Raw genomic sequence first — 84059 nt, 5'->3', positions numbered from 1 at the left:
GAAGACCGAGATCGACATGGACGCGCTCCACGGCGAGGAGCTGCTCGGCGCGGGCTGGCTCGTCGTGCCGGTTAAAAACCCCACCGACTGGACCGACGGCGACGCCGACCGGCTCGTCGCCGCGCTGGGGGAGCTCCGGTCGACCGACTTCCGCCGCGAGAGCGACCTCGGTCGTTTCATCGCCGGCGACGAGCCGTATCTGGTCCGCTGAGGCGGTCGTCCCGTCCCGAACGCCGCGATCGACCGGTTTCGCCCGGATGGACGTGGAGTTTCCTCGGCAAAGTGCGCGCTCGATGCGGAGATTCGGCAGTAATCGCTCTCGTCTGCGGACGATCGTTTCTATCTCGGCCGAAAGAGTGTCATATTTGTCGCTACTGCTCGGATTTTATATCCGTCCTGTCGATCCCTACGTAGACGCCCGGACGATCGGGCGTCGGCCGCAGGACTGGTACTCCGCGCGGCGACTTGGTCAGTTCCGGCCCTCGCGGGCCGGTTTTTCCTCGGCGCACAGCGCCTCGACGTACTGCCCGACGTGGTCGTCCATCCGCCGCTTGTAGCCCGCCCGCCGCGCGAGCCGATCCAGTTCGCGGGAGACGTACGTCCCGTACTGGACCGCCTTCTTGTCCGCGGCGGCGACCGACGCCGGGACCCGCCCGGTCGCGACGCGGCGGAGCGCGACCTTCCGCTCGTCCCCGTCGACGAGCAGGTCGTCGGGGAGCGCCAGCGCGGCCGCGACGACGCGGTCGTCGAGCAGCGGCGTCACCGGCTCGACCCCGGCGGCCCGCAGCGAGAGGACGTCCCGCTCAAGTTGGTCGGGCAGCGTGCGGACGGTCTCGGTCCGCGCCCCGCGAACGCTGTCGGCGTCGACCCGGGTGTCCTCGGCGGGGTCGACCACCTTGCTGTAGCCGCCGAACAGCTCGTCGGCCCCCTGCCCGACCGCGAGGCGGTCGAAGCCGTCCGCGGCGGCCGCCTCGGCGGTCAGGTACAGCGGCACCGCGATGGCGACGTCCATCGGGTTCCGGCGACCGGTCGCGGCCGCGACCGCGCGGACGGCCCGTTTCAGGTCGTCGTGGGTCACCTCGACGACCCGCAGGTCGCGGTCCATCGCGCCCGCCGCATCGCGCGCCGCCGCGACGTCGTGACACCCCTCGAAACCGGTGACGTAGCAGGGGGCCTCGGGGACGGCGGCCGCGACGATTCCGGAGTCGACGCCGCCGGAGAAGGCGACCGCGAGGTCGCCCGGATCGCTCCCGCCGCCTCCGTCGCCCTCGCTCCTCACGCCGGTCCCGGGTGCGCTCTCGGACCGGGCTGACACCGCGAGGTCGTCGAGCGCGGCGCTCACCGCGTCGTCGACGGCCGACAGCGCGGCCTCACGGTCCGCGGTCGCGTCCGGCTCCGGGAGCCGCCAGACGCGGTCGATTCCGGCGGCCGACACCACGCCGCCGGCCGGAACCGGCTTCGGGTCGTCGAGCGCGTTCCGGTCGACGTCCCACGCGCCGGGCGCGGTCGGGCCTCGGTCGGTCTCGGGGCCGAGCGCGTCGCGTTCGACGAACAGCGGCTGTCGGCCGAGGACGTCGCGGACGAGAACCGGCCCCTGGCCGCCGGAGCCCTCTCGGGTCGGCGGGTCCGCGAGCAGTCCGGCGAAGCCGCGCCCGCCGGGGAGGGGGTCGCCGTCGCGGAGCGCGGCGCGGACGCGGTCGGCCGAGGCTCCTCGGATATCCGAGCCGTCGTCGGGTGACCCAGCGGGCGACATCGGGGTCACCGTAAGGAGTCGAGCGCGCGGAGCGCGCGGCGCTTCGCGCCCCCGCCGAACTGCTTGAGCGACACCCGCCACGGGGTGCGTTTGCCGACGACGCTGGTCCGGCCCGCCGCGATGCCGTCGAGGATCGCCGCCGCGGAGCGCTCGTCGGCCCCCACCTCGGTCACGGCCTGCCCGACCATCTCCGAGATGTGCGCGTCGCTGCCGGCGGTCATCGGGAGGCCGTTGCGGACGGCGAACTTCTCGGCCTGTCGGTTCGAGCGGCCGGTGAACAGCCGGGAGTTGTACACCTCGACGGCGTCGGCGCTGGCGAGCTGCTCGTCGCTGACGTGCGCGGCGACGCCGTGGCGGGACTTCTGGAACGGGTGGGGGACGACCGCGATCCCGCCCTGGTCGCGGATCCGGTCGAGCGTCTCGTCGAAGGGGAGCCCGCTCTCGATCCCCTCCTCGATGCCGAACGCGAGGACGTGGCCGACCGCCGAGGTCACCTCCATGCCGACGATGCCGACCAGCCCGTAGTCGGGGGCCTTCTCGGCCGCCTCGATGCTGGCGTCGATCTCGTCGTGGTCGGTGACGGCGAGCGCGTCGAGCCCGACCCCGGCCGCCTGCTCCAACAGGAGGTCGACCGGGTCGCGCCCGTCGTACGACAGCGCGGAGTGCGCGTGTAGCTCGACCGATAGCACGCTCTCCGCTTCGCGCGTGGTCCTCAAAAGCGCCCCGGTCCGCCGCGGTTCGCGCCGATACCGGCCGAACTGGTCCGATCCGACGCGACTCAGAGCGCGACGCGACTCGACCCCATATGCGGTGGCGCGTGCCTGCGAGCGTGCCGCCGAAGGCGGCCGCGAGGAGCACGCGCGAGGGAGTCGCGAGCGATCGGGCGACCGCAGGGAGCCCGAAGCGAGCGACGAGGCTGGGGAGGCGTGAGGTGCGGTGCTGTGCGGGGCGGGACTCGAAGGGGCAGCCGCGAGGCGGGCAGAGGCGAAGTAAGCACCGCAGGAGCGAACGCAGTGAGCGACGAGGAGCACAGCGAGCGTCTGCCCGCCTCGCGGCTGGGGCTTCGGTGGTCGTGTCCGCAGTAGTAACCTCGTCGTAGCGACCGACTGATCCGACGAACTCGAAAAAACGAAGATCCGCGAACCGATCAGAACGCGCTCTCGCCCACCGTCTCGCGGTACGTCCCCACCCCGCGATGTTCCGTCTCGTCCCACGAGTCCACGTCAACGACGACCCGCGTGTTCACCGCGTCCGCGGGCGCGCCCTCGATCCGGAGCGTCGAGTCGCCGATGCGAGCGATCGCCGTCCCGTCGCCCACGCCGCCGTCGTCCTCCACGTCGGTCACCATCACTTCGAGGGCGTCGCCGGGCGCGTAGTCCGGCGTCGACCCCCGGAAGGAGAAGCCGGCGAGGAACTTGTCGAAGACGCTCATGCGCGCGACACCTCCTCGGAGGCGCGGTCGGGGATGTACTCCCGCCCGAAGCCGGTGATCGCGGCGAGGACGAAGATGCCCACGAGGAACCAGCCGTGGAACACGTAGGGGACGACCTCGATGGGGTTGACGACCATCGCGTCGGTCCCGTACTCAGCGCCGAGCCCGTCCGGGCCGACCATCACCTGATAGCCGACGAGGACGCCGCCCGCCCACGGGAAGATGTAGCCGAGCGCGGAGGTGTTCGCGTCCAAGATGTTCGCGCGCCGGTAGCCGTTGATGTTGAACTTCTCGCCGATGCGGGCGATGTACGGGGCGATCGCGATCTCCGCGGCGGTGTTGATCGTGATCATCCCGTTGATCGTCGCGGTGCCGAGGACCATGGTCAACTCCGCCCGCCGGACCGTCGTGGCGACGCGGTTCAACAGGAACTCCTGGATCGCCTCGAAGCCGCCGCCGCGGATCATGACCTGCGCCATCGCGACGATGAGCAGCGTGAGGACGATCAGCGGGAAGAATCCGACCGCGCCCGAGTAGAGGCTCCCGCCGACGCCGGCGGCCTCGCCGACCGTGACGACCGGGAGGCCAGTGAACGCGCCGCTCTCGGTGACGGTGAAGGCGACGATGTCGCTCGCGCTCGACAGGCCGAAGAGGAGGTTGAAGACGACGGCGACGATCAGCCCCCACGAGATCGCCTCGACGATGTGACGGCCGGCGACCGCGGTCAGGATGACGACGCCCATCGAGAGCAGGTGAACGAGTCCGAGCGCGTTCGCGGACTCGCGGAGCGCGGCCGAGCCCTCCAGGCTCACGCCGGACATGACCGACCCCGCGATCAGGTACGCGGCGAACGCCGGGATCGCGGCCGCGATCGCGTACTTGAACCGCGACGCGACGACGCCGCCGATGTCGGCGTCCTGGGTCACCGCGCTCACGATCGTCGTGTCGCTGACGGGCGCGAGGTTGTCGCCGAAGACGGCCCCGGAGAGGATCGCCGCGAACAGCAGCACCGGGTTCGCGCCGACGAGGACGCCGGCCGGGAAAAAGAGGGTCACGAACGCGACGGTCGCGCCGTACCCCGTGCCGATCCCGGTCGCGAGCAGGCCGCAGAGGACGAACGCGGCCGCCGGGAACGTCGCCGCGCCGACGTTCAGGGCGTCGGCCGCGAAAATAAGACCCTCGACGAAGCCGCCGACCTGGAGCGTCTCGGCGAACATTCCGGCCCACAGCCACGCGACGATCGCGGTCGCGGCCACACGCTGGGTCATCCCCTCGAAGATCGTGTCCGCGTACGCCTTCCAGTCGCCGCGGACGAGGAACATCCCGAGCGTCGTCCCGATCAGCGCGCCGACGACCAGTCCGTTCGTGTCGCCGATCCCGAGGACGCCGCTCTGGAAGATCGCCCAGACGATGAAGAAGACGAGCGGGACCGTGCTCGCCCACTTGCCGCCGCGGAACTCGATCCGCGGGCCGTCGCCGCTCTCGTCGCCGACGCCGAACTCGCTGCCGTCCGGCGGCTCCCCGCCGTCCGCCGCGGGCGGGGCCGCCTCTCTCGTGTCAGTCATTCGTGGGTCACACACCTGCGAAAACCGACCACCCACCTAAATCCTCCCCTCCGCCACGGGGTGGCGCGGAACGAAGTCGGCGACCGGAGGCCGGCGACGGGGTGTCGGCGACCGGGGGTTGACCACGGGCGCTCGGCGCGAAGCATCGGCGACGGACCGAGGGGGCGGACGCACGGCGCTCGTCCCCACAAGAACACGCTTAAGAACCCCGACGGCGAGGTCCCGAACGGGAACAGCACAGCTGCAGATCCGACGTGCCGGGGGCCTGTTCGCCCGCGGCTTGGGAATGTAGCAGTGCGCCGACGCCTCCGGCGTCGCGGTCGGGCGGTCCGCTCGCGCGGGCCGGCCGGTCGGACCGCTCGGTCCGCGAGCGATCCGTAGCCACGCCGCGCGGAGTCGCGGTCACGTTGCGGTTGTGCCGTTCCAACTCACAGCCAATGGCACGAATGCACACGCGCCGTCGCGGTTCGTCCGGTTCGGACAAACCGGCGACGGACGAGACCCCGGAGTGGAGCGACGTCGACGCCGAGGACATCGAGTCCCGCGTCGTCGAACTGGCGGAGCAGGGCCACGACCCCAGCGTCATCGGCCTCAAGCTGCGCGACGAGGGCGTCAAGGGCGTCCCGGTCCCCGACGTGAAGCTGGCGACCGGCAAGAAGGTCACCGAGATCCTCGACGAGCACGACGCCGACGCCGACATCCCCGAGGACCTCCGCAACCTCATGTCGCAGGCGATCCGCCTGCGCGAGCACATGGAGGAGAACGGGCAGGACCACCAGAACAAGCGCGCGCTCCAGAACACGGAGTCGAAGATCCGTCGCCTCGCGGACTACTACCGCGGCGACGAGATCGACGAGGAGTTCACGTACACCTACGAGAACGCGGTCGAGTACCTCGAGGAGTGACGCGGCCGTAACGCGGCAGCGGCACCCACGACCGACACGTCCGACCACCCACACCGCGTCCGACCACCACATCACATGACCGAAGCGACCTCCGCCACGCCCGTCCCCGACGCGCTCGCCGGCGTCCTCGCAGACGCGCCGTTCGTCCGGCTCGTCGCGACCGACGACGGCGACGCGCTGGCAGCCGCGGGGCTGCTCGCGCGAGCGCTGCGAGCGACGGGCACGCCGTTCCAGGCGCGGGTCGACCCGGACCCGGTCCCCGACGACGTCGACGACGGCGTCGCGGTGACCGTCGGGGTCGACCGCGGACCGCACGCGGTGCCGGGGACCGGGCGACCGGCCAGCACGGCGGCCTTCGCGGTCGCCCGCGCGCTCGGCGTCGAACCCGATCCCGTGGTCGCGCTGGCCGGCGTCGTCGCGGCGGGGTCGATCCCCGGTGCCGACGGCTCCGGCGACGCGCTCGACGCGGCGGAGCGGGCCGGCCGCGTCGAGCGGCGGCCCGGCGTCGCACTCCCGGTCGCGGAGGCGGACGACGCGGCCGACGACGGCGACGCGGACGCGCCCTCGCGGGCCGAGGCCCTCGCGGCCTCGACGCTCCCGGTGACCCGCTACTCCGGCGACCCGGAGGCGACGCGAGACGCGCTCGCCCCCCTCGGGCTGCCGGCCGACCCCGACGCCGACGACCGCCGGCGCTTCGCGTCGCTGGTCGCGGTCGACGCCGTCGACGGCGACGGCGCGAGCGACCGCGCGGCCTCGTCGGTCGAGCGCGCGCTCCGCCCGTACGCCACGGACGGGCCGTTCGAGACGGTCGGCGGCTACGCCGACGTGCTCGACGCGCTCGCCCGGGAGGCACCCGGGACCGGGATCGCGCTGGCGATCGCGAGCGACCCGGACGAGTCGCTCCGGGCGGCCGCGCTCGACGCGTGGTCCCGCCACGGACTGGCGGTCCACCGCGCGCTCGACGCGGCGACGGTCGGCCGGTACGACGGCTGCGTCGTCGCCCGCGTCGACGCCGCCGCGGTCGACGCCGCCCCCTCGATCCTGCCGACGGTCGCCCGGCTCGTCCGGGACTTCCGGTCGCCGGAGCCGGTCGCGGTCGCGGTCGACGAGACCGCGGCCCGGCTCGCGGTCACCGGGACCGGCGGCGCGCGCGCGGCGGGCGACGCGGCCGCCGACCCGATCGGGCTCGGCGACGCCTGCCGGACCGCCGCCGGCGAGGTCGGCGGCGACGGCTGGGGGACCGCCGCGCGCGGCGGGATCGCCGTCGACGACTCGGACGGGGACGAACTCACCGCGGCGCTGGCCGCGCTCAGGGAGGCGATCTGAGATGGTCGAGGACGCCTCCACGTCGGACGACGACACACCGGCCGGCGGCGACGCCGACCGGACCGCGACGGTCCGGACGACGCACGCCGACGCCGCGACGGTCGCGGCCGCGCTCGGGCCGGACGAGACCGACTCGATGCGCACGCGCGTCGACGGTGACGTCGTCGCCTGTACCGTCGCGCGACCGACCACGGGGGGACTCCAGTCGACGCTGGACGACCACCTCGTGAACCTGCGCGTCGCCGACCGCGTCATCGAACGCGGTCGGGCGCACGCCGGGACGGACGCGTCTCGGACCGACGCCGCGACGGAATCGACCGCCGACGCCGCAACGGAACCGCACTCCGACTCCGCAGACGAACCGCAGACGACCGACACCGACACACCAACCGACACATGAGCGAACGATCCGTATCCAAGAGCAGAGAACAGAAGCGCTGGTACACCGTGCTAGCGCCCGAACAGTTCGACCGGCAGGAGCTCGGCGAGACCCTCGCCGAGGAGCCCCAGCAGGTCGTCGGGCGCACGATCACGACGACGCTCGATCAGCTGACGGGCGACTCCAACGCGAACAACACGAAGCTGACGTTCAAGATCACCGACGTGGGCAGCGACTCGGCGTACACCGAGTTCATCAAGTACGAGCTGACGCGGGACTACCTGCGCTCGCTCGTCCGCCGCGGTGCCTCGAAGGTCGAAGCGTCGATCACGGTGCTGACGACGGACGACTACCGCATCCGCGTCCAGCCCGTCGCGCTGACGACGAAGAAGGCCGACCGCTCGCAGGAGAAGGCGATCCGCCGCGTGATGATCGACAAGGTCCACGCCGCCGCCGAGGAGCGCACCTTCGAGGCGTTCCTCGACGCGATCGTCGACGGGAACCTCTCGTCGGCCATCTACGGCGACGCCAAGGAGATCTACCCGCTGCGCCGCGTCGAGGTCCAGAAGCTGACCCTCGAAGCGCGCCCGCGCGAGGTCGCCGCCGAAGAGGAGGCCTCGGTCGACGTCGACGCCGACGAAGTGGCCGTCGACGAGTAACCGCGTCGCGATCCGCGACCAGACTTTCTCCGTTTATCGATCCGAGAGCGACAGCGTCGTTCCGGCGCGGCTCGAACCCGCCGAGCCAGCCGCACCGCTACGGGTCGTCGACGGGCCTCGTCAGCCGCTCGCGGTGCCCTTCGAAGCCGACCGCCTCGTAGCGGGCGCGGTCGCTGTCGACGTCGACGTTGAGCCGCAGTTCGCCGCACCCGTGGTCGCGGGCGTCGGCGGCCGCGCGCTCGACGAGCCGCTCGGCGAGATCCGTCCCGCGGTACGGCTCCGTCACGTAAATCTCGCCGACTACGAGCCGATCGGGCCGGTCGAAGGGACCGGGACACTCGTCGACGTCCGTCAGCACGTGCCCGACGAGGACGAGGGTCGGGTCGGTCACGTCGGCGGTCGCGGGGTCGACCGCGGCGCGCTCCGGGGCCGCCGCGACGACCCACCCGACTCCCCGACTCCGCGAGGCGCTCGCGCGTGAACGCCGCGTTGCGCTCGACGAACCGAACCTCCGACCAGTCCGCCAGCGCGAACCCGTCGACGGTCGCCGCGAGCTCGCGGTAGAACGGCAGCCACAGTCGGCCGCGTACCGGCGGAGCGCCCCGTCGTCGTCGCCTGAGAGGTGACGGATCTCGGCGGTCGTGCGTCGCCTCCGGCGGGACGCGGTAAGTGCTTCCGGGTCGCGTGCGACGCGTCCGCATCCGCCGATACTCCGGGAGACGAAAGCTTGAAACGCCGCTCGCCCGACCTCACGACTATGGAACTGCGGGTCATCGAAAAGACCGACACGGAGCTCGACATCGAGATCGCGGGCGAGGACCACACGTTCATGAACGTGCTGAAGGGCGCGCTGCTGGAGTCCGAGGACGTCGCGGCCGCGACCTACGACGTGAACCCCGAGCAGTCCGGCGGCCAGACGGAGCCGGTCCTCACCGTCAAGGCCGAGGAGGGCGACCCGCTCGACGTGCTCGCGGACGCCGCCGAGTCGATCACGGAACGCACGGACGCGCTCCGCGACGCGGTCCGCGCGGCCTGAACTCCTCCGTTTTCTCACGCCGAACTGTCGACATCACTCTCTCGCTCCCAGCGGCCGCTCGTTCGGCCCGCGGTCGCCCCCGTGAGGGGCATACCTAAGTGCCGACTCCCGAAACGGGGGGACATGCCGCCGAGCGTACTCATGCTGGGATGGGGGTTCCCGCCGAACATCACCGGCGGACTCGACGTCCACGTCGGAGAACTGTTCACCGGGCTGCGCGACGACCTCGGCGTCGACGTCACGCTGGTGTTGCCCGCGGAGTTCGCGCCAGACGACGAGCCGGGGCTCGAACCGGTCGAGACCGGCGAGGGCGACGTGGCCGCGCGCGTGGGACAGCTCTCCGACCGGTTCGCCGAGCTCGCGTCCGACCGCGACGTGATCCACACGCACGACTGGTTCGGCTACGGTCCCGGCCGCGCCGCCGCCCGCGAGTCGGACGCCACCTGGGTCTCGTCGTTCCACTCGCTGGCGAGCGACCGCAACATCGACCCGCCGAGCCGCGAGGTCGAGACCGAGCGCCGGCTCGCGAACGCCGCCGACACGAACATCGCGGTCAGCGAGATCGTCCGCGAGGACATTCAGGAACTGTACGACGCGGACTCGCGGGTCGTGTACAACGGCTTCTCGACCCCACAGTTCTCCGGGAAGGACGTCCGTTCTGACCTCGGGATCGACGGCGAGATGCTGTTCTTCGTCGGCCGCCACACCGACCAGAAGGGCATCTCCCACCTGCTGTACGCGATGAAGAAGCTCCGGGGCCGCGACGCGACGCTCGTCGTCGGGGGGTCGGGCCACCAGACCGAGCAGCTGAAGCGGTTCGTCGAGCTGATCGGCATCGAGGACCGCGTCGAGTTCGTCGGCTACGTCCCCGAGGCCGAACTGGGGGACTACTACGCCGCGTCGGACGCGTTCGTCTCGCCGTCGTACGCGGAGCCGTTCGGCATCACCGTCACCGAGGCGCTGGAGGCGGGGACGCAGGTCGTCGCGACCCGCTCGGGCGTCGCCGAGGTGCTGCCCGACGACTGCCTCGTCGAGGTCGAGACGGACTCGGAGTCGATCGTCGACGGGATGATCGAGGCGCTCGACCGCGAGGAGCCGCCCGCCTACGAGCGCCGCGAGTGGTCGGCGGTCGCCGAGGACACGCTCGCCGTGTACGAAGACGTCGCCTGATCCGACTCTCTTTGCCCTCTCGATCCCTTCCGCGGCACCCGCCGATCAGCTCTCCGCGCCCCGGTACACGTCGAACTCGGTCACGGGTTCCGGGTGGGTGACCCGGAAGCCGTCGGCGGTCTCGATCACGCCGCGCGTGCTCCCGCTCCCGCCGCCGTAGGGGCTCTCCTCGCCGCCGGTCCCGTGTCCCTGATACGGCGAGGTGTACGGCGACCCGGAGACCGGGTCGTCGAACCCCTCCGGCGGGAGGTAGATCCGCTCCCCGCCGGCGGACCGCACGACCACGGCGACGTCCCGCGTCCCCGTCACGTCGATGACGGTGCGGTCCCCCGTGAGGCGCGCGTCGACCTCGATGTCGGTGTCGTCCATGTGGCCCCGTGCGAACGGGAGGGATTTAGCTGTGCCGACGAGCGAGCCGACGGCTCGACCGAACGCGACGCGGTGGCCTCACGACCGAGCACGCGCGCCGCGGGCCCGCGGGTGGTGAATCCTTTTGTGCGGCCGCGCCGAACCTCGCTTCGATGGACGTCAACAGCCATGCCGAGGAGCTCGCCTCCGACCTCGGCGTCGACAAAGAGGAGGTCAAAGCCGACCTGGAGAACCTGTTGGAGTACAGCGTCCCGATCGACGAGGCGAAACAGAGCGTCCGGCGAAAGCACGGCGGCGGTGGCGGCGGGTCGTCGCCGACGCCCGACGCCGTCGACGTGGGCGAGATCACGACGGACCACGACGGCGTGACGGTCACCGTCCGCGTCCTCACCCAGGGGACGCGGACGATCCGGTACCAGGGCGACGACCTCACGATCCGCGAGGGGGAGGTCGCCGACGGGACGGGCGTCATCTCCTACACCGCGTGGCAGGACTTCGGGTTCGAGCCGGGCGACTCGCTGACGATCGGGAACGCCGGCGTCCGCGAGTGGGAGGGGAACCCGGAGCTCAACCTCAACGACTCGACCACCGTCGCCATCGCCGACGAGGCGGTCGCGGTCGACCACGAGGTCGGCGGCGACCGCAGCCTCGTCGACATCGCCGCGGGCGACCGCGGGCGCAACGTCGAGGTCCGCGTGCTGGAGGTCGACGAGAAGACCATCTCCGGGCGCGACGGCGAGACGGAGATCCTCGAAGGGGTCGTCGGCGACGAGACCGCGAAGCTCCCCTTCACCGACTGGCAGCCGCGCCCGGAGCTGGAGCCGGGCGCGGACCTCCGGATCGAGGACGTGTACGTCCGGGAGTTCCGCGGCGTCCCCTCGCTCAACCTCACCGAGTTCTCGACGGTGACGCCGCTCCCGGACCCGGTCGAGGTCGCGGACGACGCCCCGCGGCTCTCGGTCGCCGACGCGGTCGGCTCCGGCGGGATGTTCGACGTCGAGGTCGTCGGCAACGTCTTGGAGGTCCGGGACGGCTCCGGGCTCATCGAGCGCTGCCCCGAGTGCGGCCGGGTCGTCCAGAACGGCCAGTGCCGGAGCCACGGCGACGTTGACGGCGAGGACGACCTGCGCGTGAAGGCCATCCTCGACGACGGCACCGACACCGTCACCGTCGTCCTGGACGACGAACTCACCGCCGAGGTGTACGGGGGCGGCCTCGACGACGCCCTCGCCGCCGCGAAGGACGCGATGGACAAGGAGGTGGTCGCCGACGACATCGCGGAGACACTCGTCGGCCGCGCCTACCGCGTCCGCGGCAACCTCTCGGTCGACGACTACGGCGCGAACCTCGACGCGGACGAGTTCGCGCTCGCGGACGACGACCCGGCCGACGCCGCCCGCGCCGCGCTCGTGGAGGTGGGCGAATGAGCGACGACGGGCCGGGCGCGCGGGAGGTCGCCTACCGCGTGTTCGCCGCCGAGTTCGACGACGCCTCGCTGTCGTACTCCGAGAGCGACGAGGAGCGCGCCCCGAACTACGTGGTCACCCCCACGGGAGCCCGCGTGAACCGGCTGTTCGTCGCGGGCGTGCTCACCGAGGTCGAACGCGTGAACGACGAGACGCGGCGCGGCCGGGTCGTCGACCCCTCCGGCGCGTTCGTCACCTACGCCGGCCAGTACCAGCCGGAGGCGCAGACCTTCCTCGAACGCGCCGAGCCGCCGGCGTTCGTCGCGCTCACGGGCAAGGCGCGTACCTTCGAACCGGAGGACTCGGACCGCGTGTTCACCTCCGTCCGCCCGGAGAGCCTCAACGAGGTCGACGCCGACACGCGCGACCGGTGGGTCGTCTCCGCGGCGGAGGCGACGCTCGACCGCCTCGCGGTGTTCGCGAAGGCGCTCGACTCCGGCCTGCGCGGCGACGACCTCCGCGCGGCGCTGGAGGCCGGCGGCGCGCCGGCCCCGCTGGCGGCCGGGATCCCGAAGGCGCTCGACCACTACGGGACGACCGCGGCCTACGCCGAGGCGGTCCGACGGCTCGCGGTCGACGCCCTCGAACTGATCGCGGGCGACCGCGAGGAGGTCCGCGCCCTCGAACTGCTCCCCGAGGAGGGCGGCGACGCCGATCTCGGCCCCCTCCCCGAGACGGACGTGACGATCGCAGAACCGCCGGCGACGGCGGCCGGCGACGGAACCGTCGACGGGGACTCCGCCTCCGAGGCGGAGTCGACCGTCGGCGCGGCCGACTCGGAGGCCGGTTCCGCCGCGGCCGACTCGGAACTCGATTCTGACGAGAGCAGTACCGAACCGACCGCCGACGCGTCGGAGTCGTCCGAAATCGGGTCGACCGCGGAGGCGGAATCGACGGAACCGGACCCGACCGCGGAAGCCGAGCCGGACCCGACCGCGGAGGCGGAACTGACTGCGGATTCCGAATCGACGACGGGTTCTAAACCGATCGCGAACGCCGAGGGCTCGGCCGACGAGTCGCTCGACGAGTCGACGGCGGATTCGGACCCGACGGCCGGCGCAGCCGATACGACCGACGCGGCCGACACCGCGACCGACGACGGCGGACTCGGCGACTTCGACGCCGGCGGCGACGACGGGATGGCCGCGGAGAGCGACGCGGACGCCACCGCGGACGACGGCGCGGACGCGACCTCGGACCTCGATCCCGACGCGGACGCCGACGACATGTACCAGCTCGACGACGAGGAGCGCGAGGAGATCGAGTCCGAGTTCGGCACGGACTTCTCGACCGGGACCGAGGTCGGCGAGCCGGGCGAGGCCGACATCGACGTGCCCGATCCGGAGGATCTCACCGAGGAGCCGGTCGACGGGGGCGGAACGACCGCGGACGACGCGGCCGTCACCGGGGACGACGGGAGCGACGCCGCCGAACCGACGACCGACGACGGCGCGACGACCGACGCCGACGGGGGAGCCGACACCGACGACGAGGACGCCGAGGTCGACCTCGAAGCCGCGGCGGTCGCGGCGATGGACGACCTCGACGACGGCGACGGCGCGCCCCGCGAGGCGGTCGTCGAGCGCGTCGCCGACGACCACGGCGTCGACCCCGGCGCGGTCGAGGAGGCCATCCAGGACGCGCTGATGAGCGGGCAGTGTTACGAGCCGGGCGACGGCCTGCTGAAGCCGATCTGATGGCCTCCGCCGCGTCGCCCGCCGTCGAGCCTGTCGTCGGCGAGCCGGCGGCCGTGGCCGACCTCGGGACCGAGCGCGCGCTGCTCGTCGCCGACGTCCACGCCGGCATCGAGGTCGGCCTGCGCTACGAGCGCGGCGTCGAACTGGACTCCCGGGCCGACGCGCGCCGCGAGCGGCTCGTCGGCTTGCTCGCCGAGACCGACGCCGACCGGCTCGTCGTCCTCGGCGACCTCGCGCACCGGATCGGCGCGCCCGACGGCGACGAGCGGGAGGAACTGGAGACGCTGGTCCGCGCCGTCACCGACCGCGTGCCGATGACGCTCGTCGAGGGGAACCACGACGCGGGCGTCGCCGAGGCGTTCGCGGACGACCTCGACGCGGTCGACCCCGCCGGCGGACTGCTCGGAGCGGAGGCCCCCGACGAGCGCGGGGGAACCGTCGGCGTCGTCCACGGTCACACGTGGCCCGACCCCGCCCTGCTCGACGCGGACGTGGTCTGTATGGGCCACGAACACCCGCAGGTCCGGCTGGAGGACGCGGTCGGCGGCTCCCGAGTCGAGCGCGCGTGGCTCCGGGGACCGGTCGATTCGGCGGCGTTCGTCGACGACGCCGACCCGGACGCGGCGGCGGTCGAGGACCCGCCGGAACTCGTCATCTTCCCCGCGTTCAACGAGCGCTCCGGCGGCACGTGGGTCAACGTCGAGGGGCAGTCGTTCCTCGCGCCGTTCCTCCCCGACGCGCTGCCCGCCGGCGACGCGTACCTGCTGGACGGGACGCGACTCGGTGACTACCGGCGGGTGTGAGTCGCCGTCGTTGGTTGCGGCCTGCCCGCCCGCCTCGGATCGATGACGCGCTCGTTCGTCACCCCCACGCACTGTCCCGGCCCGCTCTACACCCGCTCTCGACAGCTGCTCAGTCAAACTGACTCGAAATTTCCCGCCGGTTCTCGCGTCACAAGAATCGAATTTTGGGAATTGTTGTCTGTCTAAAATACTCTAAATCATCTACAAAGCGCCTGAATTCGATTGCCTCTGACTCGTCGGACCACCAATGGCGAATCAGATCGAGTCTTATTACCACACCTGAGAAAATGTCCGTGGGTTTATTTGTCGCGTACGAATTTGTCGTCGTATGGGATTTTCACCCGGTATGATCACCTGGGCGCTGTTCGGGATCTCCGGGTTGAACCTCGGGATTGCCGCTGTCGCGGTTCGACGCAGAGAGGTGCGCGGCGCAGTCGCGTTCTCGCTGGTGATGATCTGCGTGTCTCTCTACTCGCTGGGCACCGGAATCCGCGCCGGGAGCACCACGCTCTCGCTGTATCAGGTCGGGACAGTCGTCAAATTCGCCGGGATCCTCGGACTCGGGCCGACCCAACTCCGCTTCGGACTGATATACACCGGTCGGGAGTCAGTTCTCACTCGCCGCTACTGGGCACCTGCTCGCGTGGCCGGTCGCCACCTTCGCGCTCATCGTGACCGCACCGGTACACGACCTTCTGTGGACCGTCCAAGGGTTTAGCAGCAGCGCCCCGCTGGCCGCGGTCGACCGGGCGAACGGGCCGCTGTTTTGGCTGACGCTGGCGTACACCTACGCCCTGTTACTCACCACGTACTCGTTGCTGCTCGTCTTCGGGGTCAGGCGCGGCGGCCGATACCGTACTCAGGTTCTGTTGATGCTCTCGGGCGGAATCATCCCGGTCATCGGTAGTTTCCTCCTCCTGTACAGCGGCGACCTGTCGGCGGCCTTCGACCCGACCGCGTTCGCCAACACGGCCACCGGCGTCGTGTTCGCCGTCGCGCTCTTCAGGTTCGGCTTCCTCGATCTGGCCCCCGTCGCGAGGCATACTCTCGTCGACGAGATGGTCGACCCGGTGTACGTCGTCGACACCGACGACCGCGTCGTCGACGTGAACGTGGCCGGTGTGGAGCTGCTCGAGGAGGGGGCCGGTGAGCCAGTCGGGCGGCCGGCGGCCGAGGTCGTACCGCTGTATGACTCGTTCGACGAGCGCACCGGCGACTCGGACGTGACCGTCGAGCGCGACGGGTCGCTGCGGTTCTTCGATATCAACCGAACGCCGTTGACCGACCGGACCGGAACGGCGATCGGGTCGCTGTTGATCTACCGCGACGTCACGGAGCGACACATCACCGAAAAGCGGTTCGAACGGCTCATCGAACGGTCTTCGGACGTCATCGCGGTGATCGACGAGGACGGGGACATCACGCACGTCAGCCAGTCGGTGGAAGAGATTCTCGGCTACGTGCCGACGGCGTTGATCGGTGCGAACGTCATCGAGAACGTTCACCCCAACGACCGAGACGAACTCAGCGCCGAGCTCTCCGCCCACGGCACCGAATATGGATACACAAGCTCCTACAGGGTCAGGTTCCGCCACGCCGACGGGGAATGGCGGGTCCTCGAAGTGCGGGCGCGGAACCTCCTGGCTGACCAGTTCGTGGAGGGTATCGTGCTGAACTCTCGCGACGTCACCGAAAAGGAGCGGCAGAAGCGGAAGCTCGAACGGCAGAACGAGCGCCTCGACCAGTTCGCCAGCATCGTCTCGCACGACCTCCGAAACCCACTGAACGTCGCGACAGGTCACGTAGACATGCTCGACACGGACGCCCGAAGCGAACAGGGCGACTCGATCGAGACGGTTCAGCGTCAGCTCGAACGGATGGAGGCGATCATCAGCGACGCCCTCACGCTCGCTCGGTCGGGCGAGGTGATCTCCGAAGCCACGGAAGTCCGGCTCGAGGACATCGCCCACACCGCGTGGCAGAACGTCGACACCGCCGAGGCCGACCTCGTCGTCGACACGTCGCTCGCTCTCGACGCTGACAGGGACCGACTGCTCAACGTCTTCGAGAACCTGTACCGGAACAGCGCCGAACACAACGAGACGACGGGTCTGACCGTTCGGGTCGGATCGCTGTCCGAGACGTTCGGTTTCTACGTCGAAGACACCGGCGAGGGGATCCCCGAGGACAAACGCGATCGGGTGCTCGAACAGGGGTACACGACCAACCGGGAGGGGACCGGGTTCGGGCTCGCGATCGTCAGGGACATCGTCAGGGCGCACGGGTGGCGGATCGCGGTCTCCGAGAGCGACGAGGACGGCGCGAGGTTCGAGGTCGAGTGCTCCGAGGTACCCCTGGAAGAGCGGCCGCAGACGGCCTGAAACCCCGGTCACACCGGCCCTTCAGACGGGGCGAAACCGGAAGCCGTCCCAGCCCTGACTCTCCGGCTCCCGGATCCCCGCGCCCGGCTCGCGCAGTTCGTCGGCGTAGACGGGCTCGACGCGGTCGCCAATCTCCACGTCGAACTGCTCGGCGTCCTCGCCGTCGCCGTCCTCACCGCCGCCGTCCGCGCCGTCGCGCGGCGCGATCTGCCCGAGCGCGCGGACCGGCGGTCCGTCGTAGCCGTCGCCCATCTCGAACTCGACGATCGCGAGGGTGTTCGGCTCGCGGACGCCCGGCGGCGTCGCGGTCGAAGTCGTCCACGTGACGACGCGCGCCTCGCGCTCGCGGAGGTCGACCGTTCCGACGCGCTCGGAGCCGTTCGGTCCCACGGTGTGGGGCGGGTACGTGACTGTCCCGTCCGCGTACTCCGCCGCCTCGAAGGTCGGTTCGTCGCCCGCTCCCGTCTCGCCGCTCTCGGTGTCGCTCATTGGCTTCCCTCCAGAATCGTCGTCGTCACGCAGTTCCCGAACCCGCCGACGTTACACGCGAGCCCCGTGTCGGCCTCTACCTGCCGCGGCCCGGCGTTCCCGGTTACCTGCTGGAATATCTCGTACACCTGTGCGACGCCGCTGGCCCCGAGCGGGTGGCCCTTCGACTTGAGGCCGCCCGAGGTGTTGATCGGGAGGTCGCCGTCGCGGTCGGTGACGCCCTCCTCGACGGCCTTCCACCCCTCGCCCTTCTCGAAGAAGCCGAGGTCCTCGCTCTGGAGGAACTCTAAGATCGTGAACATGTCGTGGAGCTCCGCCACGTCGACGTCGTCCGGCCCGATGCCGGCCATCTCGTAGGCGACCTCGGAGGAGTCGACGACGCCGCCCATCGTCGTCGGGTCCGCGCGCTCGTGGACGACGTGGGTGTCGGTCGCGCCGCCGATCCCCGAGATTACCGCGTAGTTGCCGTCCGGCGCGTACTCCTCGGCGACGGACTCCGGACAGAACACGAGCGCCGCGGAGCCGTCCGTGATCGGACAGAAGTCGTACAGCCGGAGCGGGTCGGCGACGATCGGCGAGTCCAGCACCGTGTCGAGGTCGACCTCCTTCCGGAACTGCGCGTGGGGGTTGTCCACGCCGTTCTTGTGATTCTTCACCGCGACCTTCCCGAGGCTCTCGCGGGGCGCGTCGTACTCGTCGAGGTAGAGCCGCGCCGTGAGCCCCGCGAACGAGGGGAGCGTCACGCCGTGCTTGTACTCGACGGGATGCGTGAGCGACGCGATCACGTCGGTCGCCTCCGAGGTCGTCCGGTGGGTCATCTTCTCGCCGCCGACGAGCATCGTGAGGTCGCTCGCGCCGGAGGCGACGGACTGCCACGCGGCGTACACGCCCGCGCCGCCCGACGAGGAGGTCTGGTCGATCCGGGCGGTGTAGGCCGGCTGGGCGGCGAGGTCGTGGGCGAGCGCGTTCGGGACGCCGGTCTGGCCCTCGAACTCGCCGCTGGCCATGTTCGAGACGTACAGGTGATCGAGGTCGTCGCCGTCGACGCCGGCGTCGTCGAGCGCGGCCGCGCCCGCCTCCGCCAGCAGCTCCCGCACCCAGGCGTCGCGCTGCCCGAACGGGGTCATCGACGCGCCGACGATCGCTACGCGGTCCATACGCGTGGGTCCGTCGCGGTCGCCTAAAGCGTACCTCTCTGCGGCCGCGACGACCGACCGCCGTTCAGTCGGCCGCGGCGGGCGCGTCGTCGCCGAGCGCGCTGGGCGCGTCGCTCCCGGTCGCGACGTCCGTCCTCTCGATGTCGAGGAACGCCCGCCGCCGGGCGTAGAAGAAGTAGACGTACGGCACCTTCGCCAGCACGTCGAGGAAGGCGTACGTCAGCGCGGCGGCCACCCCGCCGGTGAAGCCGATCCCCGCCGGCCCCATCAGCCAGACGAACGGGTACGCCAGCCACAGCAGCCCGACGTGGTTCTTGAGCAGGCTGAACAGCCCCTTCTGCATCGGATCGTCCGGGACCGACCGGGGGAAGATCACGTACAGGTACGCGAAGAGCGAGACGTGGAACACCGCGGAGACGCCGAACAGCCCCCACTTGAGCGTCCCGCCCGTGAGGACCGCCCCGGCACCGAACGCGATCATCAGCGCGTCGGCGAGCATCACGCCCGCGATGGCGCGACGCGACGCGCCCGCGACGTACCCGATGAACCCGACCAGGAGCGGCGTGGTGACGATCCAGTCCGCGTAGCGGAGGCCGACGAACTCGACGCCGTCGACCGTGAACGTCCCGATCCCCAGCGCCATCCCGACGTAACAGATCCCGGCGAAGCCGGGGATGATCGCCAGCGCGGCCAGCCGACCGCGGTGGGCCGACCCGCTCAGCTTCCGGTACAGCACGGCGGTGATCCCGACTCCGACGAGGAAGCCGACCGCGGCCACCCAGTAGGCGGCGCTGACCGGGTCCGTCATCGCGCACCCCCGTCGGTCGTCGCCTGCGGACGCGCGGTCCCGGCCTCCGCGGCCGGCCCGCCGGCGGCGGACTCGTCCGTTTCGACGGTGAACGCGGACACGCGGTCCTGAAGCGTCGTCACGGCGTCGGTCTGGAACTCGCGCAGCGAGTCGGACACGTCCTCGACGACGGACTGCCCCTCCTGTATCTCCGTCGCCGTCTCCTCGGCCGCCTCCGCGGTCTCCGTACTGAGTTCCGTGATCTCGTCGACGGAGCCGGCGGTGTCCTGTACCGTGTCGGCCTGATCGGCGGTCGTCCGGCGGATCTCACCGAGCGAGCGGCTGATCTCGTCGACGGAGTCGGCGATGGTCTCGATGTCGGACAGCGTCGACTCGACGGTGTCGGTCCCGGTCTGGACGCGCTCCTGCGTCGAGCGGATCGACACCGTCACCTCCTCGGTCTGGTCGGCGATGTCGTCTATCATGGTGTCGATCTCGTTCGCGCGCGACTGCGTCTCCTCGGCGAGCCCCTTCACCTCCTCGGCGACCACGCTGAACCCGTCGCCGGAGCCGTCGGCCCGCGCCGCCTCGATGGAGGCGTTCAGCGCGAGCATGTTCGTCTGTTCCGCGATCTCGCCGATGATGTCGACGATCTCGGTGATCTCGTCCATCCCCTCCTGAAGCTGTTCGACCCGGTCGACGGCCTGTTCCGCCTCGGCCTCGACCTCCGCCATCTCGTTCAACGCGCTCTCGGAGGAGCTCCGGGCGTCGTCGCTCGTCGCCGCGACCGTCTCGCTCCGGTCCGAGAGGTCGTCGACGGTCGCCGCGATCTCCTCGGCGGACGCGCTGACGGTCTCGATGTCGGCCGCGATGGACTCCAGTTCGGCGCGCTGGTCGCTCGCCTGCCCGCGGATCGTCGTCGCGCTCCCGGTCGCGCTGGCGACGCGCTGTTCGACCTCGTTGCTCATCTCCGCCATCTCGCCGGCGTCGGCCTCGATCCGGTCGGCCATCTCGCGGACCGTCTCAACGGTCGCCTGGAGGTCGTCCATCATCCGGTTGAACGACTTCCCGACGGTCGCGAGGCTCTCGTCGCTCTCGTCGACGTCGACGCGCCGCGTGAGGTCGCCGGTCGCCGCCTGCTCCATCACGTCGGCGTACCGGTCGGCGGTCCGGCGGTACCGGTCGGCCATCTCCGTCGCCTCCGTCCGGGCGTCCTCCAGCTCCTCCTGCGTCCGTTCCATCTCGGCCAGTCGGTCCTTCAGCGAGAGTCGCATGTCCTCGATCGACCCCGCGAGCTGTCCGAACTCGTCTGTCCTCGTCGATCGGACCTCTCGGTCGATGTCGCCGTTGGCGACGCGCCGCGTCTGCTCCCCGATTTCGGTGACGCTGGCGATCGTCTCGGCCGCGTTGATCGACCCCAACGTCAGTAGTCCGGCGACGGCCGCGACGACCGTCGCGTTCGCGTCGTCGGTGACCACGCCGACGGCGACGATAAACGCCCCCGTCGCGACGTATCCGGCCCCCAACTTCGCCCCGTAACTGTTTTTCACCGCTGCTATCGGCATACGACATATCAGGGGAACCAACGTGTTAAACGGCCTCCCGAGAGTATCAGTACTGATATCGAGCTGCTCTTCCGCCTCGCTCCGCGGCCACGTACGAGCGGGCTACGCCCGGAGATCACTCGGCGCGTCGACCGCCGTGACCCGGGTAATCGCGCTCGAAGCGGGACCCGATCTCCTCGCGGTCCAGTCGGATGACGACCGGCCGGCCGTGCGGGCAGGCGTACGGGTTCTCGCAGCCGTCGAGCCGGTCGAGGAGGTCGACGACCCGCCCCTCGGTCAGCGAGGTGTTGCCCGTCACCGAGGGGTAACACGCGAGGTCGGCGAGCAGTTCGTCGACGGCGTCCGTGACCGGCTCGTCGCCCGCGGCGGCGTCGTCGACCAGCGCCGACAGGGCGTCCCGCAGGAGGTCCGGGTCGAGCGCGGCGTCGAAGACGGCCGGGACGGCCGTGACCGCGACCTCGCGGTCGCCCGCCCGCTCGGCGCGGAAGCCGATCCCGGTCAGGTCGTCGACGAACTCCTCGAACAGCGCCGCCTCGCGGGCGGTCAGCTCGATGCGGACCGGTTCGGCGAGCGCCTGCGCGTCCGCGCCGTCCGCGAAGACGGCTTTGAGCCGCTCGTAGTTCACCCGCTCGTCGGCGGCGTGCTGGTCGATCAACACGAGGCCGTCCGGCGCTTCGGCGACGACGTACGTCTCGTGGAGCTGGCCGAGTATCCGCAGCGAGGGCAGCGAGTCGAACTCGCGCTCGCTCCCGGTCGCCTCGCCGTCGAGCGTCCGCTGTCGGGTCGCGGGCCGCGCTCGGGGAGCCGAACGCGTCGCGTCCGAGGGGGCTTCCTCCTTCGATTTTTCCGACGACGCGTCGTCGGCTTCCGCGTCCCCGGCGGTCGGAGAGCTTCCGACCGGCGTGTCCGGGTCCGATCCGCCGGCGTCGCGGTCGACGGAGCCGGTCGCGCCCTCGGTGACGCCGCCGGTCTCGCCGCCGCGCGAGTCGCTCTCCGTCGCCGATTCCGCGCCGGTCCCCGCCGAGTCGTCCTGCCAGCTCCGGGGCGACGGTCGAGTGTCGTCGCTCGCTCCGGGGGCCAGTCCGCCGTTCGATCCGGCGCTCGCGCCCTCGCCCGCCACGTCGGCGTCCTCGTCCGCGCCGCCGCCGAGGTCGTCGACCGCCCACGCCGCCTCGTCGTCGGGGGCGAGTTCCGTCGGGCTCGCGGGGTCCTCCGTCGACTCCGCCGCCGCTGACTGCTCGGGCGTCGTCGCCGACCCGGACGCGCTCGGCGGGTCGCGCCCGTCGCGCGCGGCGCGTTCGTGATCCGTGTCCGCGCCGCCCACGGCCTCGTCGGTCGGAGCCTCCGGGCTGACGGCGGTCTCGTCGGGGGCCGACTGCCCGCGAGGTGCCGTCGACCGGATCAGCCCGTGGTCGAGCAGGGCGTCCTCGACGGCCGCCTCGACCGCCGACCGGACCGCCGGCTCCTCGTCGAAGCGCACCTCCAGCTTTCGGGGGTGGACGTTCACGTCGACGTCGCCGGCCGGGACCTCGACGAAGAGGACGGCGAACGGGTAGCGGTCGGGGGCCAACTGGCCGCCGTAGGCGTCGAGGGTCGCCTCGCGGAGCGCGCTCGCGGTGACGTACCGCCCGTTGACGTACGTGGCGAGGTAGTCGCGGGTCGAGCGGGCCGTCTCCGGGTGCGAGACCAGTCCGGTCACCCGATCGACCGGCGGATCGCCCGCCGGAGCGCCTGTCCCGTCTCCGTTCGCGTCCTCCCCGTCCTCGGGCGTCCAGTCGACGTCGATCATCGACTCGGCGACCTCGCGGCCGTAGACGGCGAGGACGGCCGAGCGGAGGTCGCCGTTCCCCTCGGTGGCGAACGTCTCGCGGCCGTCGTGTTCCAGCGACACCGCGACGTCGGGATTTGCCAGCGCGTAGCCGGTCACGACCGTGTTGACGTGGTCGAACTCCGTGGCGGTCCGCTTGAGGAACTTCTCGCGGGCGGGAGTGTTATAGAAGAGGTCGTCGACCTCGACGGTCGTCCCCGCGGGACAGCCCGCCGGGCGGACCTCGCCCACCTCGCCGCCCTCGACGGTGATCTCAGCGCCCGCCTCGGCGTCCGGGGGCCGTGACCGGACCGTGAGTCGGGAGACCGCGCCGACGGTGTACAGCGCCTCGCCCCGGAAGCCGAGCGTGCCGACGCCGCGGTCGAGGTCCTCGATGTCGCCGATCTTCGAGGTGGCGTGTTCCGCGACGGCCGCCTCCAACTGGTCCGCCGGGATACCGACCCCGTCGTCGCGGACGCGGATCCCCTCGGTGCCGCCGGCCTCGACCGAGACGGCGACGCGGCTCGCGCCCGCGTCGAGGCTGTTCTCGACCAACTCCTTCACGACGCTCGCGGGCCGCTCGACCACCTCGCCGGCCGCGATCCGCTGGACGGTCCGCTCGTCCAACCGCTCGATGTCTGGCGGCTCCATTCGTACGCTCCGTCTGACGAGCGCGCACTTCAAGCCGTTGTCGCCCGCTGCGGCGACGCGGGAGGGAACGCGTATCGAGCGACGCCGTCGGTTAAAAAGGACCGCGGTGGCGCGTGCCTGCGAGCGCCCGGCAGGGCGCGAAGCCAGCACGCGCGAGGGAGTCGCGGCCGCTTTTAAGCGGCCGCGACGAGGCTGGGGCTTCGACGGTCTCGGCCGTGGAATCGTTCACCGCGGAAACAGTCACGTATAGCCGAGCGACTGAAGCTCCGGAGTCGTTCGCCGACGATCCGGTGTTCGATACTTATAAACGAGCGACTGAAGCACCGGAGAAAGCCACCGCGGCGTCAGCAGCTACCGGGCACGCCTACCGGGCTCCGATAGCGCTCGCTCCTCGACCGGTAAGAAAGTACGAAGGATCGGTTCACAGCTGAAGCCCGAATCCGAAAACCGGTCCCACCTAAGCGACCGCGGCCGCGATCTCCTCGTCGGTGAGGAACACGTCCTCGCCGGTCTCGGCGTCGAACAGGTGGAGGTCCGCCTCGTCGAAGACGACGCCGACCTCGTCGCCGGCCTCCGGCTGGACGTCCGGGGGCGAGCGCGCGAGGAAGTCCTCGTTCACGTCGAGGTGGACGTAGTTGTCGGAGCCGATCGGCTCGACGACCTCGACGGTCGCGGTGAGCGTCTCCTCCCCGGTCGGCCGCTCGACGACGTCGATGTTCTCGGGGCGGATACCGAGCGTGTACGGACCGCTTTCGAGGTCGTGGCCCGCGACGTACTCGCGGCTGAGCGTGATCGTCAGTCCGGATGACTCGTCGCGGATCGTCGCGCTCGTCCCGTCCGTCTCCACGTCGACGTTGAGGAAGTTCATCGACGGGGAGCCGATGAAGCCGGCGACGAACTCGTTCACCGGGTTCTGGTACACCTCGGTCGGCTCGCCGACCTGCTGGAGCTCGCCGTCGTTCAGGATGGCGAGGCGGTCGCCCATCGTCATCGCCTCCTCCTGATCGTGGGTGACGTACATCGCGGTGACGCCGAACTCCTTCTGTAGCTTCTGGATCTCCGCGCGCATCTCCGTGCGGAGCTTCGCGTCGAGGTTGCTGAGCGGCTCGTCGAAGAGGAACACCTCCGGCTCGCGGGCGATCGCCCGGCCGAGGGCGACGCGCTGTTTCTGCCCGCCGGAGAGCTCGTCGGGCTTGTCGTCGAGGAGGTCCTCGATGCCCATCATCGCCGCCATCTCGCGGACCCGCTCGTGGCGTTCTTCCTTCGTCATGTCGGTGCTCATCTTGAGCCCGAACGCCATGTTCTGCCGGACCGTCTTGTGCGGGTACAGCGCGTAGTTCTGGAACACCATCGCGACCGGGCGCTCCTTCGCGTGGACCTCGGTGACGTCCTCGTCGTCGAAGCTGACCGTCCCCGAGGTCGGCTCCTCTAAGCCCGCGACCATCCGGAGGGTGGTCGTCTTCCCGCACCCGGACGGGCCGACCACGGTCACGAACTCGCCGTCCTCGATCTCCAAGTCGAGGTCGTCGACGGCGACGATGGTCCCTCGGTCGAACTCCTTCCGGAGCGTATCGAGCGTGACGCGTGCCATTTCCCTGAAGACCGGTCCGACGGCTTATGAGTTCTTCGCTGTTTTTCTGATATGTGGTGAACAATCTCCTCGCAAATATCTCGATTTCGCGTGCGTCCGACGAAGAAACAGCGCAGCGCCGGGCCGTCCGCGTCGATCGGGGGCGCGCCGACTCGGATCGTTCAGGAACGATCCGAAACGATCCGGAACGATCCCAAACACTAAATGTATGAAAATATAATTCCTCATTTGTTCTGGACACATGAACGAGAAACGTAGAACGCTGCTCAAGGCGATGGGGGGATCGACTGCGCTCGCGGGGCTCGCGGGCTGTATCAGCACCGGCGGCGGAGACGGCAGCGACGGCGGAGACGGCTCCGATGGCGGGGACGGCGGGGACGGTGAGAGCGGCGGATCCGCCCGGCTGTGGGTCGACCTCTCCGACGCCGAGGACGAGGCCCTCTCCGGGTACGTCGACGAGTACGAGTCGGAGGCGGGCGATACCATCAACAAGGAAGCGCCCGGCGGCGAACTCGACCAGCAGCTCGAGACGGCGATCCCGGCCGGCGACGGGCCGGACTCGTGGATCTGGGCGCACGACTGGGTCGGCCGGTTCGCGGTGCGCGAGGACCCGCCGTTCCTCTACGACGCGAGCGACGACGTCGACGTCTCGCTCGACAGCTACACGCAGGCCGCCCGCGAGGCCGCCCAGTTCGACGGCGGCCTCTACGGGCTGCCGTTCGCGTCCGAGACGGTCGCGCTGTTCTACAACGAGGACATGGTCGACGAGCCGCCCGAGACCCTAGAGGAGATGGTCTCGATCATGGACGAGTACCACGACCCGGACAACGGGCAGTACGGGCTCTCGTACCCCGCCACCGACCCGTACTTCGCGAGCGGGTTCGTCCAAGCGTACGGCGGGAACCTGTTCGACGAGTCGAGCCTCGAGGTCGGCGTCGACAGCGACGAGTGTAAGCAGGGGATCGACGCGCTGACGACGCTGTTCGACTACGTCCCGTCCGACCCGGGCTACGAGTCGCAGATCGTCGCGTTCGCGGACGGCCTCGCGCCGTTCGCGATCAACGGTCCGTGGGAGCTCGGCAACCTTCAGGGCGAGGTCGACAACCTCGGCGTGACGACGCTGCCGACCGTCGACGGGAACAACCCGCGCTCGTACTCCGGGATCCAGCTGTTCTACTTCTCGTCGATGCTCGCGGACGCGGACCAGTCGACGGTCGACGCCGCGACCGGCCTGGCCGAGTGGTACACGACCAACGAGGACGTCGTCCTGACCAACGCCGACGAGCAGGGGTACATCCCCGTGCTGGCCGACGCCGTGGGCAACGACGACCTCTCCGCCGAGGTCCAGGCGTTCGCCGAACAGGTGGACCACGGCGTTCCGATCCCGACGCACCCGGACATGGACAGCGTCTGGACGCCGGTGACGGAGGCGCTCGAACGCGTCTTCAACGGCGAACAGGAGGGCGACGCCGCGCTCGATCAGGCCGCCTCCGAGATCCGGGAGGCGCTGTAAGCTCCACTCGGAGCCATGGCCTCTTCGCAACCCGGAACCGTCGCGAGCGGACTGTCGCGGCTCCGATCGGCGCTGCCCTTTACCAGTCGCGACTGGGGGCTGTTGCTCGTCGCGCCGGGCGTCATCCTCTTTTCGAGCTTCATGCTGTACCCGATCTTCTATCTCTTCTACATCTCGCTCACCGACGCGACGTTCGCCGGGTCGGTCATCGGGGGCGGTGCCGAGCTGATCGGGCTGGCGAACTACGTCCAGCTCATCGGCGACCCGCAGTTCCGCACGTCGATGGGGACGACGTGGCTGTTCGTCGCCGTCTCGCTCGTGGTCAAGGTGTTCCTCGCCGTGGGGATCGCCCTCCTGTTGAATCACGTCCGGGTCGCCGGGAAGCGGTACATGCGCGCGGCGGTGATCGTCCCGCTGGGGTTCCCCGGCATCTTCACGATCACCGTCTGGCGCGGCATGTTCAGCGACGCGCGCTACGGCGTGTTCAACACCATCTTGGGCCGGTACAACGATGTTATGGCGTCGCTGTCGGCCCCGCAGGCGCTCCTGTTCGACGTGCCGATCGGCTTCCTGAGCGGTCGCTGGGAGGCGTTCTTCGCGTACGTCACCACGGAGGTGTGGCTGGCGTACCCGTTCATGGTGATCATCATCGTGAGCGCGCTGCAGGACGTGCCGCGGTCGCTCCACGAGGCGGCGATGGTCGACGGCGCGGGCGCGCTCCAGCGGTTCCGCACCGTGACGCTGCCCGCGATCAAGGGGCCGGTGCTGTTCGCGTCGATCCTCACGGCCGCCACGTCGTTCCAGCAGTTCCTGATCCCGTGGGTGTTCAATCAGGGCGGCCCGTCGCGACAGAACGAGCTGATCATCGTGTACGGCTACCGCGAGGCGATCACGTTCAACCAGTTCGGGCTGTCGGCGGCGATACTGATCGTCGGTATCGCCTTCGTCGGGCTGTTCATGTACGTCGCCGTGCGCTTCGGCGGCCTCGCCGAGGGGGTGGGTGACGAATGAGCGCGATCCGCTCGTTCGCGTCGCTCGTCGCCGCGAAGCTGGTCGCGCTCGCGACCGCCCCGAAGCGGCTCGTCGTCACGGTCCAGCGCGCGGTCTACGACGTCCGGACGGGCAAGCGCACCCCGTGGGACGTCACGAAGAGCGTGCTGATGACGCTGTTCGGCCTCGCGATGGTGCTCGTGTTGCTGTTCCCGTTGTTCTGGATCACGACCGCGTCGCTCGCGGAGGGGACCCGGCTGTTCAACACGAGCGGCATCTTCCCGGACCCGACGACGTACAACCTCGACGCCTACCGGTGGGTGATCTTCGAGTCCGACTTCTTCTTCGTCGACGGCGACTGGGGCTATCCCCAACTCGTCGTCGGCGGGGGCGGCGGACTGGTGAGCTTCCGCTGGGCCGGCACGGAGACCGGTCCGGGCGCGGTGTTCAACAGCCTCTACATCGTCAGCGTGACGCTCGCCGCCGGGTTCGGGATGATCGTCCCGGCGGCGTACGCGTTCTCGCGCCGGCGGTTCGTGGGGCGAAAGCGCATCCTCTACGGCTACGTCCTCTTCACGCAGATCGGTGCCGGGCTGTCGATCGCGACGCTCGTCGCGCTCTACTCGCTGTTCAGCACCTACGGACTCACGAACAACCTCTTCATCTTGGGGCTGTTCTACGCCGCGTCGGCGATCCCGTTCAACACCTGGCTGCTGAAGACGTATATGGACAACATCCCCGTCTCCTACGAGGAGGCGGCGATGGTCGACGGCGCGAGCTTCCTCGACACGATCCGCGAGGTGATCATTCCGCTGACGAAGCCGGGGCTCGCCGTCGTCCTCATCTTCGTCTGGCTCGCCGGCTGGAACGAGTTCATCATCGCGCAGACGCTGCTCCGCCCGGAGAACTACCCGCTCTCGGTGGAGCTGTACAACATCGCGACCGAGGGTCGGTTCTCGACGCCGTGGACGCGGTTCGCGGCGTTCGCGAACCTGTTCGCGCTGCCGGTCGCGATCGTCTACCTCGCGGCGCAGCGCTCCGTCGAGGACGGCCTCTCGTTCGGCGGGATGGAAGGGTAGCCTTCCGGGTTTCAGTCTATTTATTTTTTATTTCACGAAACGCTCAGTACAGAATGACAATCCCGTAGGTATTTCGTCTGAAAGTGAGTGAAAACAGGATCTGCCGACCCGCTACAGATAGCGCTGTGAAGTGGTGAAAACGGATCCGGTCAGCCTGAGCGGTGCGTTTTTGCCGTGTTAATTGCTTCAATTCCCAATGTCACCACGTCTTCGTTGATGTCACTATTGCGAAGTTGGTTTGGCGTGAACCAACTCCACGCGTCTGCTGGTGCTTCCCCATCATCCGGATCGAATTCGCGCTGGGGAACCGTAGCATAATAGATGAGGTCAATATGTTGGTGACCAACCGTCCCATCGTACACATTGATATCGTATAGGAGGTGGTGCCGGGGCTGTGGCAGGGTTTCTACGTTTGATACAGATAGTTCAGACGTGTCGTCAAGAAGCGTCGCCTCAAGCCCCGTTTCCTCGCGGACTTCTCGTAGCCCTGCTTCGTGGGGGATCTCACCCTTATCCATGTGCCCGCCCGGTGGGATATGAATGTTGTGTCGCTTGTGTTCGTGAAGCGCGGTCGCTCCGTCATTGACGAGGTAGACCGTGGCGGTAAAATGTCGAGTAGTCTCCATACCTGCCACGACATTCCACTCATTTGTAAATAACGTCCAACCACGGTGGAACTGAAACACCGAGATGATAGATAAGCAGTTCCATCGGACGGATGTGTCTCCCGGGGAGATCCGATAAATCGGCTCTCGATAGATCCGCTCTCGTCTGCCGTTCAGTCGTCCGCGGTCGGCGTCGGCGGCGCTCCCGCGAGTCGGTCGCGGTCGTGGTCGGCCTCGAAGTCGAGGTCGGGACCGCGCGCGATGATCCCCGAGGGGGTCACGTCCGGGTGCGTGGTGTAGTAGTGTTCCTTGATGTGGTCCATGTTCACCGTCTCGGTGACGCCCTCGGTCTGGTAGAGGTCGCGGAGGTACGGCCAGAGGTTGTCGTACTGGTGAATGAACTTCCGGTTGCACATGAAGTGCGTGTGGTACACCTGATCGAAGCGGATCAGGGTGGTGAACATACAGACGTCCGCCTCGGTCAGCGAGTCGCCGACGAGGTAACGCCGGTCCGCGAGCCGGTCGTCGTAGCGGTCGAGCGCGTCGAAGAGGTCGTCGATCGCGTCGTCGTAGGCCGACTGGGAGGTGGCGAAGCCGGCGCGGTAGACGCCGTTGTTGATCGGCTCGTAGATGTCGGTGATCACCTCGTCGACGTCCGCGACGGTCGCGTCGTCGCTCTCGTCCGGAAGCAGCGACGCGCCGTTGCCGAGGTCCGCGAACGCGGTCGAGAGCATCCGCAGGATCTCGCGGGACTCGTTGTTGACGACGGTCTCCTCCTCGGTGTCCCACAGCACGGGCACGGTCACCCGGCAGGTGGCGTCCGGATCCGCTTCGACGTACAGTTCGCGGAGGTAGTCGCTGTCGCGGAGGTGGTCGCGCGTACACCCGTCCTTCTCGGGGCTGAACTGCCAGCCGTCCTCGCCGCGCCACGGGTCGACGACCGAGACGCTGATCGCGTCTTCGAGACCCAAAAGGGAGCGGGCGAGGAGGGTGCGGTGCGCCCACGGACAGGCGTAGGAGACGTACAGGTGATACCGGCCGGCCTCCGGCTGGAAGCGCTCGTCGGGCTCGGCGTCGACGTGGTCGGGCACGTCGCTGCCGGCGACCCAGTTCCGGAAGGTGGTCTCGCCGCGCTCGAACGCCCCCTCCTCGTTCGTCGTCTCGTAGGTGTCCGTCCGCCACTCGCCGTTCACGAGTTGGTTCATACCCGTAACGTGGGCTTCCACCCCTATAATGTGGGCGGGGACACACGTGTCACCGGCTGTACGCAGTCTCTGTTTGGAACTCTCCTACCGACACGAACACCGTCGAAGCCCCAGCCGCGAGGACGCCGCACGCTCGTTGCGCTCCTCGTCACTCGCTGCGCTCGTTCCTGCGGTGCTTCCGTCGCCTGCGGCNCGAAGCCCCAGCCGCGAGGACGCCGCACGCTCGTTGCGCTCCTCGTCACTCGCTGCGCTCGTTCCTGCGGTGCTTCCGTCGCCTGCGGCGTCCTCGCGACTGCCCCTTCGAATCCCGCCCCGCACAGCGTCCGCACCTCACTCCTCCCCAGCCTCGTCGCTGGCGGTCTTCGCTTCGCTCAACCGCCAGCGACTCCCTCGCGCGTGCTGTCTCGCGCCCTTCGGGCGCTCGCAGGCACGCGCCCCCGCAACGATTACGATTCGCCGGCCGCGTCGTCCCGGTGTCTTTTCGGTCGGCCGCGTCGTCGGCCGAGTCATGAACGAGCGAGCCGAACCCGCGCCGACGGTCGCGGTCGTCGGCGGCGGCGCGGTCGGCGTCACCGCGGCCGGCAACTTGGCGGTCCGCGGCGCGGACGTGACGCTCTACGAGCGCGGGGAGTTGGCGGCCGGCAGTTCAGGGCGGGCGGCGGGCCTGCTCTACGACGCCTACGCCGAGGACGTCGACGCCGCGGTCGGCGCTCGCGCGCTGGAGCGGTTCCGCGCGTTCGACCGGACGCTCCCCGGATTCTCCTTTACCCCCTGTCCGTACGTGATCGCGGTGCGCGAGGGCGACCCCGACGCCGAGGCGGTCCCGGCGATGGTCGAGCGTATGCGGGGCCACGGCCGCGAGGTCTCCGTCGTCGACCCTGACGCGCTCGGCGAGCGCTTCCCCGCCCTCCGCACCGACGACCTCGCGGTCGCGGCCGTCGCCGAAGGGGCCGGCTGGACGGACCCGCCGAGCTACGTCCGCGCGCTCGCCGACCGGGCCGCCCGCGAGGGGGTCGCGATCGAGACGGACACCCCGGTCGCGCTCGGCCCGCGGACCGAGGCGGGCCGAGAGCTGTCGGTCGTCGGGGCGGAGGAAGACGACGGTTCCGGGGCCGAGACGCGCACCTTCGACGCGGTCGTCGTCGCCGCCGGGGCGCACACCCGGTCGCTGCTCGCGGCCGACGGCGTCTCGGTCCCGGTCGTCCCGTACCGCGTTCAGGCGCTCGTCGCCGCCGCCGCCTACGACGGGCCGATGGTCTACGACGCCACCGCGGACGCGTACCTCCGCCCGCACCCGGACGGCCTGCTCGCCGGCGACGGCACGGAGCCGGTCCCGGCCGACCCCGACGGCTACCGGCGCGAGGCCGACGACTGGTTCCGCGCGGACGTCGCGACGGTCCTCCGCGAGCGCCTCGACGGCGCGGCGGCCGGCGCGGACCTCGACCCGGACGCCGCCCGGGCGTGGGCCGGGCTCTGTACCGCGACGCCCGACGGCGACCCGCTTCTCGGTCCAGTCGACGCGACCGGAGGAGCCCCTCCCGCGCTGTTCGTCGCCGCCGGCTGGCAGGGACACGGGTTCATGCGAGCGCCCGCGACGGGCGAGATCATCGCCGAAGGCGTGTTGGCGTCGCTCGACGGGATCGCGTTCGACGCGCCGGACTCGCCGTGGATCGGCGCGTTCGACCCGGCGCGGTTCGACGGGGACGAGGCGTTCGAGATCGCGGAGGGGATGTCGCTGTCCGAGCGGACTGAAGGGAAGTGATCGAGGGAAAGTGACCGAGGGGGAGTGACCGAGAGAAACGAGCGGGGCGGCGTCAGTCGTCCGCTTCGACGACGTCGACGTCGCCGGACCCCTCTCGCTTGGGGATCTCGACGTGGAGCGTGCCGTTGCGCGTGAGGGTCGCGTTCGCGCCCTCGGGGGTCACGTCGGCGTCGCGGGGGAGGTCGACGCTGCTCGACAGCGAGACGCCGCGGCCGGGGAACACGAGGTCGTAGCCGTCGTAGAAGTCTCGGAAGCGTTCGAGGCTCACCTCGACGGTGTGATCGAGGAAGGTGACGTCGACGTCCTCGCCGCGGACGCCCGGGGCGTCGAAGACGACGAGGTACGCGTCGTCGCTCTCGAGGAGGTCGTACGAGAGGGGACGGCGCTCCTGTACCTTCCCCCACCCGCGGCCGACGCGTTCGAGGGCGCTACGGAGCGCGGACCGACCCGTCTCGACGAGTCCGGACACGGCTCACACCTCGATTTCGACGAGCTCGCTCCCGCCGCAGTACGGACACGAGAGGTCCTCGACGGCGTGGTCGTCGGGCACGTCGTACGTGTAGTGGTTCTCGAACATATCTAACTCGCAGTCGTCGCTCTCGCACTTGACCTCCATCGTCGATGGCATATACGAACCAGTTGTGTCGGCGAGGGCTTAAACGGCGTGGCGGCGGCGGTCGAGTCGCGCGAACCGGTTCCCCTCGGTCACGCCGGTTCGGCGCGGTACCGTTCCGGGACGACGGTCCGCTCGGCCAACAGGGCGACCGCGCCGCCGCAGACGACCCCCACGACGACCGCGTCCATCATCGACAGGAGCGAGGCGTCGCTCGCGACGGCGAGGACTCCGACGAGCAGCGCGAACGCGGGGAGACTGACGACGAGGAGGACGCGCCCGTACGTCCCGCGCCGACTCGCCGGCAGCCGGTCGCGAGCGAGCCACGCGACCGGACCCGCACCGAGGGCGGCGACGACCGTTGCTCCGACGATCATTCCCCACGGGACGGGGCCGGATTCGACGAGTCTGCCGGCGCTCAGCAGGGCGAACAGTCCGAGGAGGCCGTAAGTAAGAAGCGTCGAGCGGCGGGGCGTCAGGAAACTATCGTCGCGGAGGGACATACGTTTTCACACGCGGATGACGCTAATAAATCGGTCGGCGGTCCCGTCCGGTCCCTGCTGGCTCCCGTCTCTTCCCCGACGGACCTTCCGCACGCTTTTCCCCTCTCGGCCGCCTACTCCGGGTAACATGAGCGATTCCTCGGCGGCCGGCCGCGGCTCCCTCCCGCCCGACCCGGCCGACCTCTCCGTCACCATCGTCGACGGCTACGTCGACGAGCCGGCCCACTTCGGCGTCCCGCCGTACCTCTCGACGTACCCCCGGTACACGGCGGGCGCGCTCGTCGACGCCGGCGTCCCCGAGTCGCGGATCACCTACCACACCATCGACGAACTGCGCGACGACCGGTCGAAACACGCCGACGTGGCGGACGCCGACCTGATGGTGTACGTCGGCGGGATGACGGTGCCCGGCAAGTACGTCGGCGGCACCCCCGCGGAGCCTGACGAGGTGCGCGAACTCGGCTGGACCGCCGACGGCGTGACGCTGCTCGGCGGCCCGGTGCGGTTCGGGGTCGGCGAGGAGAACGCGGGCGCACAGGAGACGCAGCGCGACGACCTCGACTACGACTTCGTCGCGATGGGCGACGTCGAGGCCGCGGCCCACGACCTCGTCCGCGAGGGGTTAGAGGGGTACGGCAACCGGATGCGGACCAACGAGGAGGTCGACCGCTGGGCGCGGCAGGGGGCGTTCGTCGTCGGGCAGCACCCGAACCACCCGGACTACCTCATCTGCGAACTGGAGACCTCCCGCGGGTGCGCGTATCGGTGTTCGTTCTGTACGGAGCCGCTGTACGGCGACCCCGCCTTCCGCGCGCCCGGCTCCGTCGTCGGCGAGGTCGACGCGCTCTCGGACCGCGGGGTCGCGCACTTCCGGCTCGGGCGACAGGCCGACATCCTCGCGTACGGCGGCGACGGCGAGGCCCCGAACCCCGACGCCCTCCGAGATCTGTACGGCGGGATCCGGGAGGTCGCACCGGACCTCCGCACGCTCCACCTCGACAACATGAACCCCGTGACGATCACGGACTACCCGGAGGCGTCCCGGGAGGCGATCCGAGTCATCGCCGAGCACAACACGCCCGGCGACACGGCCGCGTTCGGGCTGGAGTCGGCCGACCCGGTCGTCCAGGAGGAGAACAACCTGCTCGTCACCGCCGAGGAGTGTCTGGAGGCCGTCCGCGTCGTCAACGAGGAGGGCGGCTGGCGGCCGGGCGACGCCCCGGAGACGACCCCCGGCGACCCCGACCGCGTGACGGGCCCCTCGACCGGGCCGGACGCCTCGCCGCGGCTGCCGAAGCTGCTTCCCGGGATCAACCTCGTCCACGGCCTGACCGGCGAGCGCCCGGAGACGTACGAGCACAACAAGCGCTTCCTCCAGACGGTGTACGACGAGGGGCTGATGCTCCGCCGGATCAACATCCGGCAGGTGATGGCGTTCGCCGGCACCGAGATGGCCGAGACGGGTGCCGAGATCGCCCAGGAGCACAAAGACCAGTTCCAGGCGTACAAGCGCGAGGTGCGCGAGACCATCGACAACCCGATGCTCGACCGCGTCGTCCCGCCGGGGACGGTCCTGCCGGACCTCCACCTCGAGTACCACCAGGACGGCAAGACGTTCGGCCGACAGCTCGGGACCTACGCGCTCCTCGTCGCGGTCCCGGGCGAGCGCGAGCTGGGGACCACCGTCGACGTGGCGGTCACCGACCACGGCTACCGCTCCGTGACGGGCGTCCCGTACCCGCTCGACGTCAACGCGGCCTCGATGGACGAGCTGACGGCCATTCCGGGGATCAACCGGAACACGGCCGGCGACATCGTCGTCGGACGCCCCTACGACTCGGTCGCGGACGTCGACGCGGTCGACCCCGGAATCGTCGACCTCGCGGCGTACGCGGTCGCCGGCGACACCGACGTGCCGATCCCCGGGCGCGACCGTCCCGGCTCCGGGCCCGGACCGGCCGTCCGGTCGTCGCTCGGCCGCGGGGACTGACCGATGGCGGGCGACGACGGACCGGAGTCCGACCCCGGCGGCTCCCCCGCGGTCACCCGCGTCGAGGTCCCGGTCGACACCCGAGCGCCGGGCGGCACCACCAACGCCTACCTCCTCGACGGCCTGCTCGTCGACCCGGCGGCCCGGACCGACGCCCTCGACGCCGCGGTCGCGGAGCGCGGGGCGGCCGACGCGGTCGCCCCCGCCGTCGAGGCGATCGCGGTCACTCACGCCCATCCGGACCACGTCGGGGCGGTCGCCGAGTACGCCGAGGCGACGGGGGCGACCGTCGTCGCCCGCGAGGGTCGCGTCGACCGGTTCGCCGCGGCGACCGGGATCGACCCCGACGAGACGGTCGCGCCCGGCGAGACGGTCGCCGACACCGGGGTCCGCGTCGTCGACACCCCGGGCCACGCGCCCGACCACGTCGCGTTCGCGGCCGGCGACCCGGCGGCGAAGTCCGACCCGTCGGCGGGCGGGTCGGGGCGGTCCGTGCTGTGCTGCGGCGACCTCGCGGTCGCCGAGGGGAGCGTCGCGGTCACCGCGCCCGAGGGGGACCTGGCCGCGTACCTCGCGAGCCTCGAACGCGTGCGCGACGCCGGCTACGACCGGATTCTCCCCGGGCACGGGCCGGCGATCGACGACCCGGCGGCGACGTGCGACCGGCTGATCGAACACCGGCGCGCCCGCGAACGCGACGTGATCGCCGCGGTCGACGCCGGCGCGACCGACCTCGACGCGGTCGTCGACGGCGCGTACGAGAAGGATCTGGCCGGCGTGCGCGACCTCGCGCTCGCGACGGTCGCGGCGCACGTCGAGAAGCTGGTCGGCGAGGGGCGGGTCGACGAGGCGTGGCGCGCGCGGCTGGCGGACGCCGGGTTCGACTGACCGCGACCGTCCGAACGCCCGGACGACCCTACTGCTCGGCTTCCGACCTACTGCTCGGCTTCCGACCTACTGCTCGGCTTCCGACCTACTGCTCGGCTTCCAACTCCGCGACGACCGCCGACAGCGGCGTCTCCGTCACGTCGACGAAGCGCCANTGGTTCGACTGACCGCGACCGTCCGAACGCCCGGACGACCCTACTGCTCGGCTTCCGACCTACTGCTCGGCTTCCGACCTACTGCTCGGCTTCCGACCTACTGCTCGGCTTCCAACTCCGCGACGACCGCCGACAGCGGCGTCTCCGTCACGTCGACGAAGCGCCCGCCGGCGGCGACGACCCCGCCGTCGGTCTCGGCGTCGTCCCCGACGTGGACGAGCCCGGTCGTCGAGGTCCCCAGCGCCTCGGCCGCGGCCTCGAACGCGGAGGGGTGGGGTTTCCGCCAGCCGCAGCCGATGCTCGTCGTGACCGCGTCGAACTCGCCGCGGAGCCCCGCGCGGATCAGCGTCCGCGGGACGAGTTCGGGCACGGCGCAGTTCGAGAGCAGCCCCACCGGGCCGCGCTCGGCCGCGCCGCGGACCGCCTCCAGCGCGCCGTCGCGCCGGGTAACGTCGGGATCGAACGCGGCGATCACGGCGTGTCTGGCGGCGTTCTCCGTCACGTCGACGCCGCGGGAGTCGAGCGCGCGGGCGACGTGGGCGGGGAGGGGCACTTCCGCGCCGGCCGGTGCCTCGACGTGTCGCTCGCCGTACGCGACGTGCCAGTCGTCGGGGACCGCCACGTCGCGGGACTCCAGTTCGCGCGCGACCGCTTCCGCCGGGTCCGACGGGTACTCGACGCCGACGAGGGTCCCGAACAGATCGAAGGTGACTGCCACGATATCACCTGTTAAGACCAAACCCGGATTGAAGCTGTCGGTCGCCGGAACGCTTCGCGACGCCGGTCGGCCGTCGAGCGTCGAGCGGTCAGAACAGCGAGCCGAAGTGGAGCGTGAGGAGCCGGTAGATCCCGGTCACCCACGCGCACAGCCACAGTAGCATGAAGCCCGCGACGCCGGCGCGGAGCCGCTTCCGCCAGTGGCCCATGTCCTCGTGGATCTCGCCGATGTCGACGTCGGGGTCCTCGTACGCGTCGGCGTTCCGCTTGGCCTGGAAGATCCGGACGATGCCGGTCAGCGCGAACGCAAGCAGGGCGTACGCCTGAACGCCGAAGAAGGCGTGGAGGATCGCCATCCCCGTCAGCTGGTCGAGGATGCGCGGGAGCATCCACCCGGCGAGGGGGACGGTCGTGAGCAGGAGCCCGGCCACGATGTACCGCAGGTGCCGCATCAGCACGTTCCACGACACCGTCTCGGCGTCGATCATGATCCAAGCGCCGTACAGGAGGAAGGGGAGACTCGACGTCACAGAGGCCCCGGCCAGCGCCGCGATGACCGACTCGTCGACCATGCGAGCGGCTACGCGCTCCGGCGCGTAAAGCCCCGCGATCCGCGGCCGGCGGGTCGGTCCCGTTGCCCGGGCGCGGACGAAAACAGTTAGCGTCAGGAGCACGTACCGTCGAGACGATGGAGGACACCTCGACGCGGTCGGAGTCGGAGTCGCCGCCGGAGGAGCCGGCAGACCCGGCGTCCGACGGTTCGGGAGGCCCGGACGCGGAGGCCGAGACCGACGGGTCCCGCCCGGCCGGCTCCGGCGGCGACTCCGGGGACGAGACCGACATCGAGGCGCTCCGCGAGCGCGTCGAGTCGGAGTACGACTTCGACGACTTCGGTCCGTCGGACATGGCGGAGATGAGCGCGGAGGAGTGGGACGCCGCCTTCGACCCCGACACGTGGATCACGGGCGAGCGACTCCTCGACCGCGTCGACGCCGAGCTGAAGTCCCGGATCGCGACCCGAGACGTGTTCGGGGTCTTAGAGCGCGTCCGCGAGGACGGCGAGGAGCGCATCCTCGTCTACTCCGACGAGGGGTACGCGATCATCCGCCCCACCGGAGAAGTGCGCGGCGAGGGGACGGTCCTCCGCGACATAGAGCCCGTCGTCGCGCTCGCGGCGATGGACTCCTACGAGGTGCCCGAACCGCCCGAGGACTGGTCGCTCCCGCACCCGGACAGCGTCCCGGAGGGGTCCGGCGAGTTCGGCAACCTCGTGATACAGGTCGTCGCCGCGATTCAGGTGCTGGCCGGCGTCGCCCTCCTCGTCGCGAGCGCCGTCGCCGACCTCGGGACCATCGTCGCGCCGGCGATGGGTATCGTCTTCCTGCTCGTGGGCGGATTCCTGTTCGCGATGGTGGCGAACGCGCGGCTCTCGGACCGGTTCCGTTCGGAGGAGTACCGGGACCGACTGCGGGCGCTCCGCGAGGCCAAAGAGCGGCCCAAGTTCGTCCCCGTCGAGGACGGCGTCGTGACCGACGAGGCCCCCGTCGAGAGTGACCGCGACCGCGACGAGTAATCCGTCGATTTCGGCGGTCTCAGCCCCCGAAGCCTCCTCCACGTCGGCGGTTTCAGTCGGTGGGTTTAAGCGGACCCCGTCCTGAGGGAAACTGTATGAAAAGGCGGGACTTCGTGCGGACGGCCGGCGGCGCGACCGCCGCCGTCGCGGCCTCCGCCGGGGCGACCGGAACGGCGGCTGCACAGGAAGTGGAACCCGACTGGCCGAGCGGTGCTTCGGGCGGGAACGTCGGGTCCTACACCGACGCCCGCGGCCAGGACGAAGTGACCATCTCGGTCGGGGCCGGCAGCAGCGGCCTCGCGTTCGACCCGACGCTGGTGTGGGTCGACGAGGGGACGACAATCGTCTGGGAGTGGACGGGCAACGGCGGCGCACACAACGTCCAGACGGTCGACGACGGCGGCCCGGCCGCCCTCGACAGCGGCGACCCCGTCGACGAGGAGGGATACACCTACGAGTACGAGGCCAGCGGCGAGGACGCCGGCATCACCCACTACCACTGCGTGCCTCACACCGCTACCGGCATGCACGGCGGCATCGCCGTCGGCGAGGACATCGCGACCGTCGAGGTCGGCGGCGCGAACACCGGGTGGCCGGAGGACATCGCCCACGTCGGCGTCCCGCTCCACGCCCACTGGGTCGGCATCTCTGCCATCCTCGGTATCGGTCTGACCTTCGTGTTCACGTTCTACATGCTCAAGTACGGCGAGTCGGCCCACACGGGCCACGGGGGTGCGAGATGAGTTCCGGCGGCTCCTCGTACGGTGACATCCACCGCTACGAGCCGGCCCGCGAGAGCACCGCGGCCGCGATCGCGATCGTCCTCCTGACCGTCGTGGAGGTCGTCTTCGTGGCGCTTTTCACCTACGGGCTGATGTCCGCGTGGGCGTCGACGGAGGCCGGGAACATGTACGTCGGCGCGCTGCTGGCGCTCATCTTCATCGACCTCGCGTTCATCCTCCTGCTCTACCGGAAGGAGTTCCTCCCCGACGTGATGATCGTGAAGAAGCGCCGGCGCAAGTGGGAGGACCTGTACGTCCGGGAAGAGGACAAGGAGGGCAACGGCATCGACACCGGAAACCTCGCGGACACGCTGAAACGGGCTGTGTACCCGTACTACAAGAAGTGATTCGACAATGAGTCTGAAAAAACAAGACGACATGGACCACAACGCGTGGCTCAAGAGCCAGGACCTCACCGCCATCGAGACGGTGTTCCTAACCACGCTCATCTGGCTGGACAAGCGGCTCCGCATCGTCGACTACCTCGAACTGTTGGAGACGATGTACTACCGCGCGAACCTCCAGATGCCCAAGAGCCACACCGAGCAGTACGACCTCGACAACAAGTTCTGGTACTGGTACCCGCTGTACTCGCTCGGGTCCCTTTCGATTATCGCGTACCTGCTCGCGGCGGTGTCGGGCGCGATGCTCGGGTTCTACTACGCGCCGTCGACCGCGGGGGCGGTCGCGCAGGGCGACCCCACCGCCGCGTACGACTCGATGGTGATGATCATGAAAGACGTCCAGTTCGGCTTCATGCTCCGGTCGATCCACCGCTGGGCGGCGCAGTTCATGGTGGCGGCGGTGTTCCTCCACATGCTGCGCGTCTACTTCACCGGCGCGTACAAGGAGCCGCGCGAGGTCAACTGGATCCTCGGCGTCGTGCTCATCGCCCTGACGCTGCTGTTCGGGTTCTCCGGGTACGTCCTGCCGTGGAAGCAGCTGTCCTTCTGGGCGGCGCAGATCGGCGTCGAACTGGCGCTCGCGACCCCGCTCGTCGGCGAGTGGGCGGCTCAGCTGCTGTTCGGCGGGTTCACCCTCGGACAGGCGACGCTCGTGAGAATGTACATCCTGCACGTGTTCGTGCTGCCGTTCGTGGTCACCTCGCTCATCGCGATCCACGTCGGCATCGTCTGGGTGCAGGGCATCGCGGAACCGCACTAATCCAATGACCGACGACACCACCCCCACGGCCGACGACCGCACCGACGAGCAAGTGCGCACGGACGGCGGCACCGACGAGGCGGCGCGCACCGACGGCGGGCCGCCGGCGACGGTCCCGCCGGACGACGAGACACCGACCTGGTCCGAGCGCAAGGAGCGCAGCCAGGGGCTCGCACAGCTCACCTACCAGTACTTCGAGCGCTCCCGGCGCGAGGACGAGGATCTGCGCACGGAGTCGACGTACGTCGAGCGCGACGTGCTCGGCTTCCCGACGTGGCCCCACGAGACGATCCGGAACCTCGCGATCACGTCGTTCTTCCTCGGGATCATCCTGCTCGTGGCCTCGATCCTCCCGTCGCACTTCGGCGACCCGGCGAACCCCGGCTCCACGCCGGCGATCATCCTGCCCGACTGGTACCTCTACTGGTCGTTCGGCCTGCTGAAACTCGACCCGATCAATCCCGACCTCGCGGTGCTCGGCGGCAACATCGTCATGTCCAACGAGCTGCTCGGGCTCATCGCCCACGGGGCCATCTTCGGCGTCATCACGCTCGTTCCCTTCCTCAACAAGGGGAACGCCCGACGACCCGTTGAGGAGCCGGGCTGGGCCGCGCTCGGCGTCGCCGGGGTCATCCTGGCGATCACGCTGGCGGCGCTCGCCATCCAGAACTTCTTCCCGGTCCAGCTCGAGCTGCTGTTCTCGCTCGTGTTCATGCTGCCGGTGGCCGGCGGCGTCGTCACGTACGCGGTGCTGAAGACGATGCGCGAGGGGTACATGTACGACCTCAACCGCCGGTACTACATGCTCCGGCCGCCGAAGTAACGGCCGAGAACCGCACACCACTCTCGGTCGCACCGCAGTTCCGACCGCCACCGTCTCCCCACCCGCTTCCCGCCGCTCCGCGTCACCAATGTCATCCTCAACAGACGGCGACTCCACGCAGGCGTTCGACGAGACCGGCGATCCGATCGCTGGCGACGATGACGCCGATCCGCGCAACGAGCCGACCGGTCCGCGGCAGGGACCGAGCGGCCGCGAGATCGTCGTCCCGTTCAGGCTGTACAAGGCGGTGACCGTCTTCTCGACGCTCGCCGCGGTGGTGACCTACTTCGTCGGGTTCACGCTCATCGACGCCGCGACGCTCCAGATCAGCTTCATCCGAACGACCATCGTCTACCTGCTCGACAGCGCCGGGATCCTGCCGCCGGAGGACGTGCTCGTGGCGATTCTGGCGATCACCGGCGTGGGGTTCATCGTCCTCGGAACCGCCGTGTACGTCCTCGGAACCCGGTTCCGCGGACAAGGGATGGGAAAGTCTCAAGACGACGCCAACGAAACGTGAGATAATGGCAGACGAGTTCATGAAGGGCTTCGCCCTGTTCGCGATCGGCGGTCTCGGGTGGATCACCTTCGGCGGCTGGTACCGGACGCCGTCGTACTACGAGGTGGTTCAGCTCGTGAACCCGGCGGAAGGCGTGAACACGGCGTACGGTGAGATCGGACTGCTCGCGGGCGACATGTTCTTCTGGCTGATGATCCTCGGTATGCTGACGTTCTGGGTGCTGATCCCGGTCAGCCGGCAGCTCCGCGCCTCCCTCAACGACGACGACGCGGCCGCGAACTGAACGCACGACCGCTCGTCTTCCTTCTCGTTGTCGGAGGGTCCGTCCCGGACTCGGTGACCGACGACGAACCGGGAGCTTTTCACCTCCGCTCGCCCCAGCCTCGCGCATGAGTGAGCCGACGCGCCGCCTCGCGGTTCTCGGCGACGGCGAGCCGGCGACGGCGATGCGAACGGCGGCGACCGCCGCCGGCGCACGCCTCGTCGACCCCCGGGAGAGCGACGCGATCGTCGCCGTCGGAGCGACCGCGCTGCGGGACGCGGCGCGCACGGTCGCGAGCGGGGGCGCGCCTCCGGTTCCGATCCTTCCGGTCGGGGACGGCCGTCACGCCGTCGACGCGGCCCTCGCGGCCGACCGTCTCGACGCCGTCGTCGCCGGTCTCGACGGGTCAGAGGGCGCGATCGGGGGATTCGAGCGCGTCGGCCACCCGGTTCTCGCGGTCGAGGGCGCGGGGGACGGTCGGCGTCGCCTCGCGGCGGCGGACGTCGCGTTCGTGACGGCGACGCCGGCGCGGATCTCGGAGTACGGGCTCGCGTTCCCCGACGGCGAGTCGGTCTCGGTGCGCGCGGACGGGGCCGCGGTCGCCACGCCGCTCGGCAGCGACGGGTACGCGGCCGCGGCCGGCGGGCCGGTGGTGTCGCCGGGGAGCGGTCTCTCCGTCGTCCCCGTCTCGCCGTTCACGACTCGACCCGACACGTGGGTCGTGACGGACGGCGTCCGCGTCACCGTCGAGCGCGACCAAGAGCCGGTCGCGCTGGTCGTCGACGGGACCCGCCGCGGGACCGTCGAGCCGCACCGACCGGTCCGCGTCGAGACCGCGACGACCGTCGACCTCCTCTCGCCGACCGCGGAGATCGGGTGAGCGTCGATGGGGTCCGGTCCGCGCTCGCGGCGACCCTCCCCGTCTCGCGGGCGCGCCGATCGGAAACACTCTAATACGTCGTGAACGGAAGTGGTGGATATGGACCCACTGCAGTTCCTCGTTCCCCTCGGCTGGCTGTCGGCCGCCGGGCCGGTGCTGCCGTACGCGATCTTCGTGATGACCGTCGCGAACCTCGCGACGCGGCACCTCGCACACAGGCGGCACGTCGAACAGGGACAGGACGCCGACAGCGTGGAGGCGTACGACCCCCACGTGTTCACCAACGTCGGGCTCGTTCTCCTGTGTTTCCTGTTCATCCTCGATTCGCCCGTCAGCGGGACGATCCTCTCGGTGCTCGTGCTCGCGATGTTCATCGCCGACCTCTTCGAGCTCGAGGCCCGGAACGTCGAGGCGCGCAACGACATGGATATAGAGGCTCCGAAAAGCTCCATCGCCGCCTCGCTCGTCGTGTTGGTGTGGTCGTCGTACTACGCGCTGTTCTTCGTCATCGAGGGGATCTGGAACCAGTTCGTCGTCGCCTGACGAGGTCGGCGTCCGACCCCGTCGCCTGCCCGCCCTCTCGACCCGCTGCCCTCTCGACCAGCCGCCCTCCGCGCTTCGGTCGCTAAAACGTCCAGTCGCCGGTGAGCTTCATCCCGGTCGCCTTCCCCTCGTCTTCGAGCGCCGCGGCGACCTCGTCCGTGTCGCGGCGCGGGATCGACGCGTCGGCGTCCGCGAGGTCGACGACGAGTTCTGTCAGGAGGATCGCCTGTTCCCTGAGGTTCCGCGACTCTAGCTTGTCGAGCGTGTCGGCGTGCGTGTGTCCCCAGCCGCGGCCGCGCCCCTCGGTCTCGCCGGAGATCATGTAGCCCGGGATCCCGCGTTTCACGAACGGCCAGTGGTCGCTGTGCGGGACCAGCTCTCCGCCGGTCGATATCGGGTGATCGAAGCGGTCGCTCACCCGCTTCGCGGCGTCAGCGAGCGCGTCGAAGTCGTGGTGGTCGACTCGAAGCGTCCGGCCGAACACGTTGCTGTCGACGTTGACGACGGCGCGGACCGCCTCCCGGTCGGCCGCCTCCGCGGCGACCGACGAGCCGACGAGGCCGACCTCCTCGGCCCCGAACGCGGCGAACCGCACCCGGACGTCGAGTTCGTCCTCCCGGGCCGCGAGCGCCCGCGCGACCTCGAGGATGGTCGCCGTGCCCGCGCCGTTGTCCATCGCCCCCTCCGCGAGGTCGTGGGCGTCGACGTGCGAGGAGACGACCAGGTGTTCGTCGGTGTCGGGTCCGAGCTCGGCGACGGCGTTCCCGCTCGTCGCCGCGGGGGTCTCGCAGTCGACCGCGACGGTCAGCTCGTCGCCCCCGTTTCGGCGCGCGAGCCGCGCGCCCGTCTCCTTCGAGACGCCGACGGCGGGGATCTCCCCGACGGGCGCGTCCGCGGTCCCGACGCTTCCGGTCGGGGGGAGCGTCCCCTCGACGTGGTTGGCGAAGACGAAGGCGGCCGCGCCCGCGTCGACGGCGCGGTAGTACTTCTCCCGGCGGTGGATGAACCGGTCGACGGAGTCGGGGGTGTCCGACGAGACCATCACGACCTTCCCCGTCAGGTCGGCCTCGAAGTCCTCCGGGACGCCGTGCGCGAGGTCGACGAACTCGCCCGTCGCCTCGGCGCTCGGGCTCCTCGGCAGCGCGATACAGGCGTTCGGGCCGACCGCGACCGGGTCACCGGTCGCCGCGTCCCGGACCGCGCTGTCGCCGCGCTCCCAGCCCTGGACCTCGAACTCCTCGATCTCGGCGTTCCGCGCGCCGACGTCGGCGAACGCGTCCCGCGTCAGTTCCAGCGCCTCGCGCTCGCCCGCCGAGCCGGCCATTCGTTCGTCGAGGTCAACCAAGTCGAGGAGGTGGTTCCAGCCCGCGTCGCTCGTGAACGTCTCGCCGATCCAGTCGGTCATGGGTACGAGTGTCGCGCCCGCGGGTCAAGCGTTGCGGTGTCGGCGGGGGCGGCCGGGACCGCTTTGCGGAGGGAGAGAGAACTCCTTCGGCCGTCAGACCGGAACGGCCGGCAGGAGGACCGTTGCGGCCTCGGCGGCGGCGAACGTCGAGTCGTACAGGTGGTTCAAGAGGAGGTAGGTGACGACCCCGAGCGCGAGCGAGAGGATCCACGCGCTCGCCGCGATCCGACCGACGCGTCGGTGCGGGGTCTCGTTCCGCAGTTCCCGCTCGGAGTGGGTGAGCCCGAGGACGATGGCGTAGAGGACGACGGGGACCGAGACAACGGAGAGGACGATGTGGATCGCGAGCATGATCAGGTACGCCGGGTACACCCAGTCCCACAGCGGCACCCACGCGTACGACGAGTCCAGCACGAACTCCTTGGTGCCGCCGCCCGCGACCTTCGGGAGGTACATGGCGAGGAAGAGGAGGATGAGGACGAACGACGTCGTCATCGCCGCGGCGTGTTTCTTCACCTCGTCGTTGCGGATCCAGTACCAGCCGAGCGAGAGGGAGATCACGGTGACGGTGTTGACGGCGGCGATGGCGTGCGCGAGGAGGTCGACGGTCCCCCGCGTGAGCGTCGGGAACAGCGCCTGGAACTCCGGGACGAGGAACACGCCGCCGACCGCGCCGTAGCCGACGACGGTGAGGAGGACGGTTATCGCGGTGGGGTGTTCTGCGGCCCTGTCGCGGACGCTGACGGTGGACATATCGGACGTACTCTCGGCAGCGTTATTGGCCTTTCGAGGTCGGTCTCCGTCGCCGGAATCCGGCGTCCGCCGGGGACCGTCCCGCCCGCGGCGACCCGGAGGCGACTCAGTCGTCGATGACGCCGGTCGCCGTCGCGACCTCGATCGCCGCCTCCTCGTTGATCCCGCCCTGGAGGATCGTGTAGCGGTCGCGGATCTCGTGGGCGCTCGTCAGGGCGGCGATCAGCTCCGCGTCGTCTACCCCGAGTCCGGCCGCGGTCGTCGGGGCGTCGAGCTCGGCGAGCGCGTCGCGGATGGCGTCCCACCGGCCGTTCTCGCCGCTGTGGAGGTACTCGGTCAGGATCGACGCGACGCCGACCTGATGGCCGTGGAGCGCCTTGCCGGGGGCGATCCGGTCGAGCTGGTGGGAGATGAGGTGTTCCGCGCCGGAGGCGGGCCGCGAGGAGCCGGCGATGGACATCGCGACGCCCGAGGAGACGAGCGCCTTCACGACGACCCACGCCGACTCCTCTAACCCCGGTCGAATCATGTCGGCGTTCTCGACGAGCAGCTCCGCGGTCATCTCGGAGAGCGCGCCCGCGTACTCGCTGTACTCGACGTTGCGCAGGCGGCGGGCGAGCCGCCAGTCCTTCACCGCGGTGTAGTTGGAGATGATGTCCGCACAGCCCGCGGTGGTGAGCCGCCACGGCGCGTCAGCGATCAGCGTCGTGTCCGCGACGACCGCGAGCGGCGGGTCGGCGGCGACCGAGTGGCGCGTGTCGCCCTCGGGGATCGAGGAGCGCCCGGAGACGATGCCGTCGTGGGAGGCGACCGTCGGGACGGAGACGAAGCCGACGTCGAGGTGGTCGGCGGCCATCTTCGCGATGTCGATCGGCTTCCCGCCGCCCAACGCGATCAGGTAGCCGGGGTCGACCGCCTCCGCGGTCTCTTTCAGCTCCTCGACGGCGGCGAACGAGGCCTCCTCGACGACGGCGGTCGCCGGGTCGTCGAACTGCGCCCGGACGCGGTCACCGGCGATCTCGTTCGGCGTCGGACTGGTCACGATCAGCGGTCGGCCCGTGAGATAGAGGTCGCCGACCGCCTCTCCGAGGTCGTCGAGGACGTCGTGTCCCACGAGGACGTTCCGCGGGAGCTTGATCCACGTCGTCTTCTCGAACATACGGGACGCTCGCACCGACGGGGCAAAGCCGTTGTCCATGTCGGTCGCCGGACCGCGGGCGTCGCCCGTCACGGAACGGGCCTCGGTCGCCTCCCGCCGACTCTCCGCTCAGACGGCCAGCGCCGAGAGCGTCGTCGCCGCGTCGTAGAGGAAGTAGACGCCGAAGCCGGCGAGCACGACGGCGGAACCGACGGCGACGACCGGCGCGAACGTCTCGATCCGGCGCTCCGCCGCGACGAGCCCGGTCGGGAACCCGGTGACCCAGAGCAGCACGCCGAGGAAGAAGCCGACGATGAGCGCGGGCGATCCGGTGGCGACGACGAGCGTCCCGGCGAGGTCAGCGCCGACGACCGGCAGCCGCGAGAGGACGTCGAGTTCGCCGGGCCGGAGGAGGCCGACGCCGATGGTCAGCCAGAACAGCACCTGGTACGGGTTCGTTAAGGCGAGCACCAGCGCCTTGCGGAACCCCTTCCCCTCCGCGACGATCGGCTCTTCCCCCTCGGTCGGGCGGAACGACTCCCGAGCCCCTTGCGCCGCGCCGACCGCGAAGTACAGCATCAGAACGCCGCCGACCGCCACCATGAGTCCCTGTACCAGCGGGAACGACTCCACGACCGCGACGACGCCGACGTACGCGAGGACGAAGAAGATCGCGTCGGCGGTCGCGGCTCCGAGTCCGGCCCTGACCCCGGCGACGCGACCCCGGAGGACCGACTCCTCGGCGATCACCGCGTTCATCGGGCCGGGCGGAGCCGCGAGCGCCAGTCCGAAGACGACGCCCGCGCCGAGCGTGACGAGGCTACTCACACCGCTCGCAACGCCCGGTTTCGTGAAAAACCCCGCGACGGAGCGGTGGTCGGTAGCGGTCGGTTCCGGGCCGTACGCCGGAGATCTGGACATCGACGGACGGATGTGGACACGGCGGTCGGGACTCGGTCGCCGCGGCGGCCCCGACTACGGGTCCTGAAGCTCCGCGTCGCGGAGCGCCTCGTTGAGGTCCTCGCGGACGCGCTCGCCGGTCTCGCGATCCATCGCCGTGGTGACGATCCGGTTCTCCTGAACGCTTGACCCGTCGCGTAGGAGGAGTCGGACGTTCCCGTTGGTCCCGGCGCGCGTCGCCTTCGCGCGGAGGCCGGTCCGCGACCCGGTCCCGCCGGCGTCGATGGGGCCGGGAACGATCTTCTTGACGTGCGGGTGTTCCGCGACGGTCTGGACGGCCTTCCGGCCCTTGCGGTCGCCGATCAGCGTCGAGTGGGACCCCCCGATCTTCTCCCTCGGCGGCGTCTCGACCACCGCCAGCGACCGGTCCCCGCGGCGGTCGAGGACCCACGCGACGACCGGACTCACGTTCCCGCGGGCGTCGTCGCTGTCGTCGTCAGCGCCCTCCCGGCGACCCCCCGCGCCGCCGTCCGGGACGCGGTAGAACTCGTGGTGGAGCTGCGCGCGCGTCTCGCGGAGGGGTTCACGCTCGCCGGCGGCGTAGACGGTCTCGGGGCGCTTCCGGCGGATTTCGTCCGCGACGCGGCCGGCGAAGTTCCGGAGTTGGACCTCGCTCAGCCGCTCGCCCGCCTCCGGGCGCGTGGTGACCGTCGTCTGGCCGACGACCGCGTCCTCGTCGAGTATCGTCAGGTGCGCGCGGTCGCTCTCGAACTCGGCGACGACGGCGTCGGCGTTGGCGGTGTTACAGGTCAGACAGTAGTCCCCCGGCTTCTCGATCGGGGTGCCACACCGCCGGCAGTTCATACCGATCGGACGGGCGTAGCGGGTAAAAGGGCGTCCGTTCGGCCCGTCCGGTCTCGGGCCGTCCGTCGGACGGAGCAACCCCTATTAGTGCCCTCGGCGTTGAGGCCCCGTATGGACGGAACGCAACGCGACGGAGGGGCGGGCGACGAGACCGTCGAGGACCGGTTAGTTCGGCTCCTCCGAAACGGCCGCACCAACGCGATCGTCGTGTGGGCGATGGTCGCGGTGCTCGCCGGGGTGTTCGTCGAGAGCCTCCTCGACGCCGACCTGCTGTCGCTCGTGTTCGTCGTCGGCCTCGTCGCGGTCGTCGCGGCCCCCGCCGTCTCGGCGCGGGACTGGAAGGTGTTGCTCCCGGCCGAACTGCTCGGGCTCGCGCTGCTGCCGGCGCTCGTGCGAGCGCTGTTCGGCGGCGAACTCGGCGTCTTCGCGACGTACCTCGCGCTCGCCGCCCTGGCGCTCGTCCTCATCGTCGAGTTCCACATGTTCACGTCGCTCCAAGTGACCCACTGGTTCGCCGTCGCGCTCGTCACGCTAACGACGCTGGCGACGGCGGGCGCGTGGACGATCCTGCGATGGAACGCCGATCGGCTGCTCGGAACGAACTACCTGACGACGAACGACGCGCTGATGATGGAGTGGATCTACGTGACGCTGGCCGGACTCGCCGCCGGGATCCTCTTCGACGCGTACTTCAGACGCCGAGGGCGGCGTCTGGGACGCGCCATCCGGCGGGTGGTGCGCCGATGAGGATCCTCCCTCGCCCCTCGATGCGGACGCAGCGACGGATCACACGGGGGATGCAGGTGCTCCTCGTCGGAATCGTCGTCTACGGGCTCGTCGGCGGGAGCCTGGGGTTGCCGGGCGGCGGGACGAAGGCGGTAACGAACGGGACGATCGGACTCCTCGTCACGTTCATCCCGGCGATCCTCGAACGGAACTACGACATCCCGCTGGACCCGTGGCTCGGCGTGTGGATCACGGCAGCGGTGTTCCTCCACACCCTCGGGTCGGCGGGGTTCTACGCGCAGATCGGCTGGTGGGACCACCTCACGCACGCGCTGTCGGCGTCGCTCGTCGCCGGCGCTGGATACACCGCGATCCGCGCCGTCGACCTCCACAGCGACGAGATCCGGATCCCCGCCCGGTTCGCGTTCGCCTTCATCTTCGTGGTGGTGCTCGGGTTCGGCGTCTTCTGGGAGCTGTTCGAGTTCGGACTCGACATCGTCGCCGACGAGACCGGGATCGACATGCCACTCGCGCAACACGGGCTCGACGACACCGTGGCCGACCTCACGTACAACTCGGTGGGCGCGCTGCTCGTCGCGGTGTTCGGACAGGCGCACCTCGCGGGCGTCGCGGACGATGTCCGGGCGGGGCTGTTCTCCGACGCCAACTCGGGGAAGTAGCCCGGGTCGTCGGACGCCGCTCAGTTCAGGCAGGCGGCGACGACACGCAGCGCGGCCTCGCCGCGGACCTCGTTCGCGAGCAGGGGGACCCGCTTCACCTCCCGGCCGCGGAACAGGTCGGTCGCCTCCCGGAGCGCGTTCTGCTGGACGTCCCACCGACGCGCGCAGAACTCGCAGCTGTCGGGGTTCGGCTCGACGACCCAGTCGGGGTCGATACCGGTTCCGCCCCCGCCGGTCACGTCGTCGACGCCCTCCATCACGCGGTTGACGACGAGCGTGTTCACCGGGATACCGAACTCGTCGAGGCGGGCGACGAGCCGCTCGGACTCGACGACGCTCATCTCCTCGGGGATCATGACGACGCGGAAGTCGGTCTTCGCCGGGTCGCGGAGGACGGCCCGGAGACGCTCGATGCGCTCGCGGAGCTCCTCCAGGTCCGCCGAGGGGTCCGGCTCGTCGTCGCCCCCGCCGAACATCCCCTTGATCCCGTCCATCATCCCGGAGAAGCGCTGGCGGAGCTTCATCACGCGGCCGAGCATCGAGTCCATGATCTCCGGCAGCTGGAGCAGCCGGAGGGTGTGGCCGGTCGGCGCGGTGTCGACGACGACGCGGTCGAACCGCGGGTCGTCGAGGTACTCCAGCAGCTGTCGCATCGCCGCGGCCTCGTCCGCGCCGGGCATCGTCCCGCCGAGGAGCCCGCCGAGCCCCTCGCCGGGCTCGTCCGCGGCCCCCTCGCCGCCCATCCCGCCCATCGCGTCGCCCATCTCGCCCAGCCCGCCGAGCGGGTCCGCGTCGGAGCCGAACATCCCCTCCTCGACCGCGGCGTCGGGGTCGATCTCGGCGGCGTACAGCGGCACGTCCTCGCGGATCTGCGCCGGCTCGGCGGGGATGTCGGTCTCGTAGGTGTCGGACAGCGAGTGCGCGGGGTCGGTGGAGACGACGAGCGTGCGGACGCCGCCGGCGGCCGAGGCCAGCCCCGTCGCCGCCGCCATCGTCGTCTTGCCGACGCCGCCCTTCCCGCCGTACAGCACGTAGTCTGGCGCGTCGACGCCCGCGGGGAGGTCGGCGAGGTCGTCGTCGACGGTCAGTGCCTCGTCCGTCGCCGCGGGTTCGACGGCGGCGTCGCCGCCCTCGTCGACCCGGTCGACGGGCTCGACGTCGATATCGTCCATGTCCCCGTGTCGTTCCGGCGGGCACCTGTACCCGTCGGTCCGGAACCGGGGGGACCGTCACGCCTCGAACGAGGACCGGGCCGCGCCGCGGTCGCGGTCAGCCGAGCCGCTTCATCGAGATCAGGGCCGTCGGAATCATTATGGGGATCGTGAGGATCGCGCCAGTGATCACGACGAACGGCGCGACCCCGGCGATCGGATACGCGAGCAGGTCGACGGTCAACAGGTTGACCGCGCTCACCGTCACCGTGTACGCGATCACGGTGAGCGCCACGATAGCCGAGAACACGACGCCCACGACGATCGCCGGGTTCGGCCCGTCACCCGACTCGTTCGGCGACGATTCGCCGCTCATTTGCTATCTGCCACCATCTAGTATTGTGTGAGTTGCGAACGTCTATAACTATTGTCTTCCCTGCGCGTTCTCGTGTTCGACGGCCATCCCGAGATCGGCCACGGTCTCGAAGAAGCCGGGGAACGAGACGTCGACGTGCTCGGCACCGCGGATCGTCGTGGTCCCCTCGGCGGCGAGCGCGGCGACCGCGAGCGCCATCACGATCCGGTGGTCGGCCCGGCCGTCGACGGTCGCCCCGCGGAGGTCGCTCTCGGAGCCGTGGACCGTGAGCACGTCCTCCTCCTCGGTCGTCTCCGCGCCGAGTCTCTCTAGCTCCTCGGCCATCGCAGACACGCGGTCGGTCTCCTTGTAGCGGACGTGTTCGCAGTTCTCGATGCGGGTCTCGCCGTCCGCGACCGCGCCGAGCGCGGCGATCGTCGGGAGGAGGTCCGGCGTGTCGCCCACGTCGACCGTGACGCCCGAGAGGGCGGCGCGCTCGACCGCGATCTCGCCGGCCTCGCGGTCCCAGTCGACCGCCGCGCCCATCTCCTCGACGATCTCGACGATCGCCGCGTCGCCCTGCGCGCTCGGCCGCGCCCCCTCGATCCGGACCGTCTCGCCCGGTTCGGCCGCGACCGCCCCCGCCCCGAGCAGGTACGAGATGGACGAGAAGTCGCCGGGGACCGCGTAGCTGCCGCCCGCCGGCTCGTACGTCTGCCCGCCCGGGACCGAGAACCCGGCGGCACCCGCCGCCCCGTCGAGGGGGTCGCCGGCCTCGTCGACGGGGGTCGCCTCGACGCCGAAGTCCGCGAGCAGTTCGAGCGTGATGTCGACGTACGGGGCCGACTTCAGCGCGGTCGTGAGGTCGACCTCGATCCCCTCGTCGGTGACCGCTCCGGCCATCAGGAGCGCCGTGACGTACTGCGAGGACACGTCGCCCGGGATCGCCACCTCGCCGCCCGCGAGCGGCCCGCCGACGACCAGCGGGGCCCGCCCGTTCGCCCGCGTCGACTCCGCGCGCGCGCCGAGGTCCCCGAGCGCGTCGAGGAGCGGTCCCTGCGGGCGCGAGCGCAGCGACCCGTCGCCGGTGAGGACGGTGACCCCGTCCGCGAGCGCGGCCGCGGCGGTGACGAGCCGCATCGTCGTCCCCGAGTTCGCGCAGTCGATCACGTCGTCGGGGACGCCGGGGCGGCCGGCGAACCCGTCGACCGCGAGCGCGTCGGCGTCGCCGAGGTCGCCGTCGGAGTCGCCTTCGGTCGTCGACTCGCTCCCCGCCGCCCCCGCGGGCGCGACGGACCCGCCGAACGCGTTCACGGCGCGCGCCGTGGCTCGCGTGTCTGCCGAGATCAGGGGCGACTCGACGGTCGCGCCCCCGCTGTAGCCGGCCGCGAGCAGCGCGCGGTGGGTGTAGCTCTTCGACGGCGGCGCGCGGGCGGTCCCTCGGAGCTCCGAGCGCGTGACGTGAACGTCCATACGTCCCCTGCCGGCCGCGGCGACAAGTCGGTACCGACCGCGGCACGATTGCGACCTCCCGGCGTCGAGGGCGAGTGTTGACACGGCGTTGAGGGCGAGGGGTCGACGCGGCGTCGCGGCACACCCTTTATACCACCGGGAGCGTTAGCGTCGCGTATGCCCCAGTGTGAGATGTGCGGCACCGAGGAGGCCTCGCTGACGACGACGAAGGTCGAAGGTGCCGAACTGGAGCTTTGTAGCTCGTGTACGGACTTCGGGACCGAGGTCCGCGACGAGTCGACGAGCTCCGGCGGCGGCAAGTACTCCACCAGCTCCAGCACCGGGAAGTCGTCCTCGTCGTCCGGCTCGTCCGGCTCCTCCGGCTCCTCGGGCGGCTCGACGCGCCCCCGCGACATGTTCGACGACATGGACGAGATCGCCACCGACTACGACGAGGTGATCCGCGAGGCGCGCGAGTCGCGCGGGCTGAGCCAGGAGGAGCTGGCCGACCAGCTCAACGAGAAGGCGAGCCTCATCCGCAAGCTCGAACGCGGCGACACGCTCCCGACCGACGAGGTCCAGCGCAAGCTCGAACGCGCGCTCGACGTCTCGCTCGTCGAGGGCCAGTCGGCCGACGACGCCGACTGGGAGACTGACGACCCCGGGACGATGACTCTCGGCGACGTCGTCAAGCGGAAAGACTGACCGCCCGCGCCCGCCGAACTTCCACGCTTTTCCGCCCTTTCCCACCCGTCAGACGCGTCGACGCATCCCGACGGGCAGGACCGCGAGCAGTCCGAACGCGACGAGCGAGAGGTTCGGGACTGAGGGGCCGACCAGCGGGCCCCGCCACAGCACGATCGCGCAGGGACCCCGGACCGTACACTCCGCCAGCGTCGTCTGGATGTACGAGTGGCACGCGGCGACGCTCAGCCCGACCGCGACGATCGGCAGCGCGGTCCGCGCGACCGCCGGCCGCTCCTCGACGGCGGCGACGCCGAGGACGACGACGAGCGGGTACATGGCGATCCGCTGGTACCAGCAGAGGTCGCAGGGGTGAGCCCGAATCCGAGGCTGAACCAGAACCGGAGGCTCCCCGCGGGCGCGACCGTCGCGACGGCCGTCGCGGCCGACTACCACGCGGTCGCCGCCGAGCGCCCGCCTTTCACACCGTCGCTCCGCCGTCGTCGGTCTGCTCCGATCCGCCGTAGCGCTCGGTCAGGTAGTCGATGATGTAGTCGACCGTCTCGGGGTCGTAGCTCCAGAACCCGAAGAACTCGCCCGGCGCGCGTTCCTCGGCGAGCAGCGCGCACTTCGCGTCGTCGTACCCCCCGCCGTCGTACGCGACGAACCACGTCTCCCGGATCTCGGCGGTCTCGCCGACGTGGACGGTGTAGTGGTCCACGTCGGGCGCGTCGCCCTCGTCCGCGGCGTACGCGTGGACGTCGAGCCGCTCCTTCTCGCCGAGCAGGGCGTAGGTGTCGGCCTCCCTGGTGAGCACGTCGAGCGTCTGGAACCCGGCGTGGAGCTCCCCGTCGCCGACCCGCCAGGCGCGGTCCTCGATCTCGCGGGACGCGGCGACCATGTCCTCGCGGGAGTAGGAGGTGAACATCGTCTCGTCGAGGTGGTCCAACACCGGCTCCCCGACGCGCCCGGCCGTCCCGTCCCCGTCGTCCCGGTCGCCGGTTCCGGTCGCGGGCTCCCCGTCTTCGTCCCCGCTCGGCCGCGGCAACAGGTCGTCGACGGTCACCGCCGTGACGAACTCGCCGTCCCGCGCCAGCACGGCGAACTCCTCCGGGCCGGAGGCCGTCTGGTCGTCGACGATCCGGACGTTGCGGTCGGCGAAGTACTCCCGAAGCTCGTCTGTAACCGCCGGATCCGCGTTGTACACGGTTAGCGTGGCCTCGTGAGCCTCCACGCCCGCGATGAGCTCGATGAGGGACATCTCTTGTCGGACCCACAACAGCGGGGTATAAGGTCGTTTCTGCTCTCCGGACTGAGACCGCCCCCGGTTTCGGGGTCCCTGACGGTCCATCGGGGGAGCGCCGCGAAGCATGAAGCTATTTGCGCCGCGCCCCCCGAATGAGCGTATGTTCATTCTGGTGAACCTCAAGGCGTACCCGTGCGATCCGATCGAAGTCGCGACCGCGGCCCGCGACGTGGCCGAGGCGTCCGGCGCGCGGATCGCGGTCTCGCCGCAGGCGGCCGACATCGCTCGCGTCGCCGACACCGGCGTCGAGACGTGGGCGCAGCACGTCTCGCCGAACGCGCACGGCTCGCACACCGGGTCGACGCTCGCGGAGGCCGTCGCCGACAACGGCGCGGCGGGGACGCTGATCAACCACTCCGAGAACCGCCTGAAGCTCGCGGACGTGGACGGCTCCGTCCGCGCGGCCGGGCGCGCCGACCTGGAGACGATCGTCTGCGCGAACAACCCGGCGCAGGTCGGTGCGGCCGCCGCGCTCGGTCCCGACGCGGTCGCCGTCGAACCCCCCGAGCTGATCGGCGGCGACGTCTCCGTCGCCACCGCCGACCCCGGGATCGTCGAGGACGCGGTCGCGGCCGCCGAGGCCGTCGACCCCGCGGTCGACGTGTTCTGCGGGGCCGGCGTCTCGACCGGCGAGGACGTCTCCACCGCCGGCGACCTCGGTGCCGCCGGCGTCCTGCTCGCCTCCGGCGTCGCGAAGGCCGACGACCCCGAGTCCGTCCTCGAAGACCTCGTCAGCGGGATCTGAGGGGCGGACCCGGTCGAACCGCGGCCGGTCCGCGGTCACGAGCGGAGCCGGGACGCCGCTGCGTTTGCGGATCTGTATAAAGACATCGATGTGAGCGACTCACACGATCGAGAAACCGCACGACGGCAGCGGTTTCTTTCTTCCGCGGAAATGGCGGCGTCTAGTAACCTTTAACCGAAACAAGCCGCTATCTGTGACCAAGATGGCGAGCAACAAAATTCTCGGTATCGACCTCGGTACCACCAACTCCGCGTTCGCGGTGATGGAAGGCGACGAGCCGGAGATCATCGCGAACGCCGAGGGCGACCGGACGACGCCCTCGGTCGTCGCGTTCGCCGACGACGACGAGCGCCTCGTCGGCAAGCCGGCGAAGAACCAGGCCGTCCAGAACCCCGACCGAACGATCCAGTCGATCAAGCGGCACATGGGCGAGGACGGCTACACCGTCGAGATCGGCGACGACGAGTACACGCCGGAGCAGGTCTCGGCGATGATCCTCCAGAAGATCAAACGCGACGCCGAGGAGTACCTCGGCGACGACGTGGAGAAGGCGGTCATCACGGTCCCCGCCTACTTCAACGACAAGCAGCGGCAGGCGACCAAGGACGCCGGCGAGATCGCCGGCTTCGAGGTCGAGCGCATCGTCAACGAGCCGACCGCCGCCTCCATGGCGTACGGCCTCGACGACGAGTCCGACCAGACGGTCCTCGTGTACGACCTCGGGGGAGGCACGTTCGACGTGTCGGTCCTCGATCTCGGCGGCGGCGTCTACGAGGTCGTCGCCACGAACGGGGACAACGACCTCGGCGGCGACGACTGGGACGAGGCCCTCATCGACCACCTCGCGGACGAGTTCCAGAACGACCACGGCATCGACCTCCGCGACGACCGGCAGGCGCTCCAGCGCCTGAAGGACGCCGCCGAGGAGGCGAAGATCGAGCTGTCGAACAAGAAGGAGACGACGGTCAACCTCCCGTTCATCACCGCGACCGACAGCGGCCCGGTCCACCTCGAACAGTCCGTCACCCGCGCGACGTTCGAGAACCTCACCAAGGACCTCATCGACCGCACCGTCGAGCCGACCGAGCAGGCGCTCTCGGACGCCGGCTACTCGAAGTCGGACATCGACGAGGTCATCCTCGTCGGCGGCTCCACCCGGATGCCGCAGGTCCAGGAGAAGGTCGAGGAACTGGTCGGACAGGAGCCGAAGAAGAACGTCAACCCCGACGAGGCGGTCGCGCTCGGCGCGGCGGTCCAGGGCGGCGTGCTCTCCGGCGACGTCGACGACATCGTCCTGCTGGACGTGACGCCGCTCTCGCTCGGCATCGAGGTGAAGGGCGGGCTCTTCGAGCGGCTCATCGAGAAGAACACCACCATCCCGACCGAGGAGTCGAAGGTGTTCACCACGGCCGCGGACAACCAGACCTCCGTCAACGTCCGCGTCTTCCAGGGCGAACGCGAGATCGCCGAGGAGAACGAGCTGCTCGGCGCGTTCCAGCTGTCCGGCATCCCGCCGGCCCCGGCCGGAACGCCGCAGATCGAGGTCTCGTTCAACATCGACGAGAACGGCATCGTCAACGTCGAGGCCGAAGATCAGGGCTCCGGCAACGCCGAGTCGATCACCATCGAGGGCGGCGTCGGCCTCTCCGACGACGAGATCGAGGAGATGCAGGAGGAAGCGGAGAAGCACGCCGAGGAGGACGAGGCCCGCCGCGAGCGGATCGAGGCCCGCAACGAGGCCGAGACGACGATCCAGCGCGCCGAGACCCTCCTCGAAGAGAACGAGGATGAGCTCGACGACGACGAGCTCGTCGCCGACATCGAGGCGGCCATCGAGGACGTCGAGGCGGTCCTCGAAGACGAGGACGCCGACACCGACGAGATCGAGTCCGCCACCGAGGCGCTCACCGAGGAGCTCCAGGAGATCGGCAAGCAGATGTACGAGGGACAGGCCGCGCAGGCCGGTCCCGGCGGCGCTGGCGGTGCCGGTCCCGGCGGCATGGGCGGTATGGGCGGTGCCGGCGGCCCCGGCGGTGCCGACGCCGACGACGAGGAGTACGTCGACGCCGACTTCGAAGACGTGGACGACGACGACGAGTAACCCCTCGCGACCCGATTTTCGACGCCTCGACCCCGTCGCTTAAACCGACCGGGCGATCAACACCACTCAACCAACGCAACGCATGAGCGAAGATTTCTACGACGTCCTCGGCGTGTCGCGGGACGCCAGCGAGGAGGAGATAAAGAAGGCGTACCGCAAGCAGGCCGCCGAACACCACCCCGACGTCAGCGACGACGAGAACGCCGAGGAGCGGTTCAAGAAGATCCAGAAGGCCAAGGAGGTGCTCACCGACGAGCAGAAGCGGAAGCAGTACGACCAGATGGGCCACGACCGCTTCACCGAGGCTGACAAGCGCGGCGCGACCGGAGGCGGCGGCCCCGGCGGCGCGGGCGGTCCCTTCGGCGGTGCCGGCGGTGCCGGCGGTGCCGGCGGGTTCGAGGACATCTTCAACCAGTTCTTCGGCGGCGGCGGTCGCGGCCGCGGCGGCGGGGGCGGCGGCAGCCGACCCCGGCAGGGCCGCGACCTCAAGACCGGCCTGACGATTGACCTGGAGGAGGCGTTCGAGGGCGCGACCAAGGAGGTCACGCTCACCCGGCCGACCGAGTGCGCCACCTGCGACGGCGCGGGCCACCCGCCCGACGCCGACGTGGAGACCTGCCCGCAGTGTAACGGGCGCGGACAGGTCCAACAGGTCCAGCAGACGCCCCTCGGGCGCGTCCAGCAGACCTCGACGTGCCCCCGCTGCGAGGGCGAGGGCGAACTGTACAGCGAGGACTGCGCCGACTGCGGCGGCGACGGCGTCGTCCGCGAGGAGGCCACGCTCTCGGTCGAGATTCCGGCGGGCATCCGCTCGGGACAGAGCCTCCGCATGGAGCGCGAGGGCGCGCCCGGCGAGAACGGCGGTCCGAAGGGCGACCTGCTGATCGAGGTCGACGTCGACGTTGGCGAGCGATTCGAGCGCGACGGCGACGACCTCCGCGTCAACGAGGCGGTCTCGTTCCCGCAGGCCGTCTTCGGCGACACCGTCGAGGTGGAGACGGTCGACGGCACCGTCGAGATGGACGTCCCGGCCGGCACGCAGAGCGGCGAGACGTTCCGGCTTCAGGGGAAGGGGATGCCCCGGCTCCGCCGCCGCGGGCGCGGCGACCTCTACGTTCAGGTCGCCGTCGTCGTCCCCGAGTCGCTCAACGACGAACAGCGCGAGGCGCTGGAGGCGTTCGCCGAGGCCGGCGGCGAGGACATCGACGTCGGCGGCGGCTTCTTCGAGAAGCTGAAGAGTTCCTTCTGACGACCCGGTCGCCGCGCCCGGTTCACGGTGCCTTCGCCGGCCCGTAGCTTTTCATCGGTGGGCGCTCTCCGCTCGACCATGGGCTACGACACGACGGCCTACGACGACGTCGAACCGCGCGCTCCCGGGATGTACTTCCTCCGCGACGCGCTCGGCTGCGAGAACCTCGGCGTGACCGTCGTCGAGGCCGACGACGGGTGGGAGGGGATGGAACACGACCACGCGGACGCCGACCACGAGGAGGTGTACGTGCTGCTCCACGGCGAGGCGACGCTCACCGTCGACGGCGACCCCGTCGACCTCGGTCCCGGCGACGCGGTCCGCGTCGACGCGGGGTCCACCCGCGACCTGGCCTTCTCCGCGGACGGCTCGAAGATGGTCATCGCCGGCGCGCCCTGACCCGCGGACGGACGGCCGACGGGACGCCGGTCCGCGGATCGGGACTCTGCTCTCACCGCCCGACGCCGCAGCGTTAAGGGCCGCGCGCTCCGAGGTTCGCGCATGGAACTCGTCGGCGACCTGCTCGCGCGCGACCGCCGCACCGGCGACGCGGCGCTCGTCACGCCGGACGGGCGGGAGCGGACCCACCACGACCTGATAACGAACGGGTACAAGGCGGCGAACGTGCTCCGATACCTCGGGGTCCGCGCGGGCGCGACCGTCGCCGTCGACCCGACGCCGGGGTTTCACACCGCGCTCGCGTTCCTCGGTGCCGCGGCCGTCGGCGCGCCGGTGCGGTTCGACCCGGCGGCCGGGATCGGGGCCGGCGACCGCGTCGTCCTCGCGCCGGTCGCGACCGCGGCCGCCCTTGACCCGGCACCCGGAACGAACCTCGCCGCGTTCGGGGGACCGCCGGACCGCCCCGACACCACGCACTGGGAGCAGGAGCTGTGGAGCGAGAACCCGGGGATGCCGCCGAGCGACGTCGTCCCCGCCGACGTCGCCGTCGTCGGGCCGCCCCGCGAGTTCACGCACGGCGACCTGTGTTCGATCGCGGAGACCGCCGTCGAGCGGGGGGAGATGGACGCGGGGACGCGGGTCGTCCTCCGCCGCCCGTTCTCCGATCCGCCGGCCCTCGCGGCCGGCCTCCTCGCCCCGCTCTCCGCCGGCGGGACCGCGGTGCTCGCCCCGCCCGAGGGCGGGGAAGAGGCCGGCGACGGGATCGGGGACTCCCGCGGTGACGTGGCGGTCGCTCCGAGCGCTGTAAACGTGCCCGAGCCGCGGCGGATCGACCCGTCCGAGTTCGCGTCGACGGCGGAGTAGCGGGGAACTCGCCCGACCGCGGTCAGTCGTCCGCGGGGTTCGGCTCCGCGGACGCCCTGCCCTCGTGCCGGAGGCACGCGGACTCGTGGTCGGGCGAGTGGACCGTTCGCTCGGGGACCGTCTGGGCGCACGGCGTCGTGACCCGCTCTTCGAGGAACTGCCCGGCCCGTTCGGCGTTCCCGTCTAAGAGGAGCCGGACCGACTCTGTGAACGCCTCTTCGAGGTCCTCGTCACCGATCGAGTCACCGATGTCGAACTCCTCTCGGAGTTCGGCTTGGATCGCCCGGTCCGTTGGCTCTTCGCCGCCGGCTGTCAGGCTCTCTCGGACCTGCTCGATGTCGACCCGGCCTGTCGCGACGCTCTCTCGGAAGTTCAACAGCCCCCGCCAGTCGTCCTGATCGACGTCGACGCCCTCCGGCTGTATCACCCTGTGACACCGCGTGTGGAACCGACAGCCGCTCGGCGGGTTCGTCGGACTGGGAACGGTCCCCTTGAGTTCGATGCCGCCGACGCTCGCGCGCGGATCCGGCGTCGGGATCGACGACAGCAGCGCCTCCGTGTAGGGGTGTTGCGGGTCGGTGAAGATCTCCCCCACCGGTCCGATCTCGACGATCTCGCCGAGGTACATCACGGCCACGCGGTCGCAGATCTGGCGGATGACGGACATGTCGTGGCTGATGAAAAGCAGCGACAGTCCGAACTCCTCCTGGAGGTCGTCGATCAGCGAGAGGATCTCCGCCTGGATGGAGACGTCGAGGGCGCTCACCGGCTCGTCGGCGATGATGAGGTCCGGGTTCAACACCAGCGCCCGGGCGAGCGCGATCCGCTGTTTCTGGCCGCCGGAGAACTCGTGCGGGTACCGGTCGAAGTCGTTCCCCGAGAGGCCGACGCGTTCGAGCAGGTCCTCGACGATCGCCCGGCGTCGGTAGCGGTCGCTCATCCCGTGGATCTTGAGCAGTTCCCCGACCGCGTTCCCGATCGACATCCGCGGGTCGAAACTCGACGACGGGTCCTGGAAGACCATCTGCGCGCCGCGACGGAACGCCTTCAGCTCCTCGTCGTCGAACGCCGTCACGTCGTTGGGGTGCGTCCCGTCGGCGTTCCGGGTCGCGTTCTCCCGGCCGTTCCCGTTGAACACGACCTCTCCCGCGGTCGGCTCCTCCAGCCGGATCACCGAACTCGCCGCGGTCGACTTCCCGCAGCCGGACTCGCCGACGAGTCCCAGGGTCTCGCCGCGCTCGATGTCGAAGCTGATCCCGTCGACGGCGCGGGCAGCGCCGACCTGTCGGTTGAATATCCCCTTCCGGATCGGGTAGTGCTTCTTCAGGTCCCGGACCGAGAGCAGCGGCTCAGTCATCGGCGCGACTCACCCCGCCCTCGCCGTCGGCCGCTCCGTCGCCCCCGACGGGCTCGAAGTTGTCGTTCCGCACGACCGAGGGGTCCATCCCCGGCCGGTAGTGGACGCAGGAGACCCGCTGTCCCGGGCTGACCTCGATCTCCTCCGGCTGCTCCCCGGCGCGACACGCCCCCTCGGCGTACTCGCAGCGCGGCGCGAAGCGGCACCCGTCCGGCGGGTCGTGCGGGTCGGGGAGCGTTCCGGGGATCCCGCCCACCGTCGTCCCGCCGAACTCCGGGAGACACTCCAACAGCTGTTGGGTGTACGGGTGTGCGGGGTGATCGAAGATGTCGAGGACGCCGCCCCGCTCCATCACCTTCCCGGCGTACATCACGACGATCCGGTCGGCGATCTCCGCGACGACGCCGAGGTCGTGGGTCACGAACAGCACGCCCATGTCGAACTCCTCCTGTAGCTCGTCGAGGAGCCGCAGGATCTGCGCCTGGACCGTGACGTCGAGGGCGGTCGTCGGCTCGTCGGCAATGAGCAGGTCGGGGTCGCCGACGAGCGCCATCGCGATCATCACGCGCTGTTTCTGGCCGCCGGAGAACTCGTGCGGGTAGTCGTCGAAGCGCGCGCTCGCGTTCGCGATCCCCACTCGGTCCATGAGGTCGACCGCCTTCGCGCGGGCCTCCTCGTCCGAAACGTCTTGGTGGATCTGGAGCGCCTCGGTGATCTGCCACCCGACGGTGTAGCAGTGGTTCATCGCCTCCTGCGGGTTCTGGAAGATGTGTGCGATCTCGTTCCCGCGGATGTCTCGGAGCTCCGACTCGGGCATCGCCAGCAGGTCTCGCCCCTTGTACCGGACGGTCCCTTCGATTTCCCCCGGCGGGGTCTTGATGATCCGCGTTATCGACTCGGTCGCGACCGTCTTGCCGGACCCCGACTCGCCGACGATACAGACGGTCTCGCCGGTGTCGACGTCGAAGTCGACCCCGTCGACCGCGGTGAGCGTTCCGTCGTCGGTGCCGAACGTCGTCGTGAGGTCTTCGACCTCGAGTAGCTGATCGCTTGGCATTATGCGTTCTCCGCCTCGGCTTCGGGGTTCAACGCGTCCAAGAGCGCGTCGCCGAGGAAGTTGAACGCGAGGATGGTCAGGAACAGCACGATACCGGGCGCTAACACGATCCACGGGGCGAACGAGAGGTCGCTCCGACCGGCCGCGATGAGCTGCCCCCACGAGGGCACCGTCGAGTCGCCGATTCCGAGGAACGCTAACTGGGCCTCGTACAGCAGGAACCCGGGGATGAGCAGCGTGAGCTGCGTGATGATGCTGCTCGCCACGTTCGGGACCACATGGCCCCGGATGACCTGATACGTGCTCGCGCCGCTGATGCGGCTGGACTTGATGAACTCCTCTTCGGAGATCGACAGCGACTTGCTCCGCACGTACCGGGCCGTCCCGCCCCACGCGAACAGCGAGAAGACCACGATGAACATGCCGAGCCCCGCGCCGTAGATGTACAGGATGAGCAGGAACATCAGGAACGTCGGGAACGAGAGGATGATGTCGGTGAACCGCATCATTATCTCGTCCACCCAGCCGCCCGCGTACGCGCTCAGCGTGCCGAACGTGATGCCGACCGTCGCGACGATGGTCGTCGTGATGAAGGCGATCTGCATGCTGATCGTCATCCCGTAGACGATCATCGTGAACACGTCGCGGCCGGCGTTCGTCGTGCCGAGCGGGTGCTGCCAGGTCCCGTGACAGCGCCCGTTGATCACCTCTCCGACGCAGGTCGCCGGCGTCGTGTCGACGACCGACGTGAACACCGGCGGCTGGTAGGCGATGAGCAGTTCCTGTTGCGGCGCGTTCATCACGAGCGGCCCGACGATCCCGCCGACGAACACGATCCCGAGCCAACCGAGGCTCACGACCGCCGGGCGGTTGCGCTTGAACTCCTTCCAGTAGTACCGCGTCCGCCGCGGGTTCTGGTACAGCGGCAAGACGAGGTACCAGAACGCCAAGAGCAGCGTGAAGATGAACAAGAAGTCGACCGTCTCCAGCGTCCGATCGAGACCGACGAACTCGAAGGTCGCCGTCCGGTCGCCGACGAAGCGCCAGTCGTACACGCCGAGCAGGGCGAGCGGGAGCGCCGTCACCAGCATCCCGATCGAGTTGATCGACAGATCGAAGCGTCCCGACCGCGAGAGGTCGTTCCAGTCGACTTGGTCGAACTGTTCCGGGCTTTCAGTCGCCATCGTTCTCCGTTGAGTTACCTGTCATCATAGCTGATACGCGGGTCGAGTACGGTGAACACGAGGTCCTCGATGAGGTTCCCCACGACCGCGACGAACGTGAAGAACAGGGTCGTCCCCAACACGAGGTTGGTGTCCTGTGAGAGCAGTGCCTCGAAGGTCAGCCGGCCGAGCCCCGGGATGCCGAAGACGACCTCGACGAGCAGCGACGAGCCTAAGAACAGCGCGAGGAGCTGTCCGACGAGCGTCGTCGAGACCGGGACGAGCGTCGGGCGCATGACGTGGTACGCGTACGCCCGGAGCGGCGAGACGCCCTTCGCCTTCGCGGTCTTCATGAAGTCGGAGTTCTGGAACTCCGCGGACTCGTTCCGGGAGACGCGCATGAGCGCGCCGATCGAGCCGGTGACCAGCACGAACACCGGGATCGCCAGCTGAACGACGTTCTCGACGCTGAACACCGCGACGTCCGTGTTGTAGACGACCGGAATCACCTCCAGCCAGACTCCGAAGATCAACAGCAGGATGATCCCGAAGAAGAAGTTCGGGATGGCGTAGCCGAAGAAGGCGAACCCGGTCGCCGCGTGGTCGCGCCAACTGTACATGTTCGCGGCCGAGTACACGCCGACGAGCGGCCCGAGGATCACCGTGAGGATCGTCCACGGGATCGAGTACTGCGCGGTGTAGTACAGCGCGCCGACGACGGCCTCAAGGACCGGCTGGCTCCGACTGCTCGACCAGCCCCAATCGAGGGTGTACACGCCCTGGATGAAATCGAAGTACCTGACGTAGAGCGGTTCGTCGAGCCCCCGGAGCTCTCTCGCCCGTTCCGCGGCCGCCGCGGGGTCTCCCCCCTGGAGGGCCGCCTGCGTGGTGGCCTGCTGTACGTCCGGGTTCGGCGCGGCCGACAGCAGCAGAAACGTGATCGTCGTGATGACGAGCGATACAACTCCTGCCCAGAGAACGCGAGCGGTGACGTACCTTCCAAATCCCATGTTGATATCGTAGAGAGCGCGTGGTGGCGAGGAAGGAACCTACTCCCCGTATCTCCAAGCGGCCAGGTCCCAGCCGTTGGAGAAGTTCTCGATGGGCCCTTCGAGTCCCTCGCGGTAGCCGACCGTGTCGTCGGGGAACGCGAGCATGATGTACGGCTGCTCCTCGGCGAGGTTGGCGAACAGCTCGATGAGCGCGTCGGCCAGCTCCTCTTGCGTGGTCGCCTCTCGCGCGCTCTGGAACAGCTGCTCGGCGTCGAACCCGGGGTAGTAGCCGACAGGGTTGTACAGCGGGTTCGCGCCCTCGAAGAAGACGTTATTGGTGAGCGGGTTCCGCGGGTACGTGTTCAGGCCGAACACGACCGACATGTCCCACTCCTGGTTGGACGTGACGTTGCGCGGGCCGGGGTTGGTCGCGGTGGGCTGGGTCCACTCCACCTCCTCGCCGTTCACCGTGTCGACGAGCTCGTCCGGCACGTTGGTGACCTCGCCCTCCTCGTTCGTCTCGGGAGTGGGGTAGTCGGTCTGCTGCCAGTACTCGTTGTTGAACCGAGTCCCGTCGATGGCCTCGACGGTCACGTCCATGCCGAGGTTGTCGCCGAGCTCCTGGGCGATGAAGTCCGCCATCAGCTGCTCGGTGTTCTGCCCGGCGCTGTGGTAGAGGCTGAGCTGGACCTGATTCCCGTCGGGGTCGACCATCGTCTCGCCGTCGAACCGGTAGTCGTACTCGGACTCCGCGAACGCGTCCTCGGCCAGCCCGCGGGCCACCTCGCTCCCGTAGCTGTCGCCGACGCCGAACTGCGGAATGTCCTCCTCCGGCGGGTAGAAGTTACTGAACCGCGGCTGCCAGGTGAAGTGCGTCTGGGCGAAGTCGCGGAACACGCCCTCGATCAGCCCCTCCTTGTCGATGGCGGCGGCCATCGCCTGCCGGAACGGGACGTGTCGGAACATGTTCCCCGGGCCGGTCGTCCACCCGTTGTCCCGCATGTTGACCGAGATCTTCTCGTTGTACGGCTGCGGGATCCGGTTGACGTAGATCTCGTCGTTGTTCCGGTACGACTCGACCTGGTTCGGCGGGATCGCCGCCGAGTCGACCTCCCCGGTCTCTAACGCACCGAGCCGCGAGGCCTGCTCGCCGATCACTTGGACCTCCGCGGCCTCGAAGTACGGGGCCTCGTTGAACGCGTCCGGGAGGTCGTCCGCGTCCCGGAGGTAGTAGTCGTCGTTGCGGCTGTACCGGGTCCCGCCGTCCCGCTGCCACTCGTCGAGGACGTACGGGCCGAGATTCCCCGAGAACTGGAGTTCGAGCAGCTCCTCGTCCTGCCGGAGCCCCTCGGTGTCTTCCTCCTCGACGTACGGTTCGAGCAGCTCCTGCGGGATCGGGTACAGCAGCGGATCGAAGCTCTCGGGCCAGAGGAGCTGCGGCGTCTCAAGCGTGGCCTGGAACTCGTACTCGCCCGTCTCTTCGACCTCGACGCCGGTCCAGTTCGTCGAATTCACCGAACTCGCCCAACTGCTCTGGTGTATCTCCTGAATGAGATAGACGAAGTCGCTCGCGGTCACCTCGCCGTACGGGTCGCTGAACTCGAGTCCCTCGCGGACGTCGAAGGTCCACACCTCGCCGTCCTCGGTGGACATGTCGTAGAGGAGCGGGACGTACTCGTTGTTCTCGTCGAACACGTAGCCCAGATCGAGGGCGCGAGCGATCGCGTCCCCAGCTCCATCCTCGCTGTTATATATCGGATTGAGCGTCGAGAAAGAGGCCGCCGCGGCCGTCGCGTACACCTCCTCCTGACCGAGATCACCGCTCGAACCGCCGCCGTTCGAACTGTTGCCGTCGCCGCCGCCGCCGCCGCCGCCGTCGCCGGAACAGCCCGCGAGCGTTACCGCCCCGGCGAGACCGAGCGCGGAGAGCCATTGCCGCCGACCGACGTGTGGGGAATCGTCACTATCATTCATGCCTCGGCGTGACATACCAGAAGGTATGAATGAGCATACAAAAAAGTTCAGCCCGACTCACATGTCGTGACCGGACGTGGGGTTCCGCCGTCATGCGGAATTTTTTGCTCCTTCTTGTCCGTCGGGCTCCGCTTCGGGACGACCGCTCCGATCGAGTCGATATCACACCGGACCGGGAAGCCGGCACCCCGCGACGTCGGTCACCGCCCGACGACACCGGACTCGGTCTCGGACGCTGATCCGGGATCACGATGACCACCTACACCGCCGAGCACGTATGATCTATGTCTGACACTGATCCGCCGTCAGTTCGAAGAACTGTCACGATCACGGATCGATGGCGATCTATTCCGGGGTTTCCGCTCTCTGAGGGCGGACGAGTCCTTGTTCTATAATGATTATTCACACTTTATTGTTGCTCTGTAGTCGCAAATATTTGTATTTTGAGCTACAAGTGCGTAGATAAATTACACTTTGTCCAATAATGCCTTCCAAACGTACTCTCTCGGCGTATCGTAACATATTATAGTAATCGGTTGTACGATGTGGTATGCCAAGTCGGCACAACGCATCCGATTCCAAACAAAACATAAATCGACGTAACGTTATCGCCACCATCGGGGCGGCCGGCGCAGCCAGCCTGGCCGGGTGTGGCGGCCAATCCGACGGCGGCGACGGTGGCGATGGCGGGGACGGCGGCGACGGAGAGCTCTTCCCCCTCGACGTTCAGCTCGAAGTCAACGCCGACAACAGCGACCGGCTTCAGATGGTCGAGCTCATCGCCGAGTCGATGGAGCAGACCGGCTACTTCAACACGACCGTCGAGACGTACGAGTGGAACACGTACGTCGGCCGCGTCCTCGACCCCGAATACCAGAACAACGGGTACGTCCCGTGTATCGGCCTCTCCGGGACGTTCAACCCCGGAAGCTTCTGTAACGCGCTCCACCACTCCGACAACGTCGGCCAGTGTTGTAACCTCAACGGGATCAACGACTCCGAGCTGGACGACCTGATGGACTCCGCGCGGTACGGCGTCGACGTCGCCGCGGACGCCGAACTCCGCGGAGAGCGGTACGACGAGGTCTGGAACTACCTCGCGGACAACCGGTACAGCTCGATCACCCACTTCAACCTCGCCACCTCGGTCTCGAACACGGACCTCCACGGGTTCGAGATGTGGCCGTTCCAGGAGGGGATGTACAGCTACAACATGTTCGCGCCGCAGGACGAGCAGATCATGTGGGTCGACCGCGAGAACACCGCGGGCGACTCCGACCTCTCGGACCTCTCCGAGGGCGGCACGCTGTCGCTCGCGGTGGGCGCGAACATCGAGTCGTTCGACCCCCCGCACAGCACCGACACGACCTCGACGCTGGCGCAGGGGTTCATCTTCGAGGGGCTGACGGTAAACGACGCGCAGGGTAACGTCTACCCGTGGCTCGCCGAGAGCTACGAACTGCGCGACACGAACGACATCGACCGGACCGCGTACGCGGACTACATGTCGACGGTCGGCACCACCGAGGAGGGCGCGACAGACACGGACGAGCAGGTCGTCGTCCCGCACCCGGATGACAACCCCGCCGAGGACGACGAGGTCCGCGTCCTGCTCCCCGACGACGCCACCGAGGCGATCGAGGACGGCACCTACGGGATGCAGTACCGGTACAACCTCCAGGAAGGCGTCGAGTTCCACAACGGCGACGAGCTCACCGCGGAGGACGTGGTCGCGACCTTCGAGTACGTCGAGAACTCGGACATCTCCGCACAGACGTTCGACTCGCTGCTGGCCGCGGTCCAGGTGGACGAGTACACGGTCGACCTGTACGCGCAGGTCGCCGACGCCGAGGCCGAACGCGAGCTCCCCTCGCCGCTCATCCTCAACGCCACGCAGATCGAGGAGGTCGAGAAGGGCAACATCGACCCGCGCGAGGGTAACACCCCGATCGGGACGGGCCCCTACGAGTTCTCCGAGTTCGAGGACGCCCAGTACTACGAGGTCACGAAGTTCGACAACTACTGGACCGAACAGAAGGGCGTCAGCGAGGCGTTCAGCTGGTTCGACGGCTCCAGCGACTTCCCCGACGGGCCGGTCCTCGACGGGTTCGAGGTCGAGATCGTCCCCGACGACTCCACCCGGTCCGGTGCGCTTCAGAACGGCGAGATCGACTCCACGTACGGGATCAACACGTCGACGCTCGACGACTTCGACTCCTCGGAGGAGTTCCTGGTCTACAGCGTCGAGACGGGCGGCTACGAGTACATCCAGTACCCGGTCAACGTCGCCCCGTTCGACGACGCCCGGCTCCGGCAGGCGATCAACCACCTGATCCCCCGCGAGCGGATCGTCGAGAACGTGTTCAGCGGCTACGGCCGACCGGCCTGGACCCCGATCCCGCAGCTGGCGCAGGGGAGCGGGACCGCCGACGCCGAGGCTCTGGAGGAGGAGCTCCGACCGATGAACGAGTACAGCGTCGAGCGCGCCGAAGAGCTGCTTGAACAGGTCGCCGCGGACAACTGACGCTCCGCGAACGCCCCGTTTCGATCACACGAATGACCGCATTACATCTACTGACAGCTGAACCCACCACGGTAACCACGCAACGATGAGCCTCCAACGTTTCATACTGAAGCGAACGCTATCAATAATCCCGATCATGTTCGGGGTGTCGGTGATCACCTTCGGGATGTTCCACCTGACTCCCGGCGACCCGGTCACCCAACTCGTCGCATTGAACCCGGACGTGACGGCGGCCGAAGAGGCCGCGCTCCGCGAACGCTGGGGACTCTCGGGTCCCGTCTGGGAGCAGTACCTGGACTGGATCTCGAACGTGCTCGTCGGCGACTTCGGCCAGGAGCTCCAGACGGGGCGCGAGGTCTCCGACATCGTGTGGACCCGGCTCCCCGAGACCGTCGCGCTCGGTCTCTTCGGCTGGGCGTTCGCGCTCATCATCGCCATCCCGGCGGGGGTCTACGCGGCGGTCAACAAGGACCAGCTCGGCGACACCGTCAGCCGCTTCCTCGCGCTGTCCGGGATCTCGATCCCGAACTTCTGGCTCGGCCTGATGTTGATCCTGATATTCTCGCTGTATCTGGGTCTCTTCCCGGTGTTAGCGCCGTCGAGATCGTCGCTCATCTCCCCGGAGATGCTGCGGTATCTCATCCTCCCGGGGATCACCATCGGGACCGCCTCGGCGGCGAGCATCATGCGCGTGATGCGGACGTCGATGACGGAGGAACTGAACAAGGAGTACGTCACCGCCGCGCGCGCGAAGGGGCTCCCCGAGCGCACGGTGATACTCAAACACGTGCTGCGGAACTCCCTGATCTCGGTCGTCACGCTCGCGGCGACGCTCACGGCCTCTATCGTGGCCGGCTCGGTCGTCGTGGAGGTCGTGTTCAACTGGCCGGGGCTCGGACGGGAGTTCATCGACGCCATCAATCAGCGAGAGATCAACGTCGTCATGGCGATCACCCTGTTCACCGGGTTCTTCGTCATTCTCGCGAACCTCGTCGCCGACATCGTGTACGCGGCGCTCGACCCGAGGATCCGATATGACTGACCGACAAACTCACGACGAACGCGGCCGGATCCGCATCTCGGGATTCGATTCGGACCGCGTCAGAGACAGAGAACCGATGTCCGACTGGACCGACGAATCGAGCGGCGAGACCGTCGGTCGCTGGCGGCGCGGCCTCCGGAAGTTCAAGCGGAACCGCTCCGCGATGGGCGCGCTCGTCATCGTCGTTCTGATGTCGTTGGCGGCGCTGTTCGCGCGTCCCATCGAGGTGTTCGGCGTCGTCGTCCAGCCGTTCTCGCTGGCCCCGTACGACCCGACGACGATCCTGTATCTCGGCGTCGACCCGAGCGTCGAGGTGTACGACCCGCCCTCGTGGCAGTACCCGATGGGCGTCGACGGCTCCGGCCGCGACCTGTTCTCGCGGCTCCTCGTCGGCGGCCGGTACAGCCTCTCGATCGGCTTCATCGTCGTCGGACTCACGGCGTCGTTCGGCCTGATCTACGGCTCCATCTCGGGCTACTACGGCGGCAACGTCGACGAGCTGATGATGCGGATCGTCGACACCATCTTCGCGTTCCCCGGGCTCATCCTGGCGCTCATCATCGTCGCCATCCTCGGCGGCGGCTACTGGCAGCTCGTCTTGGCGTTCAGCCTCTTCGGCTGGGCCGGGTACGGCCGCCTGGTGAGAGGGGAAGTGCTGAAGATCAAGGAAAACGAGTACGTGATGGCGGCGAAGGCGCTCGGCGCGCGCGACCGTTCGGTCGTCTTCAGACACATCGCTCCCAACGCGATGCCGCCGCTCATCGTGCTGGCGTCGCTCAACATCGGGAGCGTCGTCATCGGCGTCGCCGCGCTCGGCTTCCTCGGACTCGGGTTAGACCCCAGTTCGGCCGAGTGGGGCACCATGCTGAACGCCACGCGGTCGACGCTCATTCAGGGGCCGGGCGGTCAGATCCCCTGGTGGGCGACCGTGTACCCCGGTGGGGCGATCTTCATCTTCGTGATGTCAATGAACATGATCGGCGACGGTATCAACGACGCACTGGACGCACAGCAGACGGGTGTCGGCCGCGGGGGTGAGGACTGATGGCGCTGCTGGAAGTGAAGGACCTCACCGTCCGTTTCTACACTCAGGAGGGCGTGGTGACCGCCGTCGACGACCTCTCGTACCGCATCGAGCGCGGCGAGAAGTTCGGCGTGGTCGGCGAGAGCGGCGCGGGCAAAAGCGTCACGGCGCTCTCCGTGCTGCGGCTGATCGACAGTCCGGGCCAGATCGAGAGCGGCGAGATCCTGTTCAAAGGCGAGAACCTACTGGAGATGTCCGAGTCGGAGATCCGCTCGATCCGCGGCGACGAGATCTCGATGATCTTCCAGGACGCGCAGACGGCGCTCAACCCGGTGTACACGGTGGGCGGCCAGATCGCGGAGGCGATCGAACACCACCTCGACTACTCGTCCGAGGAGGCGAAGGCGCGAACGATCCAGCTGCTCGACCGCGTCGGCATCCCGGAGGCCGAAGAGCGGTTCTCCGACTACCCGCACGAGTTCTCCGGCGGGATGCAACAGCGGGCGATCATCGCGATGGCCCTGTCGTGTGACCCCGACCTGATCGTCGCGGACGAGCCGACGACCGCGCTCGACGTGACCATCGAGGCGCAGATCTTGGACGAGCTCAGGGAGCTGGCCGACGAGTTCGACACGGCGATCCAGCTCATCACCCACGACCTCGGCGTCATCGCCGAGGTGTGCGACCGCGTCATGGTGATGTACGCCGGGAAACCCGTCGAGAAGGCTCCCGTCGAGGAGCTGTACTACGACCCGAAACACCCGTACACGGTCGGGCTCATGAGCTCGATCCCCCGCGTCAACGACAAGCGGGAGCGGCTCCAGACGATCCCGGGCGTGATGCCCGACCTCGTCGAGCTTCCCTCCGGATGTAGCTTCCACCCGCGCTGTCCGTTCGCCGAGGAGAAGTGTACGCGCAAGGAGCCGCCGCTCACCGACGTGGAGTCGGGAGCGGAGGCGACGCTCGACACGGAACACGCCGCGGCCTGTCTCGAGTACACGGAGGGGCTCTCGCAGGGACTCACGTACTCCGTCGAGACGACCGGGTCGGCGGACGGCGCGGCCGCGGGGTACGTCGAGGGTGATCGCGATGAGTAGCGCCGAACCGATCCTCCGCGTCGAGGGGTTAGAGAAGTACTACGACTCGACCGGCGGGTTCGTCGACAAGCTCCTCGGCCGGTCGCAGTGGGTGAAGGCGGTCGACGGCGTCGACCTCGAACTCCACGAGGGCGAGACGCTCGGCGTCGTCGGCGAGTCCGGGTGCGGGAAGACGACGCTCGGCCGGAGCATGCTCCGTCTGGTCGAACCGACGGGCGGCTCCGTCTACTACAAGGGCGAGGACATCACGGAGCTGTCCAGCTCCGACCTCCGCAACCTCCGGAAAGACGTCCAGTACATCTTCCAGGACCCGTTCTCCAGTCTGAACCCCCGGCTGACGGTCGGCGACATCATCGGTGAGCCGCTCGACATTCACGACATCGCGAGCGGCGAGGAGCGGCAGGAACGGATCTACGAGCTGCTGGAGACCGTCGGCCTGAACCCGAGCCACGCGAACCGCTACCCGCACGAGTTCTCCGGGGGCCAGCGCCAGCGGATCGGGATCGCCCGCGCGCTCGCCGTCGACCCAGAGGTGATCGTCTGCGACGAGCCGGTGTCCGCGCTCGACGTGAGCGTTCAGGCGCAGATCCTCAACCTCATGGAGAACCTACAAGAGGAGTTCGGCCTCTCGTACGTGTTCATCGCGCACGACCTCAGCGTCGTCGAGCACATCTCCGACCGGATCGCGGTGATGTACCTCGGCGAGATCGCGGAGATCGCGCCGACGGAGGAGGTGTTCGAACCGCCCTACCACCCGTACTCGGAGGCGCTCCTCTCGGCGATCCCCGAGCCGGACCCGCTGTGGGAGGGCGAGCAGATCTTCCTGTCCGGGACCGTTCCGTCCCCGCTCGACCCCCCCTCCGGCTGCCGGTTCCACACCCGGTGTCCGAAGGTGATCCGCGACGCCGACTACGACCTCTCGCAGGAGGCGTGGCGGTCGGTCATGGACCTGAAGCTCCGGACCCGGGAGGCGGACTCGGTCGGGTCGGTGACGGCGGAGCTCGAGAGCGACACCGAGGGGTCGCGGCTCGACCCGACGGACGCGTCGCGCGAGGAGCTCGGCCGGATGGTCCGCACCGAGTTCGACCTCCCGGATCGGCTCTCCGACGACGACGCGGAGGCCGCGGTCTCGGAGGCGATCGACCTGCTCGCCGACGAGCAGCTGTCGGCGGCGGCGACGACCCTGGACGACGCGTTCACCACGCCCTGCTCGACGCACGAGCCGGGCACGTACGGGGTGAGCGACGACCACCACATCTCGTGTCTCCGGTTCGACGACCGGTTCGACTCCGAGCGGGAGACCTTCGGTAACGCGGCGTAGTCGAGACCGCGGCCCTCGATCGGACTCGGCCGCGCCGAGTGCCCTCCTGCGTAACCCTTTATCCCTCGCTCCCCGTAACGCCGCCAATGCGTCGGATCTACGAGTCGAACGCCCTCCACCGCGACGACGAGGAGGCCCACGCGCCGTCGGAGAAAGAGCGACAGACCAAGCTTCAGGCGCTCCGGTCCGTCCCGTCGTCGACGCTGAGCGACCTCCTGATCCCTCGGCGGTTCCGGCACCTCCCGGTCTCGGTGTCCGTGGAGACGTCCGACGACGAGTACGAGGTCGGCGAGCCGGTCCCGTTCCGCGTGACCCTCCGCAACCGCCTGCCGGTGCCGATATCGGTCCCGACCGTTTCTCCGCTCCTCTGGGAGTGGACCGTCGACGGCAACGTCGAGGCCGCGGAGGTCCCGATCCGAGACCCGCCGGACGAGGAGGGGACGCTCTCGTTCGACCGCGGCGAACGCAAGGAGTTCCGGAAGCGGTGGGACCAGCTGTTCAGGGTCTCCGACAGCGAGTGGGAGCCGGCGGGCGTCGGAAGCTACACCATCGGTGCCGCGATCAACGCGACGAACGCCGAGGAGCGCGGCCTGACCGACGAGACGACGGTGCGGATCGTCCGCTAATCGCCGTTTCCGTCCGACCGGACCGCTTCTGCGCTCTCTCGACTGTGCCGGAGACAGCTGACGCTCCCGGCTTTCCGCCGTTCTCCTTCGTCCACGGTCGGTCGCTCGACGGCCGCCGGCGTCTCGCGCTCGCAGACGCTGGGGAAGGCCGCTGCCAGCACTTCGTCGGCGGCGTCGACGTCGCCGTCCGCGAGCCACCGGGCCGCGTCGTCGACTGCGGCCTCCGCGTCGGGGTCGGGGAGCTCGGCCCCGAGGTCGACGGCGCGTCGGACCGCCGCCGCGGGGTCCTCGGCGTCGTCCCCGTGATCGTCCGTTCCGGGGTCTCCGACCGCGTCCTCCGGGAGCTCTCCCGCCTGAACGGAGAACCTGAACTCGGCGATCGCTCGCCACGTCGTCGCGGACACCGAGAGGTCGTCCGGGGGGATCACGTCCGGACACCGGGGGTGGAACCGGCAGCCCGACGGCGGGTCGCTCGGGTCCGGGACGGTGTCGGTCAGCGGCCGACCGAGCTCTCGGTCCGCCGGGTCGAGGGAGGGGACGGAGGAGAGCAACACCCGCGTGTAGGGGTGGGCCGGGTCCGCCAGCACGGTCTCGGTCGCGCCGCGCTCGACGATTTCGCCGAGGTACATCACCGCCACCCGGTCACAGCTCCGCCGGACGACATCGAGGTCGTGGCTGATAAAGAGGAGGGCGACGTCGAACTCGCGCCGGATCCGGTCCAAGAGGTCGAGGACCTCGGACCGCACTCGGGCGTCGAGCGCGCTCGTCGGCTCGTCCGCGACGATGAGGTCCGGGCTGACGACGAGCGCCCGCGCGATCGAGACCCGCTGTTTCTCGCCGCCGGAGAACTCGTGCGGGTATCGGTTCAGGTCGTCCGCCGACAGCCCGACGCGTTCGAGGATGTCGGCGACGACAGCGCGCCGCCGCTCGGCGTCGTCGAGCCCGTGGATCCGGAGGGGTTCGGCGACCGCCTCCCCCACCGTCATCCGCGGGTCGAGCGCGTCGTTCGGGTCTTGAACGATAAGCTGCGTGCGCCGACGGAACTCCCGTCGGTCCGCCCCGGTCAGCTCCGAGACCGGCGTGCCGTCGAAGCGGACCTCGCCGGCCGTCGGCTCCTCCAGTCCCAACAGCGCGTGGGCCGTCGTCGTCATCGGCGTCGGCGTGGTCGGGAACGTCGTTCAGGACATGGCGTACGGCTACCTCGACCCGCGGGTCGAGATGGGGTGAGAACTCGCTTACGCCGGCTTACGGCGTGATTCCCGTGTCCTCGCCCGGCGTCGCGATCTTCTCCGGTTCGAGTTCGAGGACGTGTTCGCCGCAGCCCTCACACCGGATCGCGACCACCTCGTGGGCCATACAGCAGGACTCGACGGTGTCCGCGGTCGCGGCGACCTCGCCGCCGCAGACCGGACACGAGGAGAGGAACGACCGGAGCGACTGGAGGATGGCGAGCCGCTGTTCGGCGGGGACGTCGAGCCACCGATCGGTGCGCTCGACGAGCGCGAGGTGCGACGCCACGTCCGCGAGGTACGCGCCGTCGCCTGGCCACTTCCGAACGCGCCGTAAGACCGTCACCGCGGGGTACTCTCGGTCCTCGAAGTCGACGTCGTCCGTGCTCACGCCGAACATCTCGGCGAGCGTCTCCGCCCGCACGTCCTCACGTTCGAGCGACGAGACGCGCGACGCGACCGCCTCGGCGAAGCCGTCCTCGAAGACGAGGTCCGCGCCGTCGTCCGTCGGCTCGACGACGCCGATATCGAGCAGGAACTCGGTCGGATCCACGGCGTTCTCGCGCTGGTCGCGGATCCGTTCCACCGTCTCGAACTCCGGCTCGTCGTCCGCTGGCGAGTCGCCGGCTCCGTCCGCGGATCGATCCCCGGCCCCGTCTGCGGAGCCGGCGTCGACCTCGATCACGCCCTCGGCGCTCTGGTCCGCCTCGAACGTGGTCACCGTCACCTCGCCGGACCGCCCGCCCGCCTCCCAGCCGTCTCGGGGACCCTCGGAGGCCTTCCCGAACAGGCGGAGCACGCGGTCGGGGAGGTACCGCTTCGTGAGTTCCGGCGTGCCGGGGACCAGGTAGCCTCGGTAGTAGATGCTCCCCAGCGACGCGGTCAGCACGGCCGCCGCGACCACCGGGCCGAACACCGCTGACGCCGCGGTCAGCGCCGCGGCGAGCGCCACGTTCAGCACGGTACACGGAACGCAGCGGTTCTCCCCGGTGTACTCCGGTTCGCGGATCCTGTCTCGCAACGACGTGCCACGGGAGCTCATACCCGAGGAAGTCCCCGGAGCGACAAAAGCGATGGTATCCCGGATCGCGCCGCCCGCAGACCGTCGGCCGCCGGGACCCTACCGTCGGTCAGTCGCGGGCGTCGCCCGGCCCCTCGCGGCGCGCGGACTCCCCGCCGCGGGCATCGGGGCCCCGGCCCTCGGCGGCGTCGGGTTCCCCGACCTCCGACGGACGCCGGGGCGCTCGGTCGTCGACCGCCCGTTCGTACCGCTCGATCTGCTCCACGTGGAGCGAGTGGATCATGTCGGCGAGGACGCCGAAGACGAGCAGCTGGATCCCGAGGATCGTCGCCCCGACCGCGCCGACGGCGATCACCTCGTGGCTGATCCCGAACGCGAGGTACCGGTACAGCACGAACGCCGCCAACAGGATCCCCGCCGCGGTCGACGCCACGCCGGCGCTGCCGAAGTAGAACAGGGGGTTGTTCGTCTTCGCCTTGCGGTACAGCTCCAAGAAGATCACGCCGCCGTCCCGGATCGGGTGGAGGTTCGTCGCCGAGCCGCCGGGGCGTTCCCGGTACGTGACCGGCACCACCGACACCGAGAGGCGGTTCTTCACGCACTCGACGGCCATCTCGGTCTCGATGCCGAACCCGTCCGCGGTGAGGTGGAGGCGCTCGAACGACTCCCGGGTGAACGCGCGGTACCCCGAGAGGATGTCGCGGTAGTTCTCGCGGTGGATCGCCCGGAACGCGAGGTTGATCAGGCGGTTCCCGATCCGGTTCAGCCGCGTCATCGCCCCCGGCCGCATGTCGGCGAACCGGTTCCCGACGACGTGGTCGGCGTCGCCGTCGAGGAGGGGGCCGAGCATCGCCGCCGCGTCCCCGGCGTCGTAGGTGGCGTCGGCGTCGGCCATCAGCACGTACGACGCGTCCACGTGGTCCCGGACCGCCTCCCTGACGGCCTGCCCCTTCCCGCGCCCCGACTGCTCGACGACGCGCGCGCCGGCCTCCCGGGCGATCGACCGGGTCTCGTCCGTCGACCCGCCGTCGATCACGAGGAGCCGCTCGAAGCCGGCGTCGCGGAAGTCCGCGACGACGCGTGCGACCGTCTCGGCCTCGTTCATGGTCGGCAACAGGACGCAGACGTCGTCGTACTCGCTCATCAGACGAGCGATCACCCGGCAGTCGGTAAACTCTGTCCCTCTCGGCCGTGCCGGGCTCGGCCCGACCATCGCCCTCGGTTTCGGCGCGGCCACCCACACGCTCATGTGTGTGAGCATTGATCGTGGTCGTATGTCTCACCCACCGACCGAACGGACCGACGAGCTCCTCAGCGCGGCCCGCACCGCGACGGGCGACGAGCTCCGGAGCCTCACGTACTTCACCGAAGACGACGTCGAACAGCTGTACCTCCGCAGCGACCTGAGCCGGACCGCGGACCTGGTCGGCTTCGCGGAGAACGAGCGACAGGGGTTCCGCGCGCAGTCGCTGTACGCGGACACGCAGCTGGGCGACTACCGGTTCACCGTGCGCGTGTTCGAGAACGGATACCTCACGCGGGTGATCGCCGGCGGCCACGGCGTGTGGCTGACGACCGACTCGATGGAGATCGACCGGTTCGAGGAGTTGGCGAGCGCGCTCGCGACGATTCTCCGGTCGTTCGATCCGGCCTGATTCGACGGTCCTTCGGTCGTCCGATCCCGTCGGAACCCCGCGACCCGGTCGAGCGACCGCGGAGCTAGCCGAGGTGGCTCTCGAACTCGCCGACCAGCTCCTCCGCGTCGACGGGCTTCGTCACGTAGCCGTCGGCACCCGCCTTCACCGCCTCCATCATCTTCTCCTGTTGGTCGACGCTCGTACACATCACGATCACCGCGTCCGGCCAGCGGTCCTTGATCGCGGCCGTGGCCTCGATCCCGGTCATCTCCGGCATCACGACGTCCATCGACACCGCGTCCGGCTCGTACGCCTCGAAGAGTTCGACCGCCTCTGCGCCGTTTTCCGCCTCGCCGACGACCTCGAACCGGTCCGCCAGCGCATCCCGGACGACGGTCCGCTGGAAGGAGGAGTCGTCGACGACGAGTACCCGCTCGGTCATACCTGTTATCCCCGCCTGACCGACATAAGCGCGCGGATCGTTCGCCGCCACGCGAGCCGTCCGTCCCCGCGCGAGTCGTCCGTCGCCGAGACGATCGCTCGCCGTCGCGGTCGGTCGCGCGGCCACGCGAGGAACGCCGATCGGGAATTTTCCTTGTATATCCGGGGAAGCGTATAATGAACATGGGAACAACGTTAAGGTCTATCCCGCGATACGGTCGCGCATGGAAACGCGGAAGGTCCAACGGTTGGGGCCGTCGACGCTGGCGATGACGCTCCCGGCCGAGTGGGCACAGGAACACGGCGTGAACAAAGGCGACGAGGTGTCGCTGCGCATGGGGGGCAAAGGGACGCTCACGGTGCTGCCGGAGTCGGTGAGCAGCGAGGAGTCGGAGGCGGTGATCAACGCCGACGGGCTCGACGCGCGCTCGCTCGAACGCGCCATCGTCGCACAGTATGTGCTCGGGCGGCGCGTGATCCACGTCCGCAGCGAGGGGACCCTCGACAGCGAGCACATCAACGCGGTGTACAAGGCCGAGACGCAGCTGATGGGCCTCGGCGTCATCGAGGAGACGCCGGAGGACATCTCGATCCGCTGTTCGGTCGACCCCGAGGACTTCACCCTCGACAACCTGCTCGAACGGTTGGAGAACACCGGCTCGACGATGCGCGGCGAGGCCGTGAAGGCGCTCGCGCACGGCAACCCCGACCTCGCGCAGCGCGCGCTCAACCGGGAGCGGCAGGCGAACAAGATCTTCGTCCTCCTGCTCCGGCTCATCTTCACCGCCTACCAGAACCCGAACCTCGCCCGCGCGGTCGGGCTCGAAGAGGGCTTCCCGCTGATCGGGTACCGCTCCGTCGCGAAGAACCTCGAACTCACCGCCGACAACGCGGAGGACATCGCCGAGATCGTGATGGAGGCCGACGGGCACACGCTCGACGTCGACAGCGCCACGATGCGCCAGATCCGCGAGTTCACCGACCAGGTCGACGAACTGACCGCGCTCGCGGTCCGCGCCGTCGTCGAGCGCGACTACGACCTCACCGTCGAGTGCCGCGACCTGTTCTCGCGGCTCGAAGACCGCGAACAGGAGATCCTCGACGAGCTGCCGAACGACCTGGACAACGAGACGCTGCTCATGACTCGGGAGGTGCTCGTCAGCCTCCAGCACACGGCGGAGTACGCGATGCGAAACGCCGAGATCGCGGCGAACCTCGCGCTCAACGAGGCGTCCGAACACGTCGAGATCATCTGAGGCGCGCGGGCCGTCGCCTTCTCGGACGCATTTCTCACCGACCGCCCGCCGCCGGTCGCGTCGCTCGCTTCGCATGAACTAAGTGGTCCCCCGCGAAGCGGTTCGTATGAGCGAGGGTTCCATCGAATCGGACAAGGAGGTCGGCGTCGCGCTGGCGCTCGGTGCCATCGCGGTCGTCGGTGCCGTGGTGATGCTGGCGTACCCGGGACAGCTCGGAAAGGCGTGGGGATTCGCGGGCGCGTTCGTCTTCGCGACGCTCGCCGTCGGCGCGGTTCAACTGTTCGACTGACCGGCTCTCCGCACCGTCTCCGTCGGCCGCCAGCTCGGTCTCTCTCCGCGGCGTCGTCGGCGTCCGTTCCGGAAAACGAGAAACCGTTAAGAGCGTCAGACCCGTATATCCGCCAATGAGCGAGTACACCGAGGAGGAACAGCGGATCCTCGCGTACCTCACGGACAGCGTCACCCGTGGCGAGCGGTACGTTCGCTCGAAGACGATCGCCGACGCGATCGGTCTCACCGCCAAGCAGGTGGGATCGCGGCTCCCCCGTCTCGCCGAGAAGTCGGACGACGTCGACATCGAGAAGTGGGGCCGCGCCAAGTCGACGACCTGGCGCGTGACCCCGGACGGGTGAGAGCCCGCCCCGCCGCGTCCTTCGCCCCCGCCCCCGACTCCGCCGACGCGCATTTTTAACCCCCGTAGCCCCAAACGGGATCGTATGACCGTTCGAGTCTCGCGGACGTTCGAGTTCGACGCGCCGCCGGCCGACGTGTGGGCGTTCATCTCGGACGCGGAGCAGCGCGCGGGCGCGATCAGCGTGGTCGACTCCTTCGAAGTCCACGACGACGGGAGCGCGACCTGGCACGTCGCGCTGCCGATACCGATGATCCGCTCGACCATCGACGTCGAGACGGAGGAGGTCGAGCGCGACGCCCCGCACCGGGTGAAGTTCGTCGGGAAGTCCCGCGCGTTCCGGGTCACCGGCGAACACGAGATCACCGAGACCGACGACGGCGGCTGTCGCCTCGCCAACGAGTTCGTGGTCGACGGGCGGCTCCCGGGCGTCGAGTCGTTCTTCAAGCGGAACTTCGACGCCGAACTGGACAACCTCGAAGACGCGCTCCGGGCGTCGCTGGCGTCGCCGGCATGAGGATCGCCGGCGTCCAGTTGGAAGTCGAGGGCGGCGCGGTCGCGGAGAACGTCGACCGCGCGCTCGACCGGGTCGCGGCGGCCGCCGGCGAGGGGGCCGACCTCGTCGTCCTCCCCGAGCTGTTCGACGTGGGCTACTTCGCGTTCGACTCGTACGGACGGGCCGCAGAGAGCCTCGCCGGCGACCGCCTCGCCCGGTTCGCCGCCGCGGCCGACGACCACGACGTGGCGGTGCTCGCGGGCACGGTCGTCGAGGACCTCGCGGCGTCGGCCGCCGACGGGGTCGACGTGCCGGCGGCGTCCGGCCTCGCGAACGCCGCGGTGCTGTTCGACGCCGACGGCGAGCGCCGCCTCGTCTACCGGAAGCGGCACCTGTTCGGGTACGGCTCCGAGGAGACGGACCGGATGGTCCCGGGCGAGCGGACGCCGGTGACGGAGGTCGCGGGCGTCACGGTCGGCGTGACGACCTGTTACGACCTCCGGTTCCCCGAGCAGTTCCGCGGGATGGTCGACCGCGGCGTCGAGTGCGTGCTGGTGCCGAGCGCGTGGCCGTACCCCCGGATCGAACACTGGCGGACACTTGGCCGCGCGCGGGCCATCGAGAACCTCGCGTACGTCGCGGCCGTCAACGGGAGCGGTCGCTTCGGCGACGACGCGCTCTGCGGCCGGAGCGCGGTGTACGACCCGTGGGGGACCGCGCTCGCGTCCGTCGGCGACGACCCCGGCGTCGTCACCGCGACGGTGGATTCCGACCGGGTCGCCGCGGTCCGCGAGGAGTTCCCGGCGCTCCGGGACCGTCGGTGAGCCGGTCGGCGGTCGTCGGCGAGCCGCACCGCGACCGGATCTCACATATTTATACCCGTGAGGCACGTACGTTCGGTCGCCGAAGTCCGACGCTTTTCTCGTTGGAGTTCGGCGCTGACAATCCGCGCGCCCGTCCCGACCACCCGGGCGGCGTCGCCGACGACAGCCTGGGGGTCCGCTGTCCGGCCGTCGCCCGTCCGCCCGCCTCCCACCACCTCTCCGTTCGCCTTTCGTCCACCCCTTTCCGCCGCTTCCCGTTCAGTTCCGTCCCTTCCCGCCCAGTTCCGTCTCTGGTCGCGTTCCCCGGTTCGGCTCGTTCCGCGTTCCCCCCGTCTCCGCACCCCGTATCCGTCCGCGCTTCGCCGGGTCCGGCCGCGGGCGGTCGCCACCGCTATCGCTCGTTCCCTCGCGACCGTGCGAGTTCGTTCGAGGACGGCGCGGCCGGGATCCCGCCGCCGCGACGGGAGTATCCGAATCGATAATTTGGCCGGTACGTTCTTACGTCAGTCGCCGGAGGAAGTAAACGCCGCGGACGAATCCGACCGGCCCCATCCCTTTCGGGGCGGGCCGGTCGGCCACTCGCTTCCACCGTCCGTCGTCCGCCGGCTTGGGTTCGGGCCCACCCGCTCCCACACCGAGCCCGGACCCGTTCTGTCGCGCCGCGCTTCCGACCGACAGCCGACGGCCTCGGCGTTCGCGCCCCGGAAGCGCAAGGCCGAAGCCCCCGGCCGCCGAACCGGCGGTCGAATGTTCCCCCGCGAGTACCGCGGCGTCGCCTTCGTGGTCGGGCTGTTCCTCGCCGTCCAACTGGGCGCGCTGGCGCTGGTCCCGGAGTTCGCCGAGAGCGGCTATCAGGCGGTCGAGAACCCCGACAACCCCGCGAACAGTCTCGTGTACGTCGCCGCCATCGTCGCGATGACCGGGCTGATGCTCGCGGCGTTCCGCTACGACCTCGACGGGGCGATCCGCCTGCTGATCGTCGGCGTTTCCGCGTACCTCTCGTGGTACGTCTTCTCGGCGCTCGTCTCGCCGCTCGCGGCCGCGGTGCCGGCGCTCGCGGTCGGAGCCGGCCTGCTCGTCCACCCGGAGTGGTACGTGATAGACACCGCGGGCGTGTTGATGGGGGCGGGCGCGGCCGGGCTGTTCGGCATCTCCTTCGGCCTGCTGCCCGCGCTGCTGCTGCTCGCCGTGCTCGCCGTCTACGACGCCATCTCGGTGTACGGCACCGAGCACATGCTGTCGCTCGCCGAGGGGATCATGGACCTCAACATCCCCGTCGTGCTGGTGATCCCGCTGTCGCTGTCGTACTCGCTGCTCGACGGCGAGACCGCGAGCGAGGAGGCCGCCGGGGTGGGCGACGACGAGGAGCTGGACGCGGACGGCGAGGCCGTTCCGGACGCCGAGGACGCTTCGGACGAGGGTGGCGACGCCGCGGGGTCCGCCGAACCCGGCGACCCCACCGAGCCCGGCGACCCCACCGAGCCCGGCGACCGCGACGCCTTCTTCATCGGGCTGGGCGACGCCGTCATTCCGACGGTGCTGATCGCGAGCGCGGCGACGTTCTCGTCGGCCCCGAACCTCGCGGTCCCGGTTTTGGGCGTGAATCTCCCGGCGCTGCTGGCGATGGTCGGTACCCTCGCGGGGCTGCTCGTGTTGATGCGGTGGGTAATTCAGGGCCGTCCGCACGCGGGACTCCCGCTGTTGAACGGCGGTGCGATCGGCGGTTACCTGATCGGGTCGGTCATCGCCGGCGTGCCGCTGATCGAAGCGCTGGGACTCGCGACGTTCTTATAAGGTCTCGTACTTTGACGGTCCGTGTCGACCGCGCTGACCGCCGAAATCCCCTCTTGCCGCTCCGACGTGGTTGTTGCTGAGAACACGACCACCGAAGCCCCAGAAGTTCGCTACGATGCGGCTTCTGTTTATAAATCGCAGATCGGTCCGGACACCACCGAAGCCCCAGAAGTTCGCTACGATGCGGCTTCTGTTTATAAATCGCAGATCGGTCCGGACACCACCA

The 84059-nt window shown here is 69.5% G+C and carries 84 protein-coding genes and 3 pseudogenes; 49 read left to right on the top strand and 38 right to left on the bottom strand.

The window, feature by feature from the left end; all coding sequences use genetic code 11:
* Positions 1–211, top strand: a pseudogene (locus C472_RS10360) (uracil-DNA glycosylase); the annotation flags it as partial.
* 258 nt (positions 212–469) lie between these two features.
* On the opposite strand, the gene C472_RS10355 reads toward C472_RS10360, so the two are convergent.
* The 4 genes from C472_RS10355 to C472_RS10340 all read right to left on the bottom strand — a co-directional run bounded on the left by C472_RS10355 (position 470) and on the right by C472_RS10340 (position 4750).
* Positions 470–1753, bottom strand: coding sequence for an asparagine synthase C-terminal domain-containing protein (locus C472_RS10355; protein WP_006629781.1), 1284 nt, complete (start codon positions 1751–1753; stop codon positions 470–472).
* Between the two features lie 5 nt (positions 1754–1758).
* Positions 1759–2442, bottom strand: coding sequence for a PHP domain-containing protein (locus tag C472_RS10350; RefSeq protein WP_006629780.1), 684 nt, complete (start codon positions 2440–2442; stop codon positions 1759–1761).
* Between the two features lie 458 nt (positions 2443–2900).
* On the bottom strand, positions 2901–3185 hold the full coding sequence (locus C472_RS10345) for a DUF7513 family protein (protein ID WP_006629779.1): 285 nt from the start codon (positions 3183–3185) through the stop codon (positions 2901–2903).
* Positions 3182–4750: a Na+/H+ antiporter NhaC family protein gene (locus C472_RS10340; RefSeq protein WP_006629778.1), complete on the bottom strand. Its 1569-nt coding sequence runs from the start codon at positions 4748–4750 to the stop codon at positions 3182–3184. Before C472_RS10340 ends, C472_RS10345 begins: the two co-directional genes overlap by 4 nt.
* A gap of 437 nt (positions 4751–5187) precedes the next feature.
* On the opposite strand from C472_RS10340, the gene C472_RS10335 reads away from it, so the two are divergent.
* The 4 genes from C472_RS10335 to C472_RS10320 all read left to right on the top strand — a co-directional run bounded on the left by C472_RS10335 (position 5188) and on the right by C472_RS10320 (position 8019).
* Entirely contained in the window at positions 5188–5655 is a 468-nt protein-coding gene (locus C472_RS10335) for a 30S ribosomal protein S15 (protein ID WP_006629777.1), read from the top strand.
* A 75-nt stretch (positions 5656–5730) separates the two neighbouring features.
* Complete coding sequence (locus tag C472_RS10330; RefSeq protein ID WP_006629776.1) at positions 5731–6981, top strand: hypothetical protein; 1251 nt, start codon at positions 5731–5733, stop codon at positions 6979–6981.
* A gap of 1 nt (position 6982) precedes the next feature.
* A complete protein-coding gene (locus tag C472_RS10325) occupies positions 6983–7381 on the top strand; it encodes a KEOPS complex subunit Pcc1 (protein ID WP_006629775.1) in 399 nt (132 codons plus the stop codon).
* Entirely contained in the window at positions 7378–8019 is a 642-nt protein-coding gene (locus C472_RS10320; RefSeq protein ID WP_006629774.1) for a 30S ribosomal protein S3ae, read from the top strand. Before C472_RS10325 ends, C472_RS10320 begins: the two co-directional genes overlap by 4 nt.
* A 97-nt stretch (positions 8020–8116) precedes the next feature.
* Here C472_RS10320 and C472_RS10315 read toward each other — a convergent pair.
* Positions 8117–8650: pseudogene (locus tag C472_RS10315) on the bottom strand (GNAT family N-acetyltransferase).
* Positions 8651–8776: 126 nt separating this feature from the next.
* Between C472_RS10315 and C472_RS10310 the strand changes: the two are divergent.
* Both C472_RS10310 and C472_RS10305 read left to right on the top strand, forming a co-directional pair.
* Positions 8777–9055 carry a DNA-directed RNA polymerase subunit L gene (locus C472_RS10310; RefSeq protein ID WP_006629772.1) on the top strand — a complete coding sequence of 93 codons (279 nt, stop codon included), beginning with the start codon at positions 8777–8779 and terminating at the stop codon, positions 9053–9055.
* Positions 9056–9196: 141 nt separating this feature from the next.
* On the top strand, positions 9197–10225 hold the full coding sequence (locus tag C472_RS10305; protein ID WP_049906521.1) for a glycosyltransferase family 4 protein: 1029 nt from the start codon (positions 9197–9199) through the stop codon (positions 10223–10225).
* A gap of 45 nt (positions 10226–10270) precedes the next feature.
* Here the strand turns inward: C472_RS10305 and C472_RS10300 are convergent, their stop codons facing one another.
* Positions 10271–10594, bottom strand: a complete 324-nt coding sequence (locus C472_RS10300; RefSeq protein ID WP_006629770.1) for a DUF7510 family protein — start codon at positions 10592–10594, stop codon at positions 10271–10273.
* A gap of 152 nt (positions 10595–10746) precedes the next feature.
* Here C472_RS10300 and C472_RS10295 point away from each other — a divergent pair, with 152 nt between their 5' ends.
* The 5 genes and pseudogenes from C472_RS10295 to C472_RS10280 all read left to right on the top strand — a co-directional run bounded on the left by C472_RS10295 (position 10747) and on the right by C472_RS10280 (position 16941).
* Positions 10747–12021 (top strand): Single-stranded DNA binding protein, encoded by a 1275-nt coding sequence (locus C472_RS10295; RefSeq protein ID WP_006629769.1) that lies wholly within the window; start codon positions 10747–10749, stop codon positions 12019–12021.
* The gene (locus C472_RS10290; protein WP_006629768.1) at positions 12018–13757 is read left to right on the top strand and encodes a hypothetical protein; all 1740 of its coding nucleotides are present in this window, start codon (positions 12018–12020) and stop codon (positions 13755–13757) included. The genes C472_RS10295 and C472_RS10290 overlap by 4 nt, the downstream gene beginning before the upstream one ends.
* Positions 13757–14560: a metallophosphoesterase gene (locus C472_RS10285; protein ID WP_006629767.1), complete on the top strand. Its 804-nt coding sequence runs from the start codon at positions 13757–13759 to the stop codon at positions 14558–14560. Before C472_RS10290 ends, C472_RS10285 begins: the two co-directional genes overlap by 1 nt.
* 328 nt (positions 14561–14888) lie before the next feature.
* Positions 14889–15531: pseudogene (locus C472_RS18135) on the top strand (histidine kinase N-terminal 7TM domain-containing protein); the annotation flags it as partial.
* A gap of 87 nt (positions 15532–15618) precedes the next feature.
* Positions 15619–16941 (top strand): PAS domain S-box protein, encoded by a 1323-nt coding sequence (locus tag C472_RS10280; protein ID WP_394295123.1) that lies wholly within the window; start codon positions 15619–15621, stop codon positions 16939–16941.
* 21 nt (positions 16942–16962) lie between these two features.
* On the opposite strand, the gene C472_RS10275 is transcribed toward C472_RS10280, so the two are convergent.
* The 6 genes from C472_RS10275 to C472_RS10250 all read right to left on the bottom strand — a co-directional run bounded on the left by C472_RS10275 (position 16963) and on the right by C472_RS10250 (position 24988).
* Entirely contained in the window at positions 16963–17430 is a 468-nt protein-coding gene (locus C472_RS10275) for a hypothetical protein (RefSeq protein WP_006629766.1), read from the bottom strand.
* On the bottom strand, positions 17427–18587 hold the full coding sequence (locus C472_RS10270; RefSeq protein WP_006629765.1) for a thiolase family protein: 1161 nt from the start codon (positions 18585–18587) through the stop codon (positions 17427–17429). Before C472_RS10270 ends, C472_RS10275 begins: the two co-directional genes overlap by 4 nt.
* A gap of 64 nt (positions 18588–18651) precedes the next feature.
* Positions 18652–19395 (bottom strand): bacteriorhodopsin, encoded by a 744-nt coding sequence (locus C472_RS10265; protein ID WP_006629764.1) that lies wholly within the window; start codon positions 19393–19395, stop codon positions 18652–18654.
* Positions 19392–20939, bottom strand: coding sequence for a methyl-accepting chemotaxis protein (locus C472_RS10260; RefSeq protein WP_241432965.1), 1548 nt, complete (start codon positions 20937–20939; stop codon positions 19392–19394). The genes C472_RS10265 and C472_RS10260 overlap by 4 nt, the downstream gene beginning before the upstream one ends.
* Before the next feature lie 115 nt (positions 20940–21054).
* The gene (mutL, locus tag C472_RS10255) at positions 21055–23397 is read right to left on the bottom strand and encodes a DNA mismatch repair endonuclease MutL (RefSeq protein WP_006629762.1); all 2343 of its coding nucleotides are present in this window, start codon (positions 23395–23397) and stop codon (positions 21055–21057) included.
* Between the two features lie 457 nt (positions 23398–23854).
* Entirely contained in the window at positions 23855–24988 is a 1134-nt protein-coding gene (locus tag C472_RS10250; protein ID WP_006629761.1) for an ABC transporter ATP-binding protein, read from the bottom strand.
* A gap of 241 nt (positions 24989–25229) precedes the next feature.
* On the opposite strand from C472_RS10250, the gene C472_RS10245 reads away from it, so the two are divergent.
* From C472_RS10245 to C472_RS10235, 3 genes are read left to right on the top strand one after another with little or no spacing between them, the layout of a single operon-like run.
* The gene (locus C472_RS10245) at positions 25230–26501 is read left to right on the top strand and encodes an extracellular solute-binding protein (protein ID WP_006629760.1); all 1272 of its coding nucleotides are present in this window, start codon (positions 25230–25232) and stop codon (positions 26499–26501) included.
* A 15-nt stretch (positions 26502–26516) separates the two neighbouring features.
* Positions 26517–27512, top strand: a complete 996-nt coding sequence (locus tag C472_RS10240) for a carbohydrate ABC transporter permease (protein ID WP_049906517.1) — start codon at positions 26517–26519, stop codon at positions 27510–27512.
* Positions 27509–28570: a sugar ABC transporter permease gene (locus C472_RS10235; protein ID WP_006629758.1), complete on the top strand. Its 1062-nt coding sequence runs from the start codon at positions 27509–27511 to the stop codon at positions 28568–28570. Before C472_RS10240 ends, C472_RS10235 begins: the two co-directional genes overlap by 4 nt.
* A 149-nt stretch (positions 28571–28719) precedes the next feature.
* On the opposite strand, the gene C472_RS16370 is transcribed toward C472_RS10235, so the two are convergent.
* The gene (locus C472_RS16370; RefSeq protein WP_006629757.1) at positions 28720–29196 is read right to left on the bottom strand and encodes an NUDIX domain-containing protein; all 477 of its coding nucleotides are present in this window, start codon (positions 29194–29196) and stop codon (positions 28720–28722) included.
* A gap of 152 nt (positions 29197–29348) precedes the next feature.
* Positions 29349–30380, bottom strand: coding sequence for a glutathione S-transferase family protein (locus C472_RS10230; RefSeq protein WP_006629756.1), 1032 nt, complete (start codon positions 30378–30380; stop codon positions 29349–29351).
* Positions 30381–30888: 508 nt separating this feature from the next.
* Between C472_RS10230 and C472_RS10225 the strand changes: the two genes are divergently transcribed.
* Positions 30889–32142, top strand: coding sequence for an NAD(P)/FAD-dependent oxidoreductase (locus C472_RS10225; RefSeq protein ID WP_006629755.1), 1254 nt, complete (start codon positions 30889–30891; stop codon positions 32140–32142).
* A gap of 52 nt (positions 32143–32194) precedes the next feature.
* Here the strand turns inward: C472_RS10225 and C472_RS10220 are convergent, their stop codons facing one another.
* The 3 genes from C472_RS10220 to C472_RS10215 form a co-directional block, all read right to left on the bottom strand.
* Positions 32195–32611 carry an Hsp20/alpha crystallin family protein gene (locus C472_RS10220; RefSeq protein ID WP_006629754.1) on the bottom strand — a complete coding sequence of 139 codons (417 nt, stop codon included), beginning with the start codon at positions 32609–32611 and terminating at the stop codon, positions 32195–32197.
* A 3-nt stretch (positions 32612–32614) separates the two neighbouring features.
* Positions 32615–32770 (bottom strand): DUF7559 family protein, encoded by a 156-nt coding sequence (locus tag C472_RS17545; protein WP_006629753.1) that lies wholly within the window; start codon positions 32768–32770, stop codon positions 32615–32617.
* 77 nt (positions 32771–32847) lie between these two features.
* Positions 32848–33258, bottom strand: a complete 411-nt coding sequence (locus C472_RS10215) for a hypothetical protein (protein ID WP_049906514.1) — start codon at positions 33256–33258, stop codon at positions 32848–32850.
* A gap of 127 nt (positions 33259–33385) precedes the next feature.
* Here C472_RS10215 and C472_RS10210 point away from each other — a divergent pair, with 127 nt between their 5' ends.
* A complete protein-coding gene (locus C472_RS10210) occupies positions 33386–35248 on the top strand; it encodes a radical SAM protein (RefSeq protein ID WP_006629751.1) in 1863 nt (620 codons plus the stop codon).
* Between the two features lie 3 nt (positions 35249–35251).
* Positions 35252–36136, top strand: a complete 885-nt coding sequence (locus C472_RS10205) for an MBL fold metallo-hydrolase (protein WP_006629750.1) — start codon at positions 35252–35254, stop codon at positions 36134–36136.
* A 252-nt stretch (positions 36137–36388) separates the two neighbouring features.
* Here the strand turns inward: C472_RS10205 and C472_RS10200 are convergent, their stop codons facing one another.
* Entirely contained in the window at positions 36389–37009 is a 621-nt protein-coding gene (locus C472_RS10200) for an HAD family hydrolase (protein ID WP_006629749.1), read from the bottom strand.
* A gap of 88 nt (positions 37010–37097) precedes the next feature.
* Positions 37098–37580: a DUF7321 family protein gene (locus C472_RS10195; protein ID WP_006629748.1), complete on the bottom strand. Its 483-nt coding sequence runs from the start codon at positions 37578–37580 to the stop codon at positions 37098–37100.
* A 116-nt stretch (positions 37581–37696) separates the two neighbouring features.
* Between C472_RS10195 and C472_RS10190 the strand changes: the two genes are divergently transcribed.
* The 9 genes from C472_RS10190 (at position 37697) to C472_RS10150 (ending at position 43555) form a co-directional block, all read left to right on the top strand.
* Positions 37697–38581, top strand: coding sequence for a DUF7319 domain-containing protein (locus C472_RS10190; protein WP_006629747.1), 885 nt, complete (start codon positions 37697–37699; stop codon positions 38579–38581).
* A gap of 95 nt (positions 38582–38676) precedes the next feature.
* Positions 38677–39324, top strand: a complete 648-nt coding sequence (locus C472_RS10185; RefSeq protein ID WP_006629746.1) for a halocyanin domain-containing protein — start codon at positions 38677–38679, stop codon at positions 39322–39324.
* The gene (locus C472_RS10180; RefSeq protein WP_006629745.1) at positions 39321–39710 is read left to right on the top strand and encodes a DUF7318 family protein; all 390 of its coding nucleotides are present in this window, start codon (positions 39321–39323) and stop codon (positions 39708–39710) included. Before C472_RS10185 ends, C472_RS10180 begins: the two co-directional genes overlap by 4 nt.
* A 7-nt stretch (positions 39711–39717) precedes the next feature.
* The gene (locus tag C472_RS10175) at positions 39718–40527 is read left to right on the top strand and encodes a cytochrome b (protein ID WP_006629744.1); all 810 of its coding nucleotides are present in this window, start codon (positions 39718–39720) and stop codon (positions 40525–40527) included.
* Between the two features lie 4 nt (positions 40528–40531).
* On the top strand, positions 40532–41350 hold the full coding sequence (locus C472_RS10170; RefSeq protein ID WP_006629743.1) for a menaquinol--cytochrome-c reductase (cytochrome bc complex) cytochrome b/c subunit: 819 nt from the start codon (positions 40532–40534) through the stop codon (positions 41348–41350).
* 88 nt (positions 41351–41438) lie between these two features.
* On the top strand, positions 41439–41870 hold the full coding sequence (locus C472_RS10165) for a DUF7315 family membrane protein (RefSeq protein ID WP_006629742.1): 432 nt from the start codon (positions 41439–41441) through the stop codon (positions 41868–41870).
* 4 nt (positions 41871–41874) lie between these two features.
* Positions 41875–42153 (top strand): DUF7314 family protein, encoded by a 279-nt coding sequence (locus C472_RS10160; RefSeq protein ID WP_006629741.1) that lies wholly within the window; start codon positions 41875–41877, stop codon positions 42151–42153.
* A 106-nt stretch (positions 42154–42259) separates the two neighbouring features.
* Complete coding sequence (locus C472_RS10155) at positions 42260–43012, top strand: NAD(+)/NADH kinase (RefSeq protein WP_006629740.1); 753 nt, start codon at positions 42260–42262, stop codon at positions 43010–43012.
* Positions 43013–43111: 99 nt separating this feature from the next.
* On the top strand, positions 43112–43555 hold the full coding sequence (locus C472_RS10150) for a DUF7313 family protein (protein ID WP_006629739.1): 444 nt from the start codon (positions 43112–43114) through the stop codon (positions 43553–43555).
* Between the two features lie 82 nt (positions 43556–43637).
* On the opposite strand, the gene C472_RS10145 is transcribed toward C472_RS10150, so the two are convergent.
* The 5 genes from C472_RS10145 to C472_RS10125 all read right to left on the bottom strand — a co-directional run bounded on the left by C472_RS10145 (position 43638) and on the right by C472_RS10125 (position 48615).
* Complete coding sequence (locus C472_RS10145) at positions 43638–44960, bottom strand: M28 family peptidase (RefSeq protein ID WP_006629738.1); 1323 nt, start codon at positions 44958–44960, stop codon at positions 43638–43640.
* Positions 44961–45053: 93 nt separating this feature from the next.
* Positions 45054–45713, bottom strand: a complete 660-nt coding sequence (locus C472_RS10140; protein WP_006629737.1) for a DUF420 domain-containing protein — start codon at positions 45711–45713, stop codon at positions 45054–45056.
* A gap of 106 nt (positions 45714–45819) precedes the next feature.
* Positions 45820–46872 (bottom strand): NAD(P)-dependent glycerol-1-phosphate dehydrogenase, encoded by a 1053-nt coding sequence (locus tag C472_RS10135; protein ID WP_006629736.1) that lies wholly within the window; start codon positions 46870–46872, stop codon positions 45820–45822.
* A 108-nt stretch (positions 46873–46980) separates the two neighbouring features.
* A complete protein-coding gene (locus C472_RS10130; RefSeq protein WP_006629735.1) occupies positions 46981–47679 on the bottom strand; it encodes a LysE family translocator in 699 nt (232 codons plus the stop codon).
* A 147-nt stretch (positions 47680–47826) separates the two neighbouring features.
* Positions 47827–48615: a DUF2103 domain-containing protein gene (locus C472_RS10125; RefSeq protein ID WP_006629734.1), complete on the bottom strand. Its 789-nt coding sequence runs from the start codon at positions 48613–48615 to the stop codon at positions 47827–47829.
* Positions 48616–48726: 111 nt separating this feature from the next.
* Here C472_RS10125 and C472_RS10120 point away from each other — a divergent pair, with 111 nt between their 5' ends.
* Positions 48727–49362, top strand: a complete 636-nt coding sequence (locus C472_RS10120) for a hypothetical protein (RefSeq protein ID WP_006629733.1) — start codon at positions 48727–48729, stop codon at positions 49360–49362.
* Positions 49359–50021 carry a hypothetical protein gene (locus C472_RS10115; RefSeq protein ID WP_049906512.1) on the top strand — a complete coding sequence of 221 codons (663 nt, stop codon included), beginning with the start codon at positions 49359–49361 and terminating at the stop codon, positions 50019–50021. Before C472_RS10120 ends, C472_RS10115 begins: the two co-directional genes overlap by 4 nt.
* A gap of 20 nt (positions 50022–50041) precedes the next feature.
* Here the strand turns inward: C472_RS10115 and C472_RS10110 are convergent, their stop codons facing one another.
* The 3 genes from C472_RS10110 to aroA all read right to left on the bottom strand — a co-directional run bounded on the left by C472_RS10110 (position 50042) and on the right by aroA (position 53000).
* On the bottom strand, positions 50042–51193 hold the full coding sequence (locus C472_RS10110; protein WP_006629731.1) for an ArsA family ATPase: 1152 nt from the start codon (positions 51191–51193) through the stop codon (positions 50042–50044).
* Between the two features lie 97 nt (positions 51194–51290).
* Positions 51291–51548: a hypothetical protein gene (locus C472_RS10105; protein ID WP_006629730.1), complete on the bottom strand. Its 258-nt coding sequence runs from the start codon at positions 51546–51548 to the stop codon at positions 51291–51293.
* 48 nt (positions 51549–51596) lie between these two features.
* Complete coding sequence (gene aroA / locus C472_RS10100) at positions 51597–53000, bottom strand: 3-phosphoshikimate 1-carboxyvinyltransferase (RefSeq protein WP_006629729.1); 1404 nt, start codon at positions 52998–53000, stop codon at positions 51597–51599.
* A gap of 156 nt (positions 53001–53156) precedes the next feature.
* Here aroA and C472_RS10095 point away from each other — a divergent pair, with 156 nt between their 5' ends.
* Positions 53157–53684, top strand: a complete 528-nt coding sequence (locus tag C472_RS10095; protein ID WP_006629728.1) for a multiprotein bridging factor aMBF1 — start codon at positions 53157–53159, stop codon at positions 53682–53684.
* Positions 53685–53732: 48 nt separating this feature from the next.
* Here the strand turns inward: C472_RS10095 and C472_RS17805 are convergent, their stop codons facing one another.
* Both C472_RS17805 and C472_RS10085 read right to left on the bottom strand, forming a co-directional pair.
* Positions 53733–54002 (bottom strand): hypothetical protein, encoded by a 270-nt coding sequence (locus tag C472_RS17805; protein ID WP_006629727.1) that lies wholly within the window; start codon positions 54000–54002, stop codon positions 53733–53735.
* Between the two features lie 142 nt (positions 54003–54144).
* Positions 54145–54924, bottom strand: a complete 780-nt coding sequence (locus tag C472_RS10085; protein WP_006629726.1) for a DICT sensory domain-containing protein — start codon at positions 54922–54924, stop codon at positions 54145–54147.
* A gap of 145 nt (positions 54925–55069) precedes the next feature.
* On the opposite strand from C472_RS10085, the gene tpiA reads away from it, so the two are divergent.
* From tpiA to C472_RS10060, 5 genes are all read left to right on the top strand, one after another.
* Positions 55070–55714 carry a triose-phosphate isomerase gene (gene tpiA / locus C472_RS10080; RefSeq protein WP_006629725.1) on the top strand — a complete coding sequence of 215 codons (645 nt, stop codon included), beginning with the start codon at positions 55070–55072 and terminating at the stop codon, positions 55712–55714.
* Between the two features lie 202 nt (positions 55715–55916).
* Positions 55917–57815 carry a molecular chaperone DnaK gene (dnaK, locus tag C472_RS10075; RefSeq protein ID WP_193788344.1) on the top strand — a complete coding sequence of 633 codons (1899 nt, stop codon included), beginning with the start codon at positions 55917–55919 and terminating at the stop codon, positions 57813–57815.
* Between the two features lie 82 nt (positions 57816–57897).
* Positions 57898–59064, top strand: a complete 1167-nt coding sequence (dnaJ, locus tag C472_RS10070) for a molecular chaperone DnaJ (protein WP_006629723.1) — start codon at positions 57898–57900, stop codon at positions 59062–59064.
* A 78-nt stretch (positions 59065–59142) separates the two neighbouring features.
* A complete protein-coding gene (locus C472_RS10065) occupies positions 59143–59463 on the top strand; it encodes a cupin domain-containing protein (protein ID WP_006629722.1) in 321 nt (106 codons plus the stop codon).
* A gap of 102 nt (positions 59464–59565) precedes the next feature.
* The gene (locus C472_RS10060; protein WP_006629721.1) at positions 59566–60327 is read left to right on the top strand and encodes a hypothetical protein; all 762 of its coding nucleotides are present in this window, start codon (positions 59566–59568) and stop codon (positions 60325–60327) included.
* Between the two features lie 22 nt (positions 60328–60349).
* On the opposite strand, the gene C472_RS10055 is transcribed toward C472_RS10060, so the two are convergent.
* From C472_RS10055 to C472_RS10035, 5 genes are read right to left on the bottom strand one after another with little or no spacing between them, the layout of a single operon-like run.
* Positions 60350–61684 carry an ABC transporter ATP-binding protein gene (locus C472_RS10055; protein ID WP_006629720.1) on the bottom strand — a complete coding sequence of 445 codons (1335 nt, stop codon included), beginning with the start codon at positions 61682–61684 and terminating at the stop codon, positions 60350–60352.
* The gene (locus tag C472_RS10050; RefSeq protein WP_006629719.1) at positions 61677–62741 is read right to left on the bottom strand and encodes an ABC transporter ATP-binding protein; all 1065 of its coding nucleotides are present in this window, start codon (positions 62739–62741) and stop codon (positions 61677–61679) included. The genes C472_RS10055 and C472_RS10050 overlap by 8 nt, the downstream gene beginning before the upstream one ends.
* Positions 62741–63925, bottom strand: a complete 1185-nt coding sequence (locus C472_RS10045; RefSeq protein ID WP_006629718.1) for an ABC transporter permease — start codon at positions 63923–63925, stop codon at positions 62741–62743. The genes C472_RS10050 and C472_RS10045 overlap by 1 nt, the downstream gene beginning before the upstream one ends.
* Before the next feature lie 14 nt (positions 63926–63939).
* Positions 63940–64914 (bottom strand): ABC transporter permease, encoded by a 975-nt coding sequence (locus C472_RS10040; protein ID WP_006629717.1) that lies wholly within the window; start codon positions 64912–64914, stop codon positions 63940–63942.
* A gap of 39 nt (positions 64915–64953) precedes the next feature.
* Positions 64954–66885 carry an ABC transporter substrate-binding protein gene (locus C472_RS10035; protein ID WP_049906511.1) on the bottom strand — a complete coding sequence of 644 codons (1932 nt, stop codon included), beginning with the start codon at positions 66883–66885 and terminating at the stop codon, positions 64954–64956.
* Positions 66886–67636: 751 nt separating this feature from the next.
* Here C472_RS10035 and C472_RS10030 point away from each other — a divergent pair.
* From C472_RS10030 to C472_RS10005, 6 genes are all read left to right on the top strand, one after another.
* Entirely contained in the window at positions 67637–69394 is a 1758-nt protein-coding gene (locus tag C472_RS10030) for an ABC transporter substrate-binding protein (protein WP_006629715.1), read from the top strand.
* A gap of 85 nt (positions 69395–69479) precedes the next feature.
* The gene (locus C472_RS10025; protein ID WP_162832665.1) at positions 69480–70436 is read left to right on the top strand and encodes an ABC transporter permease; all 957 of its coding nucleotides are present in this window, start codon (positions 69480–69482) and stop codon (positions 70434–70436) included.
* Positions 70429–71481, top strand: a complete 1053-nt coding sequence (locus C472_RS10020) for an ABC transporter permease (protein ID WP_006629713.1) — start codon at positions 70429–70431, stop codon at positions 71479–71481. Before C472_RS10025 ends, C472_RS10020 begins: the two co-directional genes overlap by 8 nt.
* Positions 71481–72557, top strand: coding sequence for an ABC transporter ATP-binding protein (locus C472_RS10015; RefSeq protein ID WP_006629712.1), 1077 nt, complete (start codon positions 71481–71483; stop codon positions 72555–72557). The genes C472_RS10020 and C472_RS10015 overlap by 1 nt, the downstream gene beginning before the upstream one ends.
* Complete coding sequence (locus C472_RS10010) at positions 72550–73878, top strand: ABC transporter ATP-binding protein (protein ID WP_049906518.1); 1329 nt, start codon at positions 72550–72552, stop codon at positions 73876–73878. The genes C472_RS10015 and C472_RS10010 overlap by 8 nt, the downstream gene beginning before the upstream one ends.
* Positions 73879–73964: 86 nt before the next feature.
* The gene (locus tag C472_RS10005) at positions 73965–74504 is read left to right on the top strand and encodes a hypothetical protein (protein ID WP_006629710.1); all 540 of its coding nucleotides are present in this window, start codon (positions 73965–73967) and stop codon (positions 74502–74504) included.
* On the opposite strand, the gene C472_RS10000 is transcribed toward C472_RS10005, so the two are convergent.
* From C472_RS10000 to aglJ, 3 genes are all read right to left on the bottom strand, one after another.
* Positions 74501–75655 carry an oligopeptide/dipeptide ABC transporter ATP-binding protein gene (locus C472_RS10000; protein ID WP_006629709.1) on the bottom strand — a complete coding sequence of 385 codons (1155 nt, stop codon included), beginning with the start codon at positions 75653–75655 and terminating at the stop codon, positions 74501–74503. The two genes, C472_RS10005 and C472_RS10000, sit on opposite strands and share 4 nt — an antisense overlap.
* 94 nt (positions 75656–75749) lie before the next feature.
* Positions 75750–76775, bottom strand: a complete 1026-nt coding sequence (locus C472_RS09995; protein ID WP_006629708.1) for a hypothetical protein — start codon at positions 76773–76775, stop codon at positions 75750–75752.
* 88 nt (positions 76776–76863) lie between these two features.
* Positions 76864–77898, bottom strand: a complete 1035-nt coding sequence (gene aglJ / locus C472_RS09990; protein ID WP_006629707.1) for an S-layer glycoprotein N-glycosyltransferase AglJ — start codon at positions 77896–77898, stop codon at positions 76864–76866.
* Positions 77899–78028: 130 nt separating this feature from the next.
* Here aglJ and C472_RS09985 point away from each other — a divergent pair, with 130 nt between their 5' ends.
* Positions 78029–78409 (top strand): DUF7522 family protein, encoded by a 381-nt coding sequence (locus C472_RS09985; RefSeq protein ID WP_006629706.1) that lies wholly within the window; start codon positions 78029–78031, stop codon positions 78407–78409.
* 64 nt (positions 78410–78473) lie between these two features.
* Here C472_RS09985 and C472_RS09980 read toward each other — a convergent pair whose 3' ends face one another.
* On the bottom strand, positions 78474–78833 hold the full coding sequence (locus C472_RS09980; RefSeq protein ID WP_006629705.1) for a response regulator: 360 nt from the start codon (positions 78831–78833) through the stop codon (positions 78474–78476).
* 223 nt (positions 78834–79056) lie between these two features.
* Between C472_RS09980 and C472_RS09975 the strand changes: the two genes are divergently transcribed.
* From C472_RS09975 to C472_RS17005, 7 genes are all read left to right on the top strand, one after another.
* Positions 79057–80088: a phosphate signaling complex PhoU family protein gene (locus C472_RS09975; RefSeq protein WP_006629704.1), complete on the top strand. Its 1032-nt coding sequence runs from the start codon at positions 79057–79059 to the stop codon at positions 80086–80088.
* A 106-nt stretch (positions 80089–80194) separates the two neighbouring features.
* Positions 80195–80377, top strand: coding sequence for a DUF7525 family protein (locus C472_RS09970; RefSeq protein ID WP_004598401.1), 183 nt, complete (start codon positions 80195–80197; stop codon positions 80375–80377).
* Positions 80378–80492: 115 nt separating this feature from the next.
* Positions 80493–80720, top strand: coding sequence for a DUF7123 family protein (locus tag C472_RS09965; protein ID WP_004598402.1), 228 nt, complete (start codon positions 80493–80495; stop codon positions 80718–80720).
* Positions 80721–80804: 84 nt separating this feature from the next.
* The gene (locus C472_RS09960) at positions 80805–81236 is read left to right on the top strand and encodes a CoxG family protein (protein WP_006629703.1); all 432 of its coding nucleotides are present in this window, start codon (positions 80805–80807) and stop codon (positions 81234–81236) included.
* Positions 81233–82039 (top strand): nitrilase-related carbon-nitrogen hydrolase, encoded by an 807-nt coding sequence (locus tag C472_RS09955; RefSeq protein ID WP_006629702.1) that lies wholly within the window; start codon positions 81233–81235, stop codon positions 82037–82039. The genes C472_RS09960 and C472_RS09955 overlap by 4 nt, the downstream gene beginning before the upstream one ends.
* Positions 82040–82786: 747 nt before the next feature.
* Positions 82787–83833: a presenilin family intramembrane aspartyl protease PSH gene (locus C472_RS09950; RefSeq protein WP_006629701.1), complete on the top strand. Its 1047-nt coding sequence runs from the start codon at positions 82787–82789 to the stop codon at positions 83831–83833.
* Positions 83834–83854: 21 nt separating this feature from the next.
* Positions 83855–84059 (top strand): hypothetical protein (locus tag C472_RS17005; RefSeq protein WP_152420632.1); only part of this gene is annotated, 205 nt, incomplete at its 3' end.

The organism is Halorubrum tebenquichense DSM 14210, from assembly GCF_000337415.1.
GTDB classification, from domain to species: domain Archaea; phylum Halobacteriota; class Halobacteria; order Halobacteriales; family Haloferacaceae; genus Halorubrum; species Halorubrum tebenquichense.
This window is presented reverse-complemented; position numbering and strand designations above follow the sequence as displayed.

What these genes read in the sequence shown, in the direction of transcription:
- C472_RS10355 (WP_006629781.1), bottom strand. Translation starts at nt 1,753, where the DNA reads ATGTCGCCCGCTGGGTCACCCGACGACGGCTCGGATATCCGAGGAGCC.
- C472_RS10345 (WP_006629779.1), bottom strand. Translation starts at nt 3,185, where the DNA reads ATGAGCGTCTTCGACAAGTTCCTCGCCGGCTTCTCCTTCCGGGGGTCG.
- C472_RS10340 (WP_006629778.1), bottom strand. Translation starts at nt 4,750, where the DNA reads ATGACTGACACGAGAGAGGCGGCCCCGCCCGCGGCGGACGGCGGGGAG.
- C472_RS10335 (WP_006629777.1), top strand. Translation starts at nt 5,188, where the DNA reads ATGGCACGAATGCACACGCGCCGTCGCGGTTCGTCCGGTTCGGACAAA.
- C472_RS10330 (WP_006629776.1), top strand. Translation starts at nt 5,731, where the DNA reads ATGACCGAAGCGACCTCCGCCACGCCCGTCCCCGACGCGCTCGCCGGC.
- C472_RS10325 (WP_006629775.1), top strand. Translation starts at nt 6,983, where the DNA reads ATGGTCGAGGACGCCTCCACGTCGGACGACGACACACCGGCCGGCGGC.
- C472_RS10320 (WP_006629774.1), top strand. Translation starts at nt 7,378, where the DNA reads ATGAGCGAACGATCCGTATCCAAGAGCAGAGAACAGAAGCGCTGGTAC.
- C472_RS10310 (WP_006629772.1), top strand. Translation starts at nt 8,777, where the DNA reads ATGGAACTGCGGGTCATCGAAAAGACCGACACGGAGCTCGACATCGAG.
- C472_RS10305 (WP_049906521.1), top strand. Translation starts at nt 9,197, where the DNA reads ATGCTGGGATGGGGGTTCCCGCCGAACATCACCGGCGGACTCGACGTC.
- C472_RS10300 (WP_006629770.1), bottom strand. Translation starts at nt 10,594, where the DNA reads ATGGACGACACCGACATCGAGGTCGACGCGCGCCTCACGGGGGACCGC.
- C472_RS10295 (WP_006629769.1), top strand. Translation starts at nt 10,747, where the DNA reads ATGGACGTCAACAGCCATGCCGAGGAGCTCGCCTCCGACCTCGGCGTC.
- C472_RS10290 (WP_006629768.1), top strand. Translation starts at nt 12,018, where the DNA reads ATGAGCGACGACGGGCCGGGCGCGCGGGAGGTCGCCTACCGCGTGTTC.
- C472_RS10285 (WP_006629767.1), top strand. Translation starts at nt 13,757, where the DNA reads ATGGCCTCCGCCGCGTCGCCCGCCGTCGAGCCTGTCGTCGGCGAGCCG.
- C472_RS10280 (WP_394295123.1), top strand. Translation starts at nt 15,619, where the DNA reads ATGGTCGACCCGGTGTACGTCGTCGACACCGACGACCGCGTCGTCGAC.
- C472_RS10275 (WP_006629766.1), bottom strand. Translation starts at nt 17,430, where the DNA reads ATGAGCGACACCGAGAGCGGCGAGACGGGAGCGGGCGACGAACCGACC.
- C472_RS10270 (WP_006629765.1), bottom strand. Translation starts at nt 18,587, where the DNA reads ATGGACCGCGTAGCGATCGTCGGCGCGTCGATGACCCCGTTCGGGCAG.
- C472_RS10265 (WP_006629764.1), bottom strand. Translation starts at nt 19,395, where the DNA reads ATGACGGACCCGGTCAGCGCCGCCTACTGGGTGGCCGCGGTCGGCTTC.
- C472_RS10260 (WP_241432965.1), bottom strand. Translation starts at nt 20,939, where the DNA reads ATGCCGATAGCAGCGGTGAAAAACAGTTACGGGGCGAAGTTGGGGGCC.
- mutL (WP_006629762.1), bottom strand. Translation starts at nt 23,397, where the DNA reads ATGGAGCCGCCAGACATCGAGCGGTTGGACGAGCGGACCGTCCAGCGG.
- C472_RS10250 (WP_006629761.1), bottom strand. Translation starts at nt 24,988, where the DNA reads ATGGCACGCGTCACGCTCGATACGCTCCGGAAGGAGTTCGACCGAGGG.
- C472_RS10245 (WP_006629760.1), top strand. Translation starts at nt 25,230, where the DNA reads ATGAACGAGAAACGTAGAACGCTGCTCAAGGCGATGGGGGGATCGACT.
- C472_RS10240 (WP_049906517.1), top strand. Translation starts at nt 26,517, where the DNA reads ATGGCCTCTTCGCAACCCGGAACCGTCGCGAGCGGACTGTCGCGGCTC.
- C472_RS10235 (WP_006629758.1), top strand. Translation starts at nt 27,509, where the DNA reads ATGAGCGCGATCCGCTCGTTCGCGTCGCTCGTCGCCGCGAAGCTGGTC.
- C472_RS16370 (WP_006629757.1), bottom strand. Translation starts at nt 29,196, where the DNA reads ATGGAGACTACTCGACATTTTACCGCCACGGTCTACCTCGTCAATGAC.
- C472_RS10230 (WP_006629756.1), bottom strand. Translation starts at nt 30,380, where the DNA reads ATGAACCAACTCGTGAACGGCGAGTGGCGGACGGACACCTACGAGACG.
- C472_RS10225 (WP_006629755.1), top strand. Translation starts at nt 30,889, where the DNA reads ATGAACGAGCGAGCCGAACCCGCGCCGACGGTCGCGGTCGTCGGCGGC.
- C472_RS17545 (WP_006629753.1), bottom strand. Translation starts at nt 32,770, where the DNA reads ATGCCATCGACGATGGAGGTCAAGTGCGAGAGCGACGACTGCGAGTTA.
- C472_RS10215 (WP_049906514.1), bottom strand. Translation starts at nt 33,258, where the DNA reads ATGTCCCTCCGCGACGATAGTTTCCTGACGCCCCGCCGCTCGACGCTT.
- C472_RS10210 (WP_006629751.1), top strand. Translation starts at nt 33,386, where the DNA reads ATGAGCGATTCCTCGGCGGCCGGCCGCGGCTCCCTCCCGCCCGACCCG.
- C472_RS10205 (WP_006629750.1), top strand. Translation starts at nt 35,252, where the DNA reads ATGGCGGGCGACGACGGACCGGAGTCCGACCCCGGCGGCTCCCCCGCG.
- C472_RS10195 (WP_006629748.1), bottom strand. Translation starts at nt 37,580, where the DNA reads ATGGTCGACGAGTCGGTCATCGCGGCGCTGGCCGGGGCCTCTGTGACG.
- C472_RS10190 (WP_006629747.1), top strand. Translation starts at nt 37,697, where the DNA reads ATGGAGGACACCTCGACGCGGTCGGAGTCGGAGTCGCCGCCGGAGGAG.
- C472_RS10185 (WP_006629746.1), top strand. Translation starts at nt 38,677, where the DNA reads ATGAAAAGGCGGGACTTCGTGCGGACGGCCGGCGGCGCGACCGCCGCC.
- C472_RS10180 (WP_006629745.1), top strand. Translation starts at nt 39,321, where the DNA reads ATGAGTTCCGGCGGCTCCTCGTACGGTGACATCCACCGCTACGAGCCG.
- C472_RS10175 (WP_006629744.1), top strand. Translation starts at nt 39,718, where the DNA reads ATGAGTCTGAAAAAACAAGACGACATGGACCACAACGCGTGGCTCAAG.
- C472_RS10170 (WP_006629743.1), top strand. Translation starts at nt 40,532, where the DNA reads ATGACCGACGACACCACCCCCACGGCCGACGACCGCACCGACGAGCAA.
- C472_RS10165 (WP_006629742.1), top strand. Translation starts at nt 41,439, where the DNA reads ATGTCATCCTCAACAGACGGCGACTCCACGCAGGCGTTCGACGAGACC.
- C472_RS10160 (WP_006629741.1), top strand. Translation starts at nt 41,875, where the DNA reads ATGGCAGACGAGTTCATGAAGGGCTTCGCCCTGTTCGCGATCGGCGGT.
- C472_RS10155 (WP_006629740.1), top strand. Translation starts at nt 42,260, where the DNA reads ATGAGTGAGCCGACGCGCCGCCTCGCGGTTCTCGGCGACGGCGAGCCG.
- C472_RS10150 (WP_006629739.1), top strand. Translation starts at nt 43,112, where the DNA reads ATGGACCCACTGCAGTTCCTCGTTCCCCTCGGCTGGCTGTCGGCCGCC.
- C472_RS10145 (WP_006629738.1), bottom strand. Translation starts at nt 44,960, where the DNA reads ATGACCGACTGGATCGGCGAGACGTTCACGAGCGACGCGGGCTGGAAC.
- C472_RS10140 (WP_006629737.1), bottom strand. Translation starts at nt 45,713, where the DNA reads ATGTCCACCGTCAGCGTCCGCGACAGGGCCGCAGAACACCCCACCGCG.
- C472_RS10135 (WP_006629736.1), bottom strand. Translation starts at nt 46,872, where the DNA reads ATGTTCGAGAAGACGACGTGGATCAAGCTCCCGCGGAACGTCCTCGTG.
- C472_RS10125 (WP_006629734.1), bottom strand. Translation starts at nt 48,615, where the DNA reads ATGAACTGCCGGCGGTGTGGCACCCCGATCGAGAAGCCGGGGGACTAC.
- C472_RS10120 (WP_006629733.1), top strand. Translation starts at nt 48,727, where the DNA reads ATGGACGGAACGCAACGCGACGGAGGGGCGGGCGACGAGACCGTCGAG.
- C472_RS10115 (WP_049906512.1), top strand. Translation starts at nt 49,359, where the DNA reads ATGAGGATCCTCCCTCGCCCCTCGATGCGGACGCAGCGACGGATCACA.
- C472_RS10110 (WP_006629731.1), bottom strand. Translation starts at nt 51,193, where the DNA reads ATGGACGATATCGACGTCGAGCCCGTCGACCGGGTCGACGAGGGCGGC.
- C472_RS10105 (WP_006629730.1), bottom strand. Translation starts at nt 51,548, where the DNA reads ATGAGCGGCGAATCGTCGCCGAACGAGTCGGGTGACGGGCCGAACCCG.
- aroA (WP_006629729.1), bottom strand. Translation starts at nt 53,000, where the DNA reads ATGGACGTTCACGTCACGCGCTCGGAGCTCCGAGGGACCGCCCGCGCG.
- C472_RS10095 (WP_006629728.1), top strand. Translation starts at nt 53,157, where the DNA reads ATGCCCCAGTGTGAGATGTGCGGCACCGAGGAGGCCTCGCTGACGACG.
- C472_RS17805 (WP_006629727.1), bottom strand. Translation starts at nt 54,002, where the DNA reads ATGTACCCGCTCGTCGTCGTCCTCGGCGTCGCCGCCGTCGAGGAGCGG.
- C472_RS10085 (WP_006629726.1), bottom strand. Translation starts at nt 54,924, where the DNA reads ATGTCCCTCATCGAGCTCATCGCGGGCGTGGAGGCTCACGAGGCCACG.
- tpiA (WP_006629725.1), top strand. Translation starts at nt 55,070, where the DNA reads ATGTTCATTCTGGTGAACCTCAAGGCGTACCCGTGCGATCCGATCGAA.
- dnaK (WP_193788344.1), top strand. Translation starts at nt 55,917, where the DNA reads ATGGCGAGCAACAAAATTCTCGGTATCGACCTCGGTACCACCAACTCC.
- dnaJ (WP_006629723.1), top strand. Translation starts at nt 57,898, where the DNA reads ATGAGCGAAGATTTCTACGACGTCCTCGGCGTGTCGCGGGACGCCAGC.
- C472_RS10065 (WP_006629722.1), top strand. Translation starts at nt 59,143, where the DNA reads ATGGGCTACGACACGACGGCCTACGACGACGTCGAACCGCGCGCTCCC.
- C472_RS10060 (WP_006629721.1), top strand. Translation starts at nt 59,566, where the DNA reads ATGGAACTCGTCGGCGACCTGCTCGCGCGCGACCGCCGCACCGGCGAC.
- C472_RS10055 (WP_006629720.1), bottom strand. Translation starts at nt 61,684, where the DNA reads ATGACTGAGCCGCTGCTCTCGGTCCGGGACCTGAAGAAGCACTACCCG.
- C472_RS10050 (WP_006629719.1), bottom strand. Translation starts at nt 62,741, where the DNA reads ATGCCAAGCGATCAGCTACTCGAGGTCGAAGACCTCACGACGACGTTC.
- C472_RS10045 (WP_006629718.1), bottom strand. Translation starts at nt 63,925, where the DNA reads ATGGCGACTGAAAGCCCGGAACAGTTCGACCAAGTCGACTGGAACGAC.
- C472_RS10040 (WP_006629717.1), bottom strand. Translation starts at nt 64,914, where the DNA reads ATGGGATTTGGAAGGTACGTCACCGCTCGCGTTCTCTGGGCAGGAGTT.
- C472_RS10035 (WP_049906511.1), bottom strand. Translation starts at nt 66,885, where the DNA reads ATGTCACGCCGAGGCATGAATGATAGTGACGATTCCCCACACGTCGGT.
- C472_RS10030 (WP_006629715.1), top strand. Translation starts at nt 67,637, where the DNA reads ATGGTCGAGCTCATCGCCGAGTCGATGGAGCAGACCGGCTACTTCAAC.
- C472_RS10025 (WP_162832665.1), top strand. Translation starts at nt 69,480, where the DNA reads ATGAGCCTCCAACGTTTCATACTGAAGCGAACGCTATCAATAATCCCG.
- C472_RS10020 (WP_006629713.1), top strand. Translation starts at nt 70,429, where the DNA reads ATGACTGACCGACAAACTCACGACGAACGCGGCCGGATCCGCATCTCG.
- C472_RS10015 (WP_006629712.1), top strand. Translation starts at nt 71,481, where the DNA reads ATGGCGCTGCTGGAAGTGAAGGACCTCACCGTCCGTTTCTACACTCAG.
- C472_RS10010 (WP_049906518.1), top strand. Translation starts at nt 72,550, where the DNA reads ATGAGTAGCGCCGAACCGATCCTCCGCGTCGAGGGGTTAGAGAAGTAC.
- C472_RS10005 (WP_006629710.1), top strand. Translation starts at nt 73,965, where the DNA reads ATGCGTCGGATCTACGAGTCGAACGCCCTCCACCGCGACGACGAGGAG.
- C472_RS10000 (WP_006629709.1), bottom strand. Translation starts at nt 75,655, where the DNA reads ATGACGACGACGGCCCACGCGCTGTTGGGACTGGAGGAGCCGACGGCC.
- C472_RS09995 (WP_006629708.1), bottom strand. Translation starts at nt 76,775, where the DNA reads ATGAGCTCCCGTGGCACGTCGTTGCGAGACAGGATCCGCGAACCGGAG.
- aglJ (WP_006629707.1), bottom strand. Translation starts at nt 77,898, where the DNA reads ATGAGCGAGTACGACGACGTCTGCGTCCTGTTGCCGACCATGAACGAG.
- C472_RS09985 (WP_006629706.1), top strand. Translation starts at nt 78,029, where the DNA reads ATGTCTCACCCACCGACCGAACGGACCGACGAGCTCCTCAGCGCGGCC.
- C472_RS09980 (WP_006629705.1), bottom strand. Translation starts at nt 78,833, where the DNA reads ATGACCGAGCGGGTACTCGTCGTCGACGACTCCTCCTTCCAGCGGACC.
- C472_RS09975 (WP_006629704.1), top strand. Translation starts at nt 79,057, where the DNA reads ATGGAAACGCGGAAGGTCCAACGGTTGGGGCCGTCGACGCTGGCGATG.
- C472_RS09970 (WP_004598401.1), top strand. Translation starts at nt 80,195, where the DNA reads ATGAGCGAGGGTTCCATCGAATCGGACAAGGAGGTCGGCGTCGCGCTG.
- C472_RS09965 (WP_004598402.1), top strand. Translation starts at nt 80,493, where the DNA reads ATGAGCGAGTACACCGAGGAGGAACAGCGGATCCTCGCGTACCTCACG.
- C472_RS09960 (WP_006629703.1), top strand. Translation starts at nt 80,805, where the DNA reads ATGACCGTTCGAGTCTCGCGGACGTTCGAGTTCGACGCGCCGCCGGCC.
- C472_RS09955 (WP_006629702.1), top strand. Translation starts at nt 81,233, where the DNA reads ATGAGGATCGCCGGCGTCCAGTTGGAAGTCGAGGGCGGCGCGGTCGCG.
- C472_RS09950 (WP_006629701.1), top strand. Translation starts at nt 82,787, where the DNA reads ATGTTCCCCCGCGAGTACCGCGGCGTCGCCTTCGTGGTCGGGCTGTTC.